We start from the raw sequence: 111,533 nt of genomic DNA, 5'->3' as shown, positions 1-111,533 counted from the left end.
TTTCTGGGGACTAGAGGACATCATCGACGTTTTTATGTCCCTTTGGGACGGTGTCGAGACGAACAAAGTCGTTGGCGCACTGTGGCCGAACGACCCCGATGGCAATGGTTGGTCGCACCCCGAATTGGGTTTCCCCCCTGTGATGGAACAGGCCGGATATACGCTGGTCGATCCGGGCCGCTACCAAAACATGTCCGACGATTTTTCGGCGCAGATTTCAGCGTTCAAAGAAGCCGGAGTAGAGATCGTTTCCGGCGTTATGATCCCGCCTGATTTCACCACTTTCTGGACGCAAGCCGCGCAACAAGGGTTCCATCCAAAGGTCGTTAACGTGGCAAAAGCATCGGAATTCCCACAAGCGATGGGTGCTTTGGGTGATCGCGCTGATGGTCTGTCGGTCGAGGTGTGGTGGCATAAGATGTTCCCATTCGCGTCGTCGTTCAACGGTCAGACATGCGAACAATTGGCTGACGCCTACGAAGCCGCAACCGGTAACCCGTGGACCATGCCATTGGGTGCGAAACATTCGCTGTTCGAAGTTGTCATGGACTCGCTCAAACGGGCGCAGGACATCGATAGCCCAGAAAGCATCGCCGAAGCGATCCGCGCCACCGATCTGGACACCGTATTCGGCAAGGTCAATTTCAACACCGGCCCTGTGCCATCAATTTCAAAAACGCCACTTGCTGGTGGTCAGTGGCAGATTGAAAACGGCAAACCGGAATTGAAAATCGTGACCAACAGCCATTCGCCCGAGATCCCGCTGACGGGTGAACTGAAACCTATCACGCTCTGATTGCTGGCCGATCAGACCATAGGGCAGGGGTGCACGGCCTCCTCTGCCCGCAATTTTCGGAGAAATCCCTTGGAACCGCTACTCAGCCTTACCGGCGTGAACCGATCCTTCGGTGCGCTGAAGGTATCTGACAACATAACGTTTGACCTCGCTCAGGGGCAGGCACTTGGTATCATCGGGCCCAATGGTGCGGGCAAATCGACTTTGTTTAACCTGATTGGGGGCGCATTGCCGCCGTCGTCGGGTGTGGTTCGTTTTGACGGGCGTGATGTAACGCAGCTTAGCGCGTCGCAGCGTTGCCGCAGTGGTATCGCCCGTTCGTTCCAGATTCCACATCCATTCGTAGGCATGACGGTCTACGAAAACCTGCTGGCCGCTGCGTCGTTTGGCAACGCGGGTTTTGACGATCTGGAATCCGCCTGTCGCGATATTCTGGATCGTACAGGGCTTTTGGCCAAAGCGAACAACCCTGCTGGGTCGTTGACGCTATTGGAACGCAAACGGTTAGAGCTGAGCCGCGCCTTGGCCACGGGGCCAAAACTGTTGCTGCTGGATGAAATCGCGGGCGGGCTGACCGAAGGCGAATGCCTCGCCCTTGTCCAAACCATCAAAGATATCCATGCCAGCGGTGTGTCGATCATCTGGATCGAACACATCGTGCACGCGCTGCTGGCTGTGGTGGACCATCTTATTGTCATCGACTTTGGAAAAATCGTCGCCTCGGGTGAACCAAAATCGGTGATGGCTGACCCTCTCGTTCAAGAAATCTACATGGGGATATCGGTTGATGACGACGCTGCTTGAAACCAAAAATCTGACATCGCACTACGGCGATTTTCAGGCGCTGTTTGGGATCGATGTGACGATTGACGAAGGCGAAACCGTGTCGATCATCGGATCGAACGGCGCGGGCAAATCCACCTTTCTGCGTGCCCTGACGGGTCTGCGTCCGACCAAAGGGCAGGACATTACATTTGACGGCACGCCCATCGGCGGGATGGCGGCAGATGGCATCCATAAACTGGGTCTGGCCATGGTGCCCGAAGGCCGCCGCCTGTTTCCATCCCTGAGCGTCGAAGAAAACCTACTGATTGGGGCATCAGGCGGGCGAAAAGGGCCATGGGATTTGGCAAAAATCTATAAACTGTTCCCCGATCTGGTGGCCAAGAAACACAACCCCGGCACAGCGTTGTCGGGCGGGCAGCAGCAGATGGTGGCCATCGGCCGCGCGTTGATGTCCAATCCCAAACTGCTGCTGTGCGATGAAATTTCGTTGGGCCTTGCGCCGAAAATCATCAAGGACATCTACGAAGCGGTGCCCCTGATCAGAGCAGAAGGCACCACGATCCTTGTCGTTGAACAAGACGTGGGTCAGGCGCTGGCTGTATCGACCCGCGTTTATTGTTTCATGGAAGGACGCGTGACGTTGACGGGCAAACCCCAAGACCTGACGCGTGCCCAAATTTCCCACGCCTATTTCGGGATGGAGGACCACTGATGGTCTTGATTAATGCAATTATCCAAGGCGTCCTATTGGGCGGCCTTTATGCGCTGTTTGCCGCGGGGCTATCGCTCATGTTTGGCGTCATGCGTTTCGTGAATATCGCGCATGGCGATTTCATCGTGGTTGGGGCCTATATGATCCTGACCTTTATCGCGACATGGGGTTTAAACCCGTTTATCGGCGTGGGTCTGGTGGTCGTGCTGATGGGTGTCGCCGGCTATATGAACCAGCGTTTCGTGCTGAACCGTGTGCTGGGCGACGACATCCTGCCGCCGATCCTTGTGACCTTTGGCATGTCGATCATCATCCAGAACGGATTGCTAGAGATTTTTTCCGCCGACAGTCAAAAACTGCAAACGGGAACGTTTGAAACCTCTTCGATTACGATCATGGATGGGCTGTCGATTGGTTTGCTGCCATTTTTGATGTTCCTCACGGCTGTAGGGGTCATCTTTGGTCTGCAATGGATTTTTTATCACACAAAACTGGGTCGGATGCTGCGCGCTACGTCCGATGACCCGCAAATCGTTCCGCTGATGGGTGGCAACAACAACCACATCGTTGCGGTGGCAACGGGTATGGCATCGCTGGTCGTGGGGATCGCAGGTATCTGGTTGGCGATGAAAACCAATTTTGATCCGACCGCAGGGCCGACCCGTCTGCTCTTTGCGTTCGAAGCGGTGATCATCGGCGGCTTGGGCAATATCCGCGCAACCCTGCTGGGTGGGATCATCCTGGGTATTGCGCAGACGGTTGGGGCGCAAATCGATGCGGGTTTCCAACTGCTTGCTGGGCACCTTGCGTTCCTCGTCGTCCTGATCGTGCGTCCGCGCGGTCTGTTTCCGAAAATGAGCGGATAAGGAGACTGACATGACACGCTCTTCGCTGATTTCCGCTGTTATTATTGTGGCCGCTGTGGCCGTGCTGGCCCTTGCGCCGTTTTGGGCCGATCGCGCTGATCTGCGCCTGTTGATGGAGGTGCTGGCTTATCTGGCACTTGCCCAGATGTGGAACCTTCTTGCGGGGTACACAGGATTGGTTTCGGTCGGGCAGCAGGCCTTTGTTGGGCTAGGTGGCTACCTGTTCTTTGCGATCGCAATCTTTAGCGGGATACCTGTTCTGGCCGCTTTGCCGATTGCGGCGCTGGTCACAGGTCTGATTGCCATTCCGACGGGGTGGATCGCGTTTCGCCTGAATGGGGCCTATTTCGCCATCGGCACATGGGTCATCGCCGAAGTCTTTCGACTGCTGGCCGCACAAAGCGCAGCGCTGGGTGGGGGATCGGGCATTTCCCTGCCCGTGGCCATTGCCCGTTCGCTCGGCGATAGCCGCGGCGCGCGCGAGATGGTGATGTATTACCTTGCTTTTGGAATCGGAGTGTCATCGGTGCTACTGGTTTGGTTGCTGCTGCGTTCGAAATGGGGGCTGGCGCTGACCGCGATCCGCGACAGTGAAATTGCCGCCGAAACCGTGGGCGTCGCCACCCGCCGTGCAAAATTCTTTATCTACGTGGTGACGGCTGCCTTTACTGGCCTGGCGGGCGGATTCATCTTTCTGCAAAAACTGCGGATCACACCCGAGGCAGCTTTTTCCGTCAACGACTGGACTGCTTTCGTGATCTTTATCGTGGTAATTGGCGGGATCGGAACGATCGAAGGGCCGATCCTAGGGGTCATCATTTTCTTTGCCCTGCGCGAATTCGCAGCTGATTGGGGGGCATGGTATCTGATCCTGATGGGTGCGGTCGCGATTGCGGTGATGCTGGTTGATAAACGCGGCGTTTGGGGTGCCATTCAGGCCCGTACTGGCCTGGCCCTATTCCGCGTAACGCGCCACCTAAAGCTGTAGTTTTTCCCACATTTAAACATTTCAAAGGCCGCCAATTAGATTTGGCGGCCTTTTTTCGACGGAAATGATGCAGTGTACCGTTTTTATGTTAGACCACGTAAATATTGAAAGAACCTAACATGTTAGATCGTCGTAATTTCCTTCAGATCAGTGTCGCTGCCGTTGGCAGTTCGGCGCTCATGTCCCTTCCTGCTATGGCCGCTGGCGCTGCGGTTCAGTCAGCCACGGCCATCACCGAAGTTTACGGTGACGGGCTGCGCTTTGTTGCTGTGGCGTTGGCCTATTCCGCGCCTGTGACGGCGGCTGATCTTTCCGCCGACGCGTTTTCGGTCGAAGGGCGCACCGTGACGGACGTCTATCCCGCCACCAGCACCGATCCTGCAGATCGCGCCGACGAAGGCAGCTATGTCATCGTGGCGCTTTCGGCGCAGGATGATGCCGCATCGCTGGCTATTCCCCGCGAACAGGGCGGTCCGTCCGATGGCGATCAGGGCGGCGAAGGCAACGGTGGCGGAGCAGGTGGCCCCGGCGCCGCGGGCGATAAAACGACCCAAGGTTCGAAATTCAATGAACCCTCCGCTGACATCACCGTTGCGGGCGAGACGCTAGAGACTACGGCCGTCCGCAATCTGATCGTCGATGATTTCCAACAGTTCGTTTGGAACGACCCCGAAACGGGCGACACTCTGCAATACAACCTGTATGTGCCAGCGAATTACGATCCTGCTCAGACCTATCCGCTGGTCAATTTCATGCATGACGCAGGCGCAACCAGCACCGATGTCCTGACCACGTTGAAACAGGGGTTGGGGGCGATCAACTTTGCCAGCGCCTACGATCAGGCCGCGCGTCCCGCTTTCGTACTTGCGCCGCAATATGACGAAGTCATCGTCGATGACACCTCTACCGCGTCTAGCATGTTGCAGACGACGATCAACCTGATCACCGCGCTGACCAACCAGTATTCGATTGATCCGGCGCGCCTATACACCACGGGTCAATCAGGCGGCGGCATGATGTCGATTGCGATGAATATCGCCTACCCCGATTTCTTTGCCGCGTCATTCCTTGTGGCGTGTCAGTGGGATGCATCGCTGGTTGCGCCCATGGCGGGGAACCGCATTTTCATCCTTGTCAGCCAAGACGATGCCAAGGCATTCCCCGGACAGGTGGCAATTACCGAGGCGCTAGCGGCTGAAGGCGCAACCGTTGCGCGTGCGACATGGGATGCGACGTGGTCCGACACTCAATATCAATTCGCATATGACGATCTGATGGCCGAAGGCGCAGACATCAACTTTGTCACTTATGCCCAAGGATCGGTGTTGGACGGCGAGGCCGCCGAGGGTGCCAACGGGCATATGAACACTTGGAAATATGCATATAGCGTGCCGCAGCTGCGCAAATGGTTGCTAGAAGGGGACGCATGATGTCCGTCCGAAATTATGGCTATATCCTGATGCTTGGGGCCTGTTTTATCGGCGCCAATGTCGCGTTGGCGCAAGACGCCACAACCGACACTGCTGTATTGCAAACGCAGGCCGATGCAGGCGATACGCGGGCCATGTCCGAGCTAGGCAAAGCCTATCTAAACGGCGACTGGGTCGAGGCGGATGCCGCGCTTGCGCTGTCCTATTTCGAACAGGCTGATGCCGCAGGCGACCGTAAAGCGGCGCGTTATCTAGGGCTGATCGCCGCGCAGAACGGTGATCTGGCCCAAGCCGCCCAGTGGTATGCCAAAGGCGCCCAAAACGGTGATATCACCAGCCAGTACTACCTTGGCCTTGCCTATCAGACGGGCAGCGGCGTCGCGCAGGATTTCGATTTGGCGATGCAGTGGTTCGAAACCGCAGCAGAGCGCAGCGATGTCATCGCGTCGGACGGGATGGTCGGCATGGCCTCGCTGTATGAGGCGGGTCAGGGGGTCGCTATTGATATGGATCTTGCGATCACGCTGTATCGTCAGGCCGCCAATCTGGGCAATGAGGCAGCTATTGCCGCCCTCATGCGCCTTGGTGTCGAATAGGCCAACGCCAAAATAAAGGAAAACCGTTTCAGCGTTTGGCGAAATAGCGTGTGGCGTCCATCGTGGTCACGCACACGTTTGAATATGCTCCCGAAGCTTCGATGAACATGGATTGCAGGGTGGTAGCGACATCGTCGAGCACCTCCTGCCCACGGCGAGTTTGGAGCAGAGGATATCGCATATTGGTGGCAGTGCGGCGTTGATCGCATCCTTTTGCACCTACCAGATCCCGTCATCTACGGCGATGAAAAGAAAAGGCATGGATAAGCATTTGGCCCACAGGGACGTCATCGGGGATCATGTAGGTAACGGGTTTGATGGTGGTCAACCCATAGGCCCCGTCTTTTTCGGTAAATTGCGTACGTAGGTCGGCTTCGCTGACTTGAGATGGGACCGCTTGGCGGCGTTTCTGACGGGCAAAAATTGTCATCAACATGGCGACACAAACCGCGCTGGACCCACTGCGCGAATATTGCAAGAGTGCAATAAGCGTGGAAAGGAAAAAGATGGACGAGAAATCTTCGATAAGTCAGGTTGCAAGCGTCTTTCTTTATGGCGAGGAAACGCGGGACGACGGATTGGAAGCCCTCCATATCGAGCCGCTGCGCGAACGGTCCATGCGGCACGATTGGGTCATTGCGCCGCATCGTCATCCCGACCATGTCCAGATGATGCTGATTACCGAAGGTGGCGGAATAACGCGGTTCGAAGGGGTCGACGTAGAGCATCTCGCAGGCGATTTGGTGATCCACCCAGCGGGAATGATCCATTCGATCCGCTATCAAAACGGCACCGAAGGGATGACCATCACAATGGCACGGGACGATGTCACTGCGCTGCGTGGGCTTTTGCCGGATTTGGAAAATTTGGTCGCGGTTCCCCGCTGCGTTTCGCTGGCGGATCGGCAGAATGATATGCGGCATAGATTTGACCGTATCTATATGGAAACGCGAACAAAAAATATGGGCTGGCGCGCTGCAGTACAGGGCCAAATTCTGATGATCCTGACGGATCTTTGTCGGGTTTCGCTGGCCGCTAATCCACAGCCACGAAACCCGCGTGACCGTGAATTGACGGCACGGTTTCGGCAGGTGGTCGAGGCGCAGTTTCGCAGTTCGCGAAGTGTTGCGAACTATGCCGCCCAATTGGCCATTTCTCCGCAGCGGCTAAATGGTGCGTGCAAAAACGCAGTCGGGCAAAGCGCATCCGATATTCTGTATCATCGGATCATTGCCGAAGCGCGGCGGGCTCTGGCTTATTCTGAAATGACGGTCGCTGAAATTGGACATGATTTGGGTTTTGCCGACCCTGCCTATTTCAATCGTTTCTTCGCGCGCCACGTTGGGCTGCCCCCCGGCGAATGGCGCAGCAAGTTTACCGCAACCGAAGTGGACAGTCGGGGTAAAGTTTAGTTGAATCGTCCAACTATTTGGATGTTCCGTCCATTTCCAAACCAACTGCGGCGATCCAAATTGGGTCGCCAAGATAAGGGAGGATTGGACATGGATTTTTCGCTCAGCTTCGAACAAAAACTATTGGTCGAAACCGTGCGCAATTTCATTGCGGACGAGCTCGCGCCGCTAGAGCAGGGGATAGAAGACACAGGTCGCATTGCGCCCGAAACAGCCAATGCGATCTTTGAAAAATCCAAAGAACTGGGCCTTTATGCCATGAACATCCCTGAAAAGTTCGGAGGTGGCGGGTTGTCCGCGCTAGAGACTATGATGGTCGAAGAACAGTTCGGCAGGACCACGGATATTTTGATCCGCCGCGCTTTCGGCAATGTTTACGAGGTGCTTTTATCGTGCGTCGGTGATCAAATCGAACGCTGGCTCACGCCCTGCGTAAAGGGTGATCGGGTTTGTTCAATCGCCTTCACCGAACCTGATGCGGGATCCGATGCGGCGGGGATCAAAACGCGGGCGGTGCGAAAGGATGGCAAATGGGTGCTGAACGGGATGAAGCATTTCATCTCGGATGGCGCGGTTTCCGATTTTTTCGTTGTCACCGCAGTGACCGATCCAGATGCGGGCTATCGCGGCATTTCGATGTTCCTTGTCGATAAAGGGACGGCAGGGTTCACGGTGGGCCGTGACCAGCCCATGATGGGTCTGCGGGGCACCAGTCATCTGGAATTGCATTTCGACGACGTAGAGTTGGGCGATGAAAATCTGCTTGGCGTCGAAGGTCAGGGGCTAAAGCTGGCTTTGTCGGTTCTGGGCCGTGTCCGTCTGGCGCAGGTGGCCGCGCGCTCTGTCGGTAAGGCGACCAAAATTCTGGATATGACGCTGGACCATGCCAACGATCGCCGCCAATTCGGACAGTCGCTGGGCGAATTCCAGATGGTGCAGCAGATGCTGGCCGACAGCGCCATCGAAATCAACGCCACCCGCACCGCTTTGTGGGAATGTGCGTGGCAGATCGACGAAGGCATGGACCCGCGCGCGAAAATATCAGCGCTCAAGGTGCAGGCCTCTGAGATGTTGGGCCGCGTGGTGGATCGTTCGATGCAGATTTACGGCGGTATGGGCTTTACCAAAGATCTGCCGATTGAACGGTATTATCGTGACGCCCGTATTTACCGCATTTTTGACGGAGCGAGCGAAATCCATCGCGGCGTTGTGGCCAAATCCCTGCTCAAGGGTGGCCGCGACCTATATGATCCTTATCTGTGAGGCGCGCCATGAAGAATAAATTCATGACCGCCGAAGAGGCAGTGGCCCTAATCCCCGATGGCGCGATGTTGGGCCTGATCGGTGGTGGCGGCGGACTGTGCGAAGCGGTCGAATTGCATGCCGCCTGCGAGGCACGGTTTCAAAAAACGGGTCATCCGCGCGACCTTGGGTTGCTGCACTCGCTTGGCATCGGTGATCGCGAAACGCGCGGCGTCAATCGGTTCGCCCATCAGGGTATGGTGCGCAAGGTGATCGGCGGCCATTGGGTTTGGTCCCCACGGATGCAGCAGATGGCGGCGAATAATGAAATCGAAGCCTACGTTCTGCCCGGTGGTGTCGCGATGCAGCTGTTGCGAGAGATCGCGGCAGGCCGTCCGGGGCTGATCACCCATGTCGGTCTGGGCACCTTTTGCGATCCGCGCATCGATGGGGGGCGCATGAACGAAGCAGCGTCCGATGATCTGGCCGAGCTGATCGAAATTGGCGGGCGCGAATATCTGCGGTATCTGCCGTTCGCTGTGAATGCTTGCCTGCTAAAGGGGTCCATCTCGGATGAGGATGGGAATATCAGCCTAGACGAAGAACCCGCCAATGTGGACAGCTATGCCATGGCGGCGGCGGTTCATAATTCCGGCGGAGTTGTCATCGTTCAGGTGCGCGAAAAGGTGGCCAACGGAACGCTTGGCGCGCGGCAGGTGCGTATTCCTTCGGCGCTGGTCGATGCTGTTGTTGTCGTGCCCGAACAACGGCAAGGCTATGATATCACCTATGACCCGACGATTTCGGGGCAAGACCACCGTGACACCGGCCCAGTCGAGGCACCCGCCTACAGTCCGCGTCAGATCATCGCCCGCCGTGCGCGTACGGAATTGCGCGACGGCATGGTGGTGAACTATGGGTTCGGTATCCCCGATGAAATTGCGGCATTGATCCGCGCGGACGGGGATCAAAAACGCTATTATCAGACGATCGAACATGGCACCTACGGGGGCGAGCTGCTGACAGGCACGCTCTTTGGCTATGCGCGCAATCCGACCTGCATGATCGACGGGCCAAGTCAGTTCGATTTCTATTCGGGCGGCGGTCTGGACACTGCCTTTCTTGGGTTTGGTGAATTTGACGGGTCAGGCAACGTGAACGCCTCAAAGCTAGGTGGTTTGCCTGTGGGTCCGGGTGGCTTTATCGACATTGCCCAGAACGCAAAAACCGTGGTCTTTGTGGGCACGTTCGATGCGCGCGGGGCCAAGGTAGAGGGCGTAGACGGGAAACTGGTCATCCATTCCGAAGGGACCGTGCAAAAGCTGGTCGAGGCTGTCAGCCAGATCACCTTTAGCGGAGCGCAGGCGATGGCGCGCGGACAGCGTGTGGTCTTTGTCACCGAACGAGCGGTGTTTGAACTGCATCCGGACGGGATGCACCTGATCGAGGTCGCCCCGGGTCTGGATGCGCAGGTCGATGTGCTAAGCAAAATCGGGTTCAAAGCAAAGGCCGAACGCGTAAGGGCCATGGCCGCCGACTATTTTCGGGCCTAATCAATCGCTATTGGCGCGGCGCATGGGTGCAGATAGGGTGAGGGTCCTAATGCCTACCTGCCCCCGTGGAGACCGCTATGCCCGAGATAACCCTGCGCCAGATCGAAGCGATCCGTGCGGTGATGCTGCGCGGTACAATTTCGGGGGCGGCGGATCACTTAGGTGTCTCTGCCCCCGGGATTTCGCGGATCATCAAACACGCCGAAGATTCGCTTGGCGTGCGTCTGTTTGAACGGCGCGGTGGGTCCTTTGTTCCGTCCGTAGAGGCAGAGTTGGTCTTTGATCAGATCCGCGAGGTCTATAAGGGTGTGACCAACTTGCAAACCGCGCTGAATGGGTTGCATGACGGCAAAGGGGTGCAGCTCAGTTTTGCATCGGCGCCGTCGACGGCCCAATATGTGGCGCCGCAGGTTATGAAATTGATGCGCGCGCGTTACCCCGATCTGTTTATGGACCTGAACATTCTCAAGATCGAAGAGACGCTAGACTACTTGCTACTAGAGCGCGGCGAGTTTGTTGTGATGTCATCGGCCATCGACAACGAGGCTTTGGAAAACGTGGAAATCGGGCGCGGGCGGGTCAAGGTGATTTTGCCAGCAGGTCATCCGCTGACGAAAAAGTCGGTCGTTTCGGTTCATGATCTGGCCCAAGAAGAGATGATCGGCATCGACCCCTCCGACCCTTTCGGTGCAATTGTCGCACGACCCTTTGAAGAAGCGGGGCTAGAGATTCGCCACTCTATGCGCGGACGCTTTGCCCAGACCGTCGTGACATTGGTCAGTAAGGGGCTTGGCGTTGGTTTGATCGATGCTTTTTCGGTTTCAGAGCTGGATTCAGCCAACGTTGTTTTGCGCCCGCTGAAAGAAGAGGCCTACGTCAAAGTCTATGTAGTCACTAAGAAAAACAGGGTTTTATCGACCTATGCCGAAACCGCGATCCAGACCTTTTCCAAGCAACTGCAGGCCGTTTAACCCTGCCTCAAGGCGACATTAACATCATGTTAAAAGGGATGCAAAATTTGTATTTGACGTTATTTGATGTTTGATTAACGATGCGTCAAGTTTCGTGAGGGGAGGCTCGGAACGGGCAATTCTCCCTGTCACGGACTTCAATTGTCTTATGGGAGGACACCATGAAAAAATTCGTACTAGGTGCGGTTTCCGCACTTGTTCTGTCTGCAACCGGCGCAATCGCTCAGGATTACCCGTCCAAAGAGATTCAGGGCATCATTCAGTGGGGCGCTGGTGGCTCCACCGATACCGTTATGCGCTCTGTGACGCCCCACGCCGAAGAGGCGCTTGGCGGCTCCATCGTGATGCAGAACATGACCGGCGCAGTTGGCGCAATCGCTCTGAACTACGTGGCTGACGCTGACGCAGACGGTTACACCGTGCTGATGGGCGCAGAAAACCCAATGCTGTATAAAGTGATGGGTCTGGGCGACAAAGACTATTCTGAATTCACCCCGATCAACATCCTTGCTCGCGGTACTCCAATGCTGGTGGCTAACGTTGATGCGCCTTTCGACGATTACGCAGGCATGATCGCCTACATCCAAGAAAACCCAGGTGAACTGCGTCTGGGCGCAACTGGCCCTGGTGGTCTGCCGTCGGTCATCACCGCGATGATGAACACCGTCGAAGGTGAACTGGACGTAATCTCGGTTCCTTACGACGGTGACGGCCCTGCGCTGACCGCTCTGCAGGGTGGCGCAATCGACGTGATGCCTGCTGTTCTGGGCGCCGCAATCGAAGGCATCCGCGCAGGCAACATGAAACCGCTGGCCGTCTTTGACACCGCAGAAAACGAAAAACTGCCAGGTGTACCGCCGGTGACCGCTGCTAACGAAGGTTACAACACCTACCTGCCATGGGGTCCATTCTTTGGTGTGTTTGCGAAAAACGGCACGCCTGAAGACGTGATCGCCGCTCTGTCAGCTGCCTACGCCGAAGGTGCAATGCACCCAGACTTTGTCGAACTGATGGACAACCGTGGTTTCACCATGATGGGCATTTCGGGTGACGAAGCTGAAGCATTCCTAACCAAATGGCAGCAGGGCACTGCTTGGCTGCTTCAGGATGCAGGTCTGACCAAAGCATCCCCAGAAGAGTTCGGCATTGCTCGTCCAGAGTAATTTGATCGCCTAATATTCGTTACTGAAAACGACAGGCGCCGCCCTTTCCGTGCATCGGGCGGCGCCGCGCGTTTGAAAACGCGCTTTCGAAGAAACCTAGGTGAGGAGGCCTTTGGCGGATGACCGATCCGAAACACGATATCATTGATTTCGCAGCACCCGACGATCCCCCAGTGCGCACCCGTAAACCAGGGGAAGTCGCCTTTGCGGTGATTGTGACGGTTCTTAGTGCTGTTCTGCTGAACAGCGCCTATGGCATCTCGGGTTTCGAGGCGCTCTCTGCCCCCGGTTCGGTGCCGATGGCCACAACGGCGGTCATGCTGATTGCCTCACTCATCGTCCTGCGCAAAACGCTTCGTAGACCAAAAGAAGAGGGCATGACCTTTGGCAAGGATATCCTGCCGCTGCGTGTGATCATTCTGATGGCGATGCTGGTTGCGTTCGGAATTGCCTTTACTTCGCTTGGGTTTATCCCGACCACCGCGATCTTTTTGGTGATCGCTATGAAATTTTTGGCCAAGCGGAGCTGGCCTCAGACGCTGATCGTGGCTTTCGGTAGCCTTGTTGCGATCTGGCTGATTTTCCGCGTGGTGTTCACCGTTCTGCTGCCCGCAGGCATCGTGCCCGAAGCCGAGATGCTGCAGTTCTTCCGTAATCTATTTTAAGGGAATGTGACCGTGGAAACTTTTCTTCAACTCATCACCGTCGTCACCCATCCCGAGCTTTTGCTACTTGTCGGTCTAGGCACGTTTCTAGGCATCTACATCGGCGCGATCCCCGGTTTGTCGGTGACGATGGCCGTGTCGATCCTGATTTCTTTTACCTTTTCGTGGGATGTCTACCCGGCTATCGCGCTGATGGTCGGCATCTATATGGGCGGTGTTTACGGGGGCTCGCGAACCGCAATTCTGCTGAACATTCCCGGGGCTCCTTCTGCTATTGCCACGGCGATGGATGGCTATCCCATGGCCCAACGCGGAGAGGCGGGCGAAGCAATCGGTGTGACCACGACCATGTCGTTCATCGGCGGTATTCTAGGGATCGTTGTGCTGGCGTTGGCTGCGCCCAAAGTGGCCGACTTTGCGCTGAAGTTCCAGCCGCGTGACTATATGTTGCTTGCCCTTCTGGGTATCCTGCTTGTCGGTTCGCTATCCGCAGGCAGCCTCGCCAAAGGCGTTTTGGCGGGTTCCTTTGGGATCGCAATCGGGGCAGTCGGTATGGACCCGCTGACCTTTACACAGCGGTTTACATTTGACATCCCGCTGATGAAATCGGGGATTTCTTTTATTGCCGTCATGATCGGTATGTTCGGCGTGTCCGAAGCTCTGATGCAGTTGCACCACGTTGACACCGCAGCCATGCGTCAAAAAATCAATCGCATCGTTCCGTCGTTCGGTGCGATCAAAAAACACCTGCCTTTGTCCCTGCAAACTTCGACTATCGGGGTTATCATCGGCGCGCTTCCTGGAACGGGCGGTGATATCGCGGCGCTTATGGCCTATGACCACGCCAAACGCGTGACCAAAGATCCTGAAAGAGAGTTCGGCGATGGCGCGATGGAGGGTCTGGTTGCCCCCGAAACCGCCAATAACGCCGCTGTTGGCGGGGCCTTTATTCCGATGATGACCCTAGGGATTCCGGGCGATGCGGTGACCGCGATCATGATCGGTGCGCTGTTCATCCACGGGTTGAATCCCGGGCCGATGCTGATGGTCGATAAACCGGAAATGTTCTGGTTCATCGTGGGATCGCTGTTGGTGGCCAACGTGTTCATGCTGATCTTTGGTCTGACGGGCATCAAGCTTTTTACCAAGATCGTCGAAATCCCGCGTGCCTTTCTGATCCCGTTGATCATGTTGCTGTCCATCGTCGGCGCCTATGCGGTCAATAACTCTGTCACCGATGTGTACTGGATGCTTGGTTTTGGTGTGGTTGGCTACTTTATGCGGCAATACAACTACCCCTTGGGTCCTGTTATCCTTGGCGTGATCCTGTCGCGGCTTTTGGATGAAAACTGGCGGCGCGCGATCATTTCCGAACGCGAAGATCTAGGACGGTTCTTTGGAGGCCTGTTCTCTAGCCCGCTGTCGATTGTGCTGTTTTCGGCGGTGGTGCTGATCTTCTTGTCGCAAACGCCTGTCTTTAAATGGATCAAATCACTCTGGGCCCGCAAAGAGGTACAGGAATGAACGCTCCGCTGCGTCTAGGTCTGATTGGTGACAACATCGCAGCGTCTTCTTCTCCCTTGCTGCATCTGACAGCGGGGGAGTTGACGGGGCAGGGTGTGCGTTATGACCGCCTTGTGCCTGCCGAACTGGACTGCGATTTTGACACTCTTTTTGATCGGTGCCGCGATCAGGGCTATCGCGGGCTCAACATCACCTATCCATATAAGGAACGGGTGTGCGACAAGGTGCAGGCTTCTGAGCCGCTGATCGAAGCCATCGGTGCGGTCAACACTGTGCGTTTCAGTGCGCAAGGGGCGATCTCTTACAACACGGATTATAGCGGCTTTATCGCGGCATACGAAAGCGTGCGCGGGAAAACAGCCCCCGGCGTGACGACGCTGATTGGTTCTGGCGGCGTTGGTCGGGCGATTGCATTCGGGTTGGGCACTTTGGGTGCCAGCGAGGTCCGTATCTTTGACCGCCAAATTGATAAAGCCCACGGTCTGGCCAATGATTTGCGTGCGCAGTTTCCTAACCTGACCCCTGTCGTCGCCACCTCTATCGAAGAGGCCTGCGACGGCGCGCAAGGGTTGGTCAACGGCACGCCCATCGGCATGGTCGGCTACGAAGGCACCCCCGTTCCCGCGCCGTTTTTGGCTGGGGCGAGCTGGGTTTTCGATGCTGTCTATACCCCACTGGTGACGCAGTTTCTGGCGGATGCGCAAACTGCGGGCCTTGAAATCATCTCTGGCTGGGAACTGTTTTTCTGGCAGGGCCGCCACGCATGGTCCATCTTTTCCGATTTGGATGTTGATACGCCTGAGCTGAGAAAGCGTTTGGAAGAGACCCCTAAATCCACACCTGTCGACCGTCACCCCGTTTGACCGGTCACTTGGAACGAAAGCGAGAAGCAATGAGCAAAGAAATCTATATTCTGAACGGCCCGAACCTGAACCTTTTGGGCAAGCGTCAGCCTGAAATTTACGGTCACGATACGCTGGACGACGTGTCCCGCAACTGTGCGGCGGTAGCCGCCGAATTCGGTCTGTCGACCAACCTTCTGCAAAGCAATCACGAAGGCCAGATTGTGGATTGGATTCACGAGGCCCGTGAAAAGGCAGCCGGTATTGTCATCAACCCTGCAGCTTTGACCCATTATTCCATTGCTGTTCTTGATGCGCTGAACACGTTCGAAGGCCCAGTGATCGAAGTCCACATCAGCCAAGTGCACAAACGCGAAGAATTCCGCCACACCTCGTTCGTTTCCAAACGCGCTGATGTTGTGTTGGCGGGCGCAGGTATCCACGGCTACGAACTTGCCGTGCGCCATATGGGCAAACTGCTAGGCTAACACGACGCCTTTGGCCGCGCCGAACGAACGGCGCGGCCTTTTTAATGCGCGGTGTCGTCCTTTGACTTCGAAGAAGGACAACTTAAACTGACTCAGGCAAGTGTCTGGGAAATTAGGGGCACCTCACTATTTAATTCCGGCGGGGCATCCAGTGCAGCAGTTCCATGGCGGCCGATAGCTCTGCGCGGTTCGCTGCAAGTGGCGCTGGCAAACGATCCTCGATCTGCGCGAGTTGTCGCATGACGGTGTTGCGATGCAGGCCGAGCGCCTCTGCCGTTGCCGTCATACTTTCCCCCTGCCGCAGATAACAGCGCAACGTCTTGAGCAGTGCAGGCGTTGCCGTTTCGCAGCGGCCAAGCACCTCGGAGACAAAGCGCCGCGCGCGCGGTAAATCTGCCATCAAAAGTGCCGGTAGCCGCGTGTCTTCGTGACGGGCGACGCGTATATATTCGGGCGCCGATGCCAAGACCCGCTGAGCGGCCTGCGCCGCAGCATGACTCTGCCGAAAACCGTCCAGCCCCCGACCAATCGTCCCGACGGTGATACGCAGATTGGGCGGACATAGATTTTCTAACGTCGGCAGCTCAGCGCCGTCTTTGACAGGGCACCAAACCCAACGACGCAAGCTGTCATCGTTGATTGACAGTAAATGGCCTTCGCTCAGGGTCGCTAGGTTCGACACCAGACGATCCAACACCGATGGCTCCATGCTTGGATCCGTCCCCCAGACAATTAGCGCAAGGTGTTCCTGATCCAGCCGATAGCCGAGCCTTCTTCCTGCAGCTTGGACGTCAACCTCTAGTCCTTCGAGTATCTGTGTCACCAACAGGCGCCGTTTTTCAGGCGAACCTGCGGCCATGTCTGCCAGTGCACGGGCGGTTTCCGTTCGGATAACGCGTGAGGCCTCTGCCACGAAGGCTGAAATCGAGCGGTGCGAAAATTCCAGTACCGAACGTAGTTCTTCTGGGTCTTGGGTCAGTGCAAAAACAGCCTCGCTCCAGACCTGCCACGCTATGGCATGGCCAGCCTGAAACGCCGCAAGTGCCGTTTCGCCTTGCCCGCTTCGGGCATTTTCTTGTGCCGCGCGCAGAATATCCGGCGTCGCCTCATAGGTGGGGATGCTCTCAGGGTCTAGGATAGTGCGGCTCAACCATTGTTCTAGGTTGATACGGTTGGACCGTCGCACTCGCGCCGCGATGATGGGGTCTTCGGTCGCGCCAATGGCCGCAACCACGGCCGCATCTAGTGCCAGCATCCCGTTCTGATCTGCACGTGCGCGCGTTGCCGCGTCGCGCATGAGCGAGTTTCGGCGATCTTGCGAAATCATCAATGCCTCTTTCCGATTGAGCAATATGCACGATTAATTATCATATATGGTGCGTTCTGCATCTAAATTCCTGCTTCTACGCTTTCTATGGTGAGCGTAGGGAGGAATTTACAATGCTCGATACGATGTCTGAACCAGCGTTCAGTGACGTCCTAATAATTGGTGCGGGGCTGTCCGGCATCGGATGCGCGGCTTATCTGGCGCAGCAGCGGCCCGAAACGTCCGTCACGTTGCTGGAAATGCGTGATGATCTAGGTGGGACGTGGGATTTGTTCCGTTATCCCGGTATTCGGTCGGATTCCGACCTTTATACCTTTGCCTATGGTTTCAAACCGTGGGATCGGCCTGAAACCATTGCATCAGGCCCCGAGATCAAGCGCTATATCGGAGAGGCAGCAAGCGAGGCTGGTATTCTTGACCGCATCCGTTTTGGCCGAAAGGTCACGACCTGCGACTGGTCATCGGAAAAGGCGCTGTGGACCGTAACCACCAAACTAGCCGACGGGACCATTGAGGTATGGCGCGCGCGCTGGATCTTTTCGGCGACAGGATACTACGACTATGGCCAAGGGTATCGCCCGAACTTTCCCCAAGAGGACAGCTTTGCGGGTCAGATCGTCCATCCGCAGCACTGGCCCGAGGGGCTGGATTATGACGGCAAACGGGTGGCGGTCATCGGCTCTGGCGCAACTGCAGTGACGCTGCTGCCGGAATTGGCCAAACGCGCTGCCCATGTCGTGCAGGTGCAGCGCACCCCCAGCTACGTCATGCCAATACCGGCGGTTGACCCTTTGCTCGGCCTGTTTCGCCGCATTCTGCCAAAGGACCGCGTGGGGGCGGCGCTGCGTCGCAAAAACATTTGGAAACAGAATATCGTCTACCGTCTGTGTCAGCGATACCCCAACCGGATGCGCCGTCTGATCCGCTGGGTAAACCGCAAACAATTGCCCGACGCCTATCCCGTCGACACGCATTTTAACCCGCCGTATGACCCGTGGGACCAACGCCTTTGTGCCGTTCCCGGGGGTGATCTTTTTCACGCGCTGTCAGACGGATCATGTTCAATCGTCACCGGCGACATCGCCCGTTTTACCCCCAGTGGCATCGAAATGCAGGATGGCACATTAGTCAAAGCCGACATCATTGTGACCGCCACTGGCCTGACCCTGCAACTGATGGGAGGGGCGCAGTTCAGCATTGACGGCGCAAAGGTGCGCTGGTCCGAACACTTGGTCTTTAAGGGGATGATGTTGGATGGCATCCCGAACTTTGCGATGGCGGTGGGCTATACGAATTCGTCTTGGACACTCAAAGTCGATCTGCTGTGCCAATATTTCTGCCGCCTGCTGGCAGAGATGGAGGGACGCGGAATGGCGGTCTGCAGCCCCCAGCGCCCCGAGGGCCATATGGAAACGCGACCGTTGCTGGATTTCGCGGCGGGCTATGTCAAACGCTCTATCGATACGTTGCCGCGTCAGGGGCCCGAGGCACCTTGGGTCATGAGTTTCAACTACCGATCGGACGAAGAGATTTTTGCCAAAGGCGCTGTGATCGAACCAGAAATGAAACTGTCGCCACTGCCGCAAGGGGCCACCGCTTGAACCGCGCATCGGGCGATCAGGCCGCCGCCGTCGCGCCGCTGTTGTCGGCGCGGAACACGTCCCACATTCAACAAACGGACATCCGGACATGAAAGATATCTTCACCGATCGCGTTGCGGTCATCACAGGTGCGGGCAGCGGCATTGGGCGCGCCCTTGCGCTTGCCTTGGCAGAACGCGGCGCGCGGCTGGCCCTTTCGGACATTGACGTTGCAGGGGTCGAAAACACCGCAACCGAGGCCCGTCATCGCGGCGCAGAGGTGACAGCCGATTGGCTCGATGTGGCTGATCGTGCAAGTTTTGCGGCCTACGGCGAACACGTATTGGAACGGTTTGGCCGTGTGAACATGTTGTTTGGAAATGCGGGGATTTCGCCCACCAATGACACTTTCACGCAGATGCCAGTTGCAGAGTTCGACAAGGTCATGGTGGTAAACCTTGACGGCGTTTTGACCGGCGCGCGCGTCTTTCTTCCGCATCTCATTGCCAGCGGCGATGGACATTTGGTGACAATTTCCAGCCTGAATGGACTGATGGCGCAGCCGCATATGTCGCCTTATGTGACGGCAAAATTTGCGGTCCGCGGCTTCTCTGAGGCGATCCGTCAAGAGATGCTTTACGACGGGCATCCTGTTGACGTGACAGTGGTGCATCCGGGCGGAGTGGCAACGCAAATCGCATCGCGGCGCGCAGCAGAGATCGACGCCCTTCCTGCAGTCAAACAGCCCGCCGCCCGCCGGCGTTTGCAGGTCTATCAAGAGAAATTGTTGAAAATGCCCCCCGAGGCAGCTGCGCGTCAGATCCTAGATGGTATGGCGCGCGGGAAGCGGCGGATTGTTTTGACGGGTAAAGCAAAACGGCTTGATCTGATTGTGCGCTTGATGCCGGAACGTTACCCCGTTCTTGTCGCCAAAAAGATGAAAGAACTTTTTGGGTAACGTTCGGGCAGTCGGATCGACTGTGGTATCGCTGCGTTAGTGACGGATCAAAGGGCCCACCTGTCGTTGTCTACGGTTGGGTTGGCCAGTCCCGAAAATTTTCAATTTGCGGGGGCGTTAGGCCGGATTTGGTGCCAAACTGCGTAAAGGTACGCGCCATGGATCGCCGAGACCAGCAACACCGGTACATACGCCACAGTGGTGCCCATCACAACGGCATAGCCGATGTCATAAAGGTGCAGGATGATCGGAAGACCGAAGATGATCAGCCCGTCTTCTTTCATGTCGATCTGACCGGCCCGCTTGCGGAACATGACCAAAATGGCAATGGCGACGGCAAAGTTCAGCACCAGCATAGTGATCTCGCTTGCTGCGGTAGACAGGCTAGGGTCGAGGTTGCCAAAGAGCAGTACACGGTTCAGCGGTGTGCCCAGCGACACCATGTTCAAGAAACCGGCGACGAAGGGATAAAGATAGCCGACCAAGCGCAGACCCGTTTTGGCATAGACCCAGCGGAACAGCAGCGTCCAAGCGGTGTAGAACGCCATCAGGTACATCCAGCCAGAAAAATTGTAGAACGGAATGCCAAAGAAACTTTCGTCATAGCCCGGATAGGTCCAGTTCCACTGACCAGCCATCGTACCGTCTGTTAGCGCGCCGGGGTGGGTTTGGTTCACAGCGGCAGCCACATCTGCCGCCAAGGGATGCAGATCAAAGACCGCAGCCGGGTCAATCGTCATATCCTGCACAGATCCGAACAGGCCCACCACAAGCGGGATAAGCAACAGTGGAATACGCAGTGTGAGTGCTAGGTTCAGCGCGGCATACCAGATCGCAGCCTCTAACATCAGGATTTCCAGCGGCACAGCGCCGACCATAAAAATCCGCGTCAGATCATAGTAATAGGTTTTGGCTTCCAACGCGCCAACGTTTTCAAAAAGCGCCGCACCAAGCATGAAGCCAAATAGTTCCAGTATCTTGATAAAAGCGTTGTCCTGTTTGGTTGCGTGGTTGACCGCCATAAAGAAGATAACAAAGGCAAAGACCTCTGTGATCAACCAAGAAATCGGGGTTCCGAATAGCATGTTTGTGATCCTTAAGCTGCGTCATCAGGGGCGTGTTCCGCCCTGTCGCACAGCATCTACCGCCCTGTTGGCCACTCCAACAGTGCGCCTACTCAGAAACAAATCGGCTTATCCTGTTGTCAGCTGCTGCGCCGCTTTACCCGCCATGCGCGTGGTGTCATCCCGTGGGACTTTCGGAAGGTTCGAATGAAATGGGTGACATCGCCATAGCCCACCGCGCCTGCGATTGCCTCGACCGAGGCAGAGGTTTCCACGAGCCGACGGCGCGCTTCGACCATGCGGTGTTCACGTAACCAGTCCCCGATTGTCAGCCCAGTTTCCTTGCGAACCGCATGAGAGATCCAAGAGGCAGAGCGTTTTACAGCGCGTGCGATGTCGTTGATCGACAAAGGTTCCAGGCAATGCGCCTCGAGATGCGCGAGCGCCGCGCGGACCACGGGCGACGCCGCCAAAGGGGCCTGCGGCGCGTTGTCGTGCATTTCGCGTTGCAGCTCGATCATCAGAAGCCGCAGCAGTACTTCTGCGGCCTGTTCACTGCCCCAATCGGACCGCTGCTGTTCTGTATAAAGGTCGGTCACGATCTGTAAAAGACGCTGCCAACGGGCGGGCGCGGGGTTCAGGCGCAGCGCGCCCCGCACGAACAGGCTCTGCGCCGGCAACAATTGGGTGATCGCCGAGGCATCAGAGTGCGCATGACCGCCCATCGCGCCAAACAGGGCGAGCGCGACGGGATCAAATCCAATCAGCCACCCCGCCATGTCCCCCGCCTGCAAGAGCTGTAATTGCGCACCTGCTGGGATAAAATGAATGTCGCCCGCCCCGATATCTAGAGCCTCGACATGCCGTGCCCTGCCGCTTCCTTCGGTTAGGATCAAAATGAGATGACAGCCCGCGACCGACACGGCATCGGGTGTCGCTGTTCCAAGCGTCTCAAGGCGCAGGACTTTCATCGGTCGTCCATTCGCGCCAAGAGCATCGAGCGACAGGAAGTTGGGTGAATGTGACAAATAATACCTTTATTTGGGTGCGACTGACAGGCCGACTGTACCTCAATGCTGGTCTATCATCACATGTGCTGTGCCTGCCACGTGGATTGGTGTGCCAACCTCGTCGGTGAGGCTGACGTTAATGATTGATGGCGCTCCCATATCCTCTCCTTGTCGAATGACGAAGTGCCCGCCGTGCGGCCAGCGTTGGTCCCGTAGGTAGCCTGCAAAGGCAGCCGCCGCGGCGCCAGTTGCCGGGTCTTCCAGCACGCCGCCCGATGCAAAGGCGTTTCGGACGACAAAGGTCCGCTCGTCTTCTGCATAGACAAGCATAATCGTTATCAGCCCATGCTGCCGCATGACCGTGCGCCCTTTATTCAGGTCATAGTCTATGGTCGCAAGCCTGGCGCGATCGTTAAGGGCAAGCATGACGTGGTCTACGCCGCCATGAATACGGGCAGGTGGCAGGCGATCGTCAAGGTCGCGGGTCGTTAGGCCGAACAACGCCAAAGCGTCGGCTGTCTCTTCTTCTGTTGCGGCTTTGCTTCGCGTCGGCGGCGAGGTGAGCGTCGCGGCCATACCTGTCTCTGTTGCCTCAGCCTCAACGGAAATAGTCATGTCGTTCAAGGTTAGATTGTAGGTTCCAGAGCCAAATTTTTCTCCGAGCACAGCGCCAAGAGCGATGGTCGCGTGCCCGCAGAACGGCACTTCTGATTCCGGTGAGAAGTAGCGTGCGCGCCAATCATAGACCCCATCGCTACCGCGTATCGCAAACACTGTTTCAGAGTATCCGACTTCTGCGGCGACGCGGGCCATGTCTATGTCGGCAACGGGAGCGTCTAGCAGAACGACACCTGCTGGGTTGCCGCCCCGCCCATCATGGCTAAAGGCAGCGATGTGTTGGATGTGCATGATCTGTCCTCTCGTTCTGAATTGCCGGACAGTTCCGCCGACAATGGGGGCGTCTAATTGGCTGAAATGATCAATCCCAGAGTATTAAGGCGAAAAATTGCAATGTGAATCAATTTTGGGTGTATTGTGGCGGCTTACGGCCGGGTCATAGCGACGGTGTATGTGCGCCGATCCGCTCTAGCATGTCGAGCGATTGGGAGAGTTGATCGAGGGCGATGAATTCGTCGGGTTTATGTGCCTGCGCGATAGAGCCAGGGCCACAGATCACGGCGCTCATGCCGATCTGTTGAAACAGTCCCGCTTCGGTGCCAAAGGGCACGACATCCGCGCCATTGGCCCCCGTTAGTTTCATCACCAGATCGCGGGCCGCGTTATCGTCCATCGGCGTTAGGCCGACGACTTCGCCAATCACTTCGGTGCTGATATCGGCATGGGCTGCGATTTCACGCATTTGCGGCAACAGAGTGTCGCCCACATAGGCCGCGATCTGGTTTTTGACAAAGTGCATATCGGCGTCGACCACGGGGCGCATTTCCCATTCCAGCACCGCTTTGCCTGCAATGACGTTATGCGCGTGCCCGCCGTGTAGCGCGCCGATGTTGATCGTGCTGTGGGGTGGTTCGAAACGGGAACCTGCGGGGGCGCGGGCGATCAGGGCGGCGCGTAGCTCCATCAGGCGGGCGATGTAACGGCTTGCGTATTCTACCGCGTTCACGCCCAGATCGGGCGCGGATCCGTGCCCCTCGGTGCCTGTGAAGGTCACGGTGTATTCGCAGCAGCCCTTGTGCCCTTCGATCACCCGCATCTCTGTCGGTTCGCCGATCAGGGCAAGGGCAGGGCGGGTCTCACGGGACTTGAGAATTTCGACCAGATTGCGCGCGCCTAAGCAGCCGACCTCTTCGTCGTAGGTAAAGGCAAAGTGGATCGGACGCGCATCGGCCCGTGATTTGAGCGCGTCGAGGCGGGTCAGGCAGGTGGCGATGAACCCCTTCATATCGCAGGTGCCGCGGCCATAAAGCTTGCCGTCCGCCTCGACCATTTTGAAGGGATCGGTGGTCCATGGTTGGTCCTGAACGGGTACAACATCGGTATGGCCCGACAGTAACAGCCCGCCCGATCGATCAGAACCGAGTGTCGCGTAAAGGTTGGCTTTGGTGCCGGTAGCGTCGTTCAGAACGTCGACCTTTGCGCCTGCGTCTTCTAACCGCTCTGCGATGTAATAGATCAGGCCAAGGTTGCTTTGCGACGACACGGTTGGGAAGGCGATCAAATCGCCAAGAATGTTTTTACAGGTGTCGAGATCGGACATGGTCAGTCTTTGATAAACATCTGGCGGGGCACGTTACAGAGCGTTTCTGCGGGGCCGTCTTCGCGGATCATGATCGTTTCGGTGGTTTCCATGCCCCAGCCGTCCATCCACAGCCCCGGCATGAAATGGAATGTCATCCCCGGTTCAAGCACGGTTTCGTCGGCGGCGCGCAGGCTAACCGTGTGTTCGCCCCAGTCAGGTGGATAGGACAGGCCCACGGCATAGCCGCAACGGTTCGGCCGTTCGATGCCGACTTTCAGCAGCTCCGCGTCCAAAGCGCGGGCAATGTCGCAGGCGCGGTTGCCTGGTCGAGCGACCTCAATACCTGCGTTCAGACCTTCGGTCAGGGCCTTTGCCGCGTCCACCATATGCTGCGGCGGTTTACCGAAGAAAATCGTACGGCACAGCGGCGCGTGATAGCGGCGGTAGCAGCCCGACTGTTCGATAAAAGTCGCCTCGCCCGATTTAAGAGCCTCGCCGTTCCACGTCAGATGCGGGGCCGAGGCATCCTCGCCCGAGGGTAGAAGCGGTACAATGGCGGGGTAATCGCCCCAACTGTCATCTTCGCCCTGCACAGAGGTTTTATATAACTCGCCTACCAGATCGTGTTTGCGCATGCCCGGTTCGGCAAGCTCTACAGCGCGTTCGATCACCAATTCGGAAATCCGCGCGGCGCGGCGCATAAAATCAATCTCGTCCGACGATTTGACCAAGCGGTTCCAGTTCACCAGCGAGGACGCGTCAATCAATTCGGCATCGGGTAGCCCCTGTTCCATCACAGCAAAGGCGCGGGCGGTGAAGTAATAGGTCTCCATCTCTACCCCGATCCGCTTGTTGCCAAAGCCCATGATCCGCAGATGCGAGGCGAGGTCCTCCATCGGGTGTGAATCCGTCGACTGGATGTAGCGGTCAGCATAGGGGATGATATGGTCATCCTCCATCCAAACCGTGCGCCGTGCGCCGTTAGCATCCATCACGCGGCCCCACCAATAGGGGGCGCCTTCCATCGTTACGATCACGCCCTGATGAACGTAAAACGACCAACCATCATAGCCCGTCAGCCAGTTCTGGTTCGACGGGTTGGTGATGAATAGAACATCGATCCCGGCCTCGTGCATGGATTGCCGTGTCAGGCGTAGGCGGCGGTCGTATTCGGTCGCAGAGAAGGGGGCATTTTCGATGGGCATGGAAAACTTTCTTCGTTGGCTTGTCCTCTCAGTCAACGGATTAGGGCGGAGCGGGTCAATGGCTAAAGCCAATATATTTTGGCTTCGCGCGATGCGGGTGCAATCGGCGCGTTTTGCGCGTAAACAAGAGGCATGATCAAACTTGATGCCCGCGATTTCGATATCCTGCGCGTTCTGGCGCGCGAAGGACGCATGTCCAAGGCCCGCCTGTCAGAGGCCATCGGCCTGTCGCCGACCCCTGTGTGGGAACGGTTGAAAAAGCTGGAAAAGGCGGGCGTCGTAGAAGGTTATGGGGCGCGGATCAACCTGCGTAAACTGGGACCGTCGGTGACGGTGTTTGTTTCAGTCGAGTTGTCGGACCACAGGCAGGCCAGCTTTCGTGCCTTTGAGGCAGCGATCGCCGATCGGCCCGAAATCAGCGCTTGTTGGGCGCTAGGGGGCGGGTTTGATTACCTGCTGCAGGTCGTTGCGCGCGATATCGAGGCGTATCAGGTGCTGATCGATGCGCTGCTGGACGCGCAGATCGGGATCGAACGTTACTTTACCTATATCGTGACCAAACAAGTGAAAGGGGCGGGTTTGCCGCCTTTGGAGGTCTTTTCGGGCGAGCGGTAATTTAGTCCAATTGGACTATAGTTGCAGCCCATTCGGTCTGGTGCGGTCGCAGCATCCTTTGCAAAGGTGCGAACATACGACAATCCGAAGGACGACCAATGCTCACCAACGACCAACTCGCAAAATGGGATCAGGATAGTTTCTTTCACCCCTCGACCCATTTGGCCCAGCACGCGCGGGGCGAAACCCCGACCCGAGTGATAAAGACCGCGCAGGGCGTACATATCACGGACCGCGATGGCAAAGACCTGTTGGATGGATTTGCGGGGCTGTACTGTGTGAACGTGGGTTACGGGCGACAAGAGATTGCCGAAGCGATCGCCGATCAGGCGCGCGAGCTTGCCTATTACCACGCTTATGTCGGCCACGGCACAGAGGCATCGATCACGCTGGCAAGAATGGTGTTGGATCGCGCGCCCGACCACATGTCCAAGGTCTACTTTGGCTTGTCAGGCTCGGACGCTAATGAGACCAACATCAAGCTGATTTGGTATTATAACAATATCCTTGGTCGCCCCGAAAAGAAGAAGATCATCTCGCGCTGGCGTGGGTATCACGGTTCGGGATTGATGACGGGGTCGCTCACGGGGCTAGAGCTGTTTCACCGTAAATTCGACCTGCCGCTGAGCCAAGTCATTCACACCGAGGCACCCTATTATTTCCGTCGTCCTGACCTTGATATGTCCGAGTCGGGATTTGTCGCCCATTGCGTGGCAGAGCTAGAGGCGCTGATCGAACGAGAGGGCGCGGACACCATCGCCGCCTTTATCGGAGAGCCGGTGCTGGGGACGGGCGGGATTGTCCCGCCGCCCGCGGGCTATTGGCAGGCCATCCAAGAGGTGCTGGAAAAACACGACATCCTGCTGGTCGCAGACGAAGTGGTCACGGGATTTGGGCGTTTGGGCACCATGTTCGGATCTGAACACTATGGGATGAAACCCGATTTGATCACCATCGCCAAGGGGCTGACCTCGGCCTATGCGCCGCTGTCTGGGTCCATCGTGTCCGACAAGATGTGGAAGGTGCTGGAACAAGGCACAGATGAAAACGGCCCTATCGGCCATGGCTGGACCTATTCCGCGCATCCAGTCGGAGCGGCGGCAGGCGTGGCGAACCTTAAATTGCTAGACGAATTGGCGCTGATCCAAAACGCGGGCACGGTGGGCGGCCATCTGAATGCAGCGATGAAAGACGCCTTAGGCGATCACCCGCATGTTGGCGATATTCGGGGCGAAGGAATGCTCTGCGCGGTTGAGTTCGTAAAGGACCGCGACAGTCGCACCTTCTTTGATCCTGCCGACAAGGTTGGATACGGGATTGCAGGCGGGATGCTGGCCGAAGGCGTGATCGGGCGGGCGATGCCGCAGGGCGATATCTTAGGCCTTGCGCCGCCGTTCTGCCTAACCACGCAGGACGCCGATCGCATCGTGGACGCGACGGTGAAAGCAGTAAAGGGCGTTTTCGGCTGACCTTTAGGTCGGTTTGACGGAACGGATTTCGCCCGCCGTCAGGACGGGCGAGGCATCTATGTCGTCGGCGTCTAGCATCGCCGCGACACGTTCCAGCGACGCCAACAGCTGGGCCTGTTCCCAATCTTTCAGCTTTTCAAATGCGCGGACATACCGCTGCTGAAGCGCGTCAGGGGCATCGTCAGTTGCTGTGCGGCCGGTGTCCGAAATCACCACATTTGTCTGGCGGCGGTCAGTCTCCGAACGGATGCGTTTAGCCATGCCGCGGGCCACGATTTTGTCCACCAATGCTGTGACAGTGGCCTGCGATACGCCCATCTGTGTGGCCAGTTCCTTGGGCGTCGCTGACCCTTCCTTTGATTTTAGAATTTGCAACACACGCAGCTGCGCGGGCGTCAGCCCCGCCGATTGCGCCAGTTCACGCGAATATAACTCTGTCGCACGCAGGATCCGCCGCAGGGCAATCAGGCTGTCGTCGATTCTATCTCGATGGGGTTCATTCATAACCTCGGGACAGTCGCATGAATTGGGCGATGCTTCAATTCCCTAACTATCTGATCAAATAACTTCGTAAGGCGAACTACATATTGGATAAAAATACTTTGATTTTGCCGCGTATTTCTACGGAAGTTTCGCAATTTTCCCGTATTTTTCTTAAAATTTACTTCGACTGTTGAAATTTTTGTGTTCGTTATATAATTAGCAAGGCGAATTAAAACGGAGACATATGCATGCCTAAGGACGTGATAATCAGCGAGGCTGAAAGCCCCCGAGCGCGAATGCCCCATCTGCGCAAACCTGACGCGACGGATGGGGCCGCAATTTGGGAGCTCGTCCGCGCGTGCAAGCCGCTTGATGAAAACTCCATGTATGCCAACCTGATCCAAGCGGACCATTTTCGCGATACTTGCGTGCTGGCCGAACTGGATGGCGAAGTTGTTGGCTGGATTTCGGGTCATATGATCCCCAATCAAAACGCATTCTTCGTCTGGCAGGTTGCTGTCGGCGAAAAAGCCCGTGGCCTCGGCCTGGGTAAGGCCATGCTGCTCGAGTTGATCGCTCGGGAAGAGGTTGAGGGGGCCGAAACCCTCAGAACGACGATCACCAAAGACAATGACGCCTCTTGGGGTCTTTTCCGCAGCTTTGCCCGCGCAATCGGCGGCACGCTGACGGATGTCCCGCATTTCGAAAAAGAGGCGCATTTCGATGGCGCGCATGACACCGAACATATGGTGACAATCACGCTAAAGGCCAATGCCCCAGCGCTGCGCCGCGCCGCTTAATCCCCCCACTCACGTATTATCAAAGGAATTTCCCCATGCCCAAAGACATGGCACAGAAGACGTCTATCTATGACCGCCGCGAGAGCGGGGCACGTTCGTATTGCCGCGCATTTCCCGCCAGCTTTTCCCGCGCTCTTGGCTCTGAATTGTTTACCGAAGATGGCGAACGCTACATCGATTTTCTGGCGGGTTGTTCGTCGCTGAACTACGGCCACAACGACCCCGATATGAAAGCCGCGCTGGTCGATCACATTTCGCGCGACGGCATCACCCATGCGCTAGATTTCCATACCGATGCGAAAGAGGCGTTTTTGACCGCCTATGAGGAGCATATCCTTGCGCCGCGCGGCATGGATTACAAAGTGATGATGACAGGCCCCACAGGCACCAACGCTGTCGAGGCTGCGATCAAACTGGCGCGCAAAACCACGGGCCGCCGCAATGTGATTGCGTTCACCAACGGGTTCCACGGCATGACAATGGGTGCGTTGGCGTTGACCGGGAATGCATCGAAACGGGGCGGCGCGGGCACCGGATCGTTGGCGGATGTAACGCACATGCCGTTCGAAGGCGCCATGGGCGATGATGTCGATACGCTCAAGGTGATTGATGGCCTGTTGTCGAACCCGTCTTCGGGCATCGATGCGCCTGCCGCGTTTGTCTTTGAACCGATCCAAGGCGAAGGCGGGTTGAACGCTGCCTCTGACGCTTGGATGCGGGGTATTGAAAAGATTGCCCGCAAACACGGCGCTTTGATCATTGTTGACGATATTCAGGCGGGCTGTGGCCGTTCGGGCACCTATTTTTCGTTCGAAACATCGGGGATCAAACCCGATATGATCACGCAGGCGAAATCCCTTTCCGGCTTTGGTCTGCCCTTTGCCGCGTTGTTGATCCGTCCCGATTTGGATGTGTGGAAACCGGCCGAACATAATGGCACCTTCCGCGGCAACACCCATGCCTTTGTTACGGCGCGCGTCGCAATCGAAAAATTCTGGGCCGATGACGCCTTTGAAAAAGAACTGGACGCCAAATCAGACCTGTTGACCTCTTTGTTTGAAAAGGTAGCCGACCGTATCGATGGGGCGTCGCTTAAGGGGCGCGGCATGATGCAGGGCGTCGATGTGGGCTGCGGTGACTTGGCGGCTGAAATTTGTTCGCGTGCCTACGAACGCGGTTTGGTGATCGAAACGTCGGGCGCGCATGATGAGGTCGTGAAATTCTTGGCTCCGCTGACCACGCCGACCGACATCATTCGTGAAGGTTTCGACATTTTGCTGGCAGCCGTTAATGACACGCTGACCACGCAGAAAATCGCTGCACAATAAGGAGAGCCCAAATGATTATTCGCGATTTCAATAAACTGCAGGGCACCGATCGTTCTGTTTCCGATGCGCAGTGGACGTCGACACGTATGCTGTTGGCCGATGACGGGATGGGATTTTCGTTTCACATCACCGTGCTACAGGCCGGTTCAGAGCATCAGTTTCATTACAAACACCACTTTGAAAGTGTGTATTGTATGAAAGGCAAAGGATCGATCACTGATGTCGCCACGGGCGAGACGCATGAAATCACCCCTGGCGTGATGTATGCGCTAAACCTGAATGACAAACATATCCTACGGGCCGAAGAAGAATTGCACATGGCGTGCTGTTTCAATCCGCCCGTTACAGGCACCGAAGTGCACCGCGAAGACGGGTCCTATGCCCCCGCCGAGGAGCTTGCCGACTAATTCGGCACGAAATCCTATGACCCATACTGTTGAGAAAATCGGCGGGACATCCATGTCCCGCGTCGATGAACTGCGCGATACGCTTTTCATGGGCCAACGCGCTGATGACACCCTATATGGCCGCGTGTTCGTGGTTTCCGCTTTTGGCGGCATCACCAACTTGCTGCTGGAACACAAAAAGACCGGCACAGCAGGTGTCTATGCTTGCTTTGCTCAGGCGGACACCAGTCACGGCTGGCACGATGCTCTGGCCCGCGTCCGCGAAGCGATGACCGAGGCACATAGCAAAGTGTTGGATCACCCTGCTGATATAGGTCAGGCGGATCGTTTTGTGTCTGAACGGATCGAAGGCGCACGTAATTGCCTGATCGATCTGCAACGGTTGTGCTCTTATGGGCATTTCCGTCTGGGCGAACACATGCTGCAAATCCGCGAATTGCTGTCAGGTCTGGGCGAGGCGCACTCTGCCTATGTGACCACGCTTATGTTGCAGCGCGCGGGTGTGAACGCGCGCTTTGTGGATCTGTCGGGTTGGCGAGATAAGGGCGATGTGACGCTGGATGAACGGATCACCCGTGCAATGGCCGACGTTGACCCCGCCACTGAAATGCCGATCGTGACAGGCTATGCGCAATGTTCCGAAGGTTTGATGCGTGAATTTGATCGCGGCTATAGCGAAGTGACATTTTCCCGTCTGGCGGCGCTGACCGGCGCAAGTGAAGCCATCATTCACAAAGAATTTCATTTGTCGTCCGCTGACCCGAACCTTGTCGGGCATGGTGTCGCGCGTAAATTGGGGCACACCAATTACGATGTCGCCGACCAGATGTCGAACATGGGAATGGAGGCAATCCATCCCAAAGCGGCTAAAACCCTGCGTCAGGCCGAGGTGCCGCTGCGTGTGACCAACGCGTTCGAACCCAAGGATCCGGGCACGTTGATTGACGATAAACCAGCCCAAACCCCGCAGGTCGAAATGATCACCGGGCTTGATATCGTCGCACTAGAGCTGTTCGAACAGGATATGGTCGGGGTCAAAGGCTATGACGCCAAAATCCTTGATGTTCTGACCCGCCATAATGTTCGGATTGTGTCCAAGACATCTAACGCGAATACGATCACGCATTACCTTGATGCGTCGCTAAAGGTGATGCGCCGCGTGGAAAAAGACCTGTCCGACGCCTATCCGACCGCGCAGGTTTCCGCCCGTCCGCTTGCGATGGCGTCGGTCATTGGCCGTGATCTGTCGGGGCTTTCGGTGCTCACACACGGATTATCCGCGATTGCTCAGGCGGGGATGGCGTCGCTGGGTGCGAGCCAAGGGCCACGCAATGTGGATGTACAATTCATCCTTGAACGTGACGACCTGAAACCGTCGATAAAGGCACTGCACAGCGCGTTGATTGAACGCCGCGAGGTCACGCTCAAAGTCGCGTAAGATTGGGCAAGACCGGTTTTTGGTCTTGCACAGTTAATGGGGTAGGGGGACGCCATCAACCCGTCAGTCGGTTGTTTTGCGATATTCACTGGGGGTGGTGCCGTGCAGGGATTTGAACGTGCGACTGAAAAATCCGGCTTCGTTAAATCCTGCGCGGTGTGCAATGTCGTGAATGGGAAGGCGTGTGTACACCAATAGCCTTTTGGCCTCTAACATGCGGCGTTGCCGGATCAGGTCGTTTGGGGATTTGTTCAAAATGCGTTTGCAAATGCGCGTTAGATGAGGCGCTGACACACCGATGGCTGCGGCGTAGTCGTCGATCGTATCAGGTTGGGTAAACCGCGATTCCACCAGCTCGCAAAATTTTTGTGCCTGTTTTTCGTGGCGGGTCATATCGGTCGGGCTGGCGTTTTGTCGGATACCCGTCGTGTGGGACATTTCCTGAATCAACATCATGCAAATTGCATCCGTCAGCGCGCGCAGCAGGTGCGGGCGTTCGCTGCCGACCGATCCGAATGTGTGTTTTATTTGCCGAAGCAGCGATAGGATATTTGCCCCCAGTTCTAGCGCCGAATGGGGCATGATCCCGCCGTGGCTGCGGGCTGTTGCGATCAGGCGCGGCAGGCTGTCGGGGCTGTTATCGCCCAGCGGGATGGTTAAAACATCGCCAATGACGTCTTCGGAAAATCGAAACCCGTGGGGCGTGTCGGGCGGTATGACCAGCACCATAGGTTCCACCGATGTGTGATGGACGGTGCCGATCTGGAACGTGACATCGGGTGAATGAAACAGGAAAATCTGTGCCATTTTGCTATGACGGTGAAGTCGGATTGTCCAATCAAGCTGGCTGCTGCGTTCAAAGATGGTTTCGTGGTGCACTGGGTCAGACAGCGTGCCGGACAGCAATTCGCCGTATAATTCATACGTTGGGATGATGCGATTCATTCAAATTCCGGCCCTTGGATTTCAGGATATTCATGCAACTCTGATCGGATAGTGCAAGTTTTTGTTGGCAATGTGCATTTCTATGGGCGTTGAAAACCTTCATCCTAAAGTCATCTATAGGGAGGAGACATCAACCATGAACCGTTTCACAAAATTCGGTTTGGCCACCGCGTTCTGCGCGATTTCGGCTGCGACAGGCGCGTCAGCGCAAGAATTCCAATTTTCGATTCATCATTTCCTTAGCCCAAAGGCACCGACACAAACCGTGCTGCTGGAACCTTGGGCCAAAGCCATCGAAGAGGCATCGGACGGCCGCATTGCATTCGAAATTTTCCCTGCGATGTCGCTGGGTGGTGCTCCGCCTGAGTTGTATAGCCAAGTGCGCGACGGCGTGGCCGACATCATCTGGACTTTGCCAGGGTACACGCCGGGTGCGTTCCCGCGTCTAGAGGTTTTCGAACTGCCGAATGTGCATGGCGGTGACGCTGTTGCGACCAATCTGGCCATTCAGGATTTGATGGATGAACTGGCCGCTGATTTTGCAGACGTTCATCCGCTGCTGGTTCACGTGCACACAGGTAACGCGCTGCATCTGGCGAATGGGTCGATTGAATCGGCTGCGGATTTCGCGGGCCTAAAGGTGCGTAGCCCATCGCGGACCGGCGCATGGTTGCTAGAAGAATTGGGCGCAGAGCCCGTTGCAATGCCCGTTCCTGCGCTGCCGCAGGCGTTGTCGAAAGGCACAGTTGACGCGGGTCTGGTTCCGTTTGAAATCGCTATCCCTCTGGGTTTGGCTGAACTGACCGAAGCATCGGTCGAACTGGATGGCGGGGCCCGTTTCGGCACCTCGACTTTCTTGTTTGCGATGAACAAAAACAGCTACAATTCGCTGCCTGACGATCTGAAACAGATCATCGACGACCATTCTGGCATGGCGCTGGCCGCCGCGATGGGCGAAGCGTGGAACAACATTGAACCCATTGGCGCGCAGATGGCGTTGGACGCTGGCAATTCGGTCACCGCATTGTCCGCTGACGCGTCCGCCGAATTCAGCGCTGCGTTCGATGGCGTGTCCGCGCGCTGGTTGGCAGAGGCAAACGGCATGAGCATCGATGGGGATGCGCTGATCGCCGCTGCGCAGGCTGCTGTTCAGGCACATAGCGAGTAAACGAAAACTATGTCGATGCGAAACCTGATTTCAGGTGTCATCGCGGCATGGGCGGTGGCAGGCGGGATTGTCTTGCTTGCCATCGTCGTCGCGACGGCCATTAACGCTGCCGGTTTTCTGGCAGATATGATTGCGGGCCTGTGGGGCGCGGATGTGCGCGGTTTGTCAGGCTACGAGGACGGGGTCACAATGGCCGTGGGCGTCGCGGCGTTGGCCATGTTTCCGTATTGCCAGCTGCACGGCGGGCACGCGGCGGTGGATGTGTTCATGTCGCGCGCGCCTGACTGGGCGAACCGCGGTGTGGCGATCCTATCGGGGCTGCTGGTGACGGGGCTTGCGCTGACCATGGCGGTGATGTTGGTCTTTGGCACCATTCAGATGCGGGCAGACAACGTGGAAACCGCCGTTTTAGGCTGGTCCGTGTGGGTCTTTATGCCGTTCGCTGTTGTATCGTGCGTCTTGTGGGCCATTGCGGCGTTGTTGGAAACCTTTGGATCGGAGGCCCAGCATGGAGCGTGAGCTGATCGGCCTATTCGGTCTGTTTGGTCTGTTCGGATTGATCATGTTGCGGGTGCCTGTGGCCCTGTCGATGATCATCACAGGCATCGTGGGGACATGGGTGCTTAGCCTGACGTCGCCGTTCATCAAATTCATCCCCTACCTGATGCAGTTCAAAACGGCTTTGTGGAACAGCGTTGCGAACTACGATCTATCGGTGGTGCCGCTGTTCGTTCTGATGGGGTTTCTGGCCGCCGAAACAGGGCTAAGCCGCGATTTGTTTCAGGGGCTGTCGGTGCTGACGCGCAAAGTTCGCGGCGGTGTGGCGATGGCGACCATTCTGGCGTGCGGCGGGTTCGGCGCTGTGTCAGGGTCTTCGATTGCGACGGCGTCTACCATGTCGCGCGTCGCGCTGCCCGAATTGCGCCGCTTGAAATATGACGAAGGCCTATCAACCGGCGTTTTGGCCGCTGGTGGAACCTTGGGCATCCTGATCCCGCCGTCGGTCGCGCTGGTTATCTATGCCATCGTGGTTGAGGCATCGATCCTAGAGATGTTCCAGGCCGCAATCATCCCCGGTTTTCTAGCAGTCCTTATGTTCCTGTTGGTGATTAAAATCCGCATTTGGCGCAACCCCGCGCTGGCACCTGATTTGACGCCGATGACAGACGCGGAAATCAAACATGCCTTGCGCCGCTTGATCCCTGTGGGCGTGATTTTCGGGTCGATCATTTTGGGGCTGGGCATGGGCCTGTTCACGCCAACGCCAGCGGCCGCAATCGGCGTGTTCCTGATCCTAGTCTACGGTCTGGTGTTGCGGAATTTTTCCGACGACGGGCTGACATGGCCACGGCTAAAGGCGGCGTTGCTGGCCACGGCGCGGACGGCATCGATGATTTATTTCATCCTGTTTTCGGCGGACATCCTAAAAGGTTTCTTTGCCCGCACAGGTCTGCCTGCCGCTTTGTCAGATTGGGCCGCGGCGTCCACGATGGAGCCGTATTTCATCCTGATCGCGATGTTGGTCATCCTGATCATCTTGGGCTGTTTCATGGAAAGCCTGTCGATGATTTTGGTGATCGTCCCGTTCTTTTGGCCCGTTTTGGTGCAGCTGAATGGCGGAGATTATGTCACGGCATCGACTGCGGCATTCGGGATGTCGAACAATGATCTTCGGATCTGGTTCGGGATACTTGCCCTGATCGTGGTCGAACTGGGGCTGATCACGCCGCCCGTCGGGTTGAACGTGTTCGTGATCAAATCCTTTTCGCCGCACACATCCATCGCAACCATTTTCCGAGGGGTCGCACCGTTCTTTGCGATCGAACTGATCCGCGTGGCGTTGCTGCTGTTGATACCGGGCCTCTCGCTTTATCTCACTCGCTTACTCTGAGGGAAGAACATGACGAAAACGATCAAAACCCAGGTCTGTGTTGTAGGCTCTGGACCGGCGGGGCTGTTGCTGGCGCAATTGCTGGCAAATGCGGGCATCGACACGGTCGTTCTGGATCGGCGCGACCGTGCCTACATCGAATCCCGCATCCGCGCGGGCGTGTTGGAACAGGGCACCGTCACGGCATTGGAACAGGCCGGCGCTGCCGATCGTCTGCACCGCGAAGGCATCCCGCATGATGGGTTTGAACTGGCGTTCGACGGCCAACGTCATCGGATCGATCTGCAGGGTTTGGTCGGGAAATCCGTGATGGTCTATGGCCAGACCGAGGTGACCAAAGACCTGTTCGACAAACGGTTCGAACACGGGCAGCAGTTTTTGTTCAACGTCGATGATGTGACCTTGCACGATTTGAAAACCGACACGCCCTATGTGAGGTGTACCCACGACGGCGATCAGGTCACGATCCAATGCGATTATGTTGCGGGCTGTGACGGGTTTCACGGTGTGTCCCGCCGCGCCATTCCAGATGACGTGCTGAAAACATTCGAACGCGTGTATCCGTTCGGTTGGCTGGGCATCATGGTGGACAAACCGCCTGTGAACCACGAACTAATCTACGCAAACCATGAAAACGGGTTCGCGCTGGCGTCGATGCGGTCTGCGACGCGCAGCCGATATTACATTCAATGCGATGTCACTGACAAAGTCGAAGACTGGAGCGACGACAGGTTCTGGGCTGAATTCGCCACCCGTTTAGGCCCTGATGCGACGGCGCATTTACAAATGGGACCAAGTTTCGAAAAATCGATCGCACCGTTGCGGTCATTTGTGGCTGAACCGATGCAATATGGCCGCCTGTTTCTGGCAGGGGACGCCGCCCACATCGTGCCGCCAACAGGGGCCAAGGGGCTAAACCTTGCCGTGTCGGATATCCGTCTTTTGGCGCGGGCGTTCACGGAAAAATACGCGGGCAATGACGACTACATCACCCGTTATTCACAACAGGCATTGGCGCGCGTTTGGAAATCGGAACGGTTTTCGTGGCAGCTGTCGATGTTGATGCATCAGTTCCCCGAACATTCCGAATTTGAAAAACGCATGCAAAGGGCGGAATTCGCGTATCTTGCCAGTTCTGAAGCGGCATCGAAATCCATCGCCGAAAACTATGTTGGCCTACCGCTGGAGTAAAAATTCAATCAAATGATTTGGCTATCAGTCGGCCCGAAACGTTGGCGCGCGTCCCGCGCGGGATGTAGCAAGCCAGTTGGCGATATCGTTACTGCGCAGCCCGATGCTGTCGCCTTCCGTGCTGACTCGGTTCCCGAGCCATCGCCCCTGCGGCCGATCCGCACAAGTGCTATACTCGGATTGGCTGCTGTGAGACGCTTGAGAGCCAAAATGACAAGATGCGTCATAAAATGTGGCGGTGCCGAGATACTCACCTCATCCGATGCCATCTTTATATCGACTAAGCCAAGTTGCAATCTCGCTCATCCGTTGCATGGCACGTTCATCGGTCCGAAGGGGGCGCTGGCCGTCTTTGGACGATTTGCCGATGTTCTGGATTCCAGCGACTTTGAAGTCAGGGCCGCGTTCGGCGACGACATCCACGCTGCGCTATTCGGCACCTTGCGGCAGACGGTCCGGGCAACCAGCAAAACTGATTGGGCCTTGATCACGCGTGCTATGGAAAGGCAGCTAATCTTTTACCATTTCTATGAAGACACCGAGGCTCTCTCCAAGGCCATTACATAACATTGGCTGTTTCGGTGAACGGGCGGAAATTTGAGCTTTGCCAAAACGATACCTGACGATCGTATGGCACAGATTTTACCCTGTTCACTACGATGAATATTGATGGGGTCTGGCTGGCCAAACATCGTGTGGTCACACAGATTACCACGCTGTTGCGCCCGCATCGATGGATATATCGGCGCCTGTTACATAGCGCGCTTCGTCTGATCCCAACCAAATCGCGCAAAATCCGATGTCTTCGGGCGTGCCAAGCGTTTTGAGCATGTTCTTTTCCAAAACACGTTCTGCAAATTCTGGATCCGCGTGCAGGTGGCGCTTTGTTGCTTCGGTCTGGATGAAACCGGGGGCAATCGTGTTTGCCCGAATGCCGTCAGGGGCGCCCTCCATCGCCAACTGGCGGGTCATGGCCAAAACGCCGCCCTTGCCCGCGCAATGGGCCAGTGCGGGCGATCCATCCAACGCCTGATGCGCGTTCGCCGACGCGAAATTGATGATCGATGCCCGCCCGCTATGTTTCAACCAAGGCCACGCCGCGCGGGTCGGTAGAAACACAATGTCCAATTCGCAGGTCAAAGTGCGTTTCCAATCGGCATAGGTCATGTCTTCGATCCATGCAAAAACGCCAAAGGCGGCGGCGTTCAGCAGAATATCGATCCGTCCATGTTCCGCGCCGATCTGTTCAAACAGGTCTGCTACGGCCTGTTCGTCGGTCAAATCGCAGGTGTAATCGGCGTCCTTTAGATCAACAGCGATGACGGTCGCGCCTTCGGCCCGAAACATTTCGGCGCAGCCTTTGCCGATACCGGCCCCAGCGCCCGTGACGACAGCAATTTTTCCATCCAAACGCAAAGCCATATCGTGCCCCCAAATGATCCGTTAAAAATCAGCGCGCTGCATAGCGATTTCGTAATGATGAACCGCTGGCGGCTGTACGAAATACGTTCCAACCAGCGCGCGCCATTCTTGAAACAGGGGGCTTTCGCGGAAATCTTTGGTGTGATTTTCTAGCGTTTCCCAGCGAATGATCACTTCATATTCGTCGGGGGCTTCGATACATTTTTGCAGGTGCAGCCCTTTGCAGCCTTTGGCCTGACGAAACACGTCGACGGCTTTGTTCACGGCTGCTTCGAATGCGGTGCCGTGGCCCTCTGCGACGGTGATATGTGCGACTTCGATAATCATGCGCCGTATCCGTTGAAAAAACGGTTTAGGGGCGCGTAGCCCGGTACGTGGATCGATGTGCCCCCATCAGATGCCATCGTCTGCCCCGTGATGTTGCGGGCCGCATCAGACGCCAAGAATACAACGAGATGCGCGATATCTTCGGGGACGCCGATAAACCCGACGGGTGTTTCATCCAGCACGGCATTATGCAGTTCGTGCGGCAAATGCGCCAAAGCCGCAGGTGTACCGGTCAGCCCCGGCAGGACCGCGTTGCACCGAATACCAGCGCGGCCATGCGACGTCGCGATGGAACGGGTCATCTGGATCACGGCCGCCTTGGATGCTGAATAGGCCGCCTGAATGACGTGCCCCTGCAGCGCAAGGTTCGACGCGGTGTTCACGATCGATCCGCCGCCTTGGGCGACCATGATTTTCAATACCGAGCGGCAACACAACATCGTGCCGCGTGTATTTACAGAAAAAGTGCGGTCCCAGATATCGGTGTCCATGGTTTCGATGTTGCCGTCTGCGCGGGCGACCTCTGGCGTCAACAGCGCGGCGTTGTTGTCCAGAAAATCGATGCGGCCATAGGTCTGCATGGCCGTATCAAATGCTGCCTGGATATCGGTTTCGTTCGCTAGGTCCATTTGAACGGCGATGACATCATGGCCAGCGGCCTTTAGTACGTCCGCTTTGGCATGGGCGCGATCAGCGTCGATATCCGCGATGACAACCCGTGCGCCGCTTTGGGCAAGGATCGTCGAAACAGCCCCGCCGATACCACCTGCGCCGCCGGTCACAAAGCCGACTTTGCCGTCTAAATCATATTTCATGTGTCTTATTCCTTGGTCTTTTGGTGCGCGTCGGCGTTAGTCGGGGAAATTTTTGGCGGCCACGATTTCAACGATCAAATCGCAAGGATCGCGAAAGAAAAACGCCGCCGCTGGTGCGCGGGTGTCACCTGCGCTCAGGCAGGGGTTTTCTTCGGTCAGCATCGGATCGCCCGGTTTGCGGATCACGCCGATAATGTCGACATCGGGACGCGCAAAGAGTTTTTCCAGAGCAGCCTGACAATCGTCTACGGAAAAACAGGGGTGTTTTGTGCCCTGTTCATCCAGATCAGTGTTCGGTTTCTGGCGATGCGGCGGAACATCGGCCGAACCCGCCTTTTGAAAAATCTCTAGACGGAAATTATCGCGCCTTAGGAACGCCAGATGGGTATCGATCGGAGCGATATATTTGCGGTCTTCGACGACCAGCCCAAAAACTTCGCCATAAAAATCGATCGCAGCATCAAGGTTGGAAACCGATAGCCCGACGTGATGCCATTTAAGATCGGGGAATAAACCGTCAGCCATTGATCGTTCCTTTGTCGGGCTTTTGCGAATTCCGAACAGATTTAGATCCCGCCCGCCCATCGGAAAAACCGTATTATCTGATTTGACGTATTGATGGTGTCGATGGTCCAGCCATGACTGGGTACACAAATGTGCCTTCTTTTCGTTGTGCGGCTGCTTGGGCAAGAAAGAGGTGACAAATTATTCAAAACGGGAGCAAACGATGGCTGATTATGATGTCGTTGTTATGGGCGGAGGACACAACCAGCTGGGCACAGCCGCCTATCTGGCTAAAGCCGGCAAAAAGGTACTGATCCTAGAGAAAAAGGAATTCCCCGGTGGCGGCGCGGTGACGCTGCCCCGTACCGCACCTGGGTTCCTGCACAACAAACATTCCATGATCCACGGGATGATTCAGGCAAACCCAATGCTGTTGAATGACGAATTGGGCCTGAAATCGAAATACGGTCTGGAATACATCTATCCCGATCCCCCCATGAGCCTTGTTCTCAAGGACTTTACCTATATGCGGTCCTATATTTCGGTCGATAAAACCTGCGAAGAGATCGCGCGGTTTTCGCCGAAAGACGCCGAAACCTATCGCGAATTCGTCGAATGGGGCGGACGTATGATGCCTATGCTGATGCAGGGCATGTTCAACGTACCCGTGCCTATGGGCGCATTTTTGATGATGATGCAGGGCACCGAAGATGGGCGCCGTCTGATCGATCTGATGTTCCGCAGCCCATTGCAGATTGTCGATGAACTGTTCGAAAGCGATCTGCTGAAGATCTTTATCCTGAAATGGGCATCCGAAGGTATCCTGCAGTTCCCAGATGACATGGGCACAGGTCTGGGCGTGATCATCATGATCGTCATGACCCACTTCTATCCTGTCGGATTTGCCAAAGGGGGCAGTGGTGAACTGCCGCGCGCGTTGCTGGATTGTATCAAAGATCACGGCGGCGAAATTCGTTATAACACTGAAATTGATAGCGTAATCGTTGAAAGCGGCCGCGCTGTTGGCCTTCGGTCGATCGAAGGCGAAGAATTCCGCGCCAAAGATGCAGTCGTTGCAGCGATCCACCCGAACCTGCTGGGCGATTTCGTCGAAGGTCTGGACGAAGCCATGTTGCGCCGCGCAAAACGAGTCACAAACGCGCCATATGCGTTGTTCAAAATCGATGCGGCGTTGGATCGTCCTGTCGATAGCTTTGCCGGTAATCTACCTGACGAAGTATTCGGGACCGCCGCGAATACGATCCACGCGACGAACCTGACCGAGTTCTTGGAAAACTTTGAACCGCTGCGCATGGGCCGTGTGAATACGAAAAACCCATTGCAGGGTGGCGGCCCAACCGCGTTGCCGGGTCTGCAACCTGATGGCATGTCGAACCTGTATATGACCAGCTATCAACCGTTCAACATCGAACGCCAAGGTCCAGAAAAATGGGACCAGATCAAAGAAGATGTCGCCGACCGTTTGATCGAAAAACACAGCCATTTCTATCCCGGCCTTGCTGATGCGGTCATCGCCCGCGAGGTCGACAGCCCATTGGATATGCAGCGCTGGTCGCCGGCAACCTTTGTAAACGGAGAGGTGCATGGCGCGGGGCTTCAGCTGTTCCAGACGTCTGGTTTCCGCCCAACACCTGAATTGGCGCAATATGCCGTTCCGGGCTGCGAAGGCCTGTATCTATGTGGTCCGTTCATGCATCCGGGCGGCGCTATTTTCGGCGCAGGTCGTCCAACAGCGATCAAAATTCTGGACGACATGGACATCGATTTCGACAAAGTAGTTGCGGGGACATTGTGATGAGCAACAAGAAAAAAACCATGACCATCTATGACGCGCATAACAACGCGCTGATGTCGGTCAAACGGTTGGAACGCGATGGCAATGATCTGGTCATTCGGGGCAAAATTTTTGACGCGATGCCAATGGCCGCGCGCCTAACCCCCGAAGAAGCCCGCGCCGCGCTAAAGCTGTTGGACCTGAAAACGATCCTTTTCCTGCTGACGATCCTGTTCCGCAAATCGTCCACTGCCGACAAATAAATCGGCCCCCTAAATAACGACATCGTGCGGGTGATCGCGCGATGTCTTGATCCGTGATGACGCACGGATCGTGCACGCAAAGTCGGACCTTTCCGCGCAATGCTCTTTTGGGTACGTTCTGCCCCAAAGGGGGCACCGATGAATCCTAACGATATCGCAAAACTGCTAGGCGTGGGCGAAGGAAATCCCCTGTCCGACACTGACCCTCGTGTCAGTCATTTGGTGACCTTGGTGCAGTCTATGGGCGATGTTGCCCCTGACAAAGACACCCCCGTCCGCGAAGTCATGGCACGATTAGGCGACAACTGGTCTGCGTTATTATTAAAGGTGTTAGCAGGCGGCGAATATCGTCATGCAACCCTGAAACGGATCATCAGCGCCATCGCAGCAGAGGGCGATATTTCCCAACGGATGCTCACCCTGCGTTTACGTGCCTTGCAACGGGACGGCTTTGTCACCCGCCGCGAAGAACCCTGCGTTCCGCCGCGCGTATATTATTCGCTGACCGATTTGGGCAAATCGCTAGAGGCGCAGCTCACCACGCTGATCCACTGGATCGAAACCCACGACGCGCAAATCATGGCCGCCCGCGCGGCTTTTAACGACAAAGAGCAGTAAGGCCTGCCTCGGCAAAATCCAAAAGCGCGGTATAGGCCGCGTCCAGATCCGCCGCCCGCGCGGATTGCTGGGTCAGACTGTCCAAACGTGGGTGCTGCGAAACCGTTGTCAGCATTGCCTGAATCACCATCGTAAACCCGCGCGCGACCCGTTCTGGGTCTGCATCGGGTTCGCATTGCATCAGCTTTTCCAGGAAAAGCCGCGCGGTGCCGTCAAAATATTGTTCTAATATATCGATCCAACGGGTGCCTTCGCCCAATCGCGCCAACAGTTGGGTATAGCTGGTCCACCCGTCATGGCCCGATTTCACCTGTTCAAATAACGGCGCCATGAACGCATCCAGCAGGCTGCGGATCGACCCGCTTTCCCCGATCTGGGCGAGCCTGTCCTGTCGCTCTCGGCACAAAATGCCGGCGCGTTCGGCAACCACAGTTTCGAACAAATTCTGTTTTGTAACAAAATGATAGCTTGCCAGAGCCAGCGTGACATTGGCATGATCAGTTATGTCGCGCAGCGATACGGCATCAAAACCTTTTTCGCCGAATAGAACTTCGGCCGAGGCGATGATCCGTTCTTTTGTTTTGCGGTTGTTATTGCGCGGTGCGCCGGTTTTTTTCACCGTTCTGGCCCCCTGATAGGATGAGGTTCCGATGTATCCGTGTCATCGATACTTGATGTGCGAAATGTCAATTTTTCCGCTAGTTGGTTGACTGTATAACTAAGCCATCGGCGCGAGTGGATAAACCCCCACGGGAGAGGGGAAGCGCCAACGCATATTCACGCCGATTGGCGAAGGGAGGAAAAATGTCGAAAAAACCAATGAATAACGTAACCCGCCGCGGGGTTCTGCGTTCGGGTCTGCGCATGGCCGCAGCGAGCTCGGTCCTGAGCGCACCATTCGTCCGCAGCGCATGGGCCGCGAATGACACCATTCGCATCGGCTTTATGGCGCCAATGTCGGGTCTGCGTTCCAGCTTTACCGCGACGACTGAACACACCCTGAATGTGGTTCGCAACGCAGTCAAAGACGGCCTGACCATCGGCGGCACCACTTATAACGTCGAAATCATCGTCAAAGATAACCAATCCACTCCGACCCGTTCGGTTCAGGTTGGCAACGAATTGCTGCTGCAAGAAGACCCCGACCTAATTCTGGTAGCAGACGCCGAAGGCGCAACCGCGATCGGCCCAATTGCAGACGCACGCAAAATCCCGACCCTGTCGACCATGGGTCCGTGGCAAGCGTGGGCGTTTTCGCGCAAATACAACCCCGAAGAAGGTTTCCCATATACCTTCCACTTCTTCTTTGGTGCGGACGAACTGGGCAAAATTTTCCCAGCAATGTGGGACAGCCTAGGCAACAACCACAAAATCGGTGCTCTGTTTGCAGACAATGACGCAGGCCGCGTTATGTCGAACCCAGAGATCGGTTTTCCACCGGCCTTTAACGCCGCTGGCTATGAATTTGCCGCAGACACCGGCCTGTTCCGTTTGGACACCGATGATTTCTCGACCCAGATTTCGGAATTCAAACGTGCGGGCGTTGATATCGTTGCGGGCACGACGTTCGAAAACCACATGGCGACATTCTGGAACCAAGCGGCGCAGATGGGTTTCCAACCTAAAATCTGCACAATCGCTGCAGGTCTGCTGTTCCCATCGTCCGTCAACAACCTAGGCGACCGCGGCGACGGTATGTCGACCGAGGTCTGGTGGACACCTGATATGCCGTTCACTTCGTCGCTGACCGGCCAAACCGCGATGGAAGTCGCTGGTGCATATTCGGCAGCATCGGGCGGCGCACAGTGGACACAGCCATTGGGCTATGAACACGCGCTGTTTGAAATCGCGATTGGCGCGCTCAAGGCTTCGGGCAATCCAAAAGACCGCGACGCGGTTCGTGATGCGATTGCGGCATCCCGCACCCAAACGGTCATGGGCGAAGTTGATTTCGGCAACTCGCCGCTGAAATCGGTTGGTCTGACCCACACCGTCGGCGGCCAGTGGCAGCGCAAAGAAGACGGCCCATTCAAATACAATCTGGAAATCGTCGATAACTCGACCAACCCAGACGTGAATGTCACTGCTGATTTCAAAGCGCTGACATACTAATCGAAACCAATTGTATCGGGGCCGCGATACGTGCGGCCCCGATATTATTTTGGGCACATACCAAAGGTTCCGGGGGGACGAATGCAAAACAAAGGAATCGAGTCATGACGCCTGTGCTTCAGTTGACGGGGCTGAACAAATCATTTGGTGCGGTTGTTGTCGCGAACGACGTGAATTTCGCAATCGACAAAGGCGAATGCGTGGGCGTAATCGGGCCGAATGGCGCTGGTAAATCGTCACTTTTTTCTTTGATTTCAGGTGTTTTGGAACCCGACAGCGGTTCGGTGTCTCTGATGGGGCGCGATATCACTTCGATGAAAGCGCACCGCCGCGTGCACCACGGCATTGGCCGCGCGTTTCAGATCCCTCAGCCTTTTTCGGGCCTAACCGTTTATGAAAACGTTCTGTCCGCAGCCGCATCCGGCGCTGGCCTACGTGGCCGTCAGGCGCAAGAATGGGCCTGTGATGTGTTGGAGCGGACGGGGCTGGCCGACAAAGCGGACACGCTGGCCGGTCATTTGACGCTGCTGGACCGCAAGAATTTAGAAGTCGCCAAAGCCGTCGCAACAAAGGCTGAATTGCTGATGTTGGACGAGATCGGCGCCGGCCTAACAGACCGCGAGGTCGCACGTCTGGTCGAACGAATTGCCCGCCTAAAAGAAGATCACGCAATCATCTGGATCGAACATATTGCCCACGCGCTGAAACAGGTCGCCGATCGCATTATCGTTCTGAATTTCGGGGAAAAAGTTGCCGACGGCCCGTTTGACACGGTGATGTCGTCGGCTGTGGTGCGTGAAATCTACATGGGCCTGAAAGACGACGCCTAAGGCGCGGAGAGCAAGATGAACCTCATCGAAATTGACAACCTCGAAGCCTATTACGGCGATATGCAGGCCCTGTTTGGCGTCGATCTGGCGCTGCAACCGGGGGAAACCTTTGCGCTGGTTGGCGCGAATGGCGCGGGCAAATCCACCCTTTTGCGGTCTATGGTCGGACTGGTCAAAGACCGCCGCGGGCAAATCCGATTTGGCGGGACCGATCTGGCAACATGCGAGGCCGAAGAAATTGCAAAACAGGGCGTCGCTTTGGTGCCCGAAGGCCGATTGCTGTTTCCATCGCTAAACGTCGAAGAAAACCTGCTGATGGGCGCGATGAACGGACGCAAAGGCGCATGGAACCTGGACCGCGTGTTCGAACTGTTTCCAGTGCTAAAAGAGCGCCGCAAACAAATGGCGACCACCATGTCGGGTGGTCAGCAGCAGATGGTCGCGATTGGCCGCGCGCTGATGTCGAACCCGCGCGTGTTGCTGTGTGATGAACTGTCGCTGGGTCTGGCCCCTGTGATCGTCAACCAAATCTACGAAAGCTTTTCCCGCATCCGCGACGAAGGCCTGTCGATCATCATCGTAGAACAGGACATCGAACGCGCGATTTCCGTGTCAGACCGCATGGCCTGTCTGCTGCACGGACAAATCACGTTGCGGGTGAATGACACCTCTCGTATCGATTTGGACAAACTTAGCGCTGCCTATTTCGGAGAATAAAACATGATCTGGATTGAAACTCTTCTGAACGGCGTCTTTTTGGGTGCGCTATATGGAATTCTGGGCCTTGGCCTTGCGTTGGTATTTGGCGTGATGCGCGTGATCAACGTGGCGCATGGTGATTTCATCGTGCTGTCGGCGTTTGTCGGCGTGTTCACAGCAGCTTCCGTGCCGGGCGTGCCGATCCTGTTGATCGTGTTACCTGTGGTGCTGTTCGCGGCCTGCATGGGATGGCTGTTCCAAACGGTATTGATGAACCGCGTGATCGAAAACGACGACATGCTGGTGCCGATGCTTTTGACGTTTGGGTTCAGCTTTGTGATGCGCAACATCATGCTGGAAACCTTTGGTGCGAATCCTGTGACACTGGATGCGGGCGGGCTAAGCCGTGCGTCGATCTCTTTGGGGTCGTTGAACATCGGCGTTCTGCCGCTGCTGACACTGGTCGTGTCGGTGATTTTGTTCGGCGGTTTGCATTGGTTCATCGGCCATACGAAATCCGGCCGGATTATTCGCGCGACAGCGGACAATCCGACAATTGCGCGCCTGATGGGGGTTCGCCCGAAACGCGTTTATGCCATCGTTATGGCGTTGTCACTTGCCTTGGCTGCGGTTGCTGGCATGTTCCTTGCGATGCGTACATCCTTTACGCCAAATTCCGGCATCGATCGTATCTTGATCGCGTTCGAAGTCGTTGTTCTGGGCGGTTTGGGATCATTCTGGGGCGCGCTATTGGCTGGTATCGCTTTGGGCGTCACCCAGTTGATCGGGTTCCGTTTCGACGCAAATTCCGGGCTGCTGTATGCCCACCTGCTATTCCTAATCTTCTTGGTCGTGCGTCCCAATGGCCTATTCGGGAGCAAATAAATGACCCTTTTCCGTATTCTTCCTTTGATCGTTTTTACGGTGTTCGTTGGCCTTGCGCCTATTGCATTGTCAGACGGTCAGCTTGCCTTGGGCATGGAAATTTTCGTCGTGCTGATCATCTGTTCGATGTGGAATTTCCTAGCTGGCTATGCGGGTCTGGTTTCCCTAGGACACCAAGCCTATTTCGGGATCGGCGGCTATGTGGCGTTTATCGCGTCTAACGCATTGGACGTGCACCCGTTCCTGATGCTGCCTTTGTCCGCGGTGATCGCTGGACTGGTCGCGCTGGCCCTGACGCCGATCATGTTCCGTATGCGGGACGCCTATTTCGCAATCGGTAGCTGGGTTCTGGCCGAGGTAATTTCGATCGCATTCCAAAGATCCGACAGTCTGGGCGGCATCACCGGTTTGCCATTGTTTACGGGCGGCTATCTGGGCGCCGAGGTGTATCGCGATGTATTCTGGCTATCGGGCGCTTTTGCGATTTTGGTCGTGTTTGGCGCGTATCTGTTGCTGCGTTCGGGCTTTGGTCTGGGTCTGATGTCGGTGCGCGATAACGAAGTCGCCGCCGCTTCGATCGGGGTCGATGTGATGCGCAACCGCCGGATCGCCTATGTCGTATCGGCGGCGGGCGTAGGCATTGCAGGCGCGATCTATCTGCTGCCGAACTACTTTATCCAGCCAGGCACAGCATTTTCCGGCGAATGGACGGTTATCATGACCTTTGTCGTCGTCATCGGCGGTATCGGAACACTCGAAGGGCCGATTGTCGGCACGATCCTGTATTTCCTCATTCGTCAGGGCGTCACCAATTGGCTGGGCCTAGAGGGCAGCTGGTATCTGGTCGCGCTGGGTGCGGTCGCAATTTTGACGATGCTTGTCGCGCCCAAAGGGCTGTGGCCCGAAATTCGTGATCGGTTTGGATTGGACTGGCTATCTGTACGGCGTAATTATCCTGTGCGCCGCTAGTACAAAAAACATCCCATAAAAAAGGCCACCCGATTTGGGTGGCCTTTTGTTTTTCTGTCGACTGCGTTTTACCAGTAAATCAGCGGCAATCCTGCGACGGGGCTTTGGAAATATGGCAACGTCGATCCGCGCAACGATCCTAGGTAGACCGTCGACAGGTCAGCGCCCCCAAAGGTCAGCGAAGCCATCCACGGGCAAACGGTGCCACCCGCGCGGCCCATCAATTCGGGCGTGACGCGGCCTTCTTCCCAGGCTTTGTCCAGCTCTGCTAACGCTTGGGCGTCGCCGCCCGCGTCCAGAATGGTCAGCAAATCGCCTTCGGGTGTGATGGCGACCAGACGGTCGGCCATGATCAGCGTTGTCCACAGGTTGCCATATGCATCCAGCGCGATGCCGTCACAGAACCCGCCAATGTTGGACGGACCATAGATTTCACGGTCTTTCAGGGTTTCGCCATCCACTCGGAACCGCGTAATGTTACGGCTGGTGGTTTCTGCCACATAGAGCCATTCTTCGTTCGCATCGAACCGCAGTTCATTCGTGCCGCACAGGTTGTCCGCAACCACGCGCGCACCGCGTTCGTCGATCAGGGCGATATAGCCGTCACGCGAATTGGTTTTAACGTGATCTGTCCATGGGTTCATCGTGGTCGTCACGGTGAGCCACAGCCGACCTTTGCTGTCGCGAGTCACAAAGTTGGCTTTGCCAAACGGTTTGCCGTCGATGTTGTCGATCACCACGGATGTTTCGCCATCGCGGGTCATGCGTTCGACCCGATCTGTGCCGAAGTTCGCGATCAGAAAATCACCATTGGTGTCAAAGGTCAGGCCGTTGGGCAAACTGCCGCTGGTATTCACCAGACGGTCTTCGAAACTAGAGGCGGTGTTTTCCGACAGACCTTTTTGCAAGATCAATTCTTGGCTTCCGTCGGGTGCAATCCGCACCACGCCGCCGCGACCATCGGCGGTCCACAACGTGCCGTCGCGTTCCGCCAGAATGCATTCGGGGCGTTCCAGCCCCGAACCGATGTATTGAAGGTCGGCAGGATCAACCTGAAAACCTATCAGCGGGTTTTTTCCTGCCATCAATCCATCTCCGCAAAGGTTTCAGCCATCCAATCGGCCAGCATGTCACGCATGAATGTGCCGTTGTCCGCGCCGCAGTGTTCGACCTCGAAATGTTCAGGGCCAGTGACAAAGTAATCGACCTTTTTGGCGTGTACGGCCTGATCGCGGCTTTGCTCTGCGTATTCTACGGGGATCTGGCGATCGCCGCCGCCGTGCATGATGAAAAACGGGCACGTCATGTTTGCGATGACTGGGGTCAGGTCCATATTCGGGGCCCAATCCATGAACTGATCCAAAGACTCTTTGCCAAATACCCACATTACGTGGTCCCAATAGTGGGGGACAGGGTTGTCGCCTTCGCGCAGCAGGCGGCGTTTTTGCATTTCGCCCCAGTTATGGTTTGCGCCCATGACACAGCACAGCGCAAATCGCGTATCCATCGATGCCACACGCGGCGCGTAATAGCCGCCCAGAGACAGGCCAAACATGCCAATCTTTTTCGGGTCTACGTCGTCGCGCGTCAGCAGGTAATCAAACGCGGCAGAGCCCCAAGCTTCGGCATCATGGCGACCATGTAGCCCCAGATTACGCAGCGCTTCGCCAGTGCCTGGCTGGTCGATCAGCAATGTGTGCATACCGCGAACGCGGTTGGCTTCGGGGTTGCCCGCGCCAAAGATCTGTTCCTTCATCGAATCCAGACCGTTACACGACACAACGCAAGGCGCGGGGCCTTCGACATCAGCAGGGATGAACAGCGCGGTATAGTAGGCGCCTTCGTACGGGATTTGTACGAATTCGACGTTCAGACCCTGTAGTTCGATCCCTTTTTTGAAATAGGCCAGACCATCGTTGTAGGCTTTGCGGCGCGGCGCGTAGTCGCGCGATTGCATGCGTTCGGCGGTCAGTAGATAGTTCGCCGCGCGTTGGTATTTGATCCCAGCGGACAGGGTGCGACCGCGTTCCAAATCGGCGTCTGCGGATGCCAGAACTTTGTTCGCAACCTCCATCCAGCTATCAAAAAACAGCGCTGTACCAGCGTCTTCGCCGTTGGCGGCTGCGTCGATGATAGGTTGGCACGCAGCAGAGATTTCGCCGATATTGCCACCGCACATCAGTGCAAGGTTGGTGCTTAGGTTCCAAACGTAATTGGGGAATGGTTCCCACATAATAATTCTCCCTTGAATTCAGTCGGCGGTCCAGCCGCCATCGACGACCAGCGATGTGCCGGTGACCAACGCCGAAGAGGCCGAAGCCAGAAACACAACGGCGCCCATAAGGTCCTGGACCTGTCCCAACCGTCCGATTTTGATTTTTGACATCACGCTATCCAAAAACTCTTTGTTTTCGAAAAACGGTTTGGTCATCGGAGTTTCGATAAAGGTTGGCGCGATGGTGTTGGACCGAATGCCGTGCGCAGCCAGATCCAAAGCAAAGCTTTTGGACATGCCTTCGACGGCCCATTTGGATGCGCAATACAGCGACCGGTTCGGCCCGCCGACATGCCCCATTTGCGATGACATATGGATCAAAGACCCAGATTTGCCCGCCGCAATCAGCCCTTGGGCAACGGCCTGCGCGATGAAATACGCGGATTTCAGGTTCAGCCCCAGAACCGCGTCAAAATCATCGTTCGACACGTCCTGCATCGGTTTGGGGCGATTGGTGCCCGCGTTGTTTACCAGAATGTCGAACGGACCCTGTTCCGCGATCACAGATTGCGCGGTGTCCAGATCGGCGACATCCAGCACAAGATGAGACGCCTTTTGTCCACGCGCGCGGATAGCGTTGGCGGCCTGCGCAATTTCGGCTTTGGTGCGCGCGGCCAGAACCACATGCGCACCATATTCAGCAAGCGCCGAAGCGCAGGCGAGGCCAATGCCTCGTCCTGCGCCCGTAATCAGTGCCCGCTGTCCGCTCAGGTCAAAACCCGGAGAAGTTGGCAACTCCATGCTTAGCTCTCGACCAGATCAACGCCCGGCTTTGGGGCTGCGCCTTCGGCGTATGGAACGTTTTGCTGACCATAGCGGCGCACACGAACGTTGGCCTGTTCTGCGTGGCCTTGGAACCCTTCCAACATGCACAGGCGCGAACAATAGCGGCCGACCTTGGCCGAGGCTTCGTCGGTCGTAACTTTTTGATATGTGTGGGTTTTGATGAATTTACCGACCCACAGACCACCTGTGTAGCGGCCCGCCTTTTTGGTAGGCAGGGTGTGGTTGGTCCCGATTGCTTTATCGCCGTAGGCCACGTTGGTGCGTGGGCCTAGGAACAGCGCGCCATAGTTGACCATGTTTTCCAGATACCAATCATCACGGTCGGTCATGATCTGAACGTGTTCGGATGCAATGTCGTTGGCAACCGCCAGCATTTCATCATGGTCTTCGCAAACGATGACCTGACCATAGGTTTCCCAGCTAATGCGCGCATGGCCAGCTGTTGGGAGAATGCCCAGCAGACGTTCGATTTCGTCGATGGTTTCACGCGCCAGTTTTTCCGAAGTGGTCAACAGAACACATGGGCTGTCTGGGCCGTGTTCTGCTTGGCCCAGGATGTCGGTCGCACAGATTTCTGCATCGACGGTTTCGTCTGCGATGACCATGGTTTCGGTCGGGCCTGCGAACAGGTCGATACCAACGCGGCCGAACAGCTGGCGTTTGGCTTCGGCGACGAACGCGTTACCTGGGCCGACCAGAATATCGACAGGTTTGATCGTTTCGGTACCGATCGCCATCGCGCCAACAGCCTGAATCCCGCCCAAGGCGTAAATTTCATCCGCACCCGCCATATGCTGCGCAGCTATGATCGCAGCGGCTGGTTTGCCTTGGTAGGGCGGGGCGCAGGTCACGATGCGCGGAACGCCTGCAACCTTGGCCGTCAATACGGACATATGAGCAGACGCCAGCATCGGGTATTTACCACCCGGAACATAGCAACCTGCGTTCTGGATCGGGATGTTCTTGTGGCCCAGAATGACGCCCGGCATGGTTTCGACTTCGACATCGTGCATCGATGCCTTTTGGATTTCGGCAAAGTTGCGCACCTGTTTTTGTGCGAATTCGATGTCCGCGATGTCCTGTTTGGTCATCTGTGCCAGACAGGCGTCGATTTCTTTTTGGGTTAGGCGGTAATCATCGCGGTCCCATTTATCGAACTTTACAGACAGGTCGCGAATGGCGGCATCGCCGCGCTCTTCGATGTCACGCAGAGTGGCTTCGACGGTTTCCTGAACCGATTTATTAATTGCAGCAACGGCGGACGGCTCTGCGCCCTGTTTTAGCCATTTGGCCATGGGGTCTCTCCCTTACGTCTATCCGATTGCGCGCAAAGTAGGCGCGCCCTTACCTCGATAAAACCGATATTGACGACATAGTCCTATGGTTTCTGTCGATACATTGGCGCGTTACAAACGATACCTCGTTGGGGCTGTGAACGGCCTGGCGGACTTGTTCGGATTGCACGCTGTGGTTACTAATTGGTTGGACAACCAAATAAGGGCATCGGGGGGATCTGGATGAAAATTGCTGTGATCGGGGCAGGCGGTTTTGTCGGCACACAAGTCGCAAAACGGCTCATCAACATGCCAGAAATTTCTGCTGTTTCTTTGCTGGATCGCGTGCCGACCGCTGGGGTATCCAGCGAAAAGGCAACGCAGCACATCGGCGATTTTTCCGATTCGGCGCTGCGCAACCGCGCTATTGACGGATCAGATGCCGTGATCTGTCTGGTTGCTATTCTGGGCGGCATGGCCGAAACGGACTATGCACTGGCGCGCCGTGTCAATGTCGATGCGTCTTTGGATTTGATCGAACACCTACGCGACACCGCGCCGCAAACGCGGTTTGTTTTTGCATCCACGATCGCGGCCTATGCCAAACCAATGCCGGACCCTGTGACCGACGCGACCCCACTGGGACCGACGATGGTCTACGGCGCGCAAAAGGTGATGATGGAGGTCGCCCTGTCCAACTTTGCCGCCAAAGGGTGGCTGGACGCGGTTAGCCTGCGCCCATCAGGGGTGATGGCACGCGACGGCGCGGATGCCGCGCTGAAATCCGCATTTATGTCGCGCCTGTTTTGGTGTGTGAAACGCAACGAAGATATCACTTTGCCGGTTGCCGAAAATAGCCGCACGTGGCTGACGTCCGTCGATAACGTCGCGCGCAATTTCATTCACGGGGCGCTGGTTTCCGATTTGGGGGCGAACCGCGCGTTCACTTTGCCTGCGTTGTCGTTGACGTTCGGTGATCTGGTCGCGGCGCTGCGCCGCCGTTTCCCTGACAGCACGTCCAAAGTGACGTTCAATCCTGATCCTGCGACGGTCGCTTTGTTTGGCAGCTATCCGGGATTGAAAACTGAAACCGCCGACCGGCTGGGGTTCACGCGTGATGCGGATGCCGATGCTTTGGTCGCTGATGCGATGATCTAAGGAGTAAGACATGAGACTGGCCACAGTTGCAAACGGAACCCCAGACGGCCGACTACATATTGTCAGCCGCGACAACGCGCGCTGCTGCCCTGCGGTTGCCGCACAAACCATGCAATCGGCCCTAGAACGCTGGGACGATCTGCGCAGCGATCTAGAGGCAGAATACGCAGCCCTGAACGCAGGCGGCGGTGAACCATTTGATCCTGCGACCGCACTGGCCCCATTGCCGCGCGCGTGGCAGTGGCTGGACGGCTCTGCATTCGAAAGCCACGGCGATTTGATGGATGCCGTTTTCGGGTTCGAGAAAAAGGAAAAAACCGGCCGTCCTTTGATGTATCAGGGCATGTCGGACCGGTTCCTAGCCCCGACTGAGGACGCACCGTTCCGCACCGAAGAGGACGGGATCGATTTCGAAGGCGAATTTGGCATCATTGCAAAAGCAACCCCAATGGGAACCAAAGAAACCGCCCGCGATCACATCGCGCTGGTCGTTCAAATCAACGACTGGTCGCTGCGTAAACTGGCGCCTGTTGAAATGAAAACAGGGTTCGGTTGGGTACAGGCAAAACCCGCTTGTTCGGTCGCGCCTGTCGCACTGACTCCTGACGAATTGGGTGATGCGTGGCGTGATGCGCGCGTGGATCTGCCGCTGAATGTCGCGTGGAACGGCAACACCTTTGGCGCGCCCAACGGCTATGAAATGGCGTTCGGTTTTGATGATCTGCTGGCGCATGCTGCCTATTCGCGCAATCTGGTCGCAGGCACGGTTATCGGTTCGGGCACCGTGTCGAACACGACCTATCGCGAAATTGGATCGGCCTGTATTGCGGAACGTCGCGGCATTGAAACTCTGGACGAAGGCGCGGCTAAAACGCCGTTCATGTCGTTCGGTGATCGGATCGAAATGGAATGCCGTGCGAAAGACGGGTCGCCATTGTTTGGGGCCATTTCGCAGACAGTGATCAAAGCCTGATCAGATAATACGAAAGGCGGCTGAGATAGCCGCCTTTTTTGTGTTTATTAGTAGGGTTCGGAAATCGCGTGCAGGCTGTCTTGCATCAGCTTTCCCTGATCCGCCATTGGCGCACCGGCCATTTCCATCCGCCCCAATTCCAACGAATTGCCAACGACCAACCGACCACGAGGCAAACGGCGTTGCATGAAATCATGCAATGCGTCCTGCAAATTCGGGCCACGTTTCAGTTCGTCCACCAAAACCAACGCATCTTCGACCGCCATACCTGCGCCCGACCCCAAATGCGGCGTCGTCGCATGAACAGCGTCACCAATCAGGATCACGCGGCCATTGTACCACGGGCCGTCAATCAAAACGGATTCCAGCGGGCGATAGATGATTTCGCTGGTTTCATCGATCTTATCGCGCAGCGTTTTCACAATGCCGCCGAAACCTGTCAGCAAATCGCGCAAAATTGCGGGCAGCTCTTCGGTATCGCGCCATGGATTGTCGGGCACGTTTTCCAACAAATACATGTACATCTTGTCTGGCGAACATGGGTTGAACCCGACCTTTGTTTCTGGGCTCAGGAACATTTGCCCCTGCACCCAGTTCTTTGGCGTATCGAACAGCACGCGCCAGCAGGCCTGACCAGTGAACCGCGGTTTAGGGGCATTTTCCAACGTCATATCGCGCATGGTCGAAAACAGGCCGTCGGCTCCGATGACAAAATCATAGTGTCCTTTGGTGCCGTCCGTGAATGACACATCCACGCCTGCGTCGTCTTGGGAGTAGGATTCAACGGTTAGACCTAGTCGCACGTTGACGCCCAAACTGCGGACCCGCGTCGACATCATGTCGTGCAAAACTGGGCGCAACACGCCGCCTTCGGCGGGCACGTCAGGAGCGTACAGGCGTTCGGATCGGACTTCGCGGATCAGGTTACCTTGTTTGTCGTTCAGGGTAACGCCGTCATGGCCGTGACCTTTGGCCAACAGTTCTTTGGCGAACCCTAGGTCGCACAACGCGCGAAAGGTCAGCACCGATAAAGTGATGCCAGTGCCATAAACGGACCAGTTCGGGTCTTTGTCGACCAGTTCGACGTTCACGCCTTCTTCGGCAAGACGGATTGCTGCAGACATGCCCGCAATACCGCCGCCAACGATCAGCGCATTTTTCATATGGTTGTGCAAATAGTTCATTTCATATGCCTTGGTTTTCCGCCAACGTCAGTCCCAATCGCCTTCGGCGGGGGTTTCTGGTTGCGGTACGTAATCGGGGTGCAGGCGGAATTCCCATTTCTGGCCAGAGCCTAGGAATTCAGGAATTTTGTGCATCCAGCTGTAGGTGCCGAACACTTGGTTCCATTCCCGCGGAATCCAGTTGTCGTCGATGTAATCGCTGTCCGCGCCGTATTCGGCCTCTCCACCTGCGGGGCATTCCAGATAGGAAAACAGCGCCGAGGCGATGCGGTGACGGCCAGAGCCCAATGGGCCAGTCGTCCAACCTTTGCGGGTCATGTAGTTGGTGCCGATCATCATTTCATCGATGTCTTCGACGCCGAAATTCGTGTGGTGATAGATCGGGTAGCCGGGCAGGGGCCCAAAGGTCATGTCGATCAGGAACAGGTTATGGTGTTCGTTTGCACCGTCACACCGCAGATAGAACCCCATTCCGACCTGTTCTTCGGACATGCGGAAATCCAGCATGTCGCGATACCATTCGAATTCTTTCCGAGGGCTTTCGCAGGTGTAAACGGTATGAGTGATCGTTTTCGGCCGCGCACGGGTTTTCCATTTACGCGGTGTGTTCAAACGATTGACGTGACCAGGCGCGTTGACGGGGTCGGGGGCGTAGGTGACTTTTTTGCGGTTGAAAACACGCAGAGCGATCGGGAAACCGCCCGCCGTCAGCGTGTGCACTGTGCCGTCATCATCGCGGGTGATGTCCTGATGCGCTGCCAGTCGTTCGGCCAGCTCATCCAGATTTTCCTGCGTATCGACACCCCAAACGATTTCTTTAACGCCTTTGTCGCGGAAAATGGTTTTCGGCAGGGCGACATCATCAATGTGACGCAGGATGACGTTTGATCCTTCGTCTAATTTGTAATGCGTCATTTCATTAGTTTTGCTTTTCGTGACCAGTCCGAAATCCTCGAAAAAACGGGTGCTCGTTTCTAGGTCATCGACCCCGAAAATGAGGCTTTCAATTCCGACAATCGGCATGTCTTAACTCTCTTTCATGGTGTTCGTGGTTTGGCGGCCCAGTCCGGTGACAGCCGCCTCAATAATGTCGCCATCGCCTAAACGGATCAGCGTGGCAGGATCGGTTTGCGGGCCTAGGCAAATCAAATCGCCCGGAAACAGCTGAACGTTATGGCTGAGTTCGGACAGCGTTTCGGCAAAGGACGGAATGTTTGCGCCGTTGAACCCTGTTCGGCTTTCGCCGTTGATCGGGATCACTGCGTCGATGGCGGCCTGTTCTGGTACAAAGGCGGCAGGCACGAAATAGGGGCCGGCGGCCAATGATGTCGGGCTTTGTTTCGCGGCAAATGTCGCGCCATTTTCCCACAGGTCCGCAACGGTATAATCGCTGACGCCGACAAATCCGGCGATGGCGTCGGCGGCCTGCTGGGGCGTTGCCCGCATCAACGGGCGGCCAATGACGGCACCGATTTTGACTTCGCCCCATAGGCCCGCGCTGTGCGGTGGGATCAGAACCTTTGCCTCTGGCCCGACCAAAGTAGAGGCAAGCCGCGCCATCATTTCCCCGTCTTTTAACGTATTCTGAGACAGAATTTGGCGGGGTGATGACAGCGGGCAGTCGGTGGTGAAAAAGTCGATAGACGAGACCGCCGACCGGAAATATTTCCCTTTGATCGGGTCATCCAACGCCGTCACAACAGCGCACAGGCCGTGGAAATTATGGTCCCAATTCCGCAACAGCCCATCCAGACAGTTGGGTTCGGTTAACGCATATCCCAGCTGCGCAGCCAAAGGCAGAATTGCATCGATCGGCACGACCGCAGCATCGTCCAGAACAATAGCGGGAAACGCGGGGCTGGACGATATGCGCAGCTGCGCCAATGCAAAAGGTATCTGCTCCATGCCGCTACGTTCCTCCCCGTGGCTGGTCCAAGGGGGACGCTATCAGTGCGGCTTCAATCTAAAAAATCGATTGTTCTAATCGTTTTCATCGCTTTCATCGATAGATGACCCATCGCCTGCGTTCAGGATGCGCGCACGCACCCACGCAAGGCATTCATCCGTTTCCGCATAGGCATGCCATTGTAGGCTTTGATGCAAAGGCGGCAGGACAATCGGCGACGGCAGCAATCGAATGGGCAGGATGGTACTGAACTGTTCGGCCAACCTGCGGTGCATCAGCGCGATCAGATCGGTGTTGATCACCAAAAACGGGATCGACGAAAAACTACCGGCCTGAACCGCGATTTTACGTTCTTCGGCGCGGTGTTTCATGAACCACGTTTCATAGCTGGGCGTAAAGGTGGCGAATTTCACGGCGGCATGGGCGGCGTCAAAAAACTGTTCTTCGGTAATCGTGTCACCGACCCAAGTGTTTTCATTCCACGCAACGACGACATAGTCGTCTTGGTAGAACGGGGCGCTGGGGTGGTCGGGCGACAGGTAAAGATCGGGCATGACCAACATATCGACTTCGCCACGTTCCAATTTTTCGCGCGGATCACGGCCCTGATGTTCGACGGTTATGGTCAGGCCCGGAGCTTCGCGCGCGATTTCATGCAGCGGATCCTGCAGCGCGGCCAGCAGAACAGAGTCGGACGAGATAATCTTGATCTCGCGTTTGACGGTTGCGGGGTCGAACACAGGCGCCTGAATGATCGTTCCATCGATCTGGGCCAACGCGGCGCGGACTTTGCCAGCCAACCCCTGCGCGCGCGGTGTCAGAACCATTTTACGGCCAACCTGCACCAACAGGTCATCCCCGAAATATTCACGCAATCGCGCCAACGCACCCGACGTTGCCGATTGGCTAAGGCACAGTTTATCCGCAGCGCGGCTAACGTTGGCTTCGCTTAGTAGGATATCCAACGCGACCAGCAGATTTAGGTCCAACCCTTTGAAACGCATAATTCGCCCCTTCGTAAAATCCTTATATCGGTATCATCGATCTTATGCTGTGAAACAATCGTTTCTTCGAATGTTAGAAAATTGCGCAGCAAATAGGTTGCGCGCGCACGCCTTGCGTGTGTCGATATCTGATATTCGCGAAAAAAGGATCATCCAGACCGATCCTTGCAATCGAAACTCTCGATTTGGTCGATCGTTCAATTATTCATAACCTTGCCTTTACGTAAGCGGGCCAAGCGCGAGGAGGCGTTTACCCGCACAGGGAGGAAATAATGAAAACGAATTTTGTTCGGATTGGCCTTGCGGCCGGTCTGCTATCTTCGGTTTGCCTGCTGCCGGCCTATGCCGATATCTCTGCAGCGCCAAGCCTACGTCACGGCAACACCGTGGCCGAAATTCCATCGGATCAGGACGTCACCGCAGCAGATCGCGAAGGGTTCGATACCCTGCGCCCAGGTGTTTACACCGATTTTGAAAAAGCTGCCGTCGATGCCTATTACGCCGAAAACGAAGCGATCCGTCTACGTGGCCAGATTGACATCAACCAATTGATCAACGGCGAATTGCCTGAAGGTACCCCAGGTTTGGGCCCAGTGATCGACGTGACCGAAGATTGGGTTCGGTATCAGCACGAAAAATACGATCCCCTGAACCCGATCCGCCACGACGAAGACGTCGCCATTGCGGCAGGATACAAAGCGATCCCCGTTTATCCGACATTTGCGGCCCACGACGACAGCTCGATGATCCCATGGCCTGTGACGGTACGCGACAAACTGCTTGTCAGTGACCTGAACCATTCGCTGACCAACTATGAACCCGTTTATGTGGGTGACACGCTGTATATCGTGGTCAACCAACGTGATGTGCTGGACCTGACCCCAGAACAGGGCGCCACGCGCCGCGCGGTTGTTCTGGTATCGCAAGCGTCCATCTACAACCAAAACGGCGTCAAAGTATCCGACATGACGTTCCGCGTGACCGAACAGCTGTCTGTGATTTCGGACAGATCCCAAGCGCCCGTGAACCCAAGCTTTCCTGAGATTTGGGAAAGCGCGAATTGGATGGAACGCGCCGAACACGTTTACACCGACGCCGATTGGGACTTTATCAAAGAGACTTGGGCCGCCGAAGAAATCCGTGGCGCCACCCCCCGCTATTGGGAAGAGGTCAGCATTGGCGATCGTCCGGTTGTCACGCTGGATGGCCCAATCGCCGAAGGTCCAACCCCGACGTGGGGTATGGGCATGGGGTCGGGCGGTGCACGCAGCATCCGACCCGAAGTGATGGACGAAGATGGTTTCGACGATCTGGTCCGCAACCCGACCGACGGCATCTATCGTTTGGAAGATCCAAACCTGTTGCGCCCCCAAATGCCGCCACTGCCGTCGTATGAAAACGCTCCGCCTCCGCCTCCGCGCCCTGGCGCTGTAGATGTGGCCAACATCCACACCAAAGGCGTTGATCGCGGCGTTCTGGTGAACTTTGCCGGTCGTGACTATGCCATCCGCCACATCACCAACTGGATGGGCGACACAGGTTGGATCAAAAACATCTCTTGGTCGATCATGGACCCGCGTTCGATGTGGGATCATGGCGTGGCAGTTGTGCCAGACCCATTGGCGCAGCGCTATGTCAGCCGCGTCGCAGGGATGGAGGACGCCTATGTTTCGACCCACGGTCTGACCAAAGACGTGGCCGTCGTGCATTCCGAAGTCACCGACAAACGGGTCGTCAACGGCAAGTTCGAGGTCGAGCTGATTTGGTGGATCGAAACGATCGAAGGCGACATCTGGGAAGAGGGCCAAGCAATCGTCGTTCTGCCATCTGCCGATGCAGGTGTCGCAACCGCCGTACCAACCGCGCAGTAAATCGCGCCTGATACAGAACGGGCAGGGGGTTGATATGGCGTCTAGGCCTCGACCCCTGCCAATACTCTAGGGACAAAAAAGATGAAAAAACTACTAGCAGCGACCGCGATCACCGCGGCCGCACAGATGGGAATTGCCCAAACCGCCGCAGCTCAGGGCATGCCGCCTATTCAGGACGGGTTCCACACCAACGGCGAAGTCCTGCTGACCTATGGCAATACTCACTACGGCGACAGCGATATTCTGGGCCTTGGTCGTCTGAACTTTAGCGGTGCAACCGCCGTTGGCGATATGCGTGCCACAGTTCGCGGTGAACTGGTTGTCCGTTCCGATGCGGACGACCTGCCAGCCGATATGGATGACCCGCTGAACGTCGAACTGGCGCTGGAAACAGCCTATGGTACCTTTGGTTATTCGACCTATCACCGTTGCGCAGGGGTTGGTTTCCCTTGGACAGACGGCGACGTTGGCAACTTGGGTTCTGCCAACATCCACCCTTGGGTTCCGGGCACATACCGCTGCGCCGGCGGCATTTCAGTCTACATGGGCGAAGGCGGCTTGGGCGGCGATGACCACTTTTTCTATCGTAACCAACTGGGCGGCCTGTCGGTCAATGCGTGGTACGATCACGACCTGAACTACGAAAACATCGACCGCCGTGGTGTCGACACGCTAGACGGCGAAGACGCCCCGAAATTCGAAGCTGAAGTGGCATATGATTTCGGTCCATTGCGCGCCTTTGCGGGTAAAAACGATGTGGGCGACTACAAACTGGGCTTTTCCGCGCCAGTGGGTCAAGCGGGCGTCAATGTCAGCTATGAATACAACCACCTAGATGCCGCCACTGTCATGACCGGCCACGTGCTGACCGCGATGTATATGCCCAAAAATCGGGGCATTCTGCGCGTGATCCGCGCCGATGCATGGCATGTAGAGAGCGAAACCGGTGACACCTACGACAACTGGATGGTCGATGTACGTTTTGGCCAAGGCGATTGGGAACTGGGCATCGGATACGAAGGTCAGGGCAACATCGCCGTCGAAGGCGCCTATAAAGTTACCGACAATCTGTCTGTGGTCGCGGGCCTTGACAACGGGTTTGACGATGGCGACGGCTGGTCCGCTGCCTTTGGTCCACCAACCGCAGTGCCTAGCCGCGAAGGCAGCTATGAAATCGGTCTAAAGATGTCGTTCTAACATCACCCACCCCTAGCGCGTCATAAAGCGCGCTGGGGGCTGTTTTGGTTCGGATTCAAACAGTTCCGACCTGTTCAATATTGCCTTTGGTCTGTACGCCGATCTGGTCGGTCATGTTCGTAGCCCAAATTGACCGTAGCGGCATTTTCTGGGTTTGCGACGGATGTCGGATCGCTGAAAAACGATCACAGACTATTTTACGGATTTCGCCAGACCTAGGTCTGATTAACTCCCCAACTTTTTTCAGTAGTTGTAGGGCCATATGCCCATTTAGGAAAAGGTTCCTGTCAGGGCAAGGTGGCGGCACAAAGGCCCTGATGGCCCCGAACTGGAGATCGTTAATGAAAATTTCTCAGGACGACGAGTCGGATGACAGTGACGAAGATGATGATGATGACAGCGACGAAGACGATGATGACGACGAAGATGATGATTGATCGATAGCTGTCTTCGTATCTGGACGTGATTTGATGGGCAGCCGCGACAATTGCGGCTGCCGTTTTTCATTCCAATCGTAATTAGTAAAACAGGACGACCACCGTGGACACGCTTACTCAGACGAAATACGAAAAACTGTTTTCGACGCCTGTGTTTCGCTTCTGATTGCAGGATGCCGAGCAACTGAACGCTGACCTTCTGGCCGAAGGGGCGCGGTTGCGATCTGAAACGGCCGGTGTTTCGAAATCAAACAAGGGCGGGTGGCATTCCGCCGGGAACTTATTCGACAACAACGCAGCGTGTATTCAGCGCCTCAAGGCGGATGCCGCGACAGCGGTCCTCTCCGCAACACAGAAAATCGGCGCGAAAGCGGAATTGGATAGGCTTGTTTTGAAACTGTTTGCATGGATGAATGCGAACCCGCCGGGCGGATTTAACGCGCCCCTCACGCACCCTGGGGCCCACTGGTCTGGGGTGTATTACGTTGCACAGCCAGATGTTGAAACCGGGTCTTCTGGCAAAATCGAATTTCTGGACCCACGCACGGACTTGCCAAACTGGAGACTGCTTCAAGCGCCAGCATTCAATGCAAAGAAAGCGATCCGACCTATGGCGGGTGAGATGATCTTGTTTCCTTCGTATCTTGTCCATTGGGTGTGCCCGAACGAAACATCAGAGGAACGCGTGTCGATTGCGTTCAACGCGACCTTTAGAAAACCACCCAAATCCACATAACCGCGACATGAATTCTGATCCCTTGGCCGGCACTTGCGAATTTCAGTCAGATTTTCCCCAAGCGTCATGAGCGATCAACGCTGCTTCGACCCGATTTCGCGCGTGAAGTTTTCCCATGATGACGGTCATGTAGTGCTTTACTGTCTTTTCTTGTAGCTCCAAGGCATGTGCGACTTCCTTGTTGCTTTGACCTTTCGCGACAAGTCTCAAGATATCTTCTTCAGCTTTGTCAGGTCTTCTAAAGGCGATACCTCTTTGTTTGTTTCTTGCCGCGACATGATTGTCAGGACCTTGGCGGCAAGGGCGGGGGAAACATGTGCCTCACCCTCTGCTACGCCTTTCAAAACACTACTCAGTTGGCTGGCAGATACACCTTTCAAATATACGCTTTCGCCCCCAACCGAAGCGCATCGGCAACGTGTTCGTCTTCCTCTGAAACCGTCAACATCGCCACGTGTTTCGCGCTGACCGCAGCTGAAATCGCCTGAACAGCAGCCAAGCCGCCGCCGGGCATGGACAGGTCCAAAAGGGCAATGTCAAGATGTTTGGCGTCGGCAATCTGGATGGCTTCTTCGGCTGATCCCGCAGTGCCTACCACGCGGAATTCTCCGGTTTCTTCTAGGCTTGTGATAACGCCGTCACGATAAATGGGGTGATCGTCTGCGACGATAATACGGGTGGTCATTCTTCCTCCTTCGGGATTGGCAAGCGTAGGCAAGCTTGCGTCCCTTCACCTGTGATCGACTTAATCAAAAACGTACCGCCCAGTGTTTCTGCACGGTCGGACAGCCCAAACAAACCCTGGCCGCCGTCTTCGCGCACACCAGCGGTTTCATCAGGCACAAAGCCGCAACCATCATCCGAAACGGATACTTCGATGCAGTCATCAACCAGACTCAGCTGGGCTGAAATGTTCTGTGCATGGGCATGGCGTGCAGCGTTCGATAGCGTTTCTTGTAAGAGCACAGTTTGGTTGAATAGGTCGCGCGCATATCGCCAGCTCTGGCGTCATCAAACCGCACATCCGAGCCAAAAACCTTGTTGTGTTCCTTTACAGCTTGGGCAGCGCATGCGGCAAGGTCGAGGCTTGCCAAGTCCGGCAATGCCAAACCACGAGAAATGCTTCGCAGTTCTTTCATCGCATTGTCCAATGATGATTTGACGATGTCCGCGTCCTTCGACGGGCCAAGCCCCGCCGCTTCCAGCCGCAAACTAGCCAATGATAGATATTGCGCCACGCCGTCGTGCAAATCCTGACCGATGCGCTGCATGATTTTCTCGGATTGAGCCGTTGACCTTTGTGCCGCCTCTGACACTCGCTTGAGCAAGGCGTCATTTTTCATGGATAGGGTGCGGCTTTCGATGAGCTGGGATTGAAGTTGTTTGCGTTGTCGTTCGATCAACCGACTGCCCGCATGAACGATTATGAACAGGATCGCGCCACTCAAAGCAAAGACACGCCCCACCAGCGCCCAGCTTTCACTGCGCGCTTTGACCAAGTCATCAGCGAGCTGTTCTGCGCGTTGATAAAACTCTACTACGAACAAGACTTCACCGGTATTTGCATCCCGAATAGGCACGTAAACCTCTAGCAAAGGCACGCCTATCGTTGCTTCTGGATGATCGGCCTGCGCTTGAATGGTGTGGAACTGAGATGCGACCTCGCCGGACAACGCCTGCAAAAGTGGCGCAGATAATTCGATTTGCACGCCGCGTTGATCCGGTAAGTATGAGTCAAGGATAAGACCGGTGTCACTAAAAACGTTGTAGGTCACGACGTGTTTTTGCAAAATGCCTTCCTGAAATGCGCGCCGTAATGCCAGTCTTGCATCATCCGAGATTGGTTGGTTCTCACCGTCGTCGCGCGTCTGGTTGGGCAGCAAACTTTCGATATAGAGCGCTGCTGAAATGCCCGAATTTTGCACAACCCCTTGTTCGATCCGATCTGTAACCCAAGCGCCTACTGCATATGCTCCAGCAGTCAACACCACACCTCCAGCAAGGAGAAATTGGACAGTAAGCGAACGGATCAACCGACCGGTAATATTGCGAATGTTCATCATATGGCATTCATGCACTGAACACGGAAACTTTCCTACGGACCTTAGTCGGTGTTGAACTTATAGTCTCTCTAATCGGCCAGATTATTCAACAAAGCAGCTAAAGTCAGCTTTGAGCCCATTCTGTGAGTTCAGTTTTCTCGCTGCGAGCGCACGCAGCACGACTAACTCTGCGGGTGCTCCGACTGGAACGCTGCGTGGCGGCACGGATAGCGGCCATTCGCTCGCCCCGCAGCTAGGTTTTGCAAGGCAACTCACAGGCGGTGGACTAAACAGCTGTTCGTCCTTTGATCCTGCCCGGATCAACGGGGGCTCGGGCCGCCGCATGGGCATACAGCACCGACGCAATCGGCCAACTCCTGAAAACTGCCCTTGCCACCGACGATATAGTCTCACTGCCAGCGCGGTGCTGGTGAATGGGCTTGAAGGGTGGATCGGAGGGCAAATCATGCCAAGAGTCCAACTTCCTGCAACCACCCCGAAACGCAGAGCCTGGAATAAGGGCCGTATCATCGGTCAAAAACGACCTTTGCTGCCAAAATAGGTCTGGGCGATCCGGGCAAGGCTTGAACTAGCAGAGCATCTACGCGATCTGGCTTTGTTCAATGTCGCCATCGACAGCAAGCTTCGCGGATGTGATCTCGTGAAACTGGCCGTGTCTGACCTTGTAAAGGACGACCGCGTTCGGGAACGCGCTTCCGTGATCCAAAGCAAGACCAAGCGGCCAGTGCAGTTTGAATTGACGGAAAACACGCGTGAAACTGTGTTATCCTGGGTCAAATCACCTGAAATGTTTGCTTGCCCGTTTATGTTCCCCAGCCGGTTTCATGACCGGCCACACATCTCGACCCGCCAATCCGGTCGGTTGGTGCGTGATTGGGTGACGGCAATCGGGCTAGAGCCAAGTGGATATGGTACCCATTCACTCCGCCGGACGAAGGCAGCAGAGATCTATCGAAAGACCGGCAATCTCCGTGCCGTCCAATTGCTACTTGGTCACACGAAGGTCGATAGCACCGTGCGATACTTGGGCGTTGAACTCGAAGATGCCCTAAGCATTGCTGAGCGCATCGATATCTGAGCCACTTTGGCGAACGGTCCTGCCGTTCGTCACCTCCAATCGGCCACCGGTCCTCTCCTCAGATCAATGCAAACGCCTCATCGAGCTGCTGACCGCGTCAGTTACTTGGTCGATGTGAACCACCTCATCCGTTTGAATTTCGCAGACTAAAGCAAAATGAGTCGACAAACTCGGCGCTAATTCGCAAGACAACCGAATTAGGGCTGTGCACCCGTTGAATTTATCGTAACACTCTCAGTTACGATCGTTAGTGCCAAAACCGGAGCAATCATTTGAAGCGGAACTCACGTCTGTCGCTTGCGTTGCACGCCCTCAGTCACATGGCCTACGACATGGATGTGGCCCAAACATCGGCTGACATAGCGGACCACGCCGGGACCAATCCGGTCGTGGTCCGGCGGGTTCTGGGCAAACTGCGTGCGGCAGGCTTGTTGACCTCGGAGCGCGGTCACTCTGGCGGATGGCGATTGGCGCGTGACACACAGCACATCACATTGGCTGACGTGTACGCGGCACTTGGTGAGAGCCTCATCGCGTCGGACCCCGGACCACAAACCAATGCTTGCGCGGTGGAGCGCGCACTCGACAAGCGGGTCCTTCAGATCATGAAAGAGATCGAAGACAGTCTGGTCAACCGCTTGTCACAAACAACAATTGCCGATGTCCGAAGATCAATAAGACAGGACGCATCCCATGCGCATTGAAGCAGTTAAAGGCGGTTCCGCTTCCAGATTTGTCGGGCCATCACGCCAAATGAGAATTGCAATCAACGGTCTCAGCAAAACGGAGAACAGGACATGAATGACGAACGTGTTCCGGTGACACTTCTGACCGGTTTTCTCGGCGCTGGAAAAACAACGCTGCTCAATGCCGTTCTTGGTGACGGTTCCGGAGGGCGTGCCGCAGTGATCGTGAATGAATTTGGCGAGGCAGGCCTCGACCACGATCTGATCACAGAGAGCAGTGACGACGTCGTGTTGATGTCATCGGGCTGCTTATGTTGCTCCGTGCGTGGTGATCTTGCGCGCACCATGTTGCAGCTTCTGAGCAGGCGCGTGCGTGGCGAACTCGCATTTGATCGCGTTGTGATCGAGACCACTGGCCTCGCCGATCCGGGGCCTATTGTCCAAACCCTTGTGAATGATCGAGATCTGGCCAGAAACACGCGTCTTGATGGCGTGGTGACCGTAGCGGATGCCGTGAACGGGATGAAGACGCTAGATACGCAATTCGAGGCCGTATCGCAGGCGGCTGGGGCTGACGTGATTATTTTGAGCAAGACGGACTTGGTCGAAGGTGATGCTGTCAAGGCTATTGAAACGCGCCTTCGGGGTTTGAACCCAACCGCCCCAATCGTGCGCGCAATCCGTGGCGATCGCGCCCATAAGCATATGTGGGGTCTTTCGGGCGTGCGCCATGGTGTGACGCAAACGGAGGCGGTCAACTGGTTGCAGACACCTAGCCTTGCGCCCAGTGATCCACTCCAAAGCATCTCCGGCCTCGGACCAAGGCGTGTGAATCCTTCCGCTTTCTCGCCGCACGACAGCCGTATTCGAAGTGTTTCAATCGCCCTGGAAGAGCCGCTTGAAGATAAGGTTTTTGACGACTGGTTGACAGATTTGGTTAAGCTTCGCGGACCCAATTTGTTGCGGGTCAAAGGTCTTGTTTTTCTCAAGGGCATCGACTTCCCTTTTGTCTTCCATGGCGTCCAGCATGTCTTTGACAATCCGGTGCCCATTAAAGACTGGGATCAAAGTGATCGAAAAAGCCGGATCGTCATCATCGCGCGCGATCTGTCCGAAACCAGGTTGCGTCGTTGTCTCAAGCCACTGTCCAAAGAAGCCGAAATTGCGCTCACCAATGCGAGCTAGGCGGATGCCGCGTTGGGGGATACGACATGTGCTCAGCATGTTCCGTGGCACGCTGTTCTGCGGGTTAATCGCTTTGTTTGGCAGTTCAGCCGCGGGACACCCGCATGTCTTCGTCGATGGTGGCGTGGACTTCGTCTTCGAAAACGATACCCTTGTCGCGCTGCGCGTGACATGGCTCTACGACGATTTCGAGACGCTCTATATTTTGTCGTCATATGACCTCTCGCTGAACGCCCAAGGCGGGTTGAATGAACCCGATCGCATGTCGCTCATCCGACATCGCAGTGATTGGCCCAGCGACTTCGATGGCTCCGCACATTTATCGGTGGACGGCGAGGCCATTGCGTTGAAATGGCCGACCGACCTGGATGCCGACATGTTGGACGGCCGACTGCGGGTCACATTCACGCGGGAACTGGATGAGACGGTTCCAATGACGGGCCTGGTGGCTGATGTTGCCTTTTACGAATCCACTTACTTTTATGCCTTCGCGGTCACTGATCTGCCCAAGCTTCAGGGTTCCGGTGGCAAATGTCACGCGGAGGTCGTTAAGTACGATCCATCGGAACAAGATGAGCAGTTGCAAGAGACACTGGCGCTGCTGGGTCGAGAGGAAACGCCGTCAATGGCCAATGTTGGGTCCTTGTTCGCAGACAGGATTGCGTTGAAATGCGTGTAGCACTGTTTCTGATCGCTACAGTTTCTGTGGCATTCTTTGCAATCAATTTGGTTGACCTCAGTCGGATAGCGCATTGGGCCGTTGAAGCGCAGCTTGGATTTCAGAACCAAATGGCGGGCGCGATCCGCGCTCTCAAAGCCGGGGACGTTGGCGCTTATGCTGCCTTGCTGAGTGCGACTGCCGCATATGGGTTTGTTCATGCCTTGGGTCCTGGCCACGGAAAGTACCTGGTCGGTGGCGTGGGGCTGGGAACATCTGTGTCAGTTCGCAAGCTCGTCGGGTTAGCCGCTGTCTCAAGCTTGGCACAGAGCCTTTGGGCCATTGTGTTGGTGTTTGGTGGGTTTTCACTCGTTGAGGTATCCGCGCGCCAAATGACGGTGATGGCAGAGGAATATCTGGCACCGATCAGCTACCTGGCAATTGCTGGCATTGGACTTCTTCTTGTCTGGCGCGGGATCAGAAGCATTCAACGACTGGATCGATTGCTTCAAGCATCGCATCAGCGCCAAGCGGCTTTGCCACCAGGCGGGTTCTCATTTGCACGTCAACATGTTCTCGCGCAGGAAGGTGGCTTTGACGAACCAAGCATAAGATGGGCTGACCAATATACTTCCGCGGACCACAAACCCTGCGAAGAAAGCTGCGATTGCGCAGCTCACGGTCCCACGCTCGACCAGGTCGCACACGTTGGATCCCTCCGCGATGCACTTGGTTTGGTTTTGAGCATCGCAATCCGACCTTGCACCGGAGCCATATTCCTGCTCGTGATCGCCTGGCAAATGGATCTCGCGATGGCTGGTGCTTTTGCCGTTGTGACAATGGGATTGGGCACCGCAGGCCTGACATCATTAGTTGCCATTTCAAGCGTTGCAGCGCGAAACATTGCTGCACTTTCAATTGCAAACAGCCAACGGTGGGGCATTGTCATGCCTGGAATTCAAGTGTTTTCAGGGGTCACGATCGCTCTAATAAGCCTGAGTCTTCTCTGCTTCAGGTTGACGCTATAACTTCCTAAGAATCACCAATGTCACTCACATCCATCGCGTATAGGTGATCAGCATAGGTGTACCCATCCAGCATGATGCCCCCAGTCAATGTCATCCCAAGTTTCTGGAGCACTCTGACTGAGCGGCGGTTCGTTGGATCGACAATGCCAACGATACGGTCAAATCTGCCGAGCACGCTACCCCTGACGTCGGCTCAGAAGCCAAACAAAGAAGACACCACCGACGAGGCCGGTAACGATGCCGATTGGCATGTCTTCCGGGGCCATAATGGTGCGGGCCGTGATGTCTGCCCAGAGGAGGAAGATCGCCCCAAGGAAGGCTGAGGCGGGGAGCACCCGTCGATAGTCACCGCCGACCAACATGCGGGCCACATGGGGAACCATAAGGCCAACAAAGCCGATGATGCCAGAAAAGGCGACCATGACGCCGGTGATGAGTGCGCCTGCCACGAAGACCGCCAACCGGAAGCGCGCGACGGGGATGCCGAGGGTGGAGGCGGTCTCATCCCCGACAGTCATGGCATTCAATTCCGTGGACCGTGCGAGAAGCCAGGCGGCGCTGACGAGAAGCACGACCAGTGGATAGATCAACTGGCTCCACTGCGCGAGGCCGAGGCCACCTAGCATCCAGAAGACCACGACATGGGTCGCCTTGGGGTCGCCGAGGAAGATCAGTACATTGGCACAGGCCATGATGATGAAGGATACAGCGACGCCCGCCAGCACAAGCCGATCCGCGCTCATTGCGTCCGCAAAGCGCGAGACGCCAAGGACGATGGCCGTTGCCCCAAGCGCCCCGAGGAAGGCCAGCAGTGGGACGGTGAGAAGGCCGATGAAGAGGCCAGTGTGCAGGAGTGCAAGGATCGCCCCGAAAGCCCCGCCCGAAGAAATACCCAACAGATGTGGATCTGCGAGGGGGTTACGGGTGACTGCTTGCAGGCTGGCGCCCACCATCGCCAGACCCGCTCCGACCATCATGGCAAGGATCGCTCGTGGAAAGCGGATCTCCCACACGATGGCCTCGCGCCCGTGGCTCCAGGTTTGTTCGATCAGTCCGGGGCTGATCTTATTCAGCAGGATGCCCCAGACCGTGCCGAGGGGGACAGAGACCGCCCCCACCGACACCGCGACGGACAGCGAGACCAACAGCAGGGCCAGACCGCCCGAGAGATAGGACGATACGCCGAGACTGCGGTGCATGGATGGTGCGGTGCTGGCGGCCTCGCTCATGGGTTATTCAGCCCAAAACGCTTCGGCGAGGGTCTTGATCGCCTGAATGTTGCGCGGTCCCGGCGTGGCCTCGACATATTCCAGCGTCACGAACCGGTCGTTCTTGACCGCGTCGAGATCGGCGAAGGCTGGATTCGACATCATGAATTCGCGTTTCTGTTCTGCGGTGACTTCGCCGTAGTTGACGATCATGATCACCTCTGGGTTCCGCTCGACGACCTTTTCCCAAGTCACAGTCGCCCAGCTTTTCTCGAAGTCGTCCATAATGTTGACGCCGCCTGCGGCCTCAATCAGCGCAGTTGGCATCGCATAGCGGCCAGCAGTAAAGGGCGTATCCTCGCCGCTGTCGTAGACAAAGACTCGCAGCGGCTCGCCGGTTTCCAGCTGACTAGTGAAGGCCGCAAGTTCGGCTCGGTAGCCGTCAACCAGTTCGGCAGCTTTGTCTTCGACACCAAAGATCGAGCCAAGGTTCATGAGGTCAGCATACATCATGTCGATGCTGGCCTTTTCGGTTTCCATGATGTGGGTGCAGCTTTCCGTCAGTTCGTAGACCTGCACACCGAAGGGTTCGAGTGTTTCAGGCGTGACCTCGCCGCCGACCTTCATTCCGTAATTCCAGCCCGCAAAGAAAAAGTCAGGATCGGCTCCGACAATGACCTCTTTGGATGGGTACTTGGCCGAAAGTTCAGGCAGCTCTTCCACACCCGCCCGCATCTCCTCGTCGAGCGTTTTCCAACCGGAGATGCCCGTGTAGCCAACCATCCGATCGGCCAGCCCAAGCACCAGCATCATTTCGGTCAGATTTACGTCGTTAGAGATTGCGCGCTCTGGCGGCGCGTCGAAGGTGACGGTGCGGTTGCAGCTTTGCACCGTGGTTTCCGCGAAAGCCATACTCGCGCCGAAGCAAAGCGCTACTGCGCTGAATGCGATATGTTTCATCTGGTTAGTCCTATTTTAGAGATGGAATGTCATATGTTTCGTGTTGCTGGGCGCTAGATGTTCGCGCCGCGCTGTCACGTGAAAGGCCTTCGAAATCGCGATCTCGGAGAACACGTCTGGCGGTGTGCCAAAACCGACAGCTTTTCCGTCGTCTAGCAGCAGCACATGGTCGCAGACATCTGCGGCCATGTTCAGATCGTGCAGCGAGGTAACAATCGTCACGGGGAGGTCCCGGATCAGTTTCAGAACCTCAAGTTGGTGCCGAATGTCGAGGTGGTTGGTAGGTTCGTCCAGGATCAAAAGCCGAGGCTCTTGCGCCAGCGCACGGGCGACCATCACGCGCTGACGCTCTCCACCGGACAGCGTACCTAGATGTCGCTCCGCGAAACCACCAAGGTCCAGTCTCTCGAGCGCGCCCGCAATAATGTCAGCATCCCTTTGACCTGATGTGCCCCCAAACCCAGTCCGATGCGGTGTGCGGCCAAGAGCAACGATCTCGCGAACAGTCAGCGCAAAATCTGTGGGCTGCTCTTGCAGAACTGCTGCGACCTTGCGCGCTGCGTCTCGCGCGGAGATCTTCCAGATATCGTTGTCATCAATCTTTACCGACCCACTTGTGGGACGGTGATACCGGTAGAGCAGTCGGAGCAGCGTGGACTTCCCTGCGCCGTTGGGACCAACGATACCGAGGACCTGACCGGGCGAGAGATCAAAACTGATTGGATGCAGGACTGGATTGCGGCTTCTAGGCGCATGCCAACTCGCGCCTTTGACGGAAAGACACGCGCCGCAAGTGAGTTTGGTGTCGGACTTGCCGGAAAGCGACATATCCTCAGCGATATCTTTCATGTCTCGGCCAATGTTAGGTCTGAAACGAGCGGGGATTGGCTGTTTGGCGGCGGTAGCCGACCCAGAATGCTCGCTTGTAGTGGAACGGGCCGATCCTTTCGCTCAATAAAACCCTCAGACACGTTCGAATACTGAGAGACCAGTTCGAAAAGTGCGTCGACATGAGTGTCATCGTCAGGATCAAGCTCCCCGAACACATAGGTGAACCGCCCCTCAGCGGCCAATGATACGATGCAGGATCGCTTGCATTGGCTCATGCATTGCACGCCACGCAACTGCATCTGTGGATCATCATCTCGGGCGAGCTTTTCGGCTACGCGACGGGCCAAACGAGATCCGCCGCGTATATCGCACGCACCTTCGCGGCCATCGCGGCATGTCACGCAAATCGATAGGATCGGTTTGTCCGCATTCATAGCAAGAACGCCCCCAAAATGTAACGTTGCAACATTGTGTTTAGTAACTGCGCTTGTTACGTATAGTCAAGAGCCATAGTGCTAGGAGGATATGCTGTGGAAAAACGCTCAAAACGCGTCACCCATGCCGACCGTGTGTTCAACTATCTGCAGACGCAAGATCGTCCGGTATCTGCCTACGACATTTTGGAAGGGCTGCGAGATGACGGCGTGACAGCGTCGACCACCGTTTATCGTGCGCTGGAAAAGCTTCTGGACGCAGGGAAAGTCCACAGGATCGAGTCGCTCAATGCGTGGACTGTCTGCTGCGGCGTGCACGACGGAAAGACGCCGGTTTTTGCCATATGCGACGACTGCGGAACTGTGACCGAGCATGTCGATAATGACTTTGCTGACAGTATAGCAGGCTTGTCCAAGCGAACCGGTTTCGCCCCCAATCATTCAGTGCTCGAACTTCACGGCCGCTGCAGTGACTGCAGGACATCCGTGCCCTCTCATTGAAAGGATACCCAATGGAACAAACTGCTCAGGTTCCCGTCACCGTCCTCACCGGCTTTCTTGGAGCCGGGAAAACCACACTTCTCAATCGCATTCTGACCGAGCGCCACGGCAAGAAATACGCCGTCATCGTGAATGAGTTCGGTGAAGAGGGTATCGACAATGATCTCGTCGTCGATGCCGACGAAGAAGTCTTTGAAATGAACAACGGCTGCATCTGCTGCACCGTCCGTGGCGATCTCATCCGCATCTTGGGCGGCTTGATGAAACGCGCAGACAAACTGGATGCGATCATCGTCGAAACGACCGGTTTGGCGGATCCAGCGCCGGTTGCGCAGACTTTCTTCGTCGATCAGGACGTGGCTGACCGCACAAAGCTCGATGCCATCGTCACTGTCGCAGACGCCGTCCACCTTAACGATCAGTTGGGTGAGCACCACGAAGTTGAGGAACAGATCGCCTTCGCGGACATCGTGCTCTTGAACAAGACAGACCTTGTTGAAGCTGAGGGTTTGGGCCGCGTTGAAGACCGCATCCGCAAGATCAACCCATATGCCAAGATCATCCGTACGGAACATTGTGGAGTTGATCTGGAAGAGGTGATCGGGCTGAACGCCTTCAGTCTTGATCGCGTTTTGGAGGTGGAACCCGACTTCCTGACGTCAGATCATGACCATGAGCACGATGATGATGTGAAAAGCCTGTCGCTTACATCAGATGTTCCGCTCGATCTCGACAAGTTCCAAACGTGGTTCGGGCAACTCCTGCAGACCCGCGGGCAAGACATTCTGCGGTCGAAGGGTATCCTTGATTTCAAGGGCGAGGATGATCGTTTCGTCTTCCAAGGTGTCCATATGCTGATGGATGGATCGCCTATGGGCTCCTGGCCTGAAGGGGCGCGCCAATCGCGTATCGTCTTTATCGGTCGTGACCTCGATACCATGGGTCTTGAGGACGGCTTCAACGCATGTCGGGCAGCATGACAGCCGAAGCCGTTCGAACCAACCCGAGACGCGGCGGCTTCGCCCCCACCCAGCTGGAGCGAGAAGGCCTGAGCCTGGACACTGGCGCGCCTGTGACAGGCTCGGTTGTCGTGGGCTCGTCCATCGCGGCTGGGTTGGGAGACGGCACAATCCTCATCTTCGAACCAGACAGCCCGCCCAAGGTGGTTGAAGCCCATCAAGGTGCAGTTCTTTGCATCACAGCCGATCCAGAGACGAACTCGATCTTTACTGGCGGCGACGATGGACGATTTCTGAGAACCTCATTGGATGGCACGGTCGAAGAGATCGCGAGTTTTGGGAGTCGTTGGGTAGACTGCGTGGCGGCAGGACCAAAGCTGTTCGCTTGTTCGTCGGGTAAGACAGCCACCGTTTGGAGCGATGGAGAGGCACAACCGCGCATATTCGAACACCCAAGCACTGTCGGCGGACTGGCTTTCGATGCAAAAGGGCGTCGTTTGGCCGTTGGTCACTACGGCGGTGCCACGATTTGGGAACGCGGCAACCGTCGCTGGAAATCGACCAGTCTCAAATGGAAGGGTTCACATGGGGCGGTGACATTTAGTCCCGATGGAAAATGCGTCGTCACGTCCATGCAAGAGAACGCGATGCACGGATGGCGCTTGCGCGACAAGGCAGACATGCGGATGTCCGGGTATCCAGCAAAGGTGAAAAACTTTATCTGGATGGGCAGCGCCCCGTTTCTGGCGACTTCTGGGGCCGACGAAGCAATCTGCTGGCCGTTTGATGGCAAGGATGGGCCAATGGGCCGCTCGCCCGCAACCTGTTGCTACGGAGGTAAGCAAGTCTGCACTGCTGTGACAGGTATGCTCGGCCATGATGCGCTGCTCGCAGGTTTTGCCGACGGAGCAGTCTTGGCCGGTCGGGCATCTGAAGACGCAGAGGATTTTGTCGTGAAGGGGTCCAGCGGCTCTCCTATTGCGGCGCTCGCCATTACGTCGGACGCGTGGCTGTTCGTCGGTGAAGAGTCTGGCCGCATTCTTTGGGTACGACTGGGCGGAGGCGAAAAGTGAAGAACATGTTTGCGCCGCGAGAACGGTCGTCAGGGCGTGCTGACGAAATCAAAGTCTGGGTGAGCAAACAACTCGACTTGGATGAAAACGATTTTGTGTCTGTAGCAGAACTCACATGTCACGAGCCAGATTGCCCACCGGTTGAAACCGTTGTGACAGTGCATCATGATGACAGCTTGCGAGGGTCTTGGAAGATCCGCAAGCCCATATCGGAAGTCAGTAAGCTGGACATAAACGACGTGCTATCTAGCTCGAAAGCCTAGCTTCGATTGCTAGATGCAAATCAAAGCGTCGGGAAACTTCGACGGCAGTGGTTAACAACAGGTTATACTAAACCGGACTCGCCACGTTCGTTGATCTACCACTTTCAAACAATAAGTTCAGGTCCATGAAAAAACGTAAGAGCCCCTGCATCGATATTTGTGAATTTACTGGCCCCAGTGGCTGGTGTCTTGGCTGCGGTCGCACGCGGGAGGAATGCGTCCGGTGGAAGAAAATGAAGCCCTACGAAGCGAACATCATTGAGAAGGAACTCGTCCGTCGCATGTCGAAAATAGCCCAACTGCCTGAGGAACAGTAAGGCTGGTGGGATGTGTGTGGAAAGCGCTCTAAGAAGCTGAAAATTACCCTTCCGCGGTCTGAATGCGGCGGTGGTTTTTTCTGCGTATCGATGGTTGTTCAGTTTAGCAGCGCAAGAACGGTTTGGATTTGACTTTTTAGGTCGGATTCCAATGTCCGCTCTGACGAGACGCACTGCATCGCTGCGATGCCCGTGCTGTGGGAGCAAATGAATGCTGCGCCAGCAATAGCCGCACCTGCAAAAGGCCGGAAAGTCCCGCGCACCAGTCATTGGCGTGCACAACAGAGCGAAACGAGGGTCGCAACCGCAGCTAATGTATCAAAAGAGCCCAAACTGGGTGATGCTGCAGTATACTCAAATGTCGGCTATGCGAGTTCACTCTTAAACACTGACTTCACGAAATCGGTGAATTTTGTGAGCCTTTGCGGCCTGTACCGGTCACGATGATAGATCAGGGCCATCGGTTGTTCAGGCAGGCTCCAATCGGGCAGCAACTGTTTTAACGTACCCGCGGCGATGTCACGTTTGACGAGTGTTTCAGGCAACATGGCAAGGCCCATGCCCGCAATTGCAGCAACACGTACAGCCTGACCGGAGTTCACAGAAATTCTTGCTTGAGGGGACCAGCTTTGTTCTTCGGAGCCTTGTCTGAAACGCCACGGCTTGCGTCCGGTTCGTGAAAACAGAACTGCACGAAAGCGATTCAAATCTGATGGTGTCAGCGGTTCACCGTGTTCTTCTACATACTCACCAGACGCGCAGATCATCATTCTGTAGGGGGCGAGTTGAATTTGCAAAAGGGCGCTGTCTTCCAGCTCTCCAATGCGAAAAGCGGCGTCAAATCCACCGGCGATCAGATCTTCATTGTTATCAGACAAGGTCAATTCGATTTCTACCTCTGGTGCGATCTCGGAGAAGCTCTTTAGAGCAGGCATTAGCGCCGCTGACCCAAAGCTGACCGGCGCCGCGATACGCAGCCGCCCCTGAGGTTGTCGCTGCTGATCGCTTGCCTTGCCCTCGGAGAAATCAACCAATTCCAGAATATCCCTACATTGCTCCAGATAGCTTTCGCCAAAGTCTGTGAGCTTCTGTTGTCGCGTCGTTCGATTTATCAATTTCGCCTGAAGGTGGTCCTCTAGGCCAGCAATCCTTTGCCCAACCAAAGCGCCGCTCACATTGAGCCTAAGCCCAGCGGCGTTCATGGAACCCGCCTGAGCAACTTCGACAAAAGTGCGCATCGCAGTGAACAAATCCATTATAAAGAAATCCTTTTGTATGACTAAATAACATTGTGAATTATCACAATTCAGCTGCCAATATAGAGTCCTCTTTGTACGATCCATAGAGAGAGACAAAGATGAAAAACCAATTCGAAAACCGCGCCGTGCTTGTGACGGGCGCAGGTACTGGAATGGGGCGCGCGGTGGCGCTCGCGCTTGCGAGTGAGGGGGCGCAAGTTACGCTTTGGGGACGGCGCAAGGCACCATTGGAAGCTGTGGCGACGGAAATCCAAGACGCAGGCGGGGCTGCTCTGATCCAAGTCTGTGATATTTCTAATCCAGACGAAATTGCCGCAAACCTCAAAGCCTCCATCGATCATTTTGGGAAGCTAGATGCGGTTTTTGCGAATGCTGGGTATCTGGGTGAGTTCAAGCCGCTCAGGGATACTTTGGCTGGCGACTTTGCGGGTCTGATCCAAACGAACCTGATCGGCACGCAGCAAACGGTGGCGCAGTGCTTATCCCACATGAAAAATGGTGTCGTGCTGATAAATGCGTCTTGGACGGCTGGTGCAGTTATGCCCGGGTCTGGTGCATATGCTGCAACCAAAGCTGCTCTCCTTGCGATGATGCGCGTGTTAGCTGTCGAAGAAGGGCCGCGTGGCAATAGGATCAACGCAATTAGCCCCGGGATCATCCTGACCCCAATGGCGGATGACGTATTGGACCCGGAAATTTCCGCTCGTCTTTCCAATCATACACCACTTCGTCGCAACGGTAGACCTCAGGACGTTACAGGAACCGCAATGTGGCTTTTGTCAGAAAATTCTGAATTTGTGACGGGGCAAGACGTCGTCGTAGATGGTGGATTTACGATAGGCGGGGCGTTGAGATGACAGTCACGAACGGTGCGCAACTTGCCGAAGATCTCAACCCCGGCGTTCGGGACGTTTTAGAAGAACGGTACGGGCATCTTTTGCCTGGCATGGCCGATACGGTGATCGACATGGCCTATGACCGCTTTTATGCGCGCCCCGGCCTAGACCTGAAAAGCCGTTATATTGCAACCATCGCGGCATTGTCGGCAATGGGCGGGCAAACTGCGCCGCAACTTCGGATCAATATTGAGGCTGGGCTAAAAGTTGGTTTGAGTGAAACAGAAATCGCCGAAGTAATCTGGCAAATGGCGCTTTATGGTGGTCTTCCCGCGGCGATTAACGCGCTAAATACGCTGCGGTCTGTAATTGACGGGACATAACATACGTTGGCGGACCTTCGCATTCCGTGTGGCGAAGGTCCGTTTTGTCCCCCATTGCCGGTTCGGTAAAAGCTAAACCGCAGCGGTCGATCAGGGGCCTATCGGCAGCTTTGGGCCGAAAAAGCAACGCAGCGAATGACCGCTTGGAACCCATAGCGGCGGATGCTGCGGTATGCGCCAATGTCGGCTTTCACAGCCTTCCGTCCGACAATGCCATAGTCGTCAAGTTCTAAAATCGAACTCGCAGAATGGTTGACCTGCTTCTAGCGTTGCAGAAAATCAGTTAGCCTTTACCTCGTCAAAAAAAACAGCGTGCTTAGGTTGCCATTCCGATGTCATTGCAACATTCCCCAGCAACATGCCTGCATCCAGACTAAGCAAAGCTTCTTCATTGATGGGATCGCCGTTGTTCCGGTTTATGGTGGTGCGTACAACCATAACGGAATACTGGCATCCTCCAACCTCCAACGCAGTGTTTTGCATTGTCTCCATGACGAACGACCCGCGATCAACTTCGTTTCCGTTCACGAAAATTGAAACCGGGAATCTATAGGTAATACCAACTATGTTGAGGTCAGCCTGTTTTGCGTCTTCGCTCATTTTCAGTTGGATATGGCTGGACGAGGATTTTCTGTCTACGGCGACAACACCGTTCCAGTAAGTCGTCATCACTTTTTCAAACGAGCCGTTTCTGGTCATCTCTCTTTCTTCGATGACCGTACCATCCGCTGTAACCGTATTGGAGACTACTAAACGTGGTTCATCCCGCGTCAAGATGAAGGAACTTCCACTAGCGAGATCAATACAGTCCGCAATGGCTGGAACTGCCAAAAATGTAAGACACGCACCGAGGCAGAAGCTGCCAATACGTTGTATGTTTAATTTGATCATTGAAGTCTCATTTTTGGATGCTTCTCAGAGATTTCGCGAAGGCTTTGCTTATTAACGGTTGGTCTGAGAAGTCTTAACCTGACGAGCAATTTGCCAATTGGCTAGGTGTTTATTTCCTCTGAGCCTACACCAAAGCCGACATTGGCGCAGCCGCAGCGAACTGGCGCTTCGTCCCGCACTGCAGGCCGTGGTCATCGGAAATATGGACGCTTGCTGCGCCTAATCATATTTCAGGCGCACTACAGCCAGCTTGCCAGTAGGAAATATAGTGGCATGCCTAGGGTTAGGTTGAACGGGAAAGTGACGCCTAGCGCTAGGGTCAGGTAGATGCCGGATTTCGCCTGTGGAAGAGCCAGCCGCATGGCGGCGGGGACGGCGATATAAGAGGCGGAGGCGCTTAGGACCATCAGCAGGAACGCACCTCCGGTCGATAGACCAATGAGACTCGCCAGAGCAAGGCCAAAGAGGCTGCCCACAACTGGCATCACGCAACCGAATACAAGCAACCCACCAGAGATATCCTTGCGGTGTTCCATCAGGCTACGACCAGCCGACAGCCCCATGTCCAGTAGGAAGATCGCCAAGACACCTGTGAAGGGCACGACGATAAAGGGATGCAGATCGTTCAGGCCCGATTCACCCGTAATGGCACCGATGGCAAAGGACCCTATCAATAGCACAATCGACCCGTTGCCCAATATGTGCCGCATAAGCGTGCTATCGACCGCCGTAATCCCGCCCTTGCGCGCCGCGATCCACAGGGCCGACATAATGGCTGGCACTTCCATAACAGCCGCAACGGCGACGAGGAAACCTTCGGACGTGATGCCGCGCGCTTCGAGCATGCTGACTGCAGTGACGAAGGTAACGATAGAAATTGATCCGTAATGTCCTGCGACGGCAGCGGCATTCAGCCCGTCTAACCGTGTCATCAGCCGCAACAGCCCATAGGCCACAAAGGGCAGGACAAAGGACAGCACGATCCCAGACCCCAGCGAGGCGACCAGCTGGGCATCAACCCCGCTTTTGGCGACGGCTGCCCCGCCCTTGAACCCGATAGCAAGCAGCAAATAGATCGACATGACCTTCGCTGCGCCTTCCGGAATTGACAGATCGCTGCGAGCAAAGGCGGCGATCAGGCCAAGGACGAAAAACAGGATTGTAGGCGCGAGCAGGTTGCTCGCCAAGGCGGCGACTGAGAGTTCCATGACTGTCCCTTTGATTTTTGGTTATTCTGCGGGGCTGGCAACAGCCGCAGGTTTGGGGGCCGCGCTGCGCAGAACGGCAAACCCCAAGAGACCCGACAGGATAGATCCAGAGATCACACCAAGTCGCACAGCGTTCATCGCTGCGTCCGCGCCAAAGGCCAGCGACCCGATGAACAAGCTCATGGTGAACCCGACACCCGTTAGACAGGCCACACCATAGACATGGCGCCATTCGACCCCCTTGGGCAGTTTGGCCAGACCGCTTTTCACTCCGATCCAAGTAAAGGCTACAACACCCACCTGTTTGCCCATGAACAGGCCCGCAGCGATACCCAAAGGCAGCGGTTGCAGAAGATCGGCAAGGGATACGCCTTGCAGGTTCACCCCCGCATTGGCAAAGGCAAAGATTGGCAAGATCAAAAAGGCGACCCAGTAATGCAGGCCTTTTTCCATGCGATGCAGCAGTGTCTTTTCGTGATCCGCTGCCTTCATCGGGATGGTCAGTGCTATCAGCACACCCGCCAGCGTGGCATGGACACCGGATTTCAACACACACACCCACATAAAGATGCCGATCAGCACATAGGGCGAGGCCGTTCTGACGCCCATACGGTTCAGCGCAACCGCCAGCGCAAAACCAAGCATCGATAGGGTCAGGGCGTTGGTTGATAGATCTGCGGTATAGAACACCGCGATGATCACAATGGCCCCAAGGTCGTCGATGATTGCAATCGCCAGCAGGAAGATTTTCAGCGTCACGGGAACGCGGCTACCCAAAAGCGCAAGGATACCAAGCGCAAAGGCAATGTCAGTCGCGGTCGGGATCGCCCAGCCGATCAGGTTTTCTGGTGTGCCAAAGTTGATCGCGAAAAACACCAGCCCCGGCACCAACATGCCACCGACAGCCGCCAGAACAGGCAACACGGCTTTATCAAAGCTGGACAATTCGCCGGCCAGCACTTCGCGTTTGATTTCGAGCCCCACAAGGAAAAAGAAGATCGCCATCAACCCGTCATTGATCCACAACAGGGCGGGTTTGGCGATTTCAAAACTTCCGACACCCACCGTGATGTAGGTACCCAGGAAACCTTCGTAGAACGGGGCAAGCGCCGTATTGGCAGCGATGACAGCAAAAACCGCCACCCCCATCAGCACAAGGCCTGCGCTGGCCTCCATTTTCATAAACGCTTGAATGTGGGTCAGGGTCTTTTTCATTGCGGTCCTCGGGTTGGGCAGGGGTACGCAGTGATATTGCTTGAATTATACATAATTAAAAATATAAGTTAGCTATTCATAATATAGGTAAGAGCTATATGAGACCTACCTTTCGCCAGCTGGAATATATCGTTGCCGTGGCCGACACGGGCCAAGTTGGGCGAGCCGCAGCGCAATTGAACGTCAGCCAGCCCAGCCTGTCTGCCCAATTGGCCGAAGTCGAAACCGATCTTGGCGTGACCCTGTTTGAACGCGGGCGCGGCGGGGCAAAGATCACTCCGATCGGCAAAGAGATCGTCCGGCGTGCGCGCCAGATTTTGCACGAGATGCAAGATTTACGTGCCGTGGCGCATGGCGGCGGCATTTTTCAGGGGCGCTTACGGCTTGGGGTTTTGCCCTCTATCGGCCCCTATCTGTTGCCCGGGGTCGTGCGCCGCCTGCACAAAGAGCACCCCAGCTTTCGTCTGATCGTTCGCGAGGAAAGCACACGGGACCTAGCCGAAGGGTTGCGGACCGGACGATTGGACATGATCATCTCAACGCCCGAAGATCACCCAGGCGCGCGCAAGGCGCATCTGTTCACTGAACACCTGTGGGCCGCGGTGGCGCTTGATCACCCGCTTGCTCACGGCAGATCATCGTTGGAAATCCGTGACCTACAAGGGCAGACGCTTTTGACGTTGGGATCAACCCACAGACTGTCCCACATCGTTGCAGGGCTGGCCGCAAGCGCCGGAGGTCGCGTTTCGGACGAATACGAAGGCACCAGCCTTGATGCGATCCGGCTGATGGCCGCGACCGGCGCAGGCATTGCCATTCTGCCCAGCCTCTATGCCGCGACCGAAGCCCGAAGGGGCACCGATGTCAGTCTTATTGCCATCAACGACCCTGTGGCGAGCCGAGACCTGGCGCTAATACAACCCCAGTTGCCAGAGCCGCGGCCCGGCAGCGACGTTTTGGCGGATATTCTGCGCCATGAAGCCAAGACGCTTATCAATAAACCAAGCGAATAGCGGCACTATTTTCAAATGAAACATAATGAGACGATTTAAAGTAAATGACTGCAGCGCTGGAACCGCATGTCATGTGTGCCCGTTGATGTCATGTCCACGTGAAAAAACCGTGAGACTGATTGAAACTAAAAAATAGATGTAATGAGCTCTCTAGCGACACCAGACCCCTCCGCCCCTTCTTTTACCCCGAATGGGGCGAAACCCCGCCACCACCGCAATGCGATCCCTCCTGCCGCCCGCCACGTCCGTGGTTGGCGGTACTTTGCGGGCCTATTCGGGGGGGAACATATCGCCGCGACCGAATTCGTGATCGGCATCACCTTTGTGACCATGGGGGTCGGCGCAAAAGAACTGTTGCTTGGGCTATTGATTGGTAACCTGCTGGCCGTGATCAGCTGGACCTTGGTCACAACACCGATTGCCGTCGAAACCCGTCGGTCTCTTTTTGCGTATCTAGAGCAGATCACCGGGTCTTATTTCAGTAAAATCTACAACATCGCAATTCTGCTGTTCTACGGTGCCTTGGCGGCCGCAATGATCACTGTCTCGGCCTATGCGGTCCGTTTTGCTTTTGGATTGCCGGTGCAGTTGGCGCCTTATCCGACGTCTTTCGCATTCATCTTGGTTACCCTGCTGCTTGGGGCCGTGGTGATTGTGGTTGCGGCACGCGGCTTTGAAACCATGGCCAATTTTGCGACCATTTGCGCGCCTTGGATGCTAGCTTGTTTTGTGTGCGGCGGCGTTATTGCTTTGCCGTTGCTGGCGCTTCATGTGACTGGGTCGACGGGCTTTGACGGGTTCTCGGGCTTTATGAACATCGCGGAATCCTCGATCTGGCAAGGCACGACTCCAGAGGGCGAACCCGGCATTTCCGTTTGGGAAGTGGCCGCCTTTGCATGGGCGAACGGTGCGATGGTGCATTTGGGCCTGATCGATATGGCAACCTTCCGCTTTGCCCACCGCAAATGGTACGGTGTTTTTTCGGGCGTTGGCATGTTTTTGGGGCACTACATCGGTTGGATTGCTGCCGGTCTGATGGGGGCAGGGGCCGCTGTTGTGTTGGCAACCCCCCTGATGGCGCTGGATTCCGCTGACGTTGCCTATTCCGTTCTTGGTTATGTCGGCGTGTTGGCTGTGATTTGTGCCGGTTGGACCACGGCAAACGCGTGCCTGTATCGCGCGGGTTTGGCTGCGGCGACCCTGATGCCGTCGTATTCGCGGGGCAAAGTCACCGCGATCGTGGGCGTATTCATCGTCATTGCGGCGTGTTTCCCATTCGTGGCGCAGTCGGTCATGCCGCTGACCGTTTACGGCGCGATTTTGCTGTCACCCATTGGCGCAATCGTCATTGCCGAACATTACCTGCTGCCGAAACTGGGGCTGACACGGTATTGGTCGCGCTATTTGGGTCATTCCCTGAACCCTGCGGCGCTGCTGACGTGGGGTGTCGCGCTGGCCTTTGCGGCTACGATGTTGGCAACCGGTGCTATGAGCTTTTACTTCATTTTCCTGCCTGAATATGTGATCGCCCTGATCCTTTATCCGATCGCAGCCGCCATGATGGGCGCGCGGGACACATGGCCGTCGGACGAAGCACGTCAGGCCGAGCGAGAGGCTATTTTGACCCGCTTTGAACAAAAGCGTTTGGCTGAACATGGCGAAGAGATGGAAGAAGATCCGTCGAATGAACATACAGCGCGTCTGGCGAAATGGCTTCTGGTTGGCGCTGGTACGGTCCTGATCTTTATGATCGCATTCGCCCTGCGCATCGCGTTCACTGCGCCGGATCCCAGTGTCTTGGGAACCATGCTCGAGGATTATTTTCTGATCGCCGCAGCTTTGACCGCAACGTATTTCCTGATGGCCATGGCCGCGATGAGCGCGACAGACGGGCCAGAGGGTGCCGAGCAATAAATATGCGAACGGGTGGGCGGCGTAGTTGCGCGGCCCACGGTTCAATTTATTTTGCAGCCATCGTTGCAAAGACAACAATGCCGATAGTGACCGCGGCAAGCAAAATTGCCGCGCCAACCGACACATGAGGTTGCCCGTTCTGGGCAGCTTTTGTTTGCTTTTTCGCTTGCCACCCGAACCCTATCAACGCGACCCCAAGGACCGTTCCGACGCATTCAAGCGCCGTCAACACTGGCGGCATCGGGGTCGTCGATACGGGGAAAATGACAAAAAGGTCCGACAGGTACACCGCGGCAAAGGCAATGCCGATCGCGGGCGCAAACCAACCAACCACCCGACTGCGCCAGACCCGCCACGACAGGATCAGGCTGCCCAGTCCCAGAACCGTCAGAAAGACGTTAAAGGCAACAAGGACAGCAACTGGGTAGGCTGGAAAATTCCGTGTTTCGACAAAACCGCCAGGAACCATAAGGGCAAGGTTAACAGCGCTTAGCGCAAGTAAAACAGCGACGATGCGGGAATAGGTCATTTCAGGTCCTTGGACGGTGGGAAAAAGGGCGCGGCCAGCAGATCGAAGGATCGTTTGGATAGATCTGCTGCGTCGCTTTCGGGCAGGTCTGTGCCATGTTCTGCGAACCAGCGGTCGATCGTCGCCGCAAGGTTCAGCGCGATCGCCGAAAGAAGGTTCAGCGGCATATCGGCGCGAATGGCGCCAACGGACTGACCAGCGGCAATCAGCGTTTCAATCCTGCGTTCCAGCGTTTTCAGCGGCTCTGCATAGGCGTCACGTGCTGCGATTTCGCGATGCAAAACGCGGACTAATTCGGCAAACTTTGCGTCGTCGGTCAAGGCGAACCTTAGGCGGTCACATAGACCCGCAACGGCGGTCCAAAATTCGTTCACTTGGGTGGTGTTCAACGCGGCCGCCTCGTCGATCACCCCAATCCGTTCCAAGCGGCGATCAAGGGTCGCGCGAAACAATTCTGCTTTCCCAGCAAAGTAGTGATAGGTCCGCCCCTTGCTTTCCCCAGCTGTCGCGAGGATCCGATTGAATGACGCTTGTTCGAACCCGAACGCGCAGAATTCCGCCTCGGCCGCGTCCAGCCATTTAGCGCGAGCCTTGTCGTCCAGTTCGGCCAGACGCTTTCTTGTTTCGGATATTTCGACCATTTATAGACCACCAGTCTAAATCAATTTATTGCATCTAGACTGGTGGTCTATATGCTGTCAATGGTACAATGTATTGCGTATCGTGACAGGCGCCGCCCGCAGTTGGGCATCCAATATGCATTTAATAGAGCCGTTTTCCCATGATGCAGATTTGGAATTCGCCCCATTGGCCCAATTTTAAACATGGCGCGGCTGGGGCTGATCAAAGGCCTGCATGCAGGTCTGTTGTCCGATGAACGGCAAGAGATTTTCTTGCGGGCGGTCACGGGCAAAGCTTTGGCCAGTTTCGGGATCGAAGGCGTGCCGCTACCGCAGTTTTCCAATTGAAATCGTGCGGGCTGCGACGGGCCGCTGTAAAGCGTTCTATACAGCGCGCCGCCGCATGGACCGTTCTGTTGATATCAGGTGACTGTACAGTTTGTTATGATCAAATCGTGGTCCGATAGTGGGGCCGGGCCGTTTAGCGATGGCACGATGCGGGGCGACTGCGTACCGATGCCGCGGCATGCGAACCAATCCAGTTTCATCTTGCGGTCAGGGTGGCGCGTAATCAGGCTGGGGCGGGTGGTCATGCCATCCGCCGTCCCGTCCCAGTGATAGCCCTGGTCGATGGCGCGCTGAAACAGGGTTTCGGACTGCCAATCGAAATCGGGCGGCATGTGGTTGCCGGTATTTAGGTCGCCGCCGATCACAGCAGGCAAATCAGGCGCAAAATCATCAATTGCTTCCATCAGCATATCGAACTGCGCTGCGCGGTGGGATTGGTCTGCGTTGCTTTCCAAATGGGTGGACACAACGCAAATGGGGCCGGTGTCGGTGTCAACCTCGGCCAGCATTGCCATCCGTCCGCCGATACGCGGCTGACCGGGATCCGCGCCATAATCGGTCGAAAACCAGTGCCCGTGATCATCCAGACGGATCATGGCCACGCGATGAAACGGAACAGAGGACAAGATCGCATTCCCGTGCCATCCACGCGCGTTTTCACTGTCTGTACAGAATTCGCGTTCGGTGGGGCTGCCCAGGCCAAGTTCGAAAAATTCGACGCCATAGATATAGGCCATGCCCAGATGGGCGGCGATTTTGGCTGTGGTGTGGCGTTGATCTGTGCGGGCCATGCCGTGATCGACTTCAGATAATAGCACGATATCCGCGCCTTGGGCCCGCAAAACGCTGGCGGTTTGTTCTGGGAACAGGCAGCGTTCAACGTTCCACGCGGCAATCGTGAACCTGTCTGGCAGAACGGCGGTGGACGGGGTGCCTCCGGTTTGGATGAAATGCATCGCGTCGGTTTTTTCAAACAGATCGCGGTGCGCATCCGATGTGCGCGGAGCCGACAGAATTTGCGAACGCAGGTCCGCCGAGACTAGGGGCAGGTCGCTGATCGTTTCGGTGATCATAGACGGCGGCCTGTTTGCGCATCAAAAAACGAAACCGCATCTGGTTTGATCGAAATGCGCAGCGGCCCCGTTTCGGCGGTAACGTCTTTGGCAAGGCTAACCATGATCGACTGACCCGCCCACGTTGCGTGCAGAATACGGTGCGCGCCCAGTTCTTCGATCAGGGTCACGTTGATTTCAAAATCACCGTTGGGGTCGGGCAGGATATCTTCGGGGCGGATGCCCACGGTCACAGGGCCAGAGCCCGCGAAAGAGGCAACCGTTTGATCGCCGACCATCACCGCGTTGTCAGCGGCAATCGCATCCAGCAGGTTCATCGGCGGCGCACCCATAAACGACGCAACAAAGGTCGAAGCGGGCGAATGATACACCTGCGCCGGCGTGCCGATCTGTTCGATTTCGCCCGCGTTCATCACGATAATACGGTCGGCCATTGTCATGGCTTCGACCTGATCGTGGGTCACATAAACGGACGTCACGCCCAACCGACGCTGAAGCGCCTTGATTTCAATCCGCATCTGATTGCGTAGTTTGGCGTCTAGGTTCGATAGCGGTTCATCGAATAAAAACAGCGACGGATCACGCACAATCGCACGGCCCATTGCAACGCGTTGACGTTGGCCGCCAGACAATTGCGACGGTTTTCGATCCAAATATTCGATCAAGTTCAATAGTTTGGCCGCATCGATGACTTTTTGATCGATCACATCTTTGGCGATTTTGCGGTTTTTCAATCCGTAGCCGATGTTTTTGCGCACCGTCATATGCGGATACAGCGCGTAATTCTGGAAAACCATCGCGATGTCGCGGTCTGCGGGATCGACACCATTGACGATGCGGTCGCCGATATGCAGATCGCCTGCGGTTATATCCTCTAGCCCTGCAATCATGCGCAGCATGGTGGATTTGCCGCAGCCCGACGGGCCGACCAGCACGACAAATTCGCCCTGTTCGATGGTGAAACTGGCGGGTTTTACGGCCTCGAATCCGTTGGGGTAAACCTTGCGAAGCGTGTTCAGAGTAACCTGAGCCATAGTAAATTCCTTACTTATCGGATTCCGTCAGGCCCTTTACGAACCAGCTTTGGAAGAAAATGACGATGAGGACGGGCGGAAGGATCGCGATGATCTGAAGGATGTTCGATTTGCCGTATTCGGGCAGATTCGTGCCTTCTAGGGTTTGCGTGATCTGTTTGATCCCGCGCACAAGCGTGAACATCCCTTCGTCCGTGGTGATCATGGTGGGCCACAGGTATTGGTTCCACCCGTAGACAAACATGATGATGAACATCGCGGCGATCATGGTCCGCGACAGCGGCACCAGAATGTCGACAAAGAATTTGATCGGCCCCGCGCCGTCAATGCGGGCGGCTTCGATCAACTCTTCTGGGACGGAACGGAAAAACTGCCTGAAAAAGAACGTGGCGGTTGCCGATGCGATCAGCGGAATAATCAGCCCCTGATATGTGTTCAGCATCCCCAGTTTCTGGACGATTTCATAGGATGGCAGGATGCGCACCTCTAGCGGCAAAAGCAGGGTGGTAAAGATGATCCAGAACGAAAACGTCGCGAATTTCAGGCGGAAATAAACGATCGCATAGGCGGCCATCATTCCGATGACGATTTTGCCAACCGCAAATCCCAGCCCTAGGATCAGCGAATTATACAGCATCCGCAGGCCCGTGTTTTCGCCGCTAAACCCCGACGCTTCGTACATCGCTTTTTCAAAGTTTACAGGGATCTGATCGCCGAACACCAAACCGGGGCCATTGCGCATGGTTTCCAGATCGGGCGTGGACGCCATTTGCAGCAGCATCGCTACCGGCAGGATCATGATCAACGATCCGATGACTAGGACCGTGTGATCCACAATGGTTTCTAATTTAATACGTTTCATCGTGGCCCCTTAGGTGTAATGGATGCGGCGTTCGACCATGCGGAACTGGAATACGGTCAGCGCAAGGACCAGCACCATCAGCACAACAGATTGCGCCGACGATCCGCCCAGATCATTGCCGCGGAACCCGTCCACATAGACGCGGTAGACCAGCGTCATTGGGTTGTTGCTGGGTTCGCCTTTGACCATCGTATCGATGATGCCAAACGTGTCGAAAAGCGCGTAGGTGATATTGATGATCAGCAGGAAAAACGCGGTCGGCGCCAGCAAGGGAAAGGTCACATCCCAAAACCGACCCGTTGCGGAACGGTTGTCGATCAGCGCGGCTTCTTTCACTGATTTGGGGATGGATTGCAGGCCCGACAGAAAGAAAATGAAATTCACGGGCAGCTGTTTCCAGACCGAAATGACAACCATCGCAAAAGCGGTGTCAAAATAATCCACGCCCAGTCGGAAATCCCATCCGAACAGGCCAAAGAAATCCTTGAGCGGGCCCCAAGATTGGTCAAACAGGACCAACCCAATCACGCCCGCAACAGGCGGCGCGACGGCATAGACCCACATCAGCAACGTACGATAGGTTTTTGCGCCCTTGATGACTTTGTCCGCTTTGACCGCCAACAGCAGCGCCAGCGACAGCGACAGGGCTGTGACCAATAGCGTGAAAATAACCGTGAATTGCGCGGATCGCAGATAAGCGGATGATTTCAACAGCGATGTGTAATTTTTTATACCGACAAAGGTTTCACCGAAACCGAACGGGTCCTGAAGGAAAAAGGACGATCGCACCGCTTGGGCGGCTGGCCAGTAGAAAAAGATAAGAATGATGGACAGCTGCGGTAGCAGCAAAAGCATCGGTAGCCACCGTGTCGAAAATCCTGCGCGTTTCATGAAACCCCCTAGAATGTCGATTGGCGGCCGCATCGCTGCAGCCGCCAACCGTGTGTGATGCAGACGATTAGCCTTGGGTCATCGCAAAGCGCGACAGCAGTTCGTTTGCTTCGGTTTCGATGGTTGCGAATGCGTCATCTACGGATGTTTCACCGGTCAGGATGCGGCCGAATTCACGGTTCATCACGTCACGGATTTGAACGTAGAAACCCATGCGGTAGCCTTTGGTGTTTTCACCCGATGCCAGCGACAGCTGTTGGATGCCAACCTCGGCGGCTGGGAAACGATCATAGTGACCGTCTTCTTTGGCCAGTTCGTAGGCAGCGGTGGTGATCGGCACATAGCCGGTTTCGCGGTGCCACATGTACTGAACCTCTGGCGATGTCAGGTATTCAAAGAATGCGGCGGTTGCTGCGTTTTCTTCATCCGACTGGCCAGCCATTGCAAACAGCGATGCGCCGCCGATGAATGTTTGGGTTGGTTCGGTGGTGACGGATTCCCAATAGGGCAGGTAGGTTGCCGAAAATTCAAATGGCAGGTCTTTTTGCATCAGGCCGCCAAACGATCCCGAAGATCCCAGCCAGATAGCAACATTGCCTTCTTCAAACGGGGTTTGGTTGTCGTCCCACGATGCGCCGTACCAGTTGTAGAAACCGTCATCCATCCATTCTTTGACGTTGGTCCAGTGCATTTTCAGTTCGTCAGAATTGACTAGGATCTGAGTGTCAGCACCGGTGTAACCATTGTCGTTCGTGGCGAACGGCAGGTTGTGACGGGACATAAAGTTTTCGACGAAAATCCATGGTGAATGGGATTGTGCCAGCGGCGTGTAACCCGCAGAAACCAGCGCAGGCGCGGTGACGGTTTCGAATTCTTCCCATGTTTTTGGCGCGTCGACACCGGCAGCGGCCAGCGCATCAACGTTGAAATACATGATAGGCGAAGACGAGTTGAACGGCATGCCGATCATTTTGCCGTCTGCGTCAGCATAGAAATAACGCACGCCCGAGATGTAGTCGTTGATGTCGAAATCAACACCGTTTGCTTCTAGCAGGTCCTGCACTGGGATCGTTGCGCCCTTTGCGCCGATCACGGTCGCGGCGCCAGCGTCAAACACCTGCATGATGTTCGGCTGTTCACCTGCGCGGAATGCTGCGATGCCAGCGGTCAGGGTTTCCTCATAGGTGCCTTTGAATACTGGCGTGATGGTGTAATCTTCTTGGCTTGCGTTGAAATCAGCAGCGATCTGGTTGACGGTGTCGCCCAGTTTGCCGCCCATAGCGTGCCACCAGGTAATTTCAGTTTCAGCGAAAGCAGTGTTGGCAACCAGCGCAAGGGCGGCAGCCGAAACAAAAGACAAATGTTTCATTCTCATTCTCCAATCAAAGCCGTTTGGCCTTGGGTTAGACAACGCCCCGAAATTGGACGCGGATGCATGGGGCCGACCGGTATTCGGCCAGCGTTTCGCCAGATGCCTGCGGGGGATTGATTCCACTTGCACAGCATCTGCACACGTGTTCACATAGCGATGTTGTGTAACGCCAAAATGACATGAGACGAAATTTTTTATGACTGGTCAAAAACGCAGGGTTACCGCCGCCGATGTGGCGAAATTGGCGGATGTGTCCCGATCCGCGGTGTCGCGGGCATTCACCGAAGGCGCCTATTTGGATGCGGAAAAGAAACGGCGCATCCTGGCTGCGGCTGATCAGTTGGGGTATCGGCCCAACGCGCTGGCCGCCAGTTTACAGGGCGCTGGGTCCAATCTGGTTGCTATCTTTGTGGGCGAAATGCCCAACCATTACGACAAAGAGGTCGCCGCCGCGTTGGTCAATGGTCTGAACGCAGCGGGCAAATGGCCGATTGTGATTGGTGGGGCAGGGGATACGGCAAAATCAGCCATTCAGAACGTCCTGCGCTATCCATTGGAATCCATGATCCTGCGATCCGGCAGTTTGGGCGCAGACGTCGTGTCGTCCTGTCTAAAACTGGGCATTCCCGTTATTTCATCGGGCCGCATCGTCGAAGGCCCGAACGTCGATAACATCTGCGTCCGGAACGACGCCGCGATGGCGTTGATGACCCAGCACCTGATCCAACAGGGGCGCAGAAAATTCGTCTATCTTTCAGGGCCAGATAAATATTGGTCTACGGCTGCGCGGTTCGACGGGTTTGACCGGACGATCAAAGCGCAGGGCATTGACGCTGTGGCGCGACTTTATGGTGATTACACGGTTATGGGCGGGTTCAACGCGGTGCAGGGGATCAACGATTTTGCGGATATCGATGCCTTGGTCTGTGCCAACGATGCGATGGCGTTGGGGGCGTTGATGTGTTTCAGGCAAAAAGGCATTGCCGTGCCCAAGGATATCGCCGTGACGGGGTTCGATGATATGTCGATGGCAGAGTGGCCCGATATGGACCTGACCACTCTGCGTAATCCGATAGAGCCATTGGTGGCGGGGACGATCGATCTGATTTTGTCGCGACAGGCGAACCCTGATCGACCCGGGGAAACCAAATGGCTGGATGCGGAATTGATCCTACGCGGAACCCATTGATGGGGGGCGTCTATCGACGGGTTACAGGGCCCACTGGAAACCAACGGCTTTTTCGGAAACGTCCCGCAGGCGTGTCATGACGGCTTTGTCATAGGCGTGCGGGTTCAAGGTGCCTTTGCCGACGGGGCAGACAAATTCCATACGGCCGGTCGGGCCATATAGCGCACGTTGCGCCAGCCCGTTTTCAGTGGCGCACATGACCTCGGGGTATGATCCTTATTCGGCGGTCTGCACCATCGGCGTTTTGGACATGATGTTAAACATCAATCGCATGAACCAGCTGCCGCTTGTCGTGATCAGCGACGTCGCCGAAGACCCCGGATGGCAGACATAAACCTCGACCTCGGTGTGGCCTGCGGCGGCCAGACGGTCCTGCAATTCGTATGCAAACATCATCTGCGCCAGTTTGGACTGCGAATAGGCGGTGTTGGGACCATAGTCCTGTTCCCAGTTCATATCGTCAAACTTGATGGTCTTTAGGCCCATATTATAGCCAAGGCTGGCAACAATGACGATCCGGCCTTGGCTTTGGGCGATGCGGTCAAACAAAAGGCCCGACAGCAGGAAGTGACTATAGTGGTTGGTGCCCAGCTGGCTTTCGAAACCGTCGATGGTCAAGGCGCGTTTCGGCACCTGAGCGATCGCCGCGTTTTCGATCAGCGCGGCGATGCGCGGCACGGTTTGCAGCACCTCTTTGGCGGCGGCGCGCACCCTGTCCAGAACGGACAGGTCCATGCGGATAAAGCTAACGTCGGCATCCGCGCCGGTGATAACAAAGGCTTTCCCGACCAAAGGCCCAAACGTTCTGATGTCCAACCCTTCGCTCCGAATGGCATGTTGGTCATGGTCTGTCTCCTGCCGGTGTTGCTGGCGAAATGTTGGGTATCTGCATTTTCTGGATGGGAACATAATCACCCAGCCGATCCGAAATAGGCGTGATTGTCCTGAATTCTTGCCTGATTGTATCAGCCGTATTGATTTGCGTTATCCGTGCCGCCAATTTGGGGGCATAACGAAAACACAGATCAAACACCCAATCGACCATCACCTGCCAGAAACTGGGCTGGTCGATACCGCAATAAAAGGCGTGCAGCTGTTCCGCGTGACCGAAGCGGTGCCATGTGTTCCGGTTGTATATGAACCAACGATCGTTGTTATCCTTGGTGGCGCAAAAGAGGCCATTCTGGACGGCCAGCATCATGTGTATGATAGCAGCCGCTACATGGTCTGCCCCCATGACCCTACCGGTCGAGGCGGGGTCGCTGCAGGCATCACAGACAGACCCGCTGGTTGGCGTTGTGATCAAGGTAGAGCCCCGCATGATGCGCGCGCTGGCGATGGATACCCAAGCGGCTGATGGCGGCATCAAACAGTCGCACGGCGACGCGTCACAGGCGTTGGCTCTGGCGTCTTGGGATGGCCAGTCCCCACGGGAATGAAGCCATTCGGCGCAGTGCGCCGCGCGATTGATGTAGCGCATAGTTAGGCTGATGCGCGGGCCCACGCCAGATGGGGCTATCTGGCTGTGCTTGCATGATTTGGCACAGGTCTATGTCCGACAGGCAGAGGCTGCGGCCAACATTAAACAGCCACCCGCCAGCGCCCAATTTTTGATGAAAATAGACATTTGCCACGGATCGGAGGGCACAAAATGGAAAACGCTGGTCGCAAGGCAATAAAGGGCCAGCGCCCAGGCGATGGGTCTTAGAAACTTGCTCGCAATCAAAAGATATGCTGCCAACGCGTTGAATGCCAGCGCGGGCCAAATCAGCCAGTCCGGCAACCCAAAGCCCGCCAAAAGCGCTTGGGCCGGGTCGGGGTTGATTGCTTTTTGTGCTGCGCCGGCGACAAATAAGACCGCGATTAGATATCGCCCCGCGATCCATTCAAATCGATTGATCATCCTGCAGCGACAAAGGCCAGACTAAGGCCATTCAGACAATGCCGTTTGCCCGTTGGTTCTGGTCCGTCATCAAAGATGTGACCCAGATGGCTGCCGCATCGACGGCAGTGGACTTCGGTTCGGACCTGAAAGATGAACTTTCGATCTTCTTTTGTACCAACGGCATTTGGCAGGCTTTCAAAGAAGCTGGGCCAGCCGGTTCCGCTGTCGTATTTTGCGGCCGAGCTATAGAGTGGCAGATCGCATCCACGACAGTGGAATGTGCCAGAACGCGATTCATCGTTCAGGGGGCTTGTGTATGGGCGCTCGGTTTCTTCTTCGCGCATCACAAGGTATTCGTTTTCGGTTAGGCGCGCGCGCCATTCGGCTTCGCTGCGACAAATTTCATAGCCACATGTCGCGGCCTGAAGAGGGTGGGCGGCTAGGGCGGCACCCGTGGTTAACAGAAATGCTCTGCGGTTCATGTGTCACCTCATTTGGAAATGCGGGGACAAGCCAGCCAAGGAAAGCTGGCTTGTCCGATAGATTTCTGGTCGACTTATTTTGGAACAAGGACCGCGTTCACAACGTGGATCACGCCGTTCGACTGATCGACATCCGCGATGGTCACAAGGCTGGCGTTGCCGCTTTCGTCATAGATGTAGACGTTGTTGCCTTTGACCTGTGCCGACAAAGCGTCGCCCGAAACAGCATTGAAGTGGTAAAAACCATCCGACGAGGCGCGTGCCTGACGTGCGATTTCGGCAGCGGACCAATCACCGGCGACCACATGGGCTGTCAGAACTTTGACCAGCATATCTTTGTTTTCAGGCAGAAGCAGGGTGTCCACCGTGCCATCGGGCAGAGCGGCGAATGCATCATTCACAGGCGCAAAGACGGTGAAAGGGCCGGGGCCTTGTAGCGTTTCAACCAGACCAGCGGCCTGTACAGCGGCAACAAGCGTGGTGTGATCGGCGGAATTTACTGCGTTTTCGACAATGTTTTTGGTTTCAAACATAGGTGCGCCACCCACCATCGGGTTTTCGGCGTTAGCGGCTGTTGCAATGGTCAGTGCTGTAACGGCGGTGGCCAGTTTTGATACGATTTTCATTTGAGTCTCCTCTCATAATTGCCCGCAATCTGCTGCGGTTATGAGAAGACACGGAGCGATACCTGAAAGAGTTTCAGCCTGCCTGAAATAATTTTGCGTCAAAGAATTCGTCGACTGCCAAAACGGTGCCCGTAGGCGCGCCTGTTGGTGAACCGCCCGCCGGTTCATCCGATACAGCCAGAACACCGCCATCGATCAACGCCGCAATTTCGGGGGTGATTTCAAACAGGCTTTCTTTATCCGCAGAAATCACACCCAGCGATACAGGTGCATCGGCGTTGGGGCTAATGACCCAAAGTTCAAAATCCCGCCCTGCGGCTGGTTTGCCCTGTTCGGGGATCACTTTGAACAAATTGCCATTCGGGGCATAGCCTGCCTCGATATGGATGGCGCCATCTTCGGAGATCAGCGTTGCATGGAGTGTTGGATCAAATGCGGGGCCACGCAACATAAAGGTGACCACAAAGAATGCCATAACCGCCAATGTCGACAGTGCAGGGAAAGCCAACCAATTCCAGATCCAGCTGCGCCCTGCGCTTGCCGTCTTGCCGTTCAATTCAGCGATTAGATTGGCTCTGACAGAAGGAGACGGTGTTTCCTCTGTTAGGTCAACGGCGATGGCCGAAAACTCTGCCTCCCAAAACTGCACTTCGGCACGCAATTCCGGGTCGTTCTGCAAACGTGCCTCGAATGCCTGTTCCGTGTCTGCGTCCAACAGGCGCAAGACATATTCGGCGGCCAGCGCCTTGTCTTCCGGTATGTCCTGACGGTCGCTCATTGTGAAAGGCACTCCTTCAAAGATATCAGGCTGCGTCGCAGCCACGTTCGCATTGTGTTCAGCGGCACATCAAAGCGGTCCGCGAGCGCTTGGTACGTTGTGCCATCCAGATAGGCAGCCCGAACAGCATCGGCACGATCTGGCGGCAGCTCTTGAAAACAGGCACTGATCCGGCGCTGTTGTGACGCGGCGATGCTTGCATCCTCTGGCCCGGGGCGCTTTTCGACAATCTCGCCTACGCTATCGAGGCCGACGTGGTTGCTTTTGTTTGCGCGCAGCCGATCAATCGACAAATTCCGCGCGACAGTGATCAGCCATGTCATCGGAGAGTGACCGGTCACCGCGTATCGGTCCGCCTTGGCCCAAATTCGTAGATATACGTCCTGAAGTGCATCTTCGGCTTCGGACCTGTTTTTTAAGATACGAAGGCAAACACTAAAAAGTTTCCGGTTTGTGGCATCATACAGCGCCGTCAGGGCGGTCTTGTCGCCAAGCCCGATCTTTCCGATTAGCTCTTCGATGTGGTTGCGGTCCGCCATCCGTGCCTTTTTCCGTTCAAGAAACGCTTTTCCTACGTTTACTTGACAGAATTGGCCCCGAACGACAACTGCTTGTCGCTGGGGCCAACTGTATCACGGACCAATCAACTCGTTACGCAATCGTCATAGATTACATACCCAAAGATGCGGCAAAGCCTGTAATGCCGCCCATGCCCAGATCGGCCTTCATTGCGGCAGCACCAGTTTCAAGGTCGATTTCATATAGGCCAGCGGACTCGGCGCCTTCTAGTTGCAAGATTGCAAGCGCCATATCTTCGCCTTCCTTGGCGGACACGATGTCAAATCCGCCCATCGGGGCCAGATCTACGGCTGCGCCGTCAATCGTGATCTTGCCGATGGTTTCCAGCGTGCCCGCATTGTTGGCCAGACTAACCAGCGCATCGGTTTCGGCATCTAGCGCGTATTGGAACGTGGTGCTGGCCGTTTCGCCATTGATCGCATTGGTATAGGCATTTGCAAAGATCATCGGTGTCATGCCCGCCATCAAATCACCTTCGGCATAGGCCAAATCGGTAAAGCGGCGCACAGAGCCTGCGCGATCGTCATTGTCGCCGAAACCTTCGGGGAAATAGACAAGGTTTTCACCTGCGGATGTCACAGCACGGACGGCGTCGATCTGGTTGTTGAAATCAAAGGCGACCATTTTGTCGTCACCGATCATCGCGTCATCCATGAACACAGCGCCCAAGTCGGTCATTTCGCCGCTCATTGTGTCAATCGTCGCGATCATGCCATCCGAAAAACCCAGCAATTCGCCGGTCACGGGACGCCATGCAATCGCTTTTAGCGGAGAGGCAAGGCTATAGGTCATAACCGCATCAGGCGCGTTTACATCGCTCATCACGACAAGCGTTGCGCCGTCATCGGCAAGAGCATAGCCGGAAACGGCGGCATGACCTGCCGACAACGCAGGGCTAGCGGCAAGGGCAATCAGAGATGTCAAAAGAGCTTGGGTTTTCATCGTTTTTCCTTTTGGTTTAATCGTAGCAGGCACGTTTTTTGTTGTGCTTGCCAACAGTCACGAAAGGCAAAACTGAAAAGTTTCAGAGTGGTCGAAAAAAATCCAAAATTGTTCGGCAGGGATGTTCGTGCGAACTGTATCCTTGGCCGTAACCCATGCGGTTTGGGCGGGTGTAAAGGCTCTAACAGTCACTGCTATCGCCCATTGCTTGATCGCTGTGCGCGGTACAGCTAGGGTTGTTGTAGTGGATAATTGTGAAGTGGTGGAGCAAGGCACCCACCAATAATCGATGGACCAAATTCCCTTCCTAATAATTGCTATTAATTGAGGCAGCGACGACGAGCTTTGGGTTCACATCTACAAAAAAGCTTCGGGTCAGCCCTCAATCAATTGGGACGATTGCGTGAGAGCCACACTTGCCTGGGGCTGGATCGACAGCCTGAAACGGTCCGGCGGTGTTACTTTATGGTTTCAACTCCTCACTCCGCGTTGCCCCCGATCCAACTGGTCGATGCGGAACAAAGGATTTACAGAGGAAACTCATTGCCTCAGGCACGATGCAATTTGCTGGGATGGAACAGGTCAGACTGGCGAGCAAAGACGGACGATGGATCGATTGAATTGTGCAGCGGGCCACAAAAACCTGGCGAGAGTATTACTGGTGGAGTCAGGAAACACTCAAAGAGAGGCCCGCGCTCGCACCCGAAAAATGCCAAAACTCAAACGTTTCTGTCACCGCCAAAAACGACCATTATAGACACTACCGCTTTTTCATAACTGACATTGGCGCAGCCGCCGCGAAAGGGCACTTCGTCTCGCGTTGCGGTCATCTGACTGCATCAAAATAATGGGTTATGCATGAACAACCGTTATGGCGGGCCGCGCCGCAGCATCTGTGAAGGTTGGTCGACGGCAGTGCTGGGTCTGAAGTTTAACTTTCTTACTCCGCGAATGGTCGGGATTTGAGTTTGATTTTCGAAAAGTGCGGTGTGGTCGATGGCGTGGGTGCGTCTGGGATGTGGATTTTAGCCTCGTAGGGTGGGGTGGTTGGGTTTTTGCCTCCATTGGGTGGTCGCGACTTGTGGTTGGGCTTCTGGCGGTTGTTTATTGAGGTGGGGTTGACCGTGTTTGAGTTGACCGAAAGTCCAGAGTTCGCAGCGGAGGGTTTGGGGTGCGTTGGTCAGAACGTTCATTGCCTTGAAGCCTTTGCGGCGGGCAGGCGTTCAATCGCCACTCGGGCTGTGATTGTTCATAATAGCACTGCCTAATTCTTATTTGATATGGTCATTTGAGGGCTCCTCCGCCCCCGCGGAGATAATTTCCCTAGGGTGCTGTTCTGACTATTGCGGTAGGACATCCAAGATGCATTGAATAAAGTTGTTTTCCCATCAAATTACTTTGATTTTTGATGGGAATATTGGTAGCATTCTCATCATGCAGATTTGGAAATCCCCCCACTGGCCCAATTTCAAACATGACCCCGTCCGAACTGAACAGGCTTTGGCGGGGGTCGTGGCGCGGCTTGGGCTGATCGAAGGTATGCACGCGGGTCTGTTGCCCGATGAACGGCAAGAGATTTTCTTGCGGGCGGTCACGGGCGAAGCTTTGGCCAGTTTCGGGATCGAAGGCGTGCCGCTGGCGCGGTCCGAAATCGAAGCGTCAGTCGTGGCGTCAATGGCGCATCGGCAAACCATCCCGCAGCGCCGTTCGGACGCCGTGGCCGCGCTGATGTTAGAGGCTCGGGCAGGGCAGGGGCCATTGACCCACGAGGTTCTGTTTCATTGGCATCGGCTGTTGTTCCACGGGATCGAGGTCGAAGACAAAGGCCGCTATCGCAGTTTTCCAATTGAAATCGTCCGAGGTGCGACGGGCCGCCGCGAAGATGTTCTGTACGTCGCGCCGCCGCATGACACCGTCCTGCAGGAAATGGATCGTTTTCTGAACTGGCTGGCGACCGATCAAACACCCATCCCGATCCGCGCCGCGATTGCCCATCTGTGGTTCGAAAGCATCCACCCGTTTTCCGACGGTAATGGCCGCATCGGGCGTGCGATTATTGAACATGTCTTTGCAGGGCAGGGGGCGCTGCCGTTTTCGCTATCTCGGCAGATCGAAGCCGACAAACGGGGCTATTACGCCGCGCTACAGGCGGGGCGGACCGAAGGCGCGAACTGCATCGACGCCACGCCATTCGTGTTATGGCTGCTGGAAAAGCTGGACCTAGGCATCGAAGAAGCGGGCATCGATGCGCGGTTTCTGGTGCGCCGCAACGCGTTTTTCGTGCGCATGAAAGACATCAACCCACGCGCCGCCGCTGTTTTGCGCCGCTTGTTTGCCGAAGGCCAAGAGCGGGTCGAACAGGGGATTTCCGCAGGTCCTTACAGCAAAATCGCCAAAGTATCATCCGCGACCGCGACCCGAGATTTGAACGACATTGAAAAGGCCGGTCTGATCCGAAAAGGCGCAAGCGGCGGACGATCCACTTATTATGAAATCGATTGGTAAGCGGCGGGTGTGGCCAAAGTTTTTGCTCCTGTCGCAACCGTAGTTGGACGCAATAGCCTTTTCAATATGTGAACGCGCCAAAAATCCAGTTTGCCCCGTCGCTCTACAGCATTGAGTTGAGTGCGTGAATAGCAGCTTGGGGCACTTTAGACGTCGTGCACAAGGGGCGGGTAGCCGCCATGCGCCGCTCTTTGCGAAAGTATCCTGTCAAGCCGTGAAAGCGGCCATTCGCGCTTTAGTTTCAACGGTCCCTATGCTGTGACGAGGAGCAACGACAACTATGCGACGATAACGGTGCTCTGGGCGGGAAAGCCTAGGTATTCCGGATTGTTTGGGTCATTTCACTGGGCCTTCATACTCTACCAAGGGACGAAAGGCAGGCATGGCGCGTCGATGCTCAATGTTAGCCAAGGTGCAGCCATCGAAACGGGCCGCGAAGCGGCAACAGGCTCTATGAGCCTGGGCAACGTATCAATTGAATAGCCCCTAGTTTCATAGACACCTTCTTGGTTCACATTGAACTGGACCTGTCCCGTTTTCGTGCCGCCCCAAGTGCTCGTTTAGACCACCTTACGTTCGAATGCGACATGGCTTTTCCAGCCGAGGGCTGAGTGCCGCCGGCGCGGATTGTAGAAGCCGTTGATGTATTGGAAGATCGCCATCTCAGCCTTGCGTCTTGTTTCCCAAGGATGTCGCCAGATCAGTTCTGCCTTGATGGTTTTAAAGAATGTCTCAACAGCCGCATTGTCGTAGCAATTGCCTTTGCCAGACATCGATATTTTGAACCCATGTTGGCGTAGTAGTTTCTGGTAGTCGTGTGAACAATATTGCGACCCACGATCCGTGTGATGAATGCAGTGGTTGGGCGGTTGCCGGAACGCGATGGCCATCTTCAACGCTCAGATTGCCAGGTCACGTTTCATCCTATTGCTCACCGCCCAGCCGATCACACGCCTTGAATGAAGGTCCAGGAGCGAGCCGTTGTCCGCCATTGGTCCGAGGACAATGGCGAGCGCCAGATAAATCCACCCCTCGCGTGTCCAGACATAGCTGATGTCACCTGCCCATTTCCGGTTTGGTGCATCCGCCACAAAGTCACGATCCAACAGATTGGGCGCGATGTTGAACTTGTGATCGCTATCTCCCTCTCGGCAGATTGCTTTGCAATCGCTTGCCGAGCAGTGGTTGTCACCTTGTGTTTGCGGGTTCTGACCACTGATATGCCGTTCTGGCGCATCAGATGACCAACACGACGATGGCCAACATCCAAGCCGACCTCTTTCAACTCCTCCGTCATGCGTGGTCGACCATAGCTGCCCAAACTAAGACGGGCTTGTTCTTTGATATGGGCCAACGTGATCAAATCAGATCGCTGTCTGCGGCTGGCTGGGCGGTTGCGGAACGCACGCAAACCACGTGAACTGACGCCAACAACCTCACACAACCGATTGGCTGGAAAGCTGGACCTGTGTTCTTCCCCTCTCGTGCATTTTCAATGCGCTGCCGGGCAGTGGACAAACCTAAATCTCATTGCCTTAGGCCCGCAAAGAACTGGGTGGCCTTCCTAAGAAACCGCCTCGCCATCTGGGATTTGCGCCAATGCATAGCCCATTGTCTCTGCACGGCGCTGGAGGTTCGAGAGCACACGCTTCCGATGTCGCTCATCATAGGCGGCCGCACCTTGATCTTGATAGGTCATCCCATGGCGGATTGCGTTGTAAAATAGGACTGCGATCTTTCGCGCCGTGGCAGTAACAGCCTTTTGCTTGCCAATCCGGGCCGAGAGCCGCCTGTAGAACGCACCTAATGCGGTATCACTTCGACCAAGTGTGACGGCTGCCAAGCGCAGAAGTGCCGCAGCCTGGCTTGAAGATCGTCGGGTCCGCGAAGATAGCAATTTGCCGCCTGAGACTTTATTGCTCGGTGCCAGACAGAGCCAGGATGTGAAGTGCTTCGCGCTTTTCCAAGCCCGCAAGTCCGTCCCGCATTCAGACACCAGCTTGAGAGCCAGAGACGGCCCAAGGCCATGGATTTGCGTCAAGTCTGTGCCCAGCACACCGTAGAGCGCTGCGCGTATGTCAAAGGCAGGCGCATGACGCTGCTTGCCTTTGAAGCGGGCTTTCGGAATTGGTGCTACGTCGCCGTCTATCCGTACGGTCAATGCGCTAACAGCATCTTCGAGTTTGGCATCACAAGCTGCGATCGGGGTTTTGTAAAAGTCGTATAACTCCAGCGACTGCTTGAGAGCAAACACATGTTCGGGGCGATCATTGCCGACCAAGGCGGCCTTGATCGTATCAATGGAAGATTTGCACCGCACATCACGATATCCGGCCAACACATCGGGGTCACGTTCGCCCGTGAGGATGGCGCGGATGATCTTCATCCCCGTTGCGCCCGTAATGTGAGAAACGACGTGATGCAATTGCAGGTTCATCTCCATCAGAGCCTTCTGCATATGCTGTATATGCGCGGCGGCATATTCTGTAAGCCGTTCACGCTGGCGCATATAGGAGCGCAACGTGGCGATCTGTGCTGTGGGCCTGAAGCTGCCGCGCAGCAAACCATAGGAATGTAGTTGCCGCAGCCAACTTGCATCACTCACGTCGGTTTTGCGGCCCGGCACATTCTTGGCGTACCGGGCGTTCACCAGGATCACTTCGAGACCATGCGCCTCCAAAATCTCGAACGCAGGTATCCAGTAAACGCCCGTAGATTCCATCGCCACGATGGTGACGCCACAAGACCGGAACCAATCGGCCAGATCATGCAGATCCCGAGTGAATGTCCCGCAGGCCCGTACCGGCTTGGCGTCCGCGTCAGGGTTGACGGCGGCCATATGCAATGTTGAGCCGATATCGAATGCAGCCGCATTGAGATTAACCATCTTCAGATCCGGGTGGCTGCCGGTCTTACACTTCGTCATGTTAACACCTCCGTTCAAATCGAAGGGCGTGGACCATGCAAGTTCGTCATCTTCCTAACCGGGATCATTGCCGAGCAGTGTCGCCACTCTCAAGTGCGCATCAGTCCATGTGCCACGTTTTTTTGACGGGGTCTGACCCACCAATAAGCTATCGGCAACTGCCCTTTGATCACACCATAGCACAGGCTGTTTCTACCGCGCACAGGCGGGCGACGGCTCGGAACAGTTGTTTAGATCTCGCGCTCCTGCTTCAAAACCGCGTTCTCTTTGCGAAGCTTTTCAACCTCACGAATAAGATCGGCATCAGAAAGGGACGCATCTTCACTCTCCTGCGCGACCTTGATCCACCTGTTTCAAGTCGAAACGCCCGTCCCTAAATCCGACGCGACCTGCCGCCGTGTTAGCCCACTGGTGAATGCTATGCGCAACGCATCGCGCTTGAATTCTTTGCTGTGTCCGTTTGCCATCTCCGTTCTCATTTTCGGCAAAATACCAAGTCAAAGGAACGTAACAAATCCGTGACAATCCCAAACGAACGCGTACATATGTACGGTGATCACCCTGAATTATTCGGGCAGGTCTGGTCGTGGACGGTGGAAACAGCGACCCATGCTCTGCGGTTGATATTATCGGGCGTTTCTGACCGTTACCCGAACGCTGGCATTATCTTGGGCCAATTGGGGGAAACGCTACCGTATCAGATGTGGCGGCTGGATATGCTTCCGTCAGAGTATTTTAAACGTAACGTCTGGGTGACCACGTCTGGCATGTGCGCCGATGCGCCGTTGTGATGTGCGATTGATATGCTCGGGGCTGATCGCTTCCAGTTCAGTGCGGACTATCCGTTCGAAACCGTGGCCGAGGCGAGCGAATGGGTCGAAAACGCGCCGCTGACCGACCAAGAGCGCGCCCAGGTCTGCGCAGGCAACGCGCGCAAGCTGTTTCAGCTGTAGAAACGGGGGCGTATCAACGTTCCCGAAAGGCGTCTGAGGCGCGGTTTAGCGGCTTGAGCAAATATTGCAGTACTGTCCTTTGACCCGTCAGGATTTCGGTCGTTGTGACCATGCCTGGAATGATGGGGAGCTGACGTCCATTGCCCGCGTCAAAATAATTTTGCTCGGACTCTAGCGTCACTGAAAAATAGTATTCGCCATTGCGTGTCTCATCCTGAAAAGAGTCCGGTGAGACACGTAGTACTGTGGCCTCTAGGTCGCCATAAATGGCGGCATCATAGGCGGTGACCTTGACGCGTGCTTTTTGGTTCGGTGCGATAAACGCGATGTCCCTTGGGCTGAAACGAGCTTCGATCAATAGCCGATCTTCGACTGGTACAATGTCCATTACTGTGCCGTTAGGTGGCAAAACGCCGCCGCCCGCAGTGCTGACCAAAACCTGTTGTACGATTCCATTTCGGGGCGATCGGAGTTCGTTGCCAGTCAGCAGATCGCGCGTAGCAATCTGACGGATATTTAGCTGCTGGACTGATCTGTTGACCTCGTCCAGCTGTTTTCGCAAATCGTTCTTGTACGATGTAACGGTGGAATTCAGCGTCGTATTCACGCCCGCGATTTTTTGATCTAGCCGTAGCCTCTCAATCTCGGTTCCGCCGCCAAGTTGCGAGGCGCGTTCAAAAATTTCGCGCTCTTGTTCCAGCAGGGCCAGTTCGTTTTCTAGATCCGCGACGGCACGCTCTTGTGTCGTTTTCATCTCAAAGAAAAGCGCAGTTTTTTGTCGAACAAGGTCAGCGGAAAAATCGCCCTCCAGCGTCAATTCCTGCGCATCGGCAAGTAGCGCTTCGACCAGCTGTTGTTGCGCCCGACCATCAAGGTAACCTGCCTCGATCTCCTCGAGCTCTGCGCGCAGTTTTGTGGTGTCAAGGAGCGCGACAAGCTGACCTTCTTCGACAAAATCGCCTTCGTCTGCATAGAGTTCGATCACGCGCCCCCCTTGCACGCTCTGAACCGATTGAATCTGTGACGAAGGGATGATTTTACCGTCACCTACTGCTACTTCTTCCAGCTCAAAACTAGCTGCCCAAATGATGAACGACACAAAGACCAGCGCGACGGTCGCGATAATACGTTTTTGTCGCTGGCCTATTGCTTTTTCTTCGGACAAGAAATCTGGTTCGGTCATGTTTGGCCACCTTTTTCCGTTGCTTTCACCCCGTTCGTTTTGAGCTCTGCAAGCACCTGATCCTTAGGTCCCTGTAGCGCGATGCGCGCTTCGTGGACCACAATTAGATGATCAACCAACGACAATGGCCGCGCCCTATGTGTGGCAATTAACAGCGTTTTATCTTTGGACCAGTCTGCAAGTTCTTTGACAAACGCAATTTCGGATTCATCGTCCATAGAGGCAGTGGGTTCATCAAACAGCGCGACGGCTGGATCGCGCAAAATGGTACGGGCGAGTAATAGCGATTGTTTTTGCCCACCTGACAGGCCTTCGCCGGCTTCGTTGACCATCAGGTCCAGACCCTTTGGGTTTTTCTTTACCAGGCTGATTGCGCCACTGATTTCGCACGCGCGGATCAGGTCGCTATCGCTTGCGGACGGTCGTGCGAAGGCAAGGTTGTCGCGCACGGTCCCACGAAACAGCGCGGCGGATTGCGATTGGTATCCGATCGCTGTGCGCAGGTCGTACGGGTGGACGGCGTTTATGTCAGTGTCATCAACCAGCACCTTTCCATAGGTGGGTGAGCCAAGCCCGGACAGCAAACGCAATAGAGTTGATTTTCCCGATCCAATGCGGCCGACAACGCCGACCTTGGATCCAAATGGTATATCCAAATGTGGGATTATCAGGGCGTCGTTTTCGGTTTCTGGATATGTATATCGAACATTCCGAACGGCGATTGTTGGGCATGCCAAATCACGTCTAAGGTGCTGCCCTGTTGGTAAATCCGTGTCCCGCTGCATCAGCCCGTTCAGTGCGCGTTTTGCGACCAGGCTGCCCTGCAATGCGCCCATAACGTTTGATACTTGTTGCATTGGCGCGATGGCGCGGTTCGACAAAATGGAACAGGCAATCACCTGACCAATCGTCGCCTGGCCTTGGATGACATAGTAGGCGCCGATGCTGACAACGCTAATGTAACCCAGTTGCTGGATCGATTGCGTCGCCGACGATAGAAAGTTCCTCCAACGCCTTTGGCGGCGTGACACGGTGTTGGCTGTGACAACGGCGCGGTCCCAACGCATTTGCAGGGTTGGTTCGGCCTGCTGTAGTTTTATTTCGTCGCTTTTCAGGACGGTTTCGACGATCAAACCGTTTCGCAGGGTCGCTTCCTCCAGTCCTTCTTGGGCAAGGCGTTTTAGGGGCAATTGCGCGACAATGCCGATTGTCAAAATGATGCCAATCGCGACGATTATCGGGGCAACCAGGCTACCGCCGATGAAATAGATCACGAGTAGAAAGATCGCCGAAAACGGTAGATCAATCGCCGAGCTGAGCATTGAGGAGGAGAAAGCTTCGCGAATTTGGTTGATTTCGCGTATCTGAGCGGCGAGCGTTCCAAGGCTCTGTGGGCGCGCATCACTTTTCATGCCTAACATATGTGCAAAAACGCGACCGGACATCTTGCGATCTACGACGTTGCCGACTTCGTCGATCAGCGACATCCGTTGTAGACGTAGTAGGAGTTCGAACAAAACCGCGATTCCGGCCCCAAGCACAAGAACGGTCAACGTATTGATAGACTGGGCAGGTATTACGCGGTCCCAAACCTGCAATGCAAACAAGGAAACACCAACGGCCAAAAGGTTTCCAATGAGTGCCGCAAGCATCAAATTTTTGGATACGCGGACCAAAGGTTTGATTGAATCCCAGAACCAAAACCGCTCTCCCGCTAGTTTTGAATCTCTTTCCCAAACGTCTAAGCTGACTTTGCGGTCAAAACACTGCCCACCTGCAAACTGCGCTTTTAGCTGTTTTGGTTTAAGGATTACATCGTGTTGTTTCGCCTCCGCGTCGAACCAAGTGACCGCAAAACGGCCGCGCAGGCTGCGCCCTGTGATGACGAAGGGTGCGCCACCCTTTGTCCAGCCCAGAATTGTTCTAGACCGTTCCAGTCGGGTGATATCCTTGAACTCTAGGATCGTCCATTGTTGGCCCAAAGCCTCTGCCACGGCCGCGCCCTTGAGGTGATGGGGACCGTCTTCGCGAATTATGCGTTGTAGGCGATCCTTGACCCCACGTTCGTTCAATTGAACGTCCAAAGTGTTCGCCAACAGGTGGGCCGTGTTCAACCAAACTTCGGGCGTTGGTAACTGCGGCAAGGTGTGCACAGTCATTCAGGTGACTCGTATAGTACAGCAGACAACTGATTAACTGCCTTTAGTAGGGCAACGCGGTCTTTCAGTTCATCACGATAGGCCTTAAGCAGATCGACGCGTGCGTCGTAAATCCGTTCTTCGGCGTCGACCAAATCGCGCAGCGATCTCGAGCCTACTTCGTATTCTTCGCGCATGATATCGCGTGTTTGGATATTTAAATCCAATATGTTTGTGCGCCGGTTTACTCGTGATTGACTTGCCGCTAGATCGGTGCGGGCTTGGGCGAAATCCAATCGTAGTCGTCTTTCTTCGTCGCGCAGCGATTCAACTTGCGCAAGGTATTCTAGTTCCGCATTTTCCACGCGCTCTCTTCGACCGCCACCCAAAGAAATTGCCTCGCTCAGCACCGGTCCAACCGACAAGCCCGTTCCCGCCGCACCATCGCGGGGGTCGATATCAACGCCGACGGCTGCTTCGACACCTATTCCCGGGAACAGCGATGCCTTTGAGGCGCGCAGATTATATTCGGATGCGGTAACGGCCTGCTGTAGTGCTGCGTAGGTTGGGAAACCTGACAGATCTGGCAGCGATGATGCTGTTTGTGGATCAAGGCTGATCGCCTGCCTTAGGCGGGTCATCGACGTCACAGATTGTAACGAAATCCCAAGCGTCGATTCCAGCGCGCTTTTTGCGTTTGCGCGTTCGGCTCTGGCATCTTCGATCGCAGTCGCCGCAGACAGTTGGCCCGTTTCAACTTCGTTCAGATCAACCCCGGACCCGACACCGATTTCCACCCGTGCACGCACGGAATCCGAAAGGTCGCCTATGCTGTCGTCGTATTCTTCTGCAGCGCCGACAACCGCTGTCTGATAGGAAAGATCGATGTATTGTTCTGCAGCCTCTAACGCGGCGGTGTCAATTTCGGACAGGACATCGTAGCGCGCCTTTTCAACTTCGGCCCGCGCGCTGCCGACCAGTGCAGCGCGTTCACCAAAATCATACAACGTGTAGCGGAGCCCCGTTCGACCCGTCGCGAGGATGTCCGAGTTGGTTGCATTCGGTCCGACGTTAAAAAACACCTCAGGATAGAAAGCCGCCCGAGCGATGACGATTTCGTTTCGCGATTGTTCGAAACGGATATCCGAGGCAAGCACGTCTTTCGCCGACAAAACACCGAACCGCACAGCGTTTTCAATTGAAATAGGATTGGTCTGGATGTGCGATACATCAGCATTGTCGAGTGTCGAAAAATCAATCGGTTCAGGGCCTGTTTCGATCGGCTGTGAACATGCTACAATCAGCATGACTAAAGGCAGCCACCCGAATTTGGCAGTCAAGCTACGAAATGGTAAAGCCAACCCTTGTGCAACGTACTGATTGGAATGCATAAATTTGACCACTCTGCCTGATGTTACATTGCGAAAGAACGGTTGTTTTCGCGATCATGCCGACGGTAGCAACAATTGGTTTTGCAATCTAGATCGACAACCAAAAGTGCGCATGTTTACTTCTTTTGGACGGGCTTAGCGTCAAAATATTCGAGGGCCCAGAACAAACCGGGCCCTCAAACACGGAAGAAATTAGACGGTATCGACTGTCACATCAGTATGAACGATGATTTCAGCATCATTCAGTGCGTAGATGTCGTAAGTCTCACCTTCGATCGAAGTCTGCGAACCTGTCGCTTCGAAACCAGATGCATTGACGGTATCGAATGCGTCACCTGTGATAATCAGGCTGTCATCTGCGTCCGTCATGCTGATAACGTCGGCTTCGGTCAGTGTCAGGGTTTGTGCGTTTGCGCCGTCTTGCATGTCGACATATTCGAGGTTGGTGATCGTGTTGCCAATGCCAGTGAAGTCTAACGATAGGCCGTCGTCGGTAAGGATGATATATCCGTCAGCGTTGCCGCCGCCGCCTTCAAGTGTGGCGATAGCTGCGGCATCCAACGATGCTTCCTCTCGGTCGCTGATCCCGTCCGCATCACTGTCTGTGTCCAGATAGTTGGGCAACGCATCGCCGCCAGGTTGGGCGTTGTCATCGTTGAGAGTGCTGCTTTCGTACGCATCCCAAATACCATCGTTATCGGAATCGATGTCAACATTGTCCAAAATGCCGTCGCCGTCGGTATCGCTGTCGGTGCCAGTTTGTACTGCAATGACACCAAACACAAACCCGTGCGGGTCAATCGGGCTGCCTGCTGCGCTCCATTCCAGTGTGAAGTCAGAGATTGATCCATCCACGGTAAAGAACACGTAATCCGTACCATCGGGCACCGCCGGATCTGCTGTCAGCTGCGTGCCGGTGATGCCATTCGTGTTGGCCAACACGCCGTCTAGGGTTGGGACGAACTCTTGGATGCTGAACATGTTCAGGTAGCCGACCTGGGTCAACGTCGTTGACGAAATAACGGTCGTTTGATTGGCAAAGCTTTCACCGCCCATACCCGAAAAACCGATGACATACTGATATTCATAGCCTGATGTGGCCAAACTATCTGCCGATTGACCAAAATCAAGCTGCAACGTCCGCGGATCGCCGACCATATCAAGGTATGTTGGATCAGCCAAGGATGTTGCAATGCCGTTTATTTCAAATTCGTTCCCATCAGGGAAGCCAGGCGTGAATGTGCCGTAGTTGGCATTGCCTGCAATCTCATTGATGATGAGGCTCAGGTTTGCAGGGCCATTTGGATCGATTGCAACAGTAGCGGTGCCATTGTTTTGTAGGTCCGATGCAGTCGAGCTGAGAGATGGGCCGGAAACAATATCAACGTCCGCTGCAATACCTTCGGAAGCATCTAGGATGCCATCGCCGTCGGAATCGGTATCGACCGAGTTTGCAATCCCGTCACCATCAGTGTCAGTGAAACTGGTCACTGGCGCGGTAGGTGCGCTCTCGTTGCCTGCGGGATCGGATTGCGTCGCTGTGAGCACTTCCCCGTCTGGGATAGGCGCCGTCGTCACCATCGACCATGTTCCGTCATCGGTCACCACGGTCGTGCCAACGGGGTTGTTGGTACTGTCGTAAACGGTGATCGTCTGACCTGGCAAGCCGGTCCCCGTCACAACATTTTGCTGATCATTGACACTTGCGTTCATTGTCGGCGTCGGTGGAGGGGTGACGTCGTCATAGGCATCGGTCGCGGTTGCGCTTGGCCCATTACCGTTCTGGTCGGTCTGGGTTGCGGTCGCGTTGCCTTCCGGCTGAACGGTTGTGGATGTGGCGGTGTAATTGCCATTGGCATCCGCGGTGACTTGGGCTGTTTCGCCGCTCGGGAAGGTGATGTCGACGGTAGCAAACGGCTCTGCGGTGCCGGTGACGGTCAGCGTGCCGTCCGTGTTGCCGTCGCCCGCCACGATGGTCGGCGCCTCGGGGTTGGTGACGTCGTCATAGGCATCGGTCGCAGCGAGGCTTGGCCCGTTGCCGTTCTGGTCGGTCTGGGTTGCCGTCGCGTTGCCTTCCGGCTGAACGGTTGTGGATGTGGCGGTGTAATTGC

The 111,533-nt window shown here is 55.7% G+C and carries 115 protein-coding genes and 2 pseudogenes (1 of these 117 running past the window's edge); 62 read left to right on the top strand and 55 right to left on the bottom strand.

Annotated elements, in window-relative coordinates:
• From ACXAGA_RS12255 to ACXAGA_RS12225, 7 genes are all read left to right on the top strand, one after another.
• Positions 1-796, top strand: the 3' portion of a protein-coding gene (locus tag ACXAGA_RS12255; protein ID WP_475117763.1) for an ABC transporter substrate-binding protein. It extends 473 nt beyond the left edge of the window; only the last 796 of its 1,269 coding nucleotides appear in the window; its start codon lies beyond the left edge, outside the window; the stop codon is at positions 794-796.
• Positions 797-865: 69 nt separating this feature from the next.
• Positions 866-1,600, top strand: a complete 735-nt coding sequence (locus ACXAGA_RS12250; protein ID WP_475117762.1) for an ABC transporter ATP-binding protein — start codon at positions 866-868, stop codon at positions 1,598-1,600.
• Positions 1,584-2,294 carry an ABC transporter ATP-binding protein gene (locus ACXAGA_RS12245; protein WP_475117761.1) on the top strand — a complete coding sequence of 237 codons (711 nt, stop codon included), beginning with the start codon at positions 1,584-1,586 and terminating at the stop codon, positions 2,292-2,294. Before ACXAGA_RS12250 ends, ACXAGA_RS12245 begins: the two co-directional genes overlap by 17 nt.
• On the top strand, positions 2,294-3,160 hold the full coding sequence (locus ACXAGA_RS12240) for a branched-chain amino acid ABC transporter permease (protein ID WP_475117760.1): 867 nt from the start codon (positions 2,294-2,296) through the stop codon (positions 3,158-3,160). Before ACXAGA_RS12245 ends, ACXAGA_RS12240 begins: the two co-directional genes overlap by 1 nt.
• A 10-nt stretch (positions 3,161-3,170) precedes the next feature.
• A complete protein-coding gene (locus ACXAGA_RS12235) occupies positions 3,171-4,148 on the top strand; it encodes a branched-chain amino acid ABC transporter permease (protein ID WP_475117759.1) in 978 nt (325 codons plus the stop codon).
• Positions 4,149-4,267: 119 nt separating this feature from the next.
• Complete coding sequence (locus ACXAGA_RS12230) at positions 4,268-5,578, top strand: hypothetical protein (protein ID WP_475117758.1); 1,311 nt, start codon at positions 4,268-4,270, stop codon at positions 5,576-5,578.
• Positions 5,575-6,174, top strand: a complete 600-nt coding sequence (locus tag ACXAGA_RS12225) for a tetratricopeptide repeat protein (protein WP_475117757.1) — start codon at positions 5,575-5,577, stop codon at positions 6,172-6,174. The genes ACXAGA_RS12230 and ACXAGA_RS12225 overlap by 4 nt, the downstream gene beginning before the upstream one ends.
• Positions 6,175-6,406: 232 nt before the next feature.
• On the opposite strand, the gene ACXAGA_RS12220 is transcribed toward ACXAGA_RS12225, so the two are convergent.
• Complete coding sequence (locus tag ACXAGA_RS12220; protein WP_475117756.1) at positions 6,407-6,610, bottom strand: hypothetical protein; 204 nt, start codon at positions 6,608-6,610, stop codon at positions 6,407-6,409.
• A 70-nt stretch (positions 6,611-6,680) separates the two neighbouring features.
• Here ACXAGA_RS12220 and ACXAGA_RS12215 point away from each other — a divergent pair, with 70 nt between their 5' ends.
• The 9 genes from ACXAGA_RS12215 (at position 6,681) to aroQ (ending at position 16,034) form a co-directional block, all read left to right on the top strand.
• Positions 6,681-7,586, top strand: coding sequence for a helix-turn-helix domain-containing protein (locus ACXAGA_RS12215; protein WP_475117755.1), 906 nt, complete (start codon positions 6,681-6,683; stop codon positions 7,584-7,586).
• 90 nt (positions 7,587-7,676) lie between these two features.
• Entirely contained in the window at positions 7,677-8,849 is a 1,173-nt protein-coding gene (locus ACXAGA_RS12210; protein WP_475117754.1) for an acyl-CoA dehydrogenase family protein, read from the top strand.
• An 8-nt stretch (positions 8,850-8,857) separates the two neighbouring features.
• Entirely contained in the window at positions 8,858-10,381 is a 1,524-nt protein-coding gene (locus tag ACXAGA_RS12205; protein ID WP_475117753.1) for an acyl CoA:acetate/3-ketoacid CoA transferase, read from the top strand.
• 77 nt (positions 10,382-10,458) lie between these two features.
• Positions 10,459-11,352 carry a LysR family transcriptional regulator gene (locus tag ACXAGA_RS12200; protein ID WP_475117752.1) on the top strand — a complete coding sequence of 298 codons (894 nt, stop codon included), beginning with the start codon at positions 10,459-10,461 and terminating at the stop codon, positions 11,350-11,352.
• Between the two features lie 161 nt (positions 11,353-11,513).
• The gene (locus ACXAGA_RS12195) at positions 11,514-12,515 is read left to right on the top strand and encodes a Bug family tripartite tricarboxylate transporter substrate binding protein (RefSeq protein WP_475117751.1); all 1,002 of its coding nucleotides are present in this window, start codon (positions 11,514-11,516) and stop codon (positions 12,513-12,515) included.
• A 119-nt stretch (positions 12,516-12,634) separates the two neighbouring features.
• Positions 12,635-13,180: a tripartite tricarboxylate transporter TctB family protein gene (locus tag ACXAGA_RS12190; RefSeq protein WP_475117750.1), complete on the top strand. Its 546-nt coding sequence runs from the start codon at positions 12,635-12,637 to the stop codon at positions 13,178-13,180.
• Positions 13,181-13,192: 12 nt separating this feature from the next.
• Positions 13,193-14,704 (top strand): tripartite tricarboxylate transporter permease, encoded by a 1,512-nt coding sequence (locus ACXAGA_RS12185; protein ID WP_475117749.1) that lies wholly within the window; start codon positions 13,193-13,195, stop codon positions 14,702-14,704.
• Complete coding sequence (locus ACXAGA_RS12180; RefSeq protein WP_475117748.1) at positions 14,701-15,567, top strand: shikimate dehydrogenase family protein; 867 nt, start codon at positions 14,701-14,703, stop codon at positions 15,565-15,567. The genes ACXAGA_RS12185 and ACXAGA_RS12180 overlap by 4 nt, the downstream gene beginning before the upstream one ends.
• A 29-nt stretch (positions 15,568-15,596) precedes the next feature.
• On the top strand, positions 15,597-16,034 hold the full coding sequence (gene aroQ, locus ACXAGA_RS12175) for a type II 3-dehydroquinate dehydratase (RefSeq protein WP_475117747.1): 438 nt from the start codon (positions 15,597-15,599) through the stop codon (positions 16,032-16,034).
• A 130-nt stretch (positions 16,035-16,164) separates the two neighbouring features.
• Here the strand turns inward: aroQ and ACXAGA_RS12170 are convergent, their stop codons facing one another.
• The gene (locus ACXAGA_RS12170; protein WP_475117746.1) at positions 16,165-17,361 is read right to left on the bottom strand and encodes a PucR family transcriptional regulator; all 1,197 of its coding nucleotides are present in this window, start codon (positions 17,359-17,361) and stop codon (positions 16,165-16,167) included.
• A 113-nt stretch (positions 17,362-17,474) separates the two neighbouring features.
• Between ACXAGA_RS12170 and ACXAGA_RS12165 the strand changes: the two genes are divergently transcribed.
• Both ACXAGA_RS12165 and ACXAGA_RS12160 read left to right on the top strand, forming a co-directional pair.
• The gene (locus ACXAGA_RS12165) at positions 17,475-18,962 is read left to right on the top strand and encodes a flavin-containing monooxygenase (RefSeq protein WP_475117745.1); all 1,488 of its coding nucleotides are present in this window, start codon (positions 17,475-17,477) and stop codon (positions 18,960-18,962) included.
• Positions 18,963-19,050: 88 nt separating this feature from the next.
• Entirely contained in the window at positions 19,051-19,899 is an 849-nt protein-coding gene (locus ACXAGA_RS12160; protein ID WP_475117744.1) for an SDR family NAD(P)-dependent oxidoreductase, read from the top strand.
• A gap of 101 nt (positions 19,900-20,000) precedes the next feature.
• On the opposite strand, the gene ACXAGA_RS12155 is transcribed toward ACXAGA_RS12160, so the two are convergent.
• The 5 genes from ACXAGA_RS12155 to ACXAGA_RS12135 all read right to left on the bottom strand — a co-directional run bounded on the left by ACXAGA_RS12155 (position 20,001) and on the right by ACXAGA_RS12135 (position 25,378).
• The gene (locus ACXAGA_RS12155) at positions 20,001-20,984 is read right to left on the bottom strand and encodes a hypothetical protein (protein ID WP_475117743.1); all 984 of its coding nucleotides are present in this window, start codon (positions 20,982-20,984) and stop codon (positions 20,001-20,003) included.
• Positions 20,985-21,103: 119 nt separating this feature from the next.
• Complete coding sequence (locus ACXAGA_RS12150; protein WP_475117742.1) at positions 21,104-21,934, bottom strand: helix-turn-helix domain-containing protein; 831 nt, start codon at positions 21,932-21,934, stop codon at positions 21,104-21,106.
• A 99-nt stretch (positions 21,935-22,033) separates the two neighbouring features.
• Complete coding sequence (locus tag ACXAGA_RS12145) at positions 22,034-22,882, bottom strand: PhzF family phenazine biosynthesis protein (RefSeq protein WP_475117741.1); 849 nt, start codon at positions 22,880-22,882, stop codon at positions 22,034-22,036.
• Positions 22,883-23,027: 145 nt separating this feature from the next.
• Complete coding sequence (gene argE, locus ACXAGA_RS12140) at positions 23,028-24,191, bottom strand: acetylornithine deacetylase (RefSeq protein ID WP_475117740.1); 1,164 nt, start codon at positions 24,189-24,191, stop codon at positions 23,028-23,030.
• A 2-nt stretch (positions 24,192-24,193) separates the two neighbouring features.
• Positions 24,194-25,378: a M24 family metallopeptidase gene (locus tag ACXAGA_RS12135; RefSeq protein WP_475117739.1), complete on the bottom strand. Its 1,185-nt coding sequence runs from the start codon at positions 25,376-25,378 to the stop codon at positions 24,194-24,196.
• Positions 25,379-25,510: 132 nt separating this feature from the next.
• Between ACXAGA_RS12135 and ACXAGA_RS12130 the strand changes: the two genes are divergently transcribed.
• On the top strand, positions 25,511-25,993 hold the full coding sequence (locus ACXAGA_RS12130) for an Lrp/AsnC family transcriptional regulator (protein WP_475117738.1): 483 nt from the start codon (positions 25,511-25,513) through the stop codon (positions 25,991-25,993).
• A 98-nt stretch (positions 25,994-26,091) separates the two neighbouring features.
• The gene (locus tag ACXAGA_RS12125) at positions 26,092-27,462 is read left to right on the top strand and encodes an aminotransferase (RefSeq protein ID WP_475117737.1); all 1,371 of its coding nucleotides are present in this window, start codon (positions 26,092-26,094) and stop codon (positions 27,460-27,462) included.
• Positions 27,463-27,465: 3 nt separating this feature from the next.
• On the opposite strand, the gene ACXAGA_RS12120 is transcribed toward ACXAGA_RS12125, so the two are convergent.
• On the bottom strand, positions 27,466-27,966 hold the full coding sequence (locus ACXAGA_RS12120; RefSeq protein ID WP_475117736.1) for a MarR family winged helix-turn-helix transcriptional regulator: 501 nt from the start codon (positions 27,964-27,966) through the stop codon (positions 27,466-27,468).
• Between the two features lie 227 nt (positions 27,967-28,193).
• Here ACXAGA_RS12120 and ectA point away from each other — a divergent pair, with 227 nt between their 5' ends.
• Genes ectA through ACXAGA_RS12100 form a run of 4 tightly spaced genes read left to right on the top strand, consistent with a single transcriptional unit; the run spans position 28,194 to position 31,918 of the window.
• Entirely contained in the window at positions 28,194-28,745 is a 552-nt protein-coding gene (ectA, locus tag ACXAGA_RS12115) for a diaminobutyrate acetyltransferase (protein ID WP_475117735.1), read from the top strand.
• A 35-nt stretch (positions 28,746-28,780) separates the two neighbouring features.
• On the top strand, positions 28,781-30,073 hold the full coding sequence (gene ectB / locus ACXAGA_RS12110; RefSeq protein WP_475117734.1) for a diaminobutyrate--2-oxoglutarate transaminase: 1,293 nt from the start codon (positions 28,781-28,783) through the stop codon (positions 30,071-30,073).
• Between the two features lie 11 nt (positions 30,074-30,084).
• The gene (locus ACXAGA_RS12105; RefSeq protein WP_475117733.1) at positions 30,085-30,480 is read left to right on the top strand and encodes an ectoine synthase; all 396 of its coding nucleotides are present in this window, start codon (positions 30,085-30,087) and stop codon (positions 30,478-30,480) included.
• A 16-nt stretch (positions 30,481-30,496) separates the two neighbouring features.
• Positions 30,497-31,918, top strand: a complete 1,422-nt coding sequence (locus ACXAGA_RS12100; protein WP_475117732.1) for an aspartate kinase — start codon at positions 30,497-30,499, stop codon at positions 31,916-31,918.
• A 63-nt stretch (positions 31,919-31,981) separates the two neighbouring features.
• Here the strand turns inward: ACXAGA_RS12100 and ACXAGA_RS12095 are convergent, their stop codons facing one another.
• Complete coding sequence (locus ACXAGA_RS12095; protein WP_475117731.1) at positions 31,982-32,863, bottom strand: helix-turn-helix domain-containing protein; 882 nt, start codon at positions 32,861-32,863, stop codon at positions 31,982-31,984.
• A 136-nt stretch (positions 32,864-32,999) separates the two neighbouring features.
• Here ACXAGA_RS12095 and ACXAGA_RS12090 point away from each other — a divergent pair, with 136 nt between their 5' ends.
• The 5 genes from ACXAGA_RS12090 to ACXAGA_RS12070 all read left to right on the top strand — a co-directional run bounded on the left by ACXAGA_RS12090 (position 33,000) and on the right by ACXAGA_RS12070 (position 37,680).
• Positions 33,000-34,031 (top strand): TRAP transporter substrate-binding protein, encoded by a 1,032-nt coding sequence (locus tag ACXAGA_RS12090; RefSeq protein WP_475117730.1) that lies wholly within the window; start codon positions 33,000-33,002, stop codon positions 34,029-34,031.
• A gap of 9 nt (positions 34,032-34,040) precedes the next feature.
• Positions 34,041-34,550 (top strand): TRAP transporter small permease, encoded by a 510-nt coding sequence (locus ACXAGA_RS12085; protein WP_475117729.1) that lies wholly within the window; start codon positions 34,041-34,043, stop codon positions 34,548-34,550.
• Positions 34,540-35,922: a TRAP transporter large permease gene (locus ACXAGA_RS12080; RefSeq protein WP_475117728.1), complete on the top strand. Its 1,383-nt coding sequence runs from the start codon at positions 34,540-34,542 to the stop codon at positions 35,920-35,922. The genes ACXAGA_RS12085 and ACXAGA_RS12080 overlap by 11 nt, the downstream gene beginning before the upstream one ends.
• Before the next feature lie 9 nt (positions 35,923-35,931).
• Positions 35,932-37,113 carry a 4-hydroxybenzoate 3-monooxygenase gene (gene pobA, locus ACXAGA_RS12075; RefSeq protein ID WP_475117727.1) on the top strand — a complete coding sequence of 394 codons (1,182 nt, stop codon included), beginning with the start codon at positions 35,932-35,934 and terminating at the stop codon, positions 37,111-37,113.
• Between the two features lie 210 nt (positions 37,114-37,323).
• Positions 37,324-37,680 carry a nuclear transport factor 2 family protein gene (locus tag ACXAGA_RS12070; protein ID WP_475117726.1) on the top strand — a complete coding sequence of 119 codons (357 nt, stop codon included), beginning with the start codon at positions 37,324-37,326 and terminating at the stop codon, positions 37,678-37,680.
• A gap of 141 nt (positions 37,681-37,821) precedes the next feature.
• On the opposite strand, the gene ACXAGA_RS12065 is transcribed toward ACXAGA_RS12070, so the two are convergent.
• Genes ACXAGA_RS12065 through ACXAGA_RS12050 form a run of 4 tightly spaced genes read right to left on the bottom strand, consistent with a single transcriptional unit; the run spans position 37,822 to position 40,202 of the window.
• Positions 37,822-38,535 carry an SDR family NAD(P)-dependent oxidoreductase gene (locus ACXAGA_RS12065; RefSeq protein WP_475117725.1) on the bottom strand — a complete coding sequence of 238 codons (714 nt, stop codon included), beginning with the start codon at positions 38,533-38,535 and terminating at the stop codon, positions 37,822-37,824.
• A gap of 21 nt (positions 38,536-38,556) precedes the next feature.
• Positions 38,557-38,862, bottom strand: a complete 306-nt coding sequence (locus ACXAGA_RS12060; protein ID WP_475117724.1) for an antibiotic biosynthesis monooxygenase family protein — start codon at positions 38,860-38,862, stop codon at positions 38,557-38,559.
• Positions 38,859-39,677, bottom strand: coding sequence for an SDR family NAD(P)-dependent oxidoreductase (locus ACXAGA_RS12055; RefSeq protein ID WP_475117723.1), 819 nt, complete (start codon positions 39,675-39,677; stop codon positions 38,859-38,861). The genes ACXAGA_RS12060 and ACXAGA_RS12055 overlap by 4 nt, the downstream gene beginning before the upstream one ends.
• Before the next feature lie 36 nt (positions 39,678-39,713).
• Positions 39,714-40,202, bottom strand: coding sequence for a VOC family protein (locus ACXAGA_RS12050; RefSeq protein WP_475117722.1), 489 nt, complete (start codon positions 40,200-40,202; stop codon positions 39,714-39,716).
• Between the two features lie 172 nt (positions 40,203-40,374).
• On the opposite strand from ACXAGA_RS12050, the gene ACXAGA_RS12045 reads away from it, so the two are divergent.
• From ACXAGA_RS12045 to ACXAGA_RS12035, 3 genes are all read left to right on the top strand, one after another.
• Positions 40,375-41,997, top strand: a complete 1,623-nt coding sequence (locus ACXAGA_RS12045; RefSeq protein ID WP_475117721.1) for a phytoene desaturase family protein — start codon at positions 40,375-40,377, stop codon at positions 41,995-41,997.
• Positions 41,997-42,239, top strand: a complete 243-nt coding sequence (locus tag ACXAGA_RS12040) for a hypothetical protein (RefSeq protein WP_475117720.1) — start codon at positions 41,997-41,999, stop codon at positions 42,237-42,239. Before ACXAGA_RS12045 ends, ACXAGA_RS12040 begins: the two co-directional genes overlap by 1 nt.
• A 138-nt stretch (positions 42,240-42,377) precedes the next feature.
• Positions 42,378-42,857 carry a winged helix-turn-helix transcriptional regulator gene (locus ACXAGA_RS12035; protein WP_475117719.1) on the top strand — a complete coding sequence of 160 codons (480 nt, stop codon included), beginning with the start codon at positions 42,378-42,380 and terminating at the stop codon, positions 42,855-42,857.
• Here the strand turns inward: ACXAGA_RS12035 and ACXAGA_RS12030 are convergent.
• Positions 42,838-43,476 carry a TetR/AcrR family transcriptional regulator gene (locus tag ACXAGA_RS12030; RefSeq protein ID WP_475117718.1) on the bottom strand — a complete coding sequence of 213 codons (639 nt, stop codon included), beginning with the start codon at positions 43,474-43,476 and terminating at the stop codon, positions 42,838-42,840. The genes ACXAGA_RS12035 and ACXAGA_RS12030 overlap by 20 nt on opposite strands.
• Positions 43,477-43,661: 185 nt before the next feature.
• Here ACXAGA_RS12030 and ACXAGA_RS12025 point away from each other — a divergent pair, with 185 nt between their 5' ends.
• The 5 genes from ACXAGA_RS12025 to ACXAGA_RS12005 all read left to right on the top strand — a co-directional run bounded on the left by ACXAGA_RS12025 (position 43,662) and on the right by ACXAGA_RS12005 (position 48,352).
• The gene (locus ACXAGA_RS12025) at positions 43,662-44,969 is read left to right on the top strand and encodes an ABC transporter substrate-binding protein (protein ID WP_475117717.1); all 1,308 of its coding nucleotides are present in this window, start codon (positions 43,662-43,664) and stop codon (positions 44,967-44,969) included.
• Positions 44,970-45,073: 104 nt separating this feature from the next.
• On the top strand, positions 45,074-45,799 hold the full coding sequence (locus ACXAGA_RS12020; RefSeq protein ID WP_475117716.1) for an ABC transporter ATP-binding protein: 726 nt from the start codon (positions 45,074-45,076) through the stop codon (positions 45,797-45,799).
• Positions 45,800-45,814: 15 nt separating this feature from the next.
• Positions 45,815-46,516 (top strand): ABC transporter ATP-binding protein, encoded by a 702-nt coding sequence (locus ACXAGA_RS12015; RefSeq protein ID WP_475117715.1) that lies wholly within the window; start codon positions 45,815-45,817, stop codon positions 46,514-46,516.
• A gap of 3 nt (positions 46,517-46,519) precedes the next feature.
• Positions 46,520-47,383, top strand: coding sequence for a branched-chain amino acid ABC transporter permease (locus tag ACXAGA_RS12010; RefSeq protein WP_475117714.1), 864 nt, complete (start codon positions 46,520-46,522; stop codon positions 47,381-47,383).
• Positions 47,384-48,352, top strand: a complete 969-nt coding sequence (locus tag ACXAGA_RS12005) for a branched-chain amino acid ABC transporter permease (RefSeq protein ID WP_475117713.1) — start codon at positions 47,384-47,386, stop codon at positions 48,350-48,352.
• Positions 48,353-48,420: 68 nt separating this feature from the next.
• Here the strand turns inward: ACXAGA_RS12005 and ACXAGA_RS12000 are convergent, their stop codons facing one another.
• From ACXAGA_RS12000 to hisD, 4 genes are read right to left on the bottom strand one after another with little or no spacing between them, the layout of a single operon-like run.
• Complete coding sequence (locus tag ACXAGA_RS12000; protein ID WP_475117712.1) at positions 48,421-49,437, bottom strand: SMP-30/gluconolactonase/LRE family protein; 1,017 nt, start codon at positions 49,435-49,437, stop codon at positions 48,421-48,423.
• Positions 49,437-50,585, bottom strand: coding sequence for an alpha/beta hydrolase family protein (locus ACXAGA_RS11995; protein ID WP_475117711.1), 1,149 nt, complete (start codon positions 50,583-50,585; stop codon positions 49,437-49,439). Before ACXAGA_RS11995 ends, ACXAGA_RS12000 begins: the two co-directional genes overlap by 1 nt.
• A gap of 18 nt (positions 50,586-50,603) precedes the next feature.
• Positions 50,604-51,368, bottom strand: coding sequence for an SDR family NAD(P)-dependent oxidoreductase (locus ACXAGA_RS11990; RefSeq protein ID WP_475117710.1), 765 nt, complete (start codon positions 51,366-51,368; stop codon positions 50,604-50,606).
• A 2-nt stretch (positions 51,369-51,370) separates the two neighbouring features.
• Positions 51,371-52,708: a histidinol dehydrogenase gene (hisD, locus tag ACXAGA_RS11985; RefSeq protein ID WP_475117709.1), complete on the bottom strand. Its 1,338-nt coding sequence runs from the start codon at positions 52,706-52,708 to the stop codon at positions 51,371-51,373.
• Positions 52,709-52,930: 222 nt separating this feature from the next.
• Between hisD and ACXAGA_RS11980 the strand changes: the two genes are divergently transcribed.
• Together ACXAGA_RS11980 and ACXAGA_RS11975 are read left to right on the top strand one after the other, a co-directional pair.
• Complete coding sequence (locus ACXAGA_RS11980) at positions 52,931-53,845, top strand: NAD-dependent epimerase/dehydratase family protein (RefSeq protein ID WP_475117708.1); 915 nt, start codon at positions 52,931-52,933, stop codon at positions 53,843-53,845.
• Between the two features lie 10 nt (positions 53,846-53,855).
• Positions 53,856-54,818, top strand: coding sequence for a fumarylacetoacetate hydrolase family protein (locus ACXAGA_RS11975; protein WP_475117707.1), 963 nt, complete (start codon positions 53,856-53,858; stop codon positions 54,816-54,818).
• Between the two features lie 47 nt (positions 54,819-54,865).
• Here ACXAGA_RS11975 and ACXAGA_RS11970 read toward each other — a convergent pair whose 3' ends face one another.
• From ACXAGA_RS11970 to ACXAGA_RS11955, 4 genes are all read right to left on the bottom strand, one after another.
• On the bottom strand, positions 54,866-56,002 hold the full coding sequence (locus ACXAGA_RS11970) for an FAD-dependent oxidoreductase (protein WP_475117706.1): 1,137 nt from the start codon (positions 56,000-56,002) through the stop codon (positions 54,866-54,868).
• 27 nt (positions 56,003-56,029) lie between these two features.
• Positions 56,030-57,025 carry a VOC family protein gene (locus ACXAGA_RS11965; protein WP_475117705.1) on the bottom strand — a complete coding sequence of 332 codons (996 nt, stop codon included), beginning with the start codon at positions 57,023-57,025 and terminating at the stop codon, positions 56,030-56,032.
• A 3-nt stretch (positions 57,026-57,028) separates the two neighbouring features.
• Positions 57,029-57,907 carry a fumarylacetoacetate hydrolase family protein gene (locus ACXAGA_RS11960; protein WP_475117704.1) on the bottom strand — a complete coding sequence of 293 codons (879 nt, stop codon included), beginning with the start codon at positions 57,905-57,907 and terminating at the stop codon, positions 57,029-57,031.
• A gap of 75 nt (positions 57,908-57,982) precedes the next feature.
• Positions 57,983-58,912 carry a LysR family transcriptional regulator gene (locus ACXAGA_RS11955; RefSeq protein WP_475117703.1) on the bottom strand — a complete coding sequence of 310 codons (930 nt, stop codon included), beginning with the start codon at positions 58,910-58,912 and terminating at the stop codon, positions 57,983-57,985.
• 272 nt (positions 58,913-59,184) lie between these two features.
• Here ACXAGA_RS11955 and ACXAGA_RS11950 point away from each other — a divergent pair, with 272 nt between their 5' ends.
• The 3 genes from ACXAGA_RS11950 (at position 59,185) to ACXAGA_RS11940 (ending at position 63,153) form a co-directional block, all read left to right on the top strand.
• Positions 59,185-60,783, top strand: a complete 1,599-nt coding sequence (locus ACXAGA_RS11950) for a hypothetical protein (protein ID WP_475117702.1) — start codon at positions 59,185-59,187, stop codon at positions 60,781-60,783.
• 81 nt (positions 60,784-60,864) lie between these two features.
• Entirely contained in the window at positions 60,865-61,980 is a 1,116-nt protein-coding gene (locus ACXAGA_RS11945; RefSeq protein WP_475117701.1) for a porin, read from the top strand.
• A gap of 603 nt (positions 61,981-62,583) precedes the next feature.
• Positions 62,584-63,153 carry a TIGR02466 family protein gene (locus ACXAGA_RS11940; protein WP_475117700.1) on the top strand — a complete coding sequence of 190 codons (570 nt, stop codon included), beginning with the start codon at positions 62,584-62,586 and terminating at the stop codon, positions 63,151-63,153.
• Between the two features lie 42 nt (positions 63,154-63,195).
• Here the strand turns inward: ACXAGA_RS11940 and ACXAGA_RS11935 are convergent, their stop codons facing one another.
• The 4 genes from ACXAGA_RS11935 to ACXAGA_RS11920 all read right to left on the bottom strand — a co-directional run bounded on the left by ACXAGA_RS11935 (position 63,196) and on the right by ACXAGA_RS11920 (position 65,216).
• On the bottom strand, positions 63,196-63,315 hold the full coding sequence (locus ACXAGA_RS11935) for a LuxR C-terminal-related transcriptional regulator (RefSeq protein ID WP_475117828.1): 120 nt from the start codon (positions 63,313-63,315) through the stop codon (positions 63,196-63,198).
• 214 nt (positions 63,316-63,529) lie between these two features.
• Positions 63,530-63,838, bottom strand: coding sequence for a response regulator (locus ACXAGA_RS11930; RefSeq protein WP_475117699.1), 309 nt, complete (start codon positions 63,836-63,838; stop codon positions 63,530-63,532).
• Positions 63,835-64,119, bottom strand: a complete 285-nt coding sequence (locus ACXAGA_RS11925; protein ID WP_475117698.1) for a sensor histidine kinase — start codon at positions 64,117-64,119, stop codon at positions 63,835-63,837. Before ACXAGA_RS11925 ends, ACXAGA_RS11930 begins: the two co-directional genes overlap by 4 nt.
• The gene (locus tag ACXAGA_RS11920) at positions 64,050-65,216 is read right to left on the bottom strand and encodes a histidine kinase (protein WP_475117697.1); all 1,167 of its coding nucleotides are present in this window, start codon (positions 65,214-65,216) and stop codon (positions 64,050-64,052) included. The genes ACXAGA_RS11925 and ACXAGA_RS11920 overlap by 70 nt, the downstream gene beginning before the upstream one ends.
• Before the next feature lie 550 nt (positions 65,217-65,766).
• Here ACXAGA_RS11920 and ACXAGA_RS11915 point away from each other — a divergent pair.
• The 5 genes from ACXAGA_RS11915 (at position 65,767) to ACXAGA_RS11895 (ending at position 69,851) form a co-directional block, all read left to right on the top strand.
• Entirely contained in the window at positions 65,767-66,294 is a 528-nt protein-coding gene (locus ACXAGA_RS11915; RefSeq protein WP_475117827.1) for a tyrosine-type recombinase/integrase, read from the top strand.
• Between the two features lie 272 nt (positions 66,295-66,566).
• Positions 66,567-66,998 (top strand): RrF2 family transcriptional regulator, encoded by a 432-nt coding sequence (locus ACXAGA_RS11910; protein ID WP_475117696.1) that lies wholly within the window; start codon positions 66,567-66,569, stop codon positions 66,996-66,998.
• Between the two features lie 93 nt (positions 66,999-67,091).
• Entirely contained in the window at positions 67,092-68,165 is a 1,074-nt protein-coding gene (locus ACXAGA_RS11905; protein ID WP_475117695.1) for a CobW family GTP-binding protein, read from the top strand.
• 37 nt (positions 68,166-68,202) lie between these two features.
• Positions 68,203-68,844 (top strand): DUF1007 family protein, encoded by a 642-nt coding sequence (locus ACXAGA_RS11900; protein ID WP_475117694.1) that lies wholly within the window; start codon positions 68,203-68,205, stop codon positions 68,842-68,844.
• Positions 68,835-69,851: a nickel/cobalt transporter gene (locus tag ACXAGA_RS11895; RefSeq protein WP_475117693.1), complete on the top strand. Its 1,017-nt coding sequence runs from the start codon at positions 68,835-68,837 to the stop codon at positions 69,849-69,851. The genes ACXAGA_RS11900 and ACXAGA_RS11895 overlap by 10 nt, the downstream gene beginning before the upstream one ends.
• 176 nt (positions 69,852-70,027) lie before the next feature.
• On the opposite strand, the gene ACXAGA_RS11890 is transcribed toward ACXAGA_RS11895, so the two are convergent.
• Genes ACXAGA_RS11890 through ACXAGA_RS11875 form a run of 4 tightly spaced genes read right to left on the bottom strand, consistent with a single transcriptional unit; the run spans position 70,028 to position 73,284 of the window.
• Positions 70,028-71,080 carry a FecCD family ABC transporter permease gene (locus tag ACXAGA_RS11890; protein WP_475117692.1) on the bottom strand — a complete coding sequence of 351 codons (1,053 nt, stop codon included), beginning with the start codon at positions 71,078-71,080 and terminating at the stop codon, positions 70,028-70,030.
• 3 nt (positions 71,081-71,083) lie between these two features.
• A complete protein-coding gene (locus ACXAGA_RS11885; protein ID WP_475117691.1) occupies positions 71,084-72,019 on the bottom strand; it encodes an ABC transporter substrate-binding protein in 936 nt (311 codons plus the stop codon).
• 15 nt (positions 72,020-72,034) lie between these two features.
• Positions 72,035-72,847, bottom strand: coding sequence for an ABC transporter ATP-binding protein (locus tag ACXAGA_RS11880; RefSeq protein WP_475117826.1), 813 nt, complete (start codon positions 72,845-72,847; stop codon positions 72,035-72,037).
• Between the two features lie 17 nt (positions 72,848-72,864).
• Complete coding sequence (locus ACXAGA_RS11875) at positions 72,865-73,284, bottom strand: DUF1636 family protein (RefSeq protein ID WP_475117690.1); 420 nt, start codon at positions 73,282-73,284, stop codon at positions 72,865-72,867.
• 96 nt (positions 73,285-73,380) lie between these two features.
• Between ACXAGA_RS11875 and ACXAGA_RS11870 the strand changes: the two genes are divergently transcribed.
• From ACXAGA_RS11870 to ACXAGA_RS11855, 4 genes are all read left to right on the top strand, one after another.
• Complete coding sequence (locus tag ACXAGA_RS11870) at positions 73,381-73,785, top strand: Fur family transcriptional regulator (RefSeq protein WP_475117689.1); 405 nt, start codon at positions 73,381-73,383, stop codon at positions 73,783-73,785.
• 11 nt (positions 73,786-73,796) lie between these two features.
• Positions 73,797-74,765: a CobW family GTP-binding protein gene (locus ACXAGA_RS11865; protein ID WP_475117688.1), complete on the top strand. Its 969-nt coding sequence runs from the start codon at positions 73,797-73,799 to the stop codon at positions 74,763-74,765.
• On the top strand, positions 74,750-75,817 hold the full coding sequence (locus tag ACXAGA_RS11860) for a WD40 repeat domain-containing protein (protein WP_475117687.1): 1,068 nt from the start codon (positions 74,750-74,752) through the stop codon (positions 75,815-75,817). The genes ACXAGA_RS11865 and ACXAGA_RS11860 overlap by 16 nt, the downstream gene beginning before the upstream one ends.
• 388 nt (positions 75,818-76,205) lie before the next feature.
• Positions 76,206-76,397, top strand: coding sequence for a DUF1289 domain-containing protein (locus ACXAGA_RS11855; protein WP_475117686.1), 192 nt, complete (start codon positions 76,206-76,208; stop codon positions 76,395-76,397).
• 365 nt (positions 76,398-76,762) lie between these two features.
• On the opposite strand, the gene ACXAGA_RS11850 is transcribed toward ACXAGA_RS11855, so the two are convergent.
• A complete protein-coding gene (locus ACXAGA_RS11850) occupies positions 76,763-77,653 on the bottom strand; it encodes a LysR family transcriptional regulator (protein ID WP_475117685.1) in 891 nt (296 codons plus the stop codon).
• 101 nt (positions 77,654-77,754) lie between these two features.
• Between ACXAGA_RS11850 and ACXAGA_RS11845 the strand changes: the two genes are divergently transcribed.
• Positions 77,755-78,513: an SDR family NAD(P)-dependent oxidoreductase gene (locus ACXAGA_RS11845; RefSeq protein ID WP_475117684.1), complete on the top strand. Its 759-nt coding sequence runs from the start codon at positions 77,755-77,757 to the stop codon at positions 78,511-78,513.
• Positions 78,510-78,875: a carboxymuconolactone decarboxylase family protein gene (locus ACXAGA_RS11840; protein ID WP_475117683.1), complete on the top strand. Its 366-nt coding sequence runs from the start codon at positions 78,510-78,512 to the stop codon at positions 78,873-78,875. Before ACXAGA_RS11845 ends, ACXAGA_RS11840 begins: the two co-directional genes overlap by 4 nt.
• 279 nt (positions 78,876-79,154) lie before the next feature.
• Here the strand turns inward: ACXAGA_RS11840 and ACXAGA_RS11835 are convergent, their stop codons facing one another.
• The 3 genes from ACXAGA_RS11835 to nhaA all read right to left on the bottom strand — a co-directional run bounded on the left by ACXAGA_RS11835 (position 79,155) and on the right by nhaA (position 82,189).
• Positions 79,155-79,766 carry a hypothetical protein gene (locus ACXAGA_RS11835; RefSeq protein ID WP_475117682.1) on the bottom strand — a complete coding sequence of 204 codons (612 nt, stop codon included), beginning with the start codon at positions 79,764-79,766 and terminating at the stop codon, positions 79,155-79,157.
• 239 nt (positions 79,767-80,005) lie between these two features.
• Positions 80,006-80,974: a sodium-dependent bicarbonate transport family permease gene (locus ACXAGA_RS11830; RefSeq protein WP_475117681.1), complete on the bottom strand. Its 969-nt coding sequence runs from the start codon at positions 80,972-80,974 to the stop codon at positions 80,006-80,008.
• Between the two features lie 21 nt (positions 80,975-80,995).
• Positions 80,996-82,189, bottom strand: a complete 1,194-nt coding sequence (gene nhaA / locus ACXAGA_RS11825) for a Na+/H+ antiporter NhaA (protein WP_475117680.1) — start codon at positions 82,187-82,189, stop codon at positions 80,996-80,998.
• A gap of 98 nt (positions 82,190-82,287) precedes the next feature.
• Between nhaA and ACXAGA_RS11820 the strand changes: the two genes are divergently transcribed.
• Positions 82,288-83,202 carry a hydrogen peroxide-inducible genes activator gene (locus tag ACXAGA_RS11820; RefSeq protein ID WP_475117679.1) on the top strand — a complete coding sequence of 305 codons (915 nt, stop codon included), beginning with the start codon at positions 82,288-82,290 and terminating at the stop codon, positions 83,200-83,202.
• 141 nt (positions 83,203-83,343) lie between these two features.
• Positions 83,344-85,116, top strand: a complete 1,773-nt coding sequence (locus tag ACXAGA_RS11815) for a purine-cytosine permease family protein (protein ID WP_475117678.1) — start codon at positions 83,344-83,346, stop codon at positions 85,114-85,116.
• 46 nt (positions 85,117-85,162) lie between these two features.
• On the opposite strand, the gene ACXAGA_RS11810 is transcribed toward ACXAGA_RS11815, so the two are convergent.
• Complete coding sequence (locus ACXAGA_RS11810) at positions 85,163-85,645, bottom strand: DUF8051 family protein (protein WP_475117677.1); 483 nt, start codon at positions 85,643-85,645, stop codon at positions 85,163-85,165.
• Complete coding sequence (locus tag ACXAGA_RS11805; RefSeq protein ID WP_475117676.1) at positions 85,642-86,286, bottom strand: TetR/AcrR family transcriptional regulator; 645 nt, start codon at positions 86,284-86,286, stop codon at positions 85,642-85,644. The genes ACXAGA_RS11810 and ACXAGA_RS11805 overlap by 4 nt, the downstream gene beginning before the upstream one ends.
• A 183-nt stretch (positions 86,287-86,469) precedes the next feature.
• Here ACXAGA_RS11805 and ACXAGA_RS11800 point away from each other — a divergent pair, with 183 nt between their 5' ends.
• Entirely contained in the window at positions 86,470-86,613 is a 144-nt protein-coding gene (locus tag ACXAGA_RS11800) for a hypothetical protein (RefSeq protein WP_475117675.1), read from the top strand.
• A 74-nt stretch (positions 86,614-86,687) separates the two neighbouring features.
• Here ACXAGA_RS11800 and ACXAGA_RS11795 read toward each other — a convergent pair whose 3' ends face one another.
• The 5 genes from ACXAGA_RS11795 to ACXAGA_RS11775 form a co-directional block, all read right to left on the bottom strand.
• Positions 86,688-87,686, bottom strand: a complete 999-nt coding sequence (locus ACXAGA_RS11795; RefSeq protein WP_475117674.1) for an endonuclease/exonuclease/phosphatase family protein — start codon at positions 87,684-87,686, stop codon at positions 86,688-86,690.
• Entirely contained in the window at positions 87,683-88,720 is a 1,038-nt protein-coding gene (locus ACXAGA_RS11790; protein WP_475117673.1) for an ABC transporter ATP-binding protein, read from the bottom strand. The genes ACXAGA_RS11795 and ACXAGA_RS11790 overlap by 4 nt, the downstream gene beginning before the upstream one ends.
• Positions 88,721-88,730: 10 nt before the next feature.
• The gene (locus ACXAGA_RS11785; RefSeq protein WP_475117672.1) at positions 88,731-89,582 is read right to left on the bottom strand and encodes an ABC transporter permease subunit; all 852 of its coding nucleotides are present in this window, start codon (positions 89,580-89,582) and stop codon (positions 88,731-88,733) included.
• A 9-nt stretch (positions 89,583-89,591) separates the two neighbouring features.
• The gene (locus tag ACXAGA_RS11780) at positions 89,592-90,473 is read right to left on the bottom strand and encodes an ABC transporter permease subunit (RefSeq protein WP_475117671.1); all 882 of its coding nucleotides are present in this window, start codon (positions 90,471-90,473) and stop codon (positions 89,592-89,594) included.
• Positions 90,474-90,540: 67 nt separating this feature from the next.
• Positions 90,541-91,842, bottom strand: a complete 1,302-nt coding sequence (locus ACXAGA_RS11775; RefSeq protein ID WP_475117670.1) for an extracellular solute-binding protein — start codon at positions 91,840-91,842, stop codon at positions 90,541-90,543.
• Between the two features lie 199 nt (positions 91,843-92,041).
• On the opposite strand from ACXAGA_RS11775, the gene ACXAGA_RS11770 reads away from it, so the two are divergent.
• Entirely contained in the window at positions 92,042-93,034 is a 993-nt protein-coding gene (locus tag ACXAGA_RS11770; RefSeq protein ID WP_475117669.1) for a LacI family DNA-binding transcriptional regulator, read from the top strand.
• 21 nt (positions 93,035-93,055) lie between these two features.
• Here ACXAGA_RS11770 and ACXAGA_RS11765 read toward each other — a convergent pair whose 3' ends face one another.
• Together ACXAGA_RS11765 and ACXAGA_RS11760 are read right to left on the bottom strand one after the other, a co-directional pair.
• Positions 93,056-93,232, bottom strand: coding sequence for a hypothetical protein (locus tag ACXAGA_RS11765; protein WP_475117668.1), 177 nt, complete (start codon positions 93,230-93,232; stop codon positions 93,056-93,058).
• Between the two features lie 18 nt (positions 93,233-93,250).
• On the bottom strand, positions 93,251-93,850 hold the full coding sequence (locus ACXAGA_RS11760) for an SDR family NAD(P)-dependent oxidoreductase (protein ID WP_475117667.1): 600 nt from the start codon (positions 93,848-93,850) through the stop codon (positions 93,251-93,253).
• Between ACXAGA_RS11760 and ACXAGA_RS11755 the strand changes: the two are divergent.
• Positions 93,768-94,220, top strand: a pseudogene (locus ACXAGA_RS11755) (AraC family transcriptional regulator N-terminal domain-containing protein); the annotation flags it as partial. The gene ACXAGA_RS11760 and the pseudogene ACXAGA_RS11755 sit on opposite strands and share 83 nt — an antisense overlap.
• Positions 94,221-94,269: 49 nt before the next feature.
• Positions 94,270-94,473, top strand: coding sequence for an AraC family transcriptional regulator N-terminal domain-containing protein (locus tag ACXAGA_RS11750; RefSeq protein WP_475117666.1), 204 nt, complete (start codon positions 94,270-94,272; stop codon positions 94,471-94,473).
• A 110-nt stretch (positions 94,474-94,583) separates the two neighbouring features.
• Here the strand turns inward: ACXAGA_RS11750 and ACXAGA_RS11745 are convergent, their stop codons facing one another.
• The 6 genes from ACXAGA_RS11745 to ACXAGA_RS11720 form a co-directional block, all read right to left on the bottom strand.
• Positions 94,584-94,937, bottom strand: a complete 354-nt coding sequence (locus tag ACXAGA_RS11745; protein ID WP_475117665.1) for a DoxX family protein — start codon at positions 94,935-94,937, stop codon at positions 94,584-94,586.
• On the bottom strand, positions 94,934-95,401 hold the full coding sequence (msrB, locus tag ACXAGA_RS11740) for a peptide-methionine (R)-S-oxide reductase MsrB (protein ID WP_475117664.1): 468 nt from the start codon (positions 95,399-95,401) through the stop codon (positions 94,934-94,936). The genes ACXAGA_RS11745 and msrB overlap by 4 nt, the downstream gene beginning before the upstream one ends.
• Before the next feature lie 74 nt (positions 95,402-95,475).
• The gene (locus ACXAGA_RS11735; RefSeq protein ID WP_475117663.1) at positions 95,476-96,027 is read right to left on the bottom strand and encodes a fasciclin domain-containing protein; all 552 of its coding nucleotides are present in this window, start codon (positions 96,025-96,027) and stop codon (positions 95,476-95,478) included.
• Between the two features lie 73 nt (positions 96,028-96,100).
• Positions 96,101-96,805: an anti-sigma factor gene (locus tag ACXAGA_RS11730; RefSeq protein WP_475117662.1), complete on the bottom strand. Its 705-nt coding sequence runs from the start codon at positions 96,803-96,805 to the stop codon at positions 96,101-96,103.
• On the bottom strand, positions 96,802-97,344 hold the full coding sequence (locus ACXAGA_RS11725; RefSeq protein ID WP_475117661.1) for a sigma-70 family RNA polymerase sigma factor: 543 nt from the start codon (positions 97,342-97,344) through the stop codon (positions 96,802-96,804). The genes ACXAGA_RS11730 and ACXAGA_RS11725 overlap by 4 nt, the downstream gene beginning before the upstream one ends.
• 130 nt (positions 97,345-97,474) lie before the next feature.
• On the bottom strand, positions 97,475-98,326 hold the full coding sequence (locus tag ACXAGA_RS11720; protein WP_475117660.1) for a DUF4394 domain-containing protein: 852 nt from the start codon (positions 98,324-98,326) through the stop codon (positions 97,475-97,477).
• A 1,434-nt stretch (positions 98,327-99,760) separates the two neighbouring features.
• Here ACXAGA_RS11720 and ACXAGA_RS11715 point away from each other — a divergent pair.
• Positions 99,761-100,831: a Fic family protein gene (locus tag ACXAGA_RS11715; protein WP_475117659.1), complete on the top strand. Its 1,071-nt coding sequence runs from the start codon at positions 99,761-99,763 to the stop codon at positions 100,829-100,831.
• Between the two features lie 560 nt (positions 100,832-101,391).
• Here ACXAGA_RS11715 and ACXAGA_RS11710 read toward each other — a convergent pair.
• Together ACXAGA_RS11710 and ACXAGA_RS11705 are read right to left on the bottom strand one after the other, a co-directional pair.
• Positions 101,392-102,395, bottom strand: a pseudogene (locus ACXAGA_RS11710) (IS3 family transposase); the annotation flags it as partial.
• Complete coding sequence (locus ACXAGA_RS11705; protein ID WP_475117658.1) at positions 102,396-103,757, bottom strand: IS110 family RNA-guided transposase; 1,362 nt, start codon at positions 103,755-103,757, stop codon at positions 102,396-102,398.
• 518 nt (positions 103,758-104,275) lie between these two features.
• On the opposite strand from ACXAGA_RS11705, the gene ACXAGA_RS11700 reads away from it, so the two are divergent.
• Both ACXAGA_RS11700 and ACXAGA_RS11695 read left to right on the top strand, forming a co-directional pair.
• The gene (locus tag ACXAGA_RS11700) at positions 104,276-104,548 is read left to right on the top strand and encodes a hypothetical protein (protein WP_475117657.1); all 273 of its coding nucleotides are present in this window, start codon (positions 104,276-104,278) and stop codon (positions 104,546-104,548) included.
• Between the two features lie 12 nt (positions 104,549-104,560).
• Positions 104,561-104,710 carry an amidohydrolase family protein gene (locus ACXAGA_RS11695; RefSeq protein WP_475117656.1) on the top strand — a complete coding sequence of 50 codons (150 nt, stop codon included), beginning with the start codon at positions 104,561-104,563 and terminating at the stop codon, positions 104,708-104,710.
• Between the two features lie 13 nt (positions 104,711-104,723).
• Here ACXAGA_RS11695 and ACXAGA_RS11690 read toward each other — a convergent pair whose 3' ends face one another.
• The 4 genes from ACXAGA_RS11690 to ACXAGA_RS11675 all read right to left on the bottom strand — a co-directional run.
• Positions 104,724-105,893, bottom strand: coding sequence for a beta-barrel domain-containing protein (locus tag ACXAGA_RS11690; RefSeq protein WP_475117655.1), 1,170 nt, complete (start codon positions 105,891-105,893; stop codon positions 104,724-104,726).
• A complete protein-coding gene (locus tag ACXAGA_RS11685) occupies positions 105,890-108,052 on the bottom strand; it encodes an ATP-binding cassette domain-containing protein (protein ID WP_475117654.1) in 2,163 nt (720 codons plus the stop codon). Before ACXAGA_RS11685 ends, ACXAGA_RS11690 begins: the two co-directional genes overlap by 4 nt.
• Positions 108,049-109,338 carry a TolC family protein gene (locus ACXAGA_RS11680; RefSeq protein WP_475117653.1) on the bottom strand — a complete coding sequence of 430 codons (1,290 nt, stop codon included), beginning with the start codon at positions 109,336-109,338 and terminating at the stop codon, positions 108,049-108,051. Before ACXAGA_RS11680 ends, ACXAGA_RS11685 begins: the two co-directional genes overlap by 4 nt.
• A 276-nt stretch (positions 109,339-109,614) precedes the next feature.
• On the bottom strand, positions 109,615-111,533 hold a 1,919-nt coding region (locus ACXAGA_RS11675; RefSeq protein ID WP_475117652.1), incomplete at its 5' end, for an Ig-like domain-containing protein.

Source organism: Marivivens sp. ABH4_498 (assembly GCF_056160585.1).
Note: the sequence above shows the minus strand (reverse complement) of the source record. Positions and strands in the feature narration are given on the sequence as shown.

What these genes read in the sequence shown, in the direction of transcription:
- ACXAGA_RS12245 (WP_475117761.1), top strand. Translation starts at nt 1,584, where the DNA reads ATGACGACGCTGCTTGAAACCAAAAATCTGACATCGCACTACGGCGAT.
- ACXAGA_RS12240 (WP_475117760.1), top strand. Translation starts at nt 2,294, where the DNA reads ATGGTCTTGATTAATGCAATTATCCAAGGCGTCCTATTGGGCGGCCTT.
- ACXAGA_RS12235 (WP_475117759.1), top strand. Translation starts at nt 3,171, where the DNA reads ATGACACGCTCTTCGCTGATTTCCGCTGTTATTATTGTGGCCGCTGTG.
- ACXAGA_RS12230 (WP_475117758.1), top strand. Translation starts at nt 4,268, where the DNA reads ATGTTAGATCGTCGTAATTTCCTTCAGATCAGTGTCGCTGCCGTTGGC.
- ACXAGA_RS12225 (WP_475117757.1), top strand. Translation starts at nt 5,575, where the DNA reads ATGATGTCCGTCCGAAATTATGGCTATATCCTGATGCTTGGGGCCTGT.
- ACXAGA_RS12220 (WP_475117756.1), bottom strand. Translation starts at nt 6,610, where the DNA reads ATGTTGATGACAATTTTTGCCCGTCAGAAACGCCGCCAAGCGGTCCCA.
- ACXAGA_RS12215 (WP_475117755.1), top strand. Translation starts at nt 6,681, where the DNA reads ATGGACGAGAAATCTTCGATAAGTCAGGTTGCAAGCGTCTTTCTTTAT.
- ACXAGA_RS12210 (WP_475117754.1), top strand. Translation starts at nt 7,677, where the DNA reads ATGGATTTTTCGCTCAGCTTCGAACAAAAACTATTGGTCGAAACCGTG.
- ACXAGA_RS12205 (WP_475117753.1), top strand. Translation starts at nt 8,858, where the DNA reads ATGAAGAATAAATTCATGACCGCCGAAGAGGCAGTGGCCCTAATCCCC.
- ACXAGA_RS12200 (WP_475117752.1), top strand. Translation starts at nt 10,459, where the DNA reads ATGCCCGAGATAACCCTGCGCCAGATCGAAGCGATCCGTGCGGTGATG.
- ACXAGA_RS12195 (WP_475117751.1), top strand. Translation starts at nt 11,514, where the DNA reads ATGAAAAAATTCGTACTAGGTGCGGTTTCCGCACTTGTTCTGTCTGCA.
- ACXAGA_RS12190 (WP_475117750.1), top strand. Translation starts at nt 12,635, where the DNA reads ATGACCGATCCGAAACACGATATCATTGATTTCGCAGCACCCGACGAT.
- ACXAGA_RS12180 (WP_475117748.1), top strand. Translation starts at nt 14,701, where the DNA reads ATGAACGCTCCGCTGCGTCTAGGTCTGATTGGTGACAACATCGCAGCG.
- aroQ (WP_475117747.1), top strand. Translation starts at nt 15,597, where the DNA reads ATGAGCAAAGAAATCTATATTCTGAACGGCCCGAACCTGAACCTTTTG.
- ACXAGA_RS12170 (WP_475117746.1), bottom strand. Translation starts at nt 17,361, where the DNA reads ATGATTTCGCAAGATCGCCGAAACTCGCTCATGCGCGACGCGGCAACG.
- ACXAGA_RS12165 (WP_475117745.1), top strand. Translation starts at nt 17,475, where the DNA reads ATGCTCGATACGATGTCTGAACCAGCGTTCAGTGACGTCCTAATAATT.
- ACXAGA_RS12160 (WP_475117744.1), top strand. Translation starts at nt 19,051, where the DNA reads ATGAAAGATATCTTCACCGATCGCGTTGCGGTCATCACAGGTGCGGGC.
- ACXAGA_RS12155 (WP_475117743.1), bottom strand. Translation starts at nt 20,984, where the DNA reads ATGCTATTCGGAACCCCGATTTCTTGGTTGATCACAGAGGTCTTTGCC.
- ACXAGA_RS12150 (WP_475117742.1), bottom strand. Translation starts at nt 21,934, where the DNA reads ATGAAAGTCCTGCGCCTTGAGACGCTTGGAACAGCGACACCCGATGCC.
- ACXAGA_RS12145 (WP_475117741.1), bottom strand. Translation starts at nt 22,882, where the DNA reads ATGCACATCCAACACATCGCTGCCTTTAGCCATGATGGGCGGGGCGGC.
- argE (WP_475117740.1), bottom strand. Translation starts at nt 24,191, where the DNA reads ATGTCCGATCTCGACACCTGTAAAAACATTCTTGGCGATTTGATCGCC.
- ACXAGA_RS12135 (WP_475117739.1), bottom strand. Translation starts at nt 25,378, where the DNA reads ATGCCCATCGAAAATGCCCCCTTCTCTGCGACCGAATACGACCGCCGC.
- ACXAGA_RS12130 (WP_475117738.1), top strand. Translation starts at nt 25,511, where the DNA reads ATGATCAAACTTGATGCCCGCGATTTCGATATCCTGCGCGTTCTGGCG.
- ACXAGA_RS12125 (WP_475117737.1), top strand. Translation starts at nt 26,092, where the DNA reads ATGCTCACCAACGACCAACTCGCAAAATGGGATCAGGATAGTTTCTTT.
- ACXAGA_RS12120 (WP_475117736.1), bottom strand. Translation starts at nt 27,966, where the DNA reads ATGAATGAACCCCATCGAGATAGAATCGACGACAGCCTGATTGCCCTG.
- ectA (WP_475117735.1), top strand. Translation starts at nt 28,194, where the DNA reads ATGCCTAAGGACGTGATAATCAGCGAGGCTGAAAGCCCCCGAGCGCGA.
- ectB (WP_475117734.1), top strand. Translation starts at nt 28,781, where the DNA reads ATGCCCAAAGACATGGCACAGAAGACGTCTATCTATGACCGCCGCGAG.
- ACXAGA_RS12105 (WP_475117733.1), top strand. Translation starts at nt 30,085, where the DNA reads ATGATTATTCGCGATTTCAATAAACTGCAGGGCACCGATCGTTCTGTT.
- ACXAGA_RS12100 (WP_475117732.1), top strand. Translation starts at nt 30,497, where the DNA reads ATGACCCATACTGTTGAGAAAATCGGCGGGACATCCATGTCCCGCGTC.
- ACXAGA_RS12095 (WP_475117731.1), bottom strand. Translation starts at nt 32,863, where the DNA reads ATGAATCGCATCATCCCAACGTATGAATTATACGGCGAATTGCTGTCC.
- ACXAGA_RS12090 (WP_475117730.1), top strand. Translation starts at nt 33,000, where the DNA reads ATGAACCGTTTCACAAAATTCGGTTTGGCCACCGCGTTCTGCGCGATT.
- ACXAGA_RS12085 (WP_475117729.1), top strand. Translation starts at nt 34,041, where the DNA reads ATGTCGATGCGAAACCTGATTTCAGGTGTCATCGCGGCATGGGCGGTG.
- ACXAGA_RS12080 (WP_475117728.1), top strand. Translation starts at nt 34,540, where the DNA reads ATGGAGCGTGAGCTGATCGGCCTATTCGGTCTGTTTGGTCTGTTCGGA.
- pobA (WP_475117727.1), top strand. Translation starts at nt 35,932, where the DNA reads ATGACGAAAACGATCAAAACCCAGGTCTGTGTTGTAGGCTCTGGACCG.
- ACXAGA_RS12070 (WP_475117726.1), top strand. Translation starts at nt 37,324, where the DNA reads ATGACAAGATGCGTCATAAAATGTGGCGGTGCCGAGATACTCACCTCA.
- ACXAGA_RS12065 (WP_475117725.1), bottom strand. Translation starts at nt 38,535, where the DNA reads ATGGCTTTGCGTTTGGATGGAAAAATTGCTGTCGTCACGGGCGCTGGG.
- ACXAGA_RS12060 (WP_475117724.1), bottom strand. Translation starts at nt 38,862, where the DNA reads ATGATTATCGAAGTCGCACATATCACCGTCGCAGAGGGCCACGGCACC.
- ACXAGA_RS12055 (WP_475117723.1), bottom strand. Translation starts at nt 39,677, where the DNA reads ATGAAATATGATTTAGACGGCAAAGTCGGCTTTGTGACCGGCGGCGCA.
- ACXAGA_RS12050 (WP_475117722.1), bottom strand. Translation starts at nt 40,202, where the DNA reads ATGGCTGACGGTTTATTCCCCGATCTTAAATGGCATCACGTCGGGCTA.
- ACXAGA_RS12040 (WP_475117720.1), top strand. Translation starts at nt 41,997, where the DNA reads ATGAGCAACAAGAAAAAAACCATGACCATCTATGACGCGCATAACAAC.
- ACXAGA_RS12035 (WP_475117719.1), top strand. Translation starts at nt 42,378, where the DNA reads ATGAATCCTAACGATATCGCAAAACTGCTAGGCGTGGGCGAAGGAAAT.
- ACXAGA_RS12025 (WP_475117717.1), top strand. Translation starts at nt 43,662, where the DNA reads ATGTCGAAAAAACCAATGAATAACGTAACCCGCCGCGGGGTTCTGCGT.
- ACXAGA_RS12020 (WP_475117716.1), top strand. Translation starts at nt 45,074, where the DNA reads ATGACGCCTGTGCTTCAGTTGACGGGGCTGAACAAATCATTTGGTGCG.
- ACXAGA_RS12015 (WP_475117715.1), top strand. Translation starts at nt 45,815, where the DNA reads ATGAACCTCATCGAAATTGACAACCTCGAAGCCTATTACGGCGATATG.
- ACXAGA_RS12010 (WP_475117714.1), top strand. Translation starts at nt 46,520, where the DNA reads ATGATCTGGATTGAAACTCTTCTGAACGGCGTCTTTTTGGGTGCGCTA.
- ACXAGA_RS12005 (WP_475117713.1), top strand. Translation starts at nt 47,384, where the DNA reads ATGACCCTTTTCCGTATTCTTCCTTTGATCGTTTTTACGGTGTTCGTT.
- ACXAGA_RS12000 (WP_475117712.1), bottom strand. Translation starts at nt 49,437, where the DNA reads ATGGCAGGAAAAAACCCGCTGATAGGTTTTCAGGTTGATCCTGCCGAC.
- ACXAGA_RS11995 (WP_475117711.1), bottom strand. Translation starts at nt 50,585, where the DNA reads ATGTGGGAACCATTCCCCAATTACGTTTGGAACCTAAGCACCAACCTT.
- ACXAGA_RS11990 (WP_475117710.1), bottom strand. Translation starts at nt 51,368, where the DNA reads ATGGAGTTGCCAACTTCTCCGGGTTTTGACCTGAGCGGACAGCGGGCA.
- hisD (WP_475117709.1), bottom strand. Translation starts at nt 52,708, where the DNA reads ATGGCCAAATGGCTAAAACAGGGCGCAGAGCCGTCCGCCGTTGCTGCA.
- ACXAGA_RS11980 (WP_475117708.1), top strand. Translation starts at nt 52,931, where the DNA reads ATGAAAATTGCTGTGATCGGGGCAGGCGGTTTTGTCGGCACACAAGTC.
- ACXAGA_RS11975 (WP_475117707.1), top strand. Translation starts at nt 53,856, where the DNA reads ATGAGACTGGCCACAGTTGCAAACGGAACCCCAGACGGCCGACTACAT.
- ACXAGA_RS11970 (WP_475117706.1), bottom strand. Translation starts at nt 56,002, where the DNA reads ATGAACTATTTGCACAACCATATGAAAAATGCGCTGATCGTTGGCGGC.
- ACXAGA_RS11965 (WP_475117705.1), bottom strand. Translation starts at nt 57,025, where the DNA reads ATGCCGATTGTCGGAATTGAAAGCCTCATTTTCGGGGTCGATGACCTA.
- ACXAGA_RS11960 (WP_475117704.1), bottom strand. Translation starts at nt 57,907, where the DNA reads ATGGAGCAGATACCTTTTGCATTGGCGCAGCTGCGCATATCGTCCAGC.
- ACXAGA_RS11955 (WP_475117703.1), bottom strand. Translation starts at nt 58,912, where the DNA reads ATGCGTTTCAAAGGGTTGGACCTAAATCTGCTGGTCGCGTTGGATATC.
- ACXAGA_RS11950 (WP_475117702.1), top strand. Translation starts at nt 59,185, where the DNA reads ATGAAAACGAATTTTGTTCGGATTGGCCTTGCGGCCGGTCTGCTATCT.
- ACXAGA_RS11945 (WP_475117701.1), top strand. Translation starts at nt 60,865, where the DNA reads ATGAAAAAACTACTAGCAGCGACCGCGATCACCGCGGCCGCACAGATG.
- ACXAGA_RS11930 (WP_475117699.1), bottom strand. Translation starts at nt 63,838, where the DNA reads ATGACCACCCGTATTATCGTCGCAGACGATCACCCCATTTATCGTGAC.
- ACXAGA_RS11920 (WP_475117697.1), bottom strand. Translation starts at nt 65,216, where the DNA reads ATGATGAACATTCGCAATATTACCGGTCGGTTGATCCGTTCGCTTACT.
- ACXAGA_RS11905 (WP_475117695.1), top strand. Translation starts at nt 67,092, where the DNA reads ATGAATGACGAACGTGTTCCGGTGACACTTCTGACCGGTTTTCTCGGC.
- ACXAGA_RS11900 (WP_475117694.1), top strand. Translation starts at nt 68,203, where the DNA reads ATGTTCCGTGGCACGCTGTTCTGCGGGTTAATCGCTTTGTTTGGCAGT.
- ACXAGA_RS11895 (WP_475117693.1), top strand. Translation starts at nt 68,835, where the DNA reads ATGCGTGTAGCACTGTTTCTGATCGCTACAGTTTCTGTGGCATTCTTT.
- ACXAGA_RS11890 (WP_475117692.1), bottom strand. Translation starts at nt 71,080, where the DNA reads ATGAGCGAGGCCGCCAGCACCGCACCATCCATGCACCGCAGTCTCGGC.
- ACXAGA_RS11885 (WP_475117691.1), bottom strand. Translation starts at nt 72,019, where the DNA reads ATGAAACATATCGCATTCAGCGCAGTAGCGCTTTGCTTCGGCGCGAGT.
- ACXAGA_RS11880 (WP_475117826.1), bottom strand. Translation starts at nt 72,847, where the DNA reads ATGTCGCTTTCCGGCAAGTCCGACACCAAACTCACTTGCGGCGCGTGT.
- ACXAGA_RS11875 (WP_475117690.1), bottom strand. Translation starts at nt 73,284, where the DNA reads ATGAATGCGGACAAACCGATCCTATCGATTTGCGTGACATGCCGCGAT.
- ACXAGA_RS11865 (WP_475117688.1), top strand. Translation starts at nt 73,797, where the DNA reads ATGGAACAAACTGCTCAGGTTCCCGTCACCGTCCTCACCGGCTTTCTT.
- ACXAGA_RS11860 (WP_475117687.1), top strand. Translation starts at nt 74,750, where the DNA reads ATGTCGGGCAGCATGACAGCCGAAGCCGTTCGAACCAACCCGAGACGC.
- ACXAGA_RS11855 (WP_475117686.1), top strand. Translation starts at nt 76,206, where the DNA reads ATGAAAAAACGTAAGAGCCCCTGCATCGATATTTGTGAATTTACTGGC.
- ACXAGA_RS11850 (WP_475117685.1), bottom strand. Translation starts at nt 77,653, where the DNA reads ATGGATTTGTTCACTGCGATGCGCACTTTTGTCGAAGTTGCTCAGGCG.
- ACXAGA_RS11845 (WP_475117684.1), top strand. Translation starts at nt 77,755, where the DNA reads ATGAAAAACCAATTCGAAAACCGCGCCGTGCTTGTGACGGGCGCAGGT.
- ACXAGA_RS11840 (WP_475117683.1), top strand. Translation starts at nt 78,510, where the DNA reads ATGACAGTCACGAACGGTGCGCAACTTGCCGAAGATCTCAACCCCGGC.
- ACXAGA_RS11835 (WP_475117682.1), bottom strand. Translation starts at nt 79,766, where the DNA reads ATGATCAAATTAAACATACAACGTATTGGCAGCTTCTGCCTCGGTGCG.
- ACXAGA_RS11830 (WP_475117681.1), bottom strand. Translation starts at nt 80,974, where the DNA reads ATGGAACTCTCAGTCGCCGCCTTGGCGAGCAACCTGCTCGCGCCTACA.
- nhaA (WP_475117680.1), bottom strand. Translation starts at nt 82,189, where the DNA reads ATGAAAAAGACCCTGACCCACATTCAAGCGTTTATGAAAATGGAGGCC.
- ACXAGA_RS11820 (WP_475117679.1), top strand. Translation starts at nt 82,288, where the DNA reads ATGAGACCTACCTTTCGCCAGCTGGAATATATCGTTGCCGTGGCCGAC.
- ACXAGA_RS11815 (WP_475117678.1), top strand. Translation starts at nt 83,344, where the DNA reads ATGAGCTCTCTAGCGACACCAGACCCCTCCGCCCCTTCTTTTACCCCG.
- ACXAGA_RS11810 (WP_475117677.1), bottom strand. Translation starts at nt 85,645, where the DNA reads ATGACCTATTCCCGCATCGTCGCTGTTTTACTTGCGCTAAGCGCTGTT.
- ACXAGA_RS11805 (WP_475117676.1), bottom strand. Translation starts at nt 86,286, where the DNA reads ATGGTCGAAATATCCGAAACAAGAAAGCGTCTGGCCGAACTGGACGAC.
- ACXAGA_RS11800 (WP_475117675.1), top strand. Translation starts at nt 86,470, where the DNA reads ATGGCGCGGCTGGGGCTGATCAAAGGCCTGCATGCAGGTCTGTTGTCC.
- ACXAGA_RS11795 (WP_475117674.1), bottom strand. Translation starts at nt 87,686, where the DNA reads ATGATCACCGAAACGATCAGCGACCTGCCCCTAGTCTCGGCGGACCTG.
- ACXAGA_RS11790 (WP_475117673.1), bottom strand. Translation starts at nt 88,720, where the DNA reads ATGGCTCAGGTTACTCTGAACACGCTTCGCAAGGTTTACCCCAACGGA.
- ACXAGA_RS11785 (WP_475117672.1), bottom strand. Translation starts at nt 89,582, where the DNA reads ATGAAACGTATTAAATTAGAAACCATTGTGGATCACACGGTCCTAGTC.
- ACXAGA_RS11780 (WP_475117671.1), bottom strand. Translation starts at nt 90,473, where the DNA reads ATGAAACGCGCAGGATTTTCGACACGGTGGCTACCGATGCTTTTGCTG.
- ACXAGA_RS11775 (WP_475117670.1), bottom strand. Translation starts at nt 91,842, where the DNA reads ATGAAACATTTGTCTTTTGTTTCGGCTGCCGCCCTTGCGCTGGTTGCC.
- ACXAGA_RS11770 (WP_475117669.1), top strand. Translation starts at nt 92,042, where the DNA reads ATGACTGGTCAAAAACGCAGGGTTACCGCCGCCGATGTGGCGAAATTG.
- ACXAGA_RS11765 (WP_475117668.1), bottom strand. Translation starts at nt 93,232, where the DNA reads ATGTGCGCCACTGAAAACGGGCTGGCGCAACGTGCGCTATATGGCCCG.
- ACXAGA_RS11750 (WP_475117666.1), top strand. Translation starts at nt 94,270, where the DNA reads ATGACCCTACCGGTCGAGGCGGGGTCGCTGCAGGCATCACAGACAGAC.
- ACXAGA_RS11745 (WP_475117665.1), bottom strand. Translation starts at nt 94,937, where the DNA reads ATGATCAATCGATTTGAATGGATCGCGGGGCGATATCTAATCGCGGTC.
- msrB (WP_475117664.1), bottom strand. Translation starts at nt 95,401, where the DNA reads ATGAACCGCAGAGCATTTCTGTTAACCACGGGTGCCGCCCTAGCCGCC.
- ACXAGA_RS11735 (WP_475117663.1), bottom strand. Translation starts at nt 96,027, where the DNA reads ATGAAAATCGTATCAAAACTGGCCACCGCCGTTACAGCACTGACCATT.
- ACXAGA_RS11730 (WP_475117662.1), bottom strand. Translation starts at nt 96,805, where the DNA reads ATGAGCGACCGTCAGGACATACCGGAAGACAAGGCGCTGGCCGCCGAA.
- ACXAGA_RS11725 (WP_475117661.1), bottom strand. Translation starts at nt 97,344, where the DNA reads ATGGCGGACCGCAACCACATCGAAGAGCTAATCGGAAAGATCGGGCTT.
- ACXAGA_RS11720 (WP_475117660.1), bottom strand. Translation starts at nt 98,326, where the DNA reads ATGAAAACCCAAGCTCTTTTGACATCTCTGATTGCCCTTGCCGCTAGC.
- ACXAGA_RS11715 (WP_475117659.1), top strand. Translation starts at nt 99,761, where the DNA reads ATGCAGATTTGGAAATCCCCCCACTGGCCCAATTTCAAACATGACCCC.
- ACXAGA_RS11705 (WP_475117658.1), bottom strand. Translation starts at nt 103,757, where the DNA reads ATGACGAAGTGTAAGACCGGCAGCCACCCGGATCTGAAGATGGTTAAT.
- ACXAGA_RS11695 (WP_475117656.1), top strand. Translation starts at nt 104,561, where the DNA reads ATGCTCGGGGCTGATCGCTTCCAGTTCAGTGCGGACTATCCGTTCGAA.
- ACXAGA_RS11690 (WP_475117655.1), bottom strand. Translation starts at nt 105,893, where the DNA reads ATGACCGAACCAGATTTCTTGTCCGAAGAAAAAGCAATAGGCCAGCGA.
- ACXAGA_RS11685 (WP_475117654.1), bottom strand. Translation starts at nt 108,052, where the DNA reads ATGACTGTGCACACCTTGCCGCAGTTACCAACGCCCGAAGTTTGGTTG.
- ACXAGA_RS11680 (WP_475117653.1), bottom strand. Translation starts at nt 109,338, where the DNA reads ATGCTGATTGTAGCATGTTCACAGCCGATCGAAACAGGCCCTGAACCG.